The organism is Kitasatospora sp. NPDC048545, from assembly GCF_040651155.1.
Classification (GTDB): domain Bacteria; phylum Actinomycetota; class Actinomycetes; order Streptomycetales; family Streptomycetaceae; genus Kitasatospora.
The window spans coordinates 1-114316 of record NZ_JBEZIQ010000016.1; the positions used below are offsets into that span (position 1 = coordinate 1).

Consider the following 114316-nt stretch of genomic DNA (forward strand, 5'->3'; position numbering starts at 1 on the left):
GGCGGGGGTCATGTGGTGGTCCTGCTCGTGGTGCGTGCTCGGGAATGGGGTTCGGGCTGCGGCATCGGCCTTGGCGGCGGCGATCCGCACGGACCCCGGGCGGGCCCGGACCGGCGCCGCGTCAGTGCCGTCCGGCCGGCTCTGGCACGCCGTGCGCGCCCGCCAGCGGGGCCGGCCCCTCGCCGTGGCCGTGGCCGGGGCTGTCGGCGTGGCCGGGCCACCAGGCGCGGTGGCCGAGCAGCGCGGTCAGGGCCGGGGTGAAGAACATCGCCATCACGAAGGCCGCCAGCACGATGCCGAAGGCCAGCGAGAAGCCGAGCTCCATGAAGAGGACGTTGCCCGCGAGCATGAAGGTCGCGAACGAGGCCGCCAGGATGAAGCCGGCCGCCGCGACGGTCGGGCCGCCGTGCTTGATGGCCTCGCTGGCCGCCTCGCGCGGGTTGCGGCCCTCGCGGGCCTCCTCGCGGAGGCGGGAGATGATCAGGATGTTGTAGTCGGTGCCGATCGCCACCACGAAGAGGTAGATGAAGATCGGCAGCATGAACATCAGGCCCTGCTCGCCCTTGATGTTCTGGAACACCAGGGTGGTGGCACCGAGGGTGCCGCCGAAGCCGAGGCCGACCGAGGCCATCAGGTACCACGGCGCGACCACGCTGCGCAGCTGCAGGCCCAGGATGAGCATGATGATCAGGGCCGCGATCGGGAAGACCAGCGTGTAGTCGTGCACCATCGCGGTGTTGATGTCCTTGTACACCGAGGTGATGCCGCCGACCAGCGTCTTGGTGTCGGCCGGGGCCGAGGCGTGGGCGGTGTCGCGGACCTTCGCGATGGTGTCGATGGCCTTGTTGGAGGCCGGCGCGTCGTTGAGCATCACGGTGAAGTCACCGGTGGTGCCGTCGGCGCTGATCGCCTTGTTCTCGGTGCTCGGCGTGACGACGGAGGCCACTCCGGGGACGCCCTGGAGCTTGTCGGCGAAGTCCTTGATCGCGGATTCGCCGAGCTTGGCGCCGTTGGTGCTGGTCAGGTAGACGTGGCTCGGGTCGGCGGCGCCGGCCGAGAACGCGGTCATCAGCTTGTCCTGGACGACCATCGACTCCTTGCCCTTGGGCATGGAGCTGCCCGCCAGGTCGTAGGTGCCGTTGTAGTTGACGCCGGCCAGGGTGAGCACCAGCAGGATGCCGCCGGAGACCAGGGCGACCAGGCCGGGCTTCTTGCCGGTCATCCGGCCGAGCGCGGCGAAGCGGGCGTTCTTCGGCTCCTGCATCCACTTCTTGCCGGGCCAGAACACGGCCTTGGACGGAAGGACGGCCAGCACGGCCGGAGCCAGGGTCAGCGAGACCAGGGCGGTCGCGATGACCGCGATGGCCAGCGCCGGGCCGAGCGCGGTGAACATGCCCAGGCTGGAGAGGATCAGCACGGCGAAGGCGACGGCGACGGCACCGGCGGCGGAGGCGATCGCCTCGCCGACCCGGCCGACGGCGTTGGCCACGGCCGTCTTGCGGTCCTCGCCCAGGCGCAGCCGCTCGCGGTAGCGGAAGGCGAGGAAGAGGAAGTAGTCGGTGCCGACGCCGAGGACCACGATGATCAGGATCGCGGAGGTCATCGGCGAGGACTTCAGGTCGAACATCTTGATCGCGTCGGCGATCAGGCCGTTGGCCACCGGCATCGCGATGACCAGCGAGAGCAGGACCGGCAGCAGGCCGGCCAGGATGCTCCGGAAGATGATGCCGACGATCAGGATGACCAGCAGCAGGCTGCCGAGCATCACGATGGCGTCGGTGGCGCCGGAGGCGTCCTTCTGGTCCAGGGAGCTGGCGGCCTGACCGCCGACCTGGAACTTCAGGCCGCTGCCGTCGGCGAGCTTGGAGCCCTCCTCGCGCAGCTTCTTGGCCGCGTCGGGGTACTCCTCGGTCTGCATCTTGGTCTTGTCGATGGCGACCATGGACAGCGCGTACTTGCCGTCCTTGGACTTCGACGTCTTGGGGTCGACCGGCAGGATCTTCTCGACCGCGGGGATGTTCGCGGCGGTCAGGCCGTTGACGACCTTGTCCATCGAGGCCTGGTCGGCGTCGTTCAGCGCCTGGCCGTCGTTGCGCTCGAAGAGCAGCAGCGCGGCGGGGGTGAAGCTCGACGGGAAGGCCTGCTCCTGGAGCTGCGCCGCCTGGATGGACTCGTAGTGCTTGGGCAGGAACGCGGACTCGTCCGTCTGGGAGGTGACCTTCGGGGCCGACGCGACGATGGCGATCATCGCGACGACCCAGGCGAGGATCACCCACCACGCACGGCGAACGACGAAGTGTCCTAGTCGGTGGAACATGCTCGTGATGCCTCCTGGGCATGGTTCACCGCAGCCCTTGGGGGACGGGACGCTGGGCGACGGCAGGACCGGCCCGGACGTGTCGGCGACACGCCCTTGCCGGTCGGCAGGTAAGTGGTGTGGGGCATCATCTTACGAGCACTTGCTTGCCGCCCGGCAAGGAGCCCCCGTATTCCAACCCCCCGTACAAGGGCCCCCCGAAACGGCCCCGACCCAGTTTCCCCCGAGCCCGACCCCCTTGACCTCGTGCTCCGGGTGGAGTCATCTCCCCCTCAGGGTGGAGTCGGGTCCCCTACCCCCGAGGAGGAGTTCTCGGGGTCGGAGGGTAGGGATAACCCCACCCCACCCCCGAGGCCAGCCCCAGGGCAGCGTCACCCGCCAGCCGGATTACCCGCCAACCCCCGCTTCCCTACTGTCTGTTGGGACGCCGGATCCGCACCCGGCGCGCAGCGGCAGGCGGCACCGTTGACCACGGCAGCCGCCGCCGCTCCCGTCCGGCGACGACCGCCGCACTCCCAGGGGGGACCTCCCGTGAAGCCCGTACCGCCCGGACCCGTCAAGGCCAGACTCGGCGTGGCTGCCGCGATGGGCGTCTGGAGCGCCCGGCACCGGAAGACCGCCGTCTTCGGCTGGCTGCTCTTCGTCGTGCTGGCCGCCGCGCTCGGCGGCATGCACGGCAGCACCCAGGTGACCGAGGCCGAGTCGATGCCCGGACAGGTCTCCCGGGCCGCGAAGATCCTCGACGAGGCCGGCCTGAAGAGTCCGGCGAGCGAGACCGTCCTCGTCCAGAGCGCCACCCGCAGCGCCGACGACCCCGACTTCCGTGCCGCCGTCGGCCAGGTGGTCACCGCCGTCGACGGCACCGGCAAGGCCGCCGAGGTCCGCTCGCCGTACGACTCCAAGGCGGTCTCCCCCGACGGCCACTCCGCGCTCGTCCTGGTGACGCTCAAGGGCGACCGGGAGCAGGCCGTCGAGAACGTCACCTCCGTGATGGACGCGGTGGCCGGCGTGCAGACCCGCAACCCCGGCCTGACCGTGGTCGAGCTCGGCGACGCCAGCTCCGACAAGTGGATCCAGGACCAGTTCAAGAACGACTTCTCGCGCGCCGAGTGGACGGCCGTGCCGCTCGCCCTCGGCATCCTGCTGATCGCCTTCGGCGCGCTGGTCGCCGCCGTCCTGCCGGTGGTGCTCGCCCTGACCGCCTTCGTCGCGGCGTCCGGGCTGGTCGCGCTCAGCAGCGGCCTGCTGCACACCAGCAACGACGCCGGCTCGGTGATGCTGCTGGTCGGCCTCGCCGTCGGCGTCGACTACTGCCTCTTCTACCTGCGCCGCGAGCGCGAGGAGCGGGCCGCCGGGCACGACGCGCACACCGCGCTGACCGTCGCCGCCGCCACCAGCGGCCGGGCCGTGCTGGTCTCCGGCGTGACCGTGGTGGTCGCCATGGCCGGCATGTTCCTCACCGGGATCGCCGACTTCCGGGCGATGGCCTTCGCCACCATCCTGGTCGTGGTCACCGCCGTGCTCGGCTCGCTGACCGTGCTGCCCGCACTGCTGTCGATGCTCGGCGACCGGGTCGACCGGGGCCGGGTGCCCCTCCTCGCCGGGCTCCGCCGCCCGGACGCCGCGCGGACCGGCGGACGGTTCTGGAACGCCGTGCTGACCCCGGTGCTGCGCCGCCCACTGGCCTCCACCCTGCTCGCCGGGGCCTTCCTGCTCGCCCTGGCCGCACCGCTGCTCACCATGCGCACCGCCAACCTCACCTTCCAGCAGCAACTGCCCGCAGGAAACCCGCTGGTCACCGCCTCGCAGAAGATCGAGGCCGCGTTCCCCGGCAGCCCGGCCCCGGCCACCGTCGTCATCAAGGCCGCCGACATCGACTCCCCCGCGATGACCGCCGCGATCGCCGACCTCAAGGCGAAGGCGCTGGCCGGCGGACGGATGCACGGCCCGGTCGAGGTCGCCGTGCACGCCGACCGGAACGTCGCCACCGTCGACATCCCGCTCAACGGCACCGGCAACGACGCCACCAGCAACGACGCGCTGAAGTCCCTGCGCGAGGACCTGGTGCCCTCGACCGTCCTCACGGTGCCCGGCACCGAGGCCCCGGTCACCGGGCGCACCGCCGGTTCGTACGACTTCAACGCCAAGATGACCGGCGCGATGCCGCTGGTCTTCGGCTTCGTGGTCGCCTTCGCCTTCCTGCTGATGCTCACGTCCTTCCGCTCACCGGTCGTGGCCGGCACCGCCGTGGTGCTCAACCTGCTCTCGGTGGGCGCCGCGTACGGGGTGCTGACGCTGGTCTTCCAGCACGGCGTGGGCGCCTCGCTGCTGGGCACCGCCGGGGTCGGCGCGGTGGAGTCCTGGGTGCCGCTGTTCCTCTTCGTGATCCTCTTCGGGCTCTCGATGGACTACCACGTCTTCGTGGTCTCCCGGATCAAGGAGGGCCACGACCGCGGACTGCCGACCCGGGAGGCCATCGCCCACGGCATCCGCTCCACGGCCGGGGTGGTCACCAGCGCCGCAGTGATCATGGTCGCGGTGTTCGCGGTCTTCGGCACCCTGTCCATGCAGGCGATGAAGCAGATGGGCGTGGGCCTGGCGGTCGCCGTGCTGATCGACGCCACGGTGATCCGCGCGGTGCTGCTGCCCGCGGTGATGAGCCTGCTCGGCGACCGCAACTGGTACCTGCCGCGCTGGCTGAACCGGCTGCCGGACCTGTCGCACGGCGGGTCCGTCCCGCCGCCCGCCACCGCGACCGCCGGCCCTGGACGGCCCGCCGGCCCCGCGGACGGCACCGCCCGGCACCGGAAGGTCACGGCCTGAGCCCCCACCGGTGACACCGATCACGCCGGGCCCCGCCACACGCGGAGCCCGGCGCCCGTGCGTCATGATGATCACCGCCCGGGCCCCCGGGTGAACACCGCCGGAACGGAGCCCCGTCATGCCCCCCTTCGACGAGGGCCGCGCCCGGCTGCTGCTCGCCCGCGCCTGCGAGTCCGCCGGCCTGCCCAGCCCCGACGACGCCCGGCTGCTCGCGCTCGGCGAGAACGCCGTCTTCGACCTCGGCGACCCGGCCGTCGTCGCCAAGGTCGGCCGCGGCCCCGAGCTGTCCGAGCGGGCGCACCGCGAACTGGCCGTCGCCCACTGGCTGGCCGGGCAGGGCGTCCCGGTGGTACGCCCGTACGACGCGGTGGCGCCCGAGCCGCAGCTCGCCGACGGGCACCCGGTCACCCTCTGGCACCGGCTCGCGCCCGCCGTCCGCACCGCCCGCCCGGTCGACCTCGCCCCGCTGCTGCGCGCCCTGCACCGGCTGCCGGTGCCGTCCGTCCCGCTCGGCCGGCGCGATCTGCTCGCCCCGGTGGAACGCTGGCTGGCCTCCGCCGAGGGCCACGTCGACCCCGCGGACGTCGCCTTCCTGCGCGAGCGCCGGGACGCCTTCGAAGCCGCCCTGCCCGGCCTCGCGCCGAGGCTGGGCCCCGGCGTGATCCACGGCGACGCGCTGCCGCGCAACGTCCACGTCGGCCCGGACGGGCCGGTGCTGCTCGACCTCGAATTCGTCGCCGACGACCTGCGCGAACACGACCTGGTGGTCCTCGCGCTCGCCCACGACCGCTACGGCGTGCCCGGCGAGGAGTACGACGCGTTCACCGCGGCGTACGGCTGGGACGTCCGCGACTGGCCCGGCTTCACCGTGCTGCGCGGCGCCCGGGAGACCGCCAGCGCCTCCTGGGTGGCGCAGCAGGCGGCGAGCAGCCCGGCCGCCCTGGCGGAGTTCCGGCGGCGGGTCGACTCCCTGCGGGACGGCGCCACCGAGGTGCGCTGGTACCCGTTCTGACGGCCGGGCGATACCCCGGTCCGCGGCCGGACGCCAACCGGGGCGGGTGTGAGAAGAGTCCTGAAAGGAAGGGGTCCGGCGGGCAACCGGGGCACGTACGGTGGGCGTCCTACCGGACAGTCATCCTGACCCGAGGGATCGGCACCGAACTCGCACCTCAGGAGCCGCCACCATGCACAGGACCGCCCGACACCCCTTGCCCACGACCCGCCCGTCCCGCTCCCGGCACAGGCTGATCGCGGGCTGCGTCGCGGTGGCCGGCCTCCTGGGACTGACCGCGTGCGGCACCGCCAGCGGGGCGCTGCAACCGTCGGGCGGCAGCACCGCCCGCTCCCCGATCGCCACCCAGCCGTCGGCCGCCGGCCAGCCCGGCACGGCCGCGGCCACCATCGCCCCGACGCCCGGATCCGACGGGATCCCGCCCGCCCCCGGGACCTCCTCGTCGGCTGCGCCGGCCGCCCCCGCGAAGCCCCGCACGCCCGGACCGGCCCGTTCCTCCTCCCCGGCCGCGCCGGCCACCACCCCCGACGCACCACCGGCCGCGACCCCCGTCCCCGGCTCCCCCGTCGCGTCCACCGCGCCCGCCGGGCCCGCCGCACCGCCCGAGCACCCCGGTGCGGGCACGGTGATCGGCTCCACCGCCTCCGGCGGCCGCACCGTCGCGCTCACCTTCGACGACGGCCCCGGCCCCGCGACCGGGCAGATCCTCGACCTGCTCGCCCAGTACCACGTCAAGGCCACGTTCTGCGAGATCGGCCAGAACGCCGCCGCCAACCCGGCCATGGTCAAGCGCGTCCTGGCCGCCGGGCACCGGCTCTGCGACCACAGCGTCCACCACCCGCAGCCGTTCGCGAAGCTCCCGCACGACAAGGCCGCGTACGAGATCACCGCGGCCCGCGACATGATCGTCCAGGCCGGCGGCCCCGGCACCCGGGTCAACTGGTTCCGCGCCCCGGGCGGCGGCTTCAACGCCGACAACGAGCACATCACCGCGGGCCTCGGGATGTCCTCGCTCGGCTGGTCCGTCGACCCGCGCGACTGGTCCCGCCCCGGCGTTCCCGCCATCGTCTCCACCGTGCAGAACCAGCTCAGGCCGGGCGGCGTGATCCTCATGCACGACGGCGGCGGCGACCGCAGCCAGACCGTGGCCGCGCTCAAGCAGCTGCTGCCCTGGCTGATCGCCCAGGGGTACACCTTCGACTTCCCCGCAGGCTAGAACTGCCCTCTGTTCGCCCGCCGTTCACCCTCTGAGCAACGGGCGGCCGCGCGCGCACCCGGACTCCGCACCAGCATCCGGCCATGACGACGGACGGGCCCACGGGCGATCGACTCGCCCTGCGGGAACTGCGGACGGGCTTCGGCCGGACGCTCGCCACCACCTGCAGCGGGCTGCTCTGCGCGGGCGCCGGATGGCTGCTGTCCACCGCCGCCGCCCTGCTCGGCGCCGCCCGGACCGGGGGCCGCACCCACCCCTGGCTGCTCGCCACCACCGCACTCGCCCTCGCCGTCGCGGTGCCCGCCGCCGCCCTGGCCCGGCCGCGGCTCGCACGGCAACGCCGCGCCTACCTCGCAGCCCTGGCCACCGCGCGGCGCCTGGAAGCGCACGGCGTCGGCACCGTCACGGCGACCGAGACACTGCGCCCCGCCGAGGACCACAAGGTCGAACTCCGGCTCACCGTCCGGTACCTGACGGCCGACGGCACCGGGCACACCCGCAGGCACACCGGGACCTACCCCGTCCACGACGCTCCCCGCGCCGGCAGCCGGATCGCCGTCCGCTACGACCCCCGCGACCCGGCCACCGCCGCCGTCGGGGCCCCGCGGCCCGACGGCGCTCCCCCGCGGGACGCCCGACCGCCGCTGACCGCCGCTGACCGCCGCTGACCGCCGAACTGGAACGCCTGGCCGCGCTCCACCGCGAAGGCTCCCTCGACGCGACCGAGTTCGAGCGCGCCAAGGCCGCCCTGCTCGACGGCCGGGGATGACCGTAGGGTGGCCGCCATGACCGGCCCCACCCCCACCGAACTCGTCGCCGCCGTACCGGGCCTGGCCCCGTACCTGCGGCCCGCCACGCTGCTCCACCCGTACGCCGCGACGCCCGACCCGCAGGCGAGCCGGATCGGCGGCCCGGCGCTGTGGCCGGCCGGCGAGCCCTGGCCGCACTGCACGGCGGGGCACCTGGTCGACGAGTACCGGGAGGTCCCCGCGGCCGACCGCGCCATCTGGGAGGGCATCGACCGGGCACTGCACGAGCGCGCCCGGGCCGGCGGCGACCCGCACGTCCTCACCGCCGACGAGGCCGCGGAGCGGCGCCGCATCATGGACGGCGGCAGCCTGGACCTGATCGGCTGGCGCACCCACCGGACGGTCCCCGAACAGCCCGCCGCCGGGTGCGCCCTGGTGCCCCTCGTGCACCTGCGTGCCGAGGACGCCCCGCACCTGCCCTGGCCGGAGGGAACCGACCGGCTGCAGGTGCTCTGGTGCCCCGACGACCACCGGGACCTCCCGAACACGCGCCACTACTACGGCCCGAACGTCGAACTCCACTGGCAGCGTGGCACCGACCTCGCCCCGACCGTCCCCCCGGCACCCCGGCGCAGCGCCGAGCGGTACCTGCCGACCCCGTGCGCGGTGCGCCCGAAGCAGATCGTGGACCTGCCGGACCAGGACGAGCTGCCCGCAGAACTCCACGACGCCGCCGAGGAGTTCGCGCAGCGGTACGGCCTGGAGTACCACCGCGCGCTGTCCTGCGCAGAGGGCTGGAAGCTCGGCGGCTGGCCGTCCTGGCACTCCACCGACCTGGTCCCGGTCGACTGCGGCTGCGGCGCCCGGATGGTCCACCTGCTCACCGTGGACAGCGGCCTGGACCCGGGCGTGTCCGTCGGGCGGTTCGCGGAACTGCACGTCTTCGTCTGTCCGGTGGACCTCGGGCACCCGGTCGGCCTGGACCTGCAGTAACCCCTCAGGCCAGGTCGAGCCGGTGGACCTGCCGGGAGCCGCCCTCCGGGCCCGGGTCGGCGGCCTCGGCCGGGGTGAAGCCCAGCCGTCGGACGGCCGGGCCCTGTCCGGCCGGTCCTGTCCGGCCGGTCCTGCCGGGCCCTCGACGCCGGACGGGACCGGCCCTGTCCGGACCTAACGGGCGGGCCAGCGCGGGTCGACCACCGCCTGCGGGTCCTTGCCGCGGCGCAGCCAGGCCTGCAGGCCCTCCGCCCACGTCCGGTACCAGCCGATCTGCCGCCGGTGCAGTTCGGCGGGCGCGACCTCCCCCACCTCGGCCGGGTAGCGCTCGGCCAGGGCGACGGCGACCCGGACGGCGGCCAGCGCGTCGCTGCCCGCCTCGTGCGCGTCCGTCAGCTCCACCCCGTACACGTGGCAGACCCGCTGCAGGGTGCGCGAGCCCTTGCGGTACTTGTCCACGGCGCGGTCGATCACCAGCGCGTCGAGCACCGGCCCGACCGGCCCGCCCAGGCGCTCCGCGAGCGTCGCCAGCCCGTACCGCCGCAGCTCGGCGTCGAGCAGCGACAGGTCGAACGGCGCGTTGAACGCCACCACCGGCCGGCCCGCGGCGATCCGCTCGCACAGCGCCGCGGCTATCTCCTCCACCGCCTCCTCGGCCGGCCGCCCCTTGCTCCGCGCCACCTCGTCCCCGATCCCGTGGATCGCCTCCGCCTCGGCGGGTATCGGCACCCCGGGGTCGAGCAGCCAGTGCGCGGCGCCCTCCCGGGCGGCCCCGACCGTGTCCACGAGCGCGGCCGTGACGATGCGGTCCACGGCCGGGTCGGTGCCCGTGGTCTCCAGGTCGAAGCCGACCAGTGGCTGCTGCCACCAGCTCATCAGGTGTGTCCTTCCGTCCTACGGCTCGAAACAGCCCCTATCATCACCCGCCCCACCGACAACCCGGCCCACGGGTCGCCCGCTCCCCCGTCCGGCGGGCGGACGTTCCGCATGCGCAGGACGGTCGGGGGCGGCCGGGTGGCGGCCTCGGGAGGCCTCGGGGGCGGCCGGGCCGGGCCCCTCCGGCAGGGCCCGGCGGGCCTACGGTGCGCCGACCAGTCGGCGGGCCTCGGCGAGGACGTCGGCGTCCAGTTCCTCCCGGGAGCGCGGGCCGTACGCCAGGATGTCGTACTCGTCGTCGAGACAGGAGAGCGGATCGGCCTCGTCCAGCTCGTGCCCGAAGCACTGGTGGACCAGGCGGGTCAGTTCCCGGGCCGTCACCTTCCCGTCCAGGAACTGCGCGGCGAGCGCCCGCAGCGCGGCCCCGTCGGCGGAGCGGCTGCCGTGGGGGTGGAAGACCAGGCCCTGTTCGGCCAGCGCGGGCGGCAGCAGGTCGTCCAGGTCGGTGAAGGCCTCGCCGTAGGAGCAGGCGGCCAGTTCGCGCAGGGCCGGGCCGTCGAGCCCGGCGACCAGGGCCTCGCAGGCCGCGTCGATCACCGTGCGGCCGGTGGCGGCACCGGTGCTCCACAGGTCGGACTGCTCCTGAAGGCGGGTGCGGGCCCGGTCCGGGGTGGTCGCGGGGCCGGGTCCGGGGGCCGGGCGGTACAGGTGGACGTCGACCGGGTCCTCGTCGACAACCGTGAAGCCGTGCCGCTCGTAGAGCCGTCGGGCGGCGCTGCCCCGCAGGACGGTCAGGCGCACCGGTTCCCGAGCGGCGTCGGCGTCGGCGAGGAGGCGGCGCAGCACGGCGGTGCCGAGGCCGCGGCCCTGCAGGTGCGGGGCGAGGTAGAACAGCTCCAGGTGGCGTCCGCCCTTCCCGTCGGGGCGGACGGTGACGGAGCCCGCGAAGGCGCCCTCGACCAGCAGTACGGACGTCCACCTGGTGGAGAAGGCGTCCGCCACCCGCCGTCGGGACCGGTCCGGGTCCCACCGGCCGAGGCGTTCCAGGTCGGCGCGCATGACCTGGTCCTTGAGGTCGGTGATGCGTGCGAGGTCGTCGAACACGGCGGGTACCAGGGTCCAGGCGGGAAGGCTGTTCACGGCCCGCAGTCTGGCAGCCGGGCCACCCCGCGACCATGGGGTTTCCGGGCCGCGCGGCTCAGGACACCGGCCGGGAGTCCGCCCAGATCCCTTCGAACTCCTCGCGGTAGACCTCCAGCAGCCCGGGTTCGGTGCCGCCGGGCTGCTGGCCGGCGCCGCCGCGCAGCACCAGGGCCGGGGACTCCATGCCGCGGGCGCGGCGCAGGTAGGGCTGGACGACGCCGAGGTCGCGGCCCTGCCGGCGGCCGCCCGCCGGGCCGCCGGCCCGGGGGCCCTCGACCAGGTAGGCGGTGAAGCGCGGGGTCTCGTCGAAGACCCGGATCTCGAAGCCGCCCTGGTCCCGCAGCCGGGCCCTGACCCGCCGCACGTGCATGATGTTCATCTCGATCGAGCGCGACAACTCGTTCCGCCCGAGGCCGAGTTCGCGTTCCCGTCGGCGCACCGCGCTGCTCGCCGGGTTGAGGAAGAGCAGCCGCACCCGGCAGCCCTCCCCGGCCAGTCGCACCAGGCGCTTGCCGGTGTAGTTCTGGCAGAGCATGCCGAGGCCGATGCCGAGCGCATCCAGCCGCCGGGCGCCGTCCAGCAGGTCCTCGACCGGCAGGTCGCGCTGCAGCCGGACCCGGTCGGCGTGCACCGCGACCACGTCGGCGTAGCGGCCGGCCACCAGGGACTCGACCACGTCGGCGGGCACTCCGCCCGCGCCGCCGTCCAGGACGGCCAGCAGCCGGGCGGCGGCGCGCTCGGTCTGCGCCAGGACGGTCTGGGTGAGCACCCGGTTGCGGGAGACCACGTGCCGGGCCACTTCCAGTTCGTCCAGCGCGAGTTCGATCTCGCGCCGGTCGGCCAGGTAGGGCTCGAAGCAGGGCCAGTGCTGGACCATCAGCTCGCGCAGCTGGGGGAGGGTCAGGAAGACCAGCGGGTCGTCGTCGGCGGGGTCGAGCAGGTAGCCCTTGCGGCGGCTGACCTCGCGCACGGCCCCGGCGCGGTGCGCCCACTCCTCACCGGCCGGTCCGGCGGCGGCGGTGACCCAGTCCTCGCCGTGGGCGGGGGCGTAGATCGGGTGCAGCACCTCGTCGACGAGGGAGCGCAGCCGCTGCTCGACGAGGTTGAGCCAGACGTAGGCGCGGCCGGACAGCCGGACCCGCTGGTAGGCGTCCTCCCACTCGGCGGCGGACCAGGCCAGCGCCGGTATCTCGACCGGTCCGCCCTGGGCGGGCACCAGCGCGCGGCCGGTCATGGCGGGGCGCATGACCACCGTGGGGGCCTCGGCGCGGGCCGCGCCCCGGTCGGGGCCGTCGGGGCCGGAGCCACGGCCGCCGGCGGGGAACACCATGCGCCACCTCATCTGGTTGCTGCGGCCGACCCCCGCGGGTGCGGGGACCGTTGACGGGCTGTCGAGAGTTCGTAAGGCCGGGCGGCCGGACGATCAAGGGTACTGCCCGTCGCGAGCCGACCGCAGCCGGATGGTCGACGGCCGCGCCCTCGGCGAGGGGCCGGACGCCCGCACCGGTGGCCCCGCCCCACCCGCACCACTCTTCACACGAATGCCCGCCGGACACTCGTTCGGACCAACCCTGGCCGGTTCTCCCGGCCGCCGGGGAAGGGCTCCGGAATCATGCGGGCTGTGCCGTGCGTCACGGCATGCGAACAGCGCACATGCCCGGCCGCCCGGCCGGGAAGAGAGCGTCCGGGTCCGGGCACATGATCGGACCGATTGTCGGACTACATGTCAGTTTCCATATGCAGTAAGGAAGTTGAGGAGTCATGCAGGTCTGGCCCGGTACGCCCTACCCGCTCGGCGCCACCTACGACGGGGCCGGCACCAACTTCGCCGTGTTCTCCGAGGGCGCCGACCGCATCGAGCTGTGCCTGCTCGACGAGAACGGCTCCGAGACCGCCGTCGAACTGCGCGAGACGGACGCCTTCGTCCGGCACGCCTACCTCCCGGGCGTCCAACCCGGCCAGCGCTACGGCTTCCGCGTGCACGGCCCGTACAACCCCGGCCTGGGCCAGCGGCACAACAGCGCCAAGCTGCTCCTGGACCCGTACGCCAAGGCGATGAGCGGGCACATCGACTGGGACGAGTCCGTCTACGGCTACCACTTCGGCGCGCCCGAGCGCCGCAACGACCTCGACTCCGCCCCGCACACCATGCACTCGGTGGTGATCAACCCCTACTTCGACTGGGGCACCGACCGGCCGCCGCGCACCGACTACCACCGCACCGTCATCTACGAGGCCCACGTCAAGGGCCTCACCCGGCTGCACCCGGGCATCCCCGAGGAGATCCGCGGCACCTACGCCGGCCTGGCCCACCCGGCGGTGATCGAACACCTGGCCAAGCTCGGCGTCACCGCGATCGAGCTGATGCCGGTCCACCAGTTCGTCCGCGACCACCGGCTGCGCGACCTCGGGCTCGCCAACTACTGGGGCTACAACACCGTCGGCTTCTTCGCCCCGCACTCCTCCTACTCCTCCACCGGCGACCGCGGCCAGCAGGTGCAGGAGTTCAAGTCGATGGTCAAGGCGCTGCACGCAGCCGGCATCGAGGTGATCCTGGACGTCGTCTACAACCACACCGCCGAGGGCAACCACCTGGGCCCGACGCTGTCGCTGCGCGGCCTGGACAACGTCTCCTACTACCGCCTCGCCCAGGACCAGCGCTTCTACGAGGACACCACCGGCACCGGCAACAGCCTGCTGATGCGCAGCCCGCACGTGCTCCAGCTGATCATGGACTCGCTGCGCTACTGGGTCACCGAGATGCGCGTCGACGGCTTCAGATTCGACCTCGCCGCCACCCTCGCCCGTCAGTTCCACGAGGTGGACCGGCTCTCCTCGTTCTTCGACCTGGTCCAGCAGGACCCGGTGGTCTCCCAGGCCAAGCTGATCGCCGAGCCGTGGGACCTCGGCGAGGGCGGCTACCAGGTCGGCAACTTCCCGCCGCTGTGGACCGAGTGGAACGGCATGTACCGGGACACCGTGCGCGACCTGTGGCGCGGCGAGAACGCCACCCTCGCCGAGTTCGGCTCCCGGCTCACCGGCTCCTCCGACCTCTACCAGGACGACGGCCGCCGCCCGATCGCCTCCATCAACTTCGTCACCTGCCACGACGGCTTCACGCTGCGCGATCTGGTCTCCTACAACGAGAAGCGCAACCAAGCCAACGGCGAGGACAACCGCGACGGCGAATCCTTCAACCGCTCCTGGAACTGCGGCGTCGAGGGCCCCGCCGACGACCCGGCCGTCGAGGAACTGCGGGCCCGCCAGCAGCGCAACTTCATCGCCACCCTGATGCTCTCCCAGGGCGTGCCCATGCTCTCGCACGGCGACGAGCTGGGCCGCACCCAGCTGGGCAACAACAACGCCTACTGCCAGGACAACGAGCTCGCCTGGGTGCACTGGCCGGAGGGCGACGGGGCGTCGGCGCGGCTGCTGGAGTTCACCCAGGGGATGATCTGGCTGCGCCGCGACCACCCGGTGTTCCGGCGGCGGCGGTTCTTCCACGGCCGGCCGGTGTCCGCCGCCGGCGGGTTCGACGACCTCACCGACATCGCCTGGTTCACCCCGACCGGGGCGGAGATGACCAAGCGCAACTGGGGTGCCAGCTACGCCAAGTCGCTGACCGTCTTCCTCAACGGCCACGCGATCTCCGAGCCGGACCGGCGCGGCGGGCGGATCGTCGACGACTCCTTCCTGCTGATGTTCAACGCGCACTTCGAACCGCTGGAGTTCACCGTGCCCGCCGATCACGGCCAGGAGTGGCAGGTCGTGGTCGACACCGCGCAGCCCCGGCTGCCCGCCCCGGGGACGGGGGCGCGGGTCAAGGCGGGGGACACGCTGTGGCTCGTCGACCGCTCGCTGATGGTGCTGCAACGGCCGGCGTAGCGGACGCGGCGCAGCACGGCAGCGCTGCGGGCCGGCAGCACGGCGGGCCGGGCGGTCGGCGAACCCGGCGGCGGCGCGGTCACCTGTTCGGGTCAGCACCGGGTCTTGGCAGCGGGCTCCCCCGGGTACCTATGGAGCTATGACCTCCGCCGCCGAGCCCGCGCAGCCCCGCCCGGCCGCCACCGTCCCGACCACCCCCGCACCGGCCGCAGCCGTCCGGACCACCGCCGTCCCGACCGCCAGCTACCGCCTCCAGCTCCAGCCCGGCTTCACCCTCCGCGACGCCACCGCCGCCGTCCCCTACCTGGCCGCCCTCGGCGTCTCCCACCTGCACCTGTCCCCGCTGCTGGAGGCCGTCCCCGGCTCCACCCACGGCTACGACACCGTCGACCACACCCGGGTCGCCGAACAGCTCGGCGGCGAGGTGGCGCTGCGCGCGCTGGCCGCCGCCGCGCACGGGCACGGGCTGCGGCTGATCGCCGACGTGGTGCCCAACCACATGGCCGTGCCCGTCCCCGAACGGCTCAACCGCCCGCTCTGGCAGGTGCTGCGCGACGGCCCCGACTCGCCGTACGCGCGCTGGTTCGACATCGACTGGACCGCCCAGCCCGGCCCCGCCGACGCCCCCGGGCGCGGCCGGGTGCTGCTGCCGCTGCTCGGCGACCGGCTCGGCGCCGTCCTGGACCAGCTCACCGTCGACGGCGGGACCCTGCGCTACCACCGGCACGAGCTGCCGCTGCGCCCCGGCACCGCATCGCTGCCGCTGCCCGAGCTGCTCGCCCGCCAGTGGTACCGGCTCGCCTGGTGGCGCCTGGCCCGCACCGAGCTCAACTACCGGCGCTTCTTCACCGTCAACGAGCTGATCGCGCTGCGGGTCGAGGACCCGGAGGTGTTCGCCGCCACCCACGCCGTCCTGCTGGGACTGCACGCCGACGGCGTCCTGGACGGCTTCCGGATCGACCACCCGGACGGCCTCGCCGACCCGCGCGGCTACCTGCGCCGGCTCGCAGCCGCCACCGGCGGGGCGTACGTGGTGGTCGAGAAGATCCTCACCGGTGACGAGCGGCTGCCCGAGGACTGGCCGGTCGCCGGCACCACCGGCTACGACGCGCTGCGCCGCATCGACGGCGTCCTCACCGACCACGCTGGCGCCTGCCGGCTGGCCGGGGCGTACGAGTCGTTCCTGCGGGGCGGCCCGGTCCGGGACCCGTGCGAGGACCCGCACCCGGCGGTCGCCGCCGCCCGACGCGGCCGGGCCGACATGACCGGGGCGGACGGCGAACTCGCCGCCGAGATCGAGCGGCTGGTGCGGATCGCGCTGCGGATCGGCGCCGCCGAGCCGGCCCACGCCGACCACGCGCCCTGGCAGCTGCGCGCGGCGCTCGGGCGGCTGCTCACCGGCTACCCGGTGTACCGCCCGTACGCGCGGCCCGGCGAGGCCGCGCCCGCCGCCTCGCAGGAACAGCTGCGGACGGCCCTGGACGGCTCCGAGGACCCCACCGACCGCCTGGTGGCGGCGCTGGCCCTCGGCGGGCTGGGCCGAGGGGAGGACCACGACGAGTTCTGCGTCCGCTTCGCCCAGACCGCCGCCGCGGTGGCCGCCAAGGGCGTCGAGGACACCGCCTTCTACCGCTGGAACGCGCTGCCCGGCCTCAACGAGGTCGGCGGCGAACCCGCCCGGCCCGGACTGAGCCCGGCGGCCTTCCACGCGTGGTGCCGCCGGCAGGAGCGCGACTGGCCGCACGGCATGACCGTGCTCTCCACCCACGACACCAAGCGCAGCGCCGACGCCCGCGCCCGGCTCGCCGTCCTCGCCGAGCAGCCGCAGTCCTGGGCCTCCGAGGCCGCCGCCTGGTCCACCGCGGCCGGCCCCGCCGCGCCCGGCCTCGACCGCGACGCCGACTGGCTGCTCTGGCACACCCTGGTCGCCGCCTGGCCGATCCCCCCGGACCGGCTGGTCGCCGCCCTGCTCAAGGCCGTCCGCGAGGCCAAGCTGCACACCTCCTGGACCGCACCCGCCCCCGGGTACGAGCGGGCGCTGGAGGAGCGGGCCCGCGCCGTCCACGGCAATCCCGGGCTGCTCCCCCGGATCGAGGGCACGGTGCGGGCCATCGCCCCGCACGCCCGGTCCAACACCCTCGCCGCCGCCCTGCTGCACCTCACCGTGCCCGGCGTGCCCGACCTCTACCAGGGCAGCGAGGAGCCGCTGTACACGCTGGTGGACCCGGACAACCGGGGCGTGGTGGACCTCGGCGCGCTCGCCGTCCGGCTCACCGACTCGGCGGCGGCGCGCCCCGGCGACCTCGCCCGCGAGAAGCTGCACCTCACCACCACCGCGCTGCACCTGCGCCGCTCCCGCCCGCTCGGCCCGTACCGGCCGCTGTCCGCCACCGGACCGGCCGCCGACCACCTGCTGGCCTTCGCCCGGGGAGACGACACGGTCACCGCCGTCACCCGGCTGCCGTACGGGCTGGAGCGCGCCGGCGGCTGGCGGGACACCGTGCTGGAGCTGCCGGCGGACGGGCCGTGGACGGACGAGCTGACGCTGCGCGTCTTCCCCGCCGGGGCGCTCCCGGTGGCCGAGCTGCTGACGGGGTACCCGGTGGCGCTGCTGACGAGGAGGGGCTGATGCCGGTCCGCGAGGTGTGGGCACCCCACGCCGTTTCCCGGGTCCAGGTCGAAGTCGACGGCGTGGCGCACGAGTTGGACCGCTGCGCTGACCGCGACGGCTGGTGGTCCGGCGAGGCCCCGGACGGCGACTACGCCTTCCGTCTCGACGACGGTCCGCCGCTGCCCGACCCCCGTTCGGCCCGGCAGCCGCACGGCCCGGACGGCCCCAGCCGCCCGGTGGACCACGCCGCGTTCCACTGGTCCGAGACCGGCCGACAGGGCCGCGCACTGCCCGGCGCGGTGCTGTACGAGCTGCACGTCGGCACCTTCACCACCCGCGGCACCTTCGACGCCGCCGCCGAACGCCTGGACCACCTGGTCGAGTTGGGCGTCGACTTCGTCGAGCTGATGCCGGTCTGCCCGTTCCCCGGCCGGCACGGCTGGGGCTACGACGGGGTCTCCCTCTGGGCCGTCCACGAGCCCTACGGCGGGCCCGAGGGCCTCAAACGCTTCGTCGACGCCGCCCACCGAAGGGGCCTCGGCGTGATCCTGGACGTGGTGCACAACCATCTCGGCCCGTCCGGCAACCACCTCCCCGCGTACGGCCCGTACTTCACCGACCGGCACCACACCCCGTGGGGCTCCGCGGTGAACCTGGACGCGCCCGGCTCGGACGAGGTGCGCGCGTACCTCATCGGCAGCGCGCTGGCCTGGCTGCGCGACTACCGGATCGACGGCCTGCGGCTGGACGCCGTGCACGCCCTCGCGGACGACCGGGCGGTCCACTTCCTGGAGGAACTCTCCCACGAGGTCGACACCTTGGCCGTCACCACGAACCGCCCGCTGTTCCTGATCGCCGAGTCCGACCTCAACACCCCCCGCACCACGGCCCCGCGCGAGGCCGGCGGCCAGGGCCTCGCAGCCCAGTGGAGCGACGACTTCCACCACGCCCTGCACTGCGCGCTGACCGGCGAGTCCCAGGGCTACTACGGGGACTTCGCCCGCGCGCCGCTCGCCGCCGTCGCCAGGACGCTCACCCACGGGTTCTTCCACGACGGCACCTGGTCCTCCTTCCGCGGACGCAGCCACGGACGACCGTTCCCCACCGGGGAGGGCCACCGGCTGCTCGGCTACCTGCAGACCCACGACCAGGTCGGCAACCGGGCGCTCGGGGACCGCCTCTCCACCACGCTGCCCGTCGGCCGGCTCGCCTGCGGCGCCGCGCTGGTGCTCACCTCGCCGTTCACCCCGATGCTGTTCATGGGCGAGGAGTGGGGCGCCGCCACCCCCTGGCAGTACTTCACCGACCACACCGACCCGGACCTCGCCGAGGCCGTCCGCCGGGGCCGGCGCCGGGAGTTCGCCGAACACGGCTGGGCCGCCGAGGCCGTCCCCGACCCGCAGGAACCCGCCACCTTGCTGCGCTCCGTCCTCGACTGGACCGAGCTCCGGCGCGCCCCGCACACCGAACTGCTCACCTGGTACCGGACGTTGGTCCGCCTGCGGCACGAACGTCCGGAGCTCGCCGACCCCGACCTCGGTGCGGTGCGGGTCGAGTACGAGGAAGCGGCCGGCCGGCTGGTGGTGCACCGCGGACCGTACCGGGTCGCGGTCAACCTCGGGGCCGCGGAGGCCGCGCTGCCACTGGGGGTCGCGGGACGCGAGGTGGTCGCGGCCTTCGGACCCGCGGCGCTGGACGGGACTTCGGTGCGGCTCGGCCCGGACGCGGCGGCCGTGGTCCTGACCGGCTGACCGGCCGGACGGCCGGTCACCGGAGGAAGGCGCCGATCCGCTCCCGCAGTGCGGGCGCGTCCAGGCCGTAGGCGGCCAGGTGCTCCGGGATCGAGCCGTAGTGCCGGTGCTCCTCGCGCGGCACCCCCAGGCCCAGCACCCGGTGCGGACGGTCGGCCAGCGCCTCGTGCGCCTCGTGCGCCGAGGTGCCCGCCAGGTACGGCTCGACCAGCACCACGTCCGCCCGCTCGCCGACCGCCGCCCGCAGCCCGGCCGCGTCGAAGGGGCGCACCGTCGCCGCGTACAGCACGGTGACGTCCAGGCCCTCGGTGGCGGCGAGCACCGCGTCCAGCATCGGGCCGACCGCCAGGACCACGCCGCGCGAGCCGGTGCGGACGGTGGTGAAGCGGCCGGGCTCGACCGCCACCGGCGCCGCGTTCTGGTGCGCCGAGAGCCGGACGTACACGGTGCGGTCGCCGTCCGCGTAGGCGTGGCGCAGCAGTTGCTCGGCCTCGTCCGGGTGGCCGGGGACGTGGACGGTCCAGTCCGGCAGGGTGTCCAGCAGGGCGACGTCCCCGGGGGACATGTGGGTGCGGCCGCCGGCCGGCCAGTCGTACGAGCCGGCCGCGCTCACCAGGACGGCGCCGACGCCCTGGTGGGTCAGGTCCAACTTGACCTGCTCGAAGGGTCGTTCGATCAGGAAGCTGGCGAAGGTGTGCGCGATCGGACGCATGCCGCTCAGCGCCAGACCGCCCGCGGCGCCGATCAGCAGCTGCTCCCGGATGCCGACGTTGACCACCCGGTCCGGGTGACGCTCCTGGGCCGGGGTGAAGGCGGCCGCGGTGATGTCGGCGAGCACGACGGCCAGCCGGGGGTCCTCGTCCAGCAGGCGGGTGGTGACGTCGACGAAGCGGTCGCGCATGGTGTCCATCGGGAAGTTCCTTTCACGGGTGTGGTCTTGGCGTACCCGTCCGGGCCCCCTTCGGAGGCCGGACGGTCGGGCGGTCAGGCGGTCAGGCGGTCAGGCCGTCAGGCGGTCAGGCGGTCGGGCAGTCAGGCGTCCGGGCGTCCGGGCGTCCGGTCAGTGGTTCTCCTTGGGCTCCACCCGGGCGACCACCATGTGCGGGCGGCCCGGGTGCTCGGCCGTGAAGGCCCGGTACAGCGCCTCGTGGTCGCGGCCGTCCACCGTCGCGGTCGACCAGCCCTCGGCCGCGAAGCGCTGCGCGATGCCGCCCTGCCAGCCGTGCGTGGCCGAGGAGTTGTCGATCACCACCACATGCAGCCGGTCCAGCCCGTAGGCCCCGGCGAAGGCCACCGCCTCGTGGTTGGAGCCCTCGTCGAACTCGGCGTCACCGACCAGCACCCACACCGCGGGGTCGGTCAGGCCCTGGGCCCGCAGCCCGAGCGCCGTGCCGACGGCCAGGGGCAGGCCGTGTCCGAGCGAGCCGGAGGAGATCTCCACCCCGGGCACCAGCGTGCGGTCCGGGTGGTGGCCCAGCGGCGAGTCGTAGCCGCCGAAGCTCGGCAGCACCTCGGGGTCGATGAAGCCCTTGGCCGCCAGCACCGCGTAGTACGCCATCGGGCCGTGGCCCTTGGAGAGCAGGAAGCGGTCCCGGGCCTGCTCCTCGGCGGTGGCCGGGGTGACGCGCAGCACCCGGTCGTAGAGCACCCAGACCGCGTCCAGCGTGGAGGTGGCGGCCGGGCCGTGCTTCTCGGCGCCGGTCATCAGGGCCATCAGGGCCGGCAGGTCCTCGAAGCGGGCCCCGGTGCCGGTGCCGGTGCCGGCGTCGGCGCCGATGCCGATGCCGGGCCCGGACTTCGAGGCGGTCTCGGAGCCCGTCCGGGCACGGGTCGCGGTCACGGTTTCCGCCGTTGCGTTCGTCGTCATGACCACGATGGTGCAACTTAAAGCCGACTTGAGGTCAAGCGGTTACAGTGGGCTCCCATGACCGCCCATCCCGACGCCCGCCGCGGCTCCGGCCCGCACTCCGCCGACCTCCTGACCATCGGCCAACTCGCCGACCGCAGCGGCCTCGCCGCGTCCGCGCTGCGCTACTACGAGAGCCTCGGCCTGATCCAGGCCACCCGCACCGCCGGTGGCCAGCGCCGCTACACCCGCGGCACACTGCGCCGGATCGCGTTCATCCGCGCAGCCCAGCGCGTCGGCCTCTCCCTCGACGAGGCGCGGGTCGCGCTCGACCGCCTCCCCGAGCGCCCCGCCCCCAGCGGCACCGAGTGGAGCCGGGTCGCCGAGTCCTGGCAGAGCCGCATCGACGAGCAGATCGCCGAACTCGAACTGCTGAAGCGCAAACTGTCCGGCTGCATCGGCTGCGGCTGCCTCTCCCTCACCCGCTGCGCCCTCTACAACGCCGGCGACCGCGCGGGCGCCGCCGGCCCCGGCGCCCGCTACCTGCTCACCCGCGACCCGGCCGCCGGGCCCGAACCGGTCTCCCCCGTCGCCGACGCCCTCGGCGGCCCCTCGGAGGGGCGGTGAAAACCGCTTGCGGCACGGCCGCCGTCCTGCCTACGGTGCGCCCGTGCTGCCCCCGGTACTGACGGACGAGGAATGGGACGCGGTCGTCCCCGACGAGACGGTGGTGCGCCCCGCCGCCGAAGCGCTGTGCGCCCGGCTCGGTGTCGGCGGCCTGCCACTGGAGCGCTTCCCGGAGGGCTCCGTCCCGGTCTACGCGGTCGGCGCCCGGCACGTCCTCAAGCTGTTCCCGACGTCGAGCGCCCGGGACGGGATCACGGAGGAGCGCGTCCTCGCCCGGCTGCGGGGCGCGCTGCCGATTCCCACCCCGGAGGTCCGGGAGGCGGGCACGTACGTCAACGGCTGGCGCTACGTGCTGATGTCGCGGCTGCCCGGCGAGGGCCTCGCGCCCGCCTGGCCGCGCGTCCCCCGGCCGGACCGCGAGCGGATCGTCCGTGACTGCGGCGAGGCGCTCGCCGCCCTGCACGCGCTCGACCCCGAGCCGCTCGCCGACGTCCTGGGCCCCGACGACTGGCCCGCCTTCCTCGACCGGCAGCGGGCCGGCGCCGTCGCCCGCCAACGCGACCGCGGCCTGCCGCAGGCCTGGCTGGAGCAGATCCCCGACTTCCTCGCCGCGGCGCCGCTCCCCTCCTCCCCCGCCCGCGCCCTGCTGCACACCGAGTTCATGCGCGAGCACCTCCTCACCGACCCGGCCGACGGCTGGCGCCTCACCGGCCTGATCGACTTCGAGCCCGCCATGATCGGCGACCCGGCCTACGACCTGGTCGCGGTGGGCCTCTTCACCACCCGCGCCGACCCGCACCTCCTCGGCCGGCTGCTGGCCGCCTACGGCCGCCCCGTCGACCCCCGCCTGCTGATGGCCTACACGCTGCTCCACGTCTACAGCGACCTGCCGTGGTACCTGAGGGAGCTGAAGCCCTCCGCCGGCACCCTGGACGCCCTCGCCGAGGAGTGGTTCGGGGTCTCCCGAGGCGGTCAGGGCCGCGGGTCGGTCCGCAGCAGGCCGTAGCGGACGACGTCACGCCACTCGCCGTCCCGGAAGGTCACCGAGCGCTGGACGCCCTCGCGGGTGAAGCCGCACTTCTCCAGGGCCCGCTGCTCGGCGACGTTGCCGGTCTCGGTGTCCGCCTCCAGCCTGACCACCGGCGTGTGCGCGAACAGGTAGTCCACCAGCAGGAGTTGGGCGTGCGTTCCGATGCCCCGGCCGCGCACGTGCGGAAGCAGCTGCGCGCCGATGTTCCAGTACGGCGCGGTCGGCAGCACCGCCTTGCGCAACGCGGCGACGAAGCCGCAGAACTCGCCGGCCACGGTGACCGCGAGCATCCACTGCTCATCCCCGAGCAGCCCGTTCTCGACCCACCGGCGGCGGAACCGGTCCAGGTCCCGCCAGCCGTACCACTGGTACTCCCCCAGCATCCCGGGGTCGCTCAGCAGCTCGCCCAGCGCGGGCAGGTCGGCTTCGGCGATCGGCCGCAGCGCGATCTGGTCGTTGTCCACGCCTGCGCCAACGCCCGGCCCCGCGGGACGGTTCCGCGCCCCGCCCGCACCTTCACGCCCGCCCGCACCTTCACGCCGGCCCGCGCCCCCGGCCTCAACGCACCCCCGGCCTCACGAACCCCCGGCCTCACGAACCGGTCGACCGGGCGAGCCGGAACCCCACGTCGTCGATCCGCAGCGTCGGGTGGCTGCGGCGGCGGACGGAGGCGCGGCAGCTCCAGTGCTCGTCGAACCAGCCGCCGCCGCGCAGCACGCGGTAGTCGCCGTACACCTGCGCGTCGTAGACGTCCCAGCACCACTCCCACACGTTGCCGAGCAGGTCGTACAGTCCGTGGGCGTTCGGCCGGAGTCCGCCCACCTCGTGCGGGCGCTCGCCGGAGTTGCCGCGGTGCCAGGCGATCTCGTCGAGCGGGCCGTAGCGCGGGCCGTCCGTCCCGGCGCGGCAGGCGTGTTCCCACTCGGCCTCGGTGGGCAGCCGGTAGCCGTCCGCGGACCGGTCCCAGACCACGTCCTCGCCGTCCACCCCGTACGCGGGTGTCAGGCCCTCGCGCCGGGACAGCTCGTTGCAGTGGCGGACGGCGTCGTGCCACGACACGCTGTGCGCCGGTCGGCGGTCACCGGCCGCGCCCTCGTACCGCTCGCGGGTGACCGGACAGAGCGCCAGCTCGAACGAGGCGACCTCGACCTCCCAACTGCGCCGGGTGCGACGGTCGGAGAGCGTGACCAGGCCGGCCGGAACGGTGATCATCCGGCGATCCTACGGCCTGCCGCCGCGCAGCAGGTCGACCGCGCTCCGCTCGGCCAGATCCTCCGCGTGCGCGGCCAGCGGCGCCCCGGCGTGCAGGGGCCCGCGCACCACGGCGAGCGGCAGGCCCGCGACGGCGAGTCGCACCCGGTCGACGTCCAGCGCCGTCGTCGCGCCCGCGCGCCCGGCGAGCCCGGTCAGCGCCTTCCGCACCCGCCGCCCGCCCAGCCGCTCGCGCCGCAGGTACTCCTCGGGCCACTCCGCCTTGCCGAACGCCTCCGCGCCGTGCAGCAGCACGACGGCGCGCTCGCGGTGCGCCCGGCACCACGCGACCACCTGCCGGGCGGCCGCGCCCGCCGCCAGGTGCGGCTCCGGGTGCGCGTCGAAGGCAGGCAGACAGGCGGCCTGGAACTCCTCCACCGTCCGCAGCCACAGCTCGGCCAGCAGGGCGGACCGCTGGGGGAAGCGGTGGTAGACGGAGCCGTTGGGGGCGCCGGACTCGCGGGCGACGGCGGACATGGTGACGGCGGCCGGTCCGCCGGCCGCGGCGAGCCGTACCGCGGCGTCGAGGAGGGTGGATTCGTCGTGACGGGGTGGCCTGGGCATGCAGTGGAGAGTACTCTCCATTTCAATTGGAGGGGATCATCCAAAACCATGGGGAGGACCCGGCATGGCCGTGCTCAACATCCACGAACGCACCGTCCCGGCACCGGCGGAGGAGGTCGGCGCGCTCATCGACCGCCTCGCCGGCCCCGACGACCCGCTCTGGCCGGCGCCCGACTGGCCCGGGATGCGGTTCGACCGGCCGCTCGCGGTCGGCGCCGTCGGCGGGCACGGCCCGATCCGCTACACCGTCGCCGGGTACGCGCCAGGACAGTGGGTGCGCTTCCGCTTCACCGGCCCGCGCGGCTTCGACGGCCACCACGAGTTCACCGTCCACCCCGCGGGCGGGACCACCGTGCTCCGCCACACCATCGCCATGCGTCTGCGCGGGCCCGGACGGCTCACCTGGCCGCTCGCCTTCCGGTGGCTGCACGACGCCCTGGTCGAGGACGGCCTCGACCGGGCGGTGCGCGCCTGCGGCGGCACCGTGGCCCACCCCGCCCGCTGGAGCCCGTACGTCCGTCTGCTGCGTCGGTTGATCCGGCACTGACGACCGGCTCCGTCCCGGTTCCGACCCGGTTCCGACCCGCGGACGCTCGCGTCGCGACGGATCGTCAGGACGCGCGGCCATGGCCACGGCGGGGACGAGGGCCGGCACGCTGGCGGAGTCCCCGGCCGAGCGGGCAACGGGAGCCGGCCGGGGGGTCCACGGCCCCGGCACCGGCCTCGACACCGACCCGACACCGGCCCCGACAGCGACACCGGCTCCGCGACGTGGAGCGCCACGTACGCCGTCGGGGCCGAGCACCACGAGGCGTCGGCCGTCCGGGTGCACGGCGCCTCCGCCGTGCACCTCGCCGCCCTGCGCGAGCACTCCCCGGGCCGACCCCTCAGACCGGGAACACCCACGCGTCGACGGCACCCCAGCCGATCACCGTGACCGCCGCGCACGCCCGGGCGACCATGGCCGCCCAGCGGCCGCACCCGCGGCCGCGGGCCCGCCGGAAGCCGGCGACCAGACCGGCGACCGCGGCGACCGGCAGGGCGAGGAAGGCCAGGTAGAGGGTCCACCTGCCGATCGCCAGCCCGTAGAGGACGCCGATCAGGCCCGCGGGGATCGACACCGCCGCGACGGCCATCCCGGCGGCGGCGCAGGCCGTCCGGAAGCGCTCCCGACTGCGGAAGAAGGCCGGCACCGCACAGGCGACGGCACAGAGCAGCCCGGGCACGTACAGGACCGCCCCCGCCGTGCCGAACTCGTCCACCACGGCCGCGACCGGCAGCAGGAACGCGACACCTCCCAGGCCCGACAGCCATCGGGCACTCACCGGCACCTCAGTCATGACTCCCCCGTCCGCCCCCGCGGGCGAGATATTTGAACGCGTTCGAATCTAGCATGCGGAAACCTTGTCCGGACCGTGACGTCGACCCCCTCGCCGGGGCCCCGGCCGTCCCGCGGAAACGGCCCTTCCCGGCCCGTGACGGAGGCACCGCCGCACCCCGACCCGCCCCCGGACCACCCGGCCCCGCGCCGTCGACTGTGGCCCCAACAGGCCTCCCCACAAGGGTTCTTGAGCCGATCGCTCCCATCCGCCAGGGCGCCTACGCTCGACCGCATGAACCGCACGATCCGCACCGTCGAGGACGTCCTCGTCCTGCTCGACGGCTACTTCCCGCCGCCCGAGGCCCGCTGGGACGGCCTCTACGCCGACCGGTCCGCCGAGCGCCCGTTCTTCGCACCCGAGCCGGACGAGAACCTGGTCTCCTACCTCGACCGGGGCCTGATCCCGGCCACCCCCGGCCCCGACCACACCACCGACCACACCCCCGGCCGCGCCGCCGAGTCCGGCCCCGCCCCCACCCCCCTCCGTGCCCTCGACCTCGGCTGCGGACCCGGCCGCAACGCGATCCACCTGGCCTCCCGCGGGTTCGAGGTCGATGCCGTCGACCTCTCCACCGCCGCCGTCGACTGGGCCGAGGAGCGCGCCCGCGAAGCCGGCGCCGGGGCCGGCCTGCGCTTCCACCGCGCGAGCATCTTCGAGGCCGGACTCCCCCACGCCCACTACGACCTGGTCTACGACTCCGGCTGCCTGCACCACCTCCCGCCGCACCGCCGGGTCAGCTACCTCGCCCTCCTCGACCGCGTCCTCGCGCCGGGCGGCCACTTCGCCGTCACCGCGTTCGCCGCCGGCGCGATGGGCTCCGAGCGGCCCGACGAGGAGCTGTACCGACTCGGCGCCCTGGAGGGCGGGCTGGCCTTCTCGCCCGAGGAGCTGCGGTCGCTGTTCCGCGACCTCACGCCGCTGGAGGTCCGCCCGATGGCCGTCCGGGCGCCCGGTTCCGGACTCTTCGGCGCGCCCTTCCTCCTCACAGCCCTCTTCCAGCGAACTGCCAGTCTTTAACCAGCCTCTCATCCTCCGCCCCTAGCCTCCGGGCACATGAACGTCTCCCTGCTCGACGGCTGGTTCCCGTGGACGGTCCAGGCCGCCGCCCTCGCGCTGTTCCTCGGCACGGTGGTCCGTCGGGACCGCGCGTGGCGGGTGAAGTGGGGACCGGTCGCGCTGGGGACGGCACTGGTGGTCACCGCCGCCACCGCGGTGGCCGTGGTGACGCTGAGCGGGATCACCGACCCGATCCCGTTCGGGGTGTGGCTGTGGAGCGGGGTGGCGGTCGCGGCGCTGTGTGTCCTCGGGTTCGGCTGGCGGGGCGCCCGGTGGTGGCGGCGGGCGCTGGTCGCGCCGACCGCGCTGCTCGCGCTGTTCTGCGCTGCGAACAGCCTGAACGTCTCCACCGGCTACTACCCGACCCTCGGCGACGCGATCGGCGAAATCGGCGGGCAGCCGCTGCCGGACCAGATCACGCTCGCCGAACTCGCCTCCATCCACGGGAAGACGAAGACCGGCCGCATCGTCCAGGTCGACATCCCGGACAGCACCGGCGGCTTCGCCCACCGCCAGGAGCTCGTCTACCTGCCGCCCGCGTGGTTCCGCAGCCAGTCCCGGCCCAAGCTGCCCGTGCTGGAGATGATCGGCGGCGAGTTCGCGGCGCCCGACAACTGGATCCGCTCCGGCAACGCGGTGAAGACCGCCGACGACTTCGCCGCCCGGCACAACGGCTTCGCGCCGATCCTGGTCTTCGCGGACGCCACCGGCGGCTTCCGGGTGGACACCGAGTGCGTGGACGGTCCGCACGGCCAGGCCGAGAGCCACCTGGTCAAGGACGTCCCGGCGTTCGTCCGCACGACCTTCAACGCCGCCACCGACCCGCACCGGTGGGGCGTCGCCGGCTGGTCGATGGGCGGCACCTGCGCCTTCGACCTGACCGTCGAACACCCGGGCGTCTTCACGCACTTCGGCGACTTCTCCGGCGACCGGGGCCCGTTCATCGGCGACAAGGACCACACCGTCCAGGAGCTGTACGGCGGCGACGCCGCCGCCTGGGCCGCCCACGACCCGCTGACCGTGCTCGCCCACCACCCCAAGTACCAGGGCGTCTCCGGGTACTTCGGCCAGGGCGACGAGGAACACGGCCAGATCGAGTCCGCCAAGGCACTGGAGGCGGCGGCCAGGAAGGACGGCATCCGCACCGTCTCCGCCGTCGGCTCCGGCAAGCACACCTGGCAGACCGGCGCCGCGACCTTCGCCCAGGCCCTGCCCTGGCTCGCCCAGCAGCTCGGCGTCCCGGGCACCCACGCCTAGGACAGGGCCCGGGGTCCGCCGCTGGGGTCCGGCCGGACCGGGCCCGAACCGCGAACCGCCGCGCACGCGAACCACCGTCGCGCACCGCCCCGGCCGCCCGCGGGCCGACGCCACCCCGGGGCACCCGTGGGAAAGCCTTGGCCTCGGCGGCGGTTTGAACCCCGCCCGCGCCCGCGTGCCCCGGGGCCCCGCTCGCCCGAGGGCGCGGTACGGGCCCGCAGCACCGCGCTCCGCCAGCGCCAATCCCCTGCTCCGGGCGGCAGTTGACCGTGTCCGCGCACTCCAGGAATCCCCCGCACCCCGCGCATAGCTCCCGCCACGCCCGCACACATGTTCCCCATCAGCACCCCCAATCGCGCCGGCCACCCGGGCGTCCGCCGGGATTCCGCTTTGCTCCCGGCGTTCGCTTGGCATAGGTTTCGACCGCCGTCGACGCAGTACCGGCGCTGACCGCCCCTCAGGCCCGAGGAGGCGGCGACCGGGAGCCGGACGGCAGTACGTCAACGGGGGAGGAAACAGCCATGCCGAGTGCCCGCGATCACGGGTCACCCGGGCGGCGAGGACGGACGGGCGGTACCGCGCACCCGCGGCCCACGGCCGATGCGCGCCCGACCCCGCTCCACGCCACCGGACACTTGAGGAATCGTCAGTTGCGCAGCACCCGACTGATCGCCAACACCGCCGTCACCGCCGCGGCCCTCGTCTGCCTGGGCGCCCTCAGCGCCTGCGGACCGGACAACAGCGGTCAGGACGGCGGCAAGACCGCCGCTCCCGCTCCGTCCACCGCCGCACCGGCGGGCGGCGGCACCGGCGCCCCCAGCGCAGGCGCCACCAAGCCGGCCGGCAACGGCGGCACCGACGGCGCCGCCAAGGGCATCCCGGCCAAGGCCTGGATGGACACCAAGAGCATCCCGATGGACGAGACCTACCACTACGCGCCGCTGGCGGCCAACGCCAAGCCGCAGACCGGCCCGGTCCAGTTCAAGGGCATGGAGCTGTGCCACGCGCCGGTCGCCAAGGACGACGAGTGGATGTTCACCGGCACCGCCTCGGCGAAGGCGTCGGTCGGCTTCGGCGGCGACCGCTGGACGGCCCAGCAGACCCTGCTGTTCGTCGGCGACCCGACCCACAGCAGCGGCACCAAGCAGACGACCAACCTGACGTACGAGCGGCTGACGGACGCGCTCAACGGCTGCGCCAAGACCGTGCCCGGCGCCACCGTCAAGGTCGACAGCGCCGCGGACGCGCCGTACTTCGCCGCCGTCCTGACCGTCCCGCAGGCCGACGGCACCGCCGCCACCCTGCACGAGTACGCGGTCACCGACGGCGGGACGGTCAGCGAGCTGTCCGTCTGGGCGGTCACCAAGGCCGGCGCCCAGCCCAAGGACGCCTGGAAGGCCCCCGAGGACAAGTACGTCGGCACGGGCATGACCGCGCCGATGTGCGAGGCCCTCCCCGGCTGCGGCTGATCCCCGCGGCGCTCCTCGCGGGCGCCGCAGCGGGCACCGCGCCACGGGTGCCCGCGACACCCCACAGACGGCCGCCCGGTCCGTCCGGCACAGGGGACCGGACGGGCCGGGCGGCCCCTTCACGCCCGCGCGCGGTGAACCGGCTTCACCGCGTCAGGGCGCCGCTGACGCCGGGACGCCTCAGAGCCCCAGCACGCTGAGCGCCGTGGTCCAGTCGTCGGCGATCGCGCTTCTGGCGTCGTCCAGGCCGACCCGGCCGCCGCACACCGCGTTCTTGAGCTTGGTCTCGACGGAGTCCTTGCTCTGCGCCGGCTGGCTGCCGTAGCGCGGCTCGGGCCAGAGGTTGGCCGGGTCGCGCGGCGCGCCGCCGAGCTCCAGCGGGACGAGGTGGTCCTCCTCGTAGTCGGCCGTGCTGGTGTCCGCGTAGCCGTACTGCGCGATCTGCTGCACCTTCAGCGGGTTGGTGTAGCTGGTCGGCGGGCGGACGGTGGCGGTCCAGCCGGAGACGCAGATGGTCTGGCCGATGGTGCTCTGGGTGACGTCGGGGTTGTATGCACCCGGGGTGCAGTTCGGGTCGGGCAACGGCAGGTACGCCTGCGAACAACTCGCCGAGAGCGTAACGCCCTTGTGGGTGCCGGCCGTGGCCGGGGCGGCAGCCTGCGCGGTGCCGGCGGCGAGCCCGGCGGCGGCGAGGGAGGCCGCCGCGAGGACGACGGTCAGACGCTGACGGAACATCATGGGGAAGTTCTCCTGGGCCGGCCCGGCCTCTCGCCGGGCGACTGTGCTCATGACAGCACCGCGCGCCCGACGACCGTCAGGCTCAGGACGTGAACGCCTGGTGACCCCGCCTTCACAACCGCCGGGCGGACACGGGGCCGGGACGGCACCCCGACGCCGCAGGACCGGCCCGGGGGCCGGACCGGCCGACCCCGGGAGCCGCCGATCAGCCCCGGAGCACCGCCAGTTCGATCTCCCGGGCCGTTTCGTGGCCCGGCACCGGCACGGTCACGCCGGAGTGCTCGAAACCGGCCTTGACGTACATCGCCTCGGCGCGGGCGTTCTCCTCGTGGACGAACAGCCGCACGCGCTGGATCCGGGGCTCGGCGAGCGACCACGACCACTCCTGGGCGGCCCGGATCAGGTCGAGCGCCAGCCCGGTGCCCCGCGCCTCGGGCCGGACGTAGACCCCGACGACGTGCGTCTGGTCGACCGTGACGACATCGCCCCCCAGGGCCCCCGGCCCGCCGGGCCGCTCGACCAGCACGCTGACCGAGCCGAGCCAGCGCCCGTCCGCGTCCTCGCCGACGAACTGCGCCACGGCGGATCCCGTCGCGGCGCCCGCCGCGCGGTCCTGCCAGAACTCGTCGGGCCTGGCGGCGGCCTGTTCGTGCGTTTCGAGGAAGGCGATGGCCGCGACCGGGTCCAGTAGCGCGTCCAGCCGGAGCTCCCTGACCTGCGCCCAGTCCTCGCTCCGCACCCGCCTGATGATGATGTCCATTGCATGATCATTTCATCGGGCCCGGTAGCCCCCGCAACCCCATTACGGGCCACCGGACACCCCCTCCGCCGAGCACCGCCCCGCCACATCGTCACCACCGACCACCGACCGCCGGGGCCCGACCACCGACCGCCGGTCAGGCGGAGCCGCCCCGCCCCTGCTCCAGCAGTCGGGCCAGCAGCGCCGCCGGCCCGTCCGGCAGGCTCCCGTGCACGAGTTCGGTGCGGTGCACCAGCCGGGGCCCGGCGATCGGCGCGCACCCGACCCCGGGCACCCCGGACAGCACCGGCTCGGGCAGCAGCGTGAGCCCGTGCCCGGCGGCGACGAGCGCCAGCAACCCGTGCAGGTCGGTGCCCTGGTAGCGGGTGGCGGGCCGGAAGCCGTCGACGCCCGCGGCCGCGCGCAGCCGGGCGACCGGCGGGGTGAGGTCGGGGGCGTCCAGCCAGCGGGCGGCGGAGAGGTCGGCGAGCGCGAGACCGCCGCGGCCCGCCAGCGGGTGTCCGACGGGCAGTGCGACGGCGACCGGCCGCTCGTCCACCGCGACGGTGCGCAGCGGGCCGACGTCGGGCAGCGGCAGCGGGTCGCTGGGCGCGGCCAGGCCGTCAATCAGGGCGAGGTCGACCTCGCCGGTGGCGACCTGCGCGGGCAGCACGTCCTGGGCTAGCACCCGGACCACCGGCTCCACCCTCGGATACGCCCGGCGCACCTCGCCGAGCGCGCGCCCCAGCGCCGCCCCGACCGCCAGGGGCGTGGCGCCGAGCACCAGCCGGGCGCTCGCGGCGCCGGCCAGGCGTGCGACGTCGGCACGTGCCGCCTCCAGCCGGACCAGCAACGGCGCGGCGTGCTCCAGCAGCCGCCGGCCGGCCTCCGTCGGGCCGACCGGGCGGCGGACCAGCAGGGCCGCCCCGAGGTCCGCCTCCAACGCGGCGATCTGCTGGGAGACCGCGGACTGGGTGTAGCCGAGCTCCCGCGCCGCGTCCGAGAAGGAGCCGAGGCGGGTGACGGTGACGAAGGTGCGCAGCTGCTGGGGATCCACGGCGGTCATCAACCGATCTGATCGACGGGTAAGAAATCATCGTTGGCGCTGATCTCGGGTGCCGGGTCAGGATAGCCGCATGACCCACATGACCCCACGGATCGCCCTGGTCGGCGACCGCTCCCCCGCCGTCCGCTCGCACGCCCGCATCCCGGGCCTGCTCGACGCCCTCGCCGAGCACGAACGGCTCGTCCTGGACGCCTACTGGATCCCCACCGGGGACGCCGCGGAGTCCGGCGCCCTGGACGGGTTCGACGCGATCTGGCTGCTCCCCGGCAGCCCGTACCGCAGCGAGGCCGGCGCCGTGGCCGCCGTCCGCACCGCCCGCGAGCGCGGCATCCCCTTCCTCGGTACCTGTGCCGGGTTCCAGCACGCGGTGCTGGAGTACGCCCGCAACGTCTGCGGCCTGGCCGATGCCGTCCACGGCGAGGAGCACCCCGACGGGGAGCAGCAGGTGATCGCCGCGCTGAGCTGCTCGCTGGTCGGGCACGAGGGCACCGTCGCCGTCGCCCCGGACACGCTCGCCGAGCGTGTCCTCGGCACCACCCGCACGCTGGAGCGCTACCACTGCGCGTACGGCCTCAACGCCGCCTACCTGGACCGGCTGCGCGCGCACGGTCTGCGGTTCAGCGGCGCGGACGAGTCGGGCGAGGTACGGATCCTGGAGCTGCCGGACCACCCCTTCTTCCTCGCCTCGCTGTTCCAGCCCGAGCTGTCCGGCGACGGGACCCGGGCGCACGCCATGATCCGCGCGCTGGCCGGCGCCGCCGTGGCCCACGCGGACGCGCGCGCGTCGGCCGCGGCGACCGCGACGACCTCCACAGCCGGGGCGACCTCCGCGGCCTCGACCGCCTGACCGGGCCTCACATGGGCAGCGACCGCAGCCGCACCGGCCCCTCCGGCCAATCGGTCCCCGCCGACAGCGGCGCCCACATCGTGCGCAGCGGCATCACCGCCAGCCGCCCCTCGGGCTGCTCCACCGTCACCTCCCCGGCCACCTCCCGGAAGCCCAGTCCCCGGTAGAACGCGGCCAGCGGTGGACGGCAGAACAGCAGCGCGCGCCGGTGGCCGAGCGTGCGCGCGTGGGCCAGGGCGGCCCCGACCACGGCGTGCGCGAGGCCACCGCCGCGCCGGTCGGGGGCGACGCAGACGCCGCCGACGCCCATGACCGTCAGATCGGTGCCGCCCGCAGTGAGCGGCAGCGGCAGCAGCCCGGTGTGGGCGACGAGCCGGCCGTCGGTGGCCCGGACCCCGAAGTGGATCTCCTTGGGCAGGAAGGTCAGCCCGGTGTACGCGACGCCGTACGGGTCGGCGCCGGGGCCGAGGACCTCCTCCTGCTCGGCGCGGCCGTACCGCTCCAGCCGTTCGACGGCCGACCGCCCTGTCGGGTGCGCCCCTGCCTGAGGCCCGGCCGGGTGCGCCCCTGCCTGGAACGGCTCGGCCGGGTGCGGTGCTGACGGGCGGGGTCCGGGCAGCTGCGGCCCCGGCGAGAAATGATCACTCATCCCGCCATGCTCTCCCCCACCGGCGGCCTTTCGACAGTCCCTTCCCGGCCACTCGGTCCGAAGATCATCCCGGCACGGCACCCCGGTGTGGAAGCATGCCCCTCATGCAGCAGCCCACCTCCCAGTCGGCCGCCGACCCCGACGCACCGCTGCCCGGGCCGCCGCTGCGCCTGCCCCGCCCGGTCCGGACCCTCGCACCGACCGCCCTGGTCCTGCTGGTGCTCGTCCCACTCGCCGCGAACGACCCCGACTTCGGCCCGACCACCTCGCCGCCGGTCAACGCCGGGCTGATGGCCTTCGGCGCCCTCGCCCTGGCCCTGCGGCGCCGGCATCCGGCGGCAGTCACCGCGGCCACCCTGGTGAGCGGTCAACTCCCGCTCGCCGTCGCGCTCTACGGACTGGCCGCGCGGCGCGGCGGCACCCTGCTGCTGTACGCCCTGGCGGCCGCGTCCGAGCTGCGGCTGCTCGTCCCGGTCGACCTCGGGGACGTCGGCACCCCGTCCTCGCTCGCCAACCTGATCGAGGATCCGCTGGTCTTCGGAGCCGTCCCGCTCGTCCTCGGGCTGGGCGCCCACACCCGCGCCCACACCGTCCGGGTGCTCGCCGAGCGGAATCGCTTCCTGGGCGAACGCAACCGGCTGCTGGAGGAGGCCCGGCGGCACGTCGAGGAACGCGCCGCGGCCGCCGAACGCGCCCGGTTGGCCCGGGAGATGCACGACGTCGTCTCCAACCGGGTCTCGCTGATCACCCTGCACACGGGCGCCGGCCAGGTCGCCCAGGCCGAGGACCCGGGCGCCGTGCGGGAGACGCTCGGCCTGATCCGCTCCCTCGGCCTGCAGGCGCTCACCGAACTGCGCGGCCTGCTGGGCGTGCTGACCACGGCCGCCGACCAGGCGCCCTCGCTACGCGGCCTGCCCACTCTGGTCGAGGAGTCCCGGCAGGCCGGCCTGGCGGTCGGACTGACCGTCACCGGCCCGGCCGACGGGCTGCCGCCGCCCGGGCCCGCCGTGCAGTACGCGGTCTACCGGATCGTCCAGGAGGCGCTGACCAACGCGCACAAGCACGCCCCGGCCGCCGAGGTGGCCGTCACCGTCGAGGTCCAGCCGGACGGGCTGCGCCTGACGGTGGTCAACTCCCCCACCGGGACGGGCGGATCCGGGACGGGCGGATCCGGGACGGGCGGATCCGGGACGGGCGGATCCGGGACGGGCGGATCCGGGACGGCCGGACCGGGGGCGAACCGCGGCGCGGCACCGGACGCGAGCCCGGCCGCGGGCCCGGAACTGCCGTCCGGTGGCCACGGCCTGACCGGGATGCGCACCCGGGCCGGCGACCTCGGCGGCACCCTGCACGCCGGCCCGACCCCGGAGGGCGGCTTCGCCGTGCGCGCCCGACTCCCGCTCGGCGCCGCGTAGGACGCGCCGCCGCCGCGGGAGCCGCGGCACCGCAGCGCGGCGACACCGCGGCGGCCCGGCACGGCCCCGAACAGTTCGCGAACGGCTTCCGAACAGACCCGCCGCTCAGACCGCGGCGCGCTCCGCCAGCTCCGCCCAGACCTCGTCCACCCGGGCCGCCAGCCCGGCCAGTTCCCCGCCGTTGTCGATCACCAGGTCAGCGATCGCCAGCCGGTCCGCCCGCGAGGCCTGCGCGCCCATCCGGGCCCGCGCCTCCTCCTCGGCCATCCCGCGCAGCCGCACCAGCCGGTCCAGCCGCACCTCGTCGGCCGCGTCGACCACCACGATCAGGTCGAACAGCGGTGCCAGCCCGTTCTCGGCCAGCAGCGGCACGTCGTGCACGACGACCGCGTCCGGTGCGGCCGCCGTCTCCAGTTCGGCGGAGCGGGCCCGCACCAGCGGGTGGACGATCGCGTTCAGCGCCTTCAGCCGCTCCGGGTCGGCGAACACGACCGCGCCGAGGGCCGGGCGGTCCAGCGAGCCGTCCTCCCGCAGCACCTGCGGGCCGAACTCGGCGACCACGGCCGCCAGACCGTCCGTCCCGGGGGCGACCACCTCGCGGGCGATCACGTCGGAGTCCACGATCACCGCGCCGTGCGCGGCGAACAGCCGGGACACCTCGCTCTTGCCCGCCCCGATACCGCCCGTCAGTCCGATCTTCAGCATGGCGTCAGGCTACCGGCGCGCCGCCCGCCCCGTCAGCACCGGACCGGCCCGGTCGGCACCGCCCGGCCCGCCGGCACCGGACCGGGCCACCCGTCGGCCGTCAGTCCACCTCCAGGCTCTCCCCCTCCCCGAGGAGCGCCAGCTCGGCCCCCGTGCCCGGCCCGTCCGGCCCCACCAGCCGGGTCTGCACCGCGAACCCGATCGGGCTGAGCACCGCCTCGTGGACGGGCACGGTCCGGCGCGGCCCTGCTTCCCGGACGTAGTCGACCACCTCGGAGGCCTTGCTCCACGGCGCCGCCAGCGGCAGCAGCAGGGTGTCGACGGCGTGCGGCGGCACGGTGAACGCGTCGCCGGGGTGGAAGAGCCGGCCGTCGAAAAGGAAGCCGATGTTCTGCACCCGGGGGATGTCCGGGTGGATCACCGCGTGCCACTCACCGTGCACCGAGACGCCGAGCCCGCCGAGTTCGAAGGCGTCGCCCTCGCCGACCGCGGTGACCCGCTGCGCGACTCCGTCCAGCTGGGCGGCGACGGCGCTGTTGGTCCACACCCGCAGCGCCGGGTCGGCCTCCAGTGCGGCGCGCAGCCGCGACTCCTCGAAGTGGTCCATGTGCTCGTGGGTGATCAGGACGGCGTCCGCCCCGGCCAGTGCGGCCGGATCGGTGAACGCCCCCGGGTCGACGACGACGGTGGTGTCGCCGTACTCGACGCGTACGCAGGCATGTCCGAACTTGGTGATTCGCATGCCGGAAACTCTACAGCAAAGCTGTACAGCATGGCTGTAGATATCCGGGATAGACTTCTCCCATGACCAGCGAAGCCCCGCACCCGCACACCCTGGAACTCGCCGCCGATCTGCGCGCCGCCCTCGGCAGCCTGGTCCGCTCCCTGCGCGACAGCGACGAACTGCCGCAGAACCAGGCCGCCGTCCTCGGTCTGCTGGTCCGCGACGGACTCTCCTGCACCGTCGCCGAACTCGCCGACCTCCAGCGCGTGCGCCACCAGTCGATGGCCCGCACCGTCGCCCTGATGACCGAGGCAGGGCTGGTCACCCAGCAGCCCCACCCCACCGACGGGCGCAAGCAGCTCATCGCGGCCACCGGGGCCGGCCGCACCGCCCTGCTCGACCAGCGCGCCCGCCGCGAGCAGCACATCGCCACCGCGATCGAGTCCCGCCTCACCCCCGCCGAGCAGGACCGGCTGCGCGCCGCGGTCGACCTCCTCGACCGCCTGTCCTGAGCCGCCCCTCCCGGGATCCGGGCGGTACGGCAGGATGGCCCGGTGCTGATCATCCTCGGCGGACTGCCCGCCACCGGAAAGACCTCCCTGGCCCGCGGCTTCGCCCGCTGGGCCGGTGCCGTCCACCTCCGGGTCGACACCATCGAACAGGCGATCGTGCGCTCCGGCGCCCTCGCGCCGCCGCTCGGCCCGGTCGGTTACGCCGTGGCCCACGCCCTCGCCGAGGAGCACCTGCGCCAGGGCCTTCCGGTGATCGCCGAGTCGGTCAATCCGCTCGCGGTCACCCGCCAGGCCTGGCGCGAGGTCGCCGTCCGGGCCGGCACGCGCTGCCTGGAGGTCGAGACGATCTGCTCCGACCCGGCCGAACACCGACGCCGCGTCGAACAGCGCACCGTCGACGTCCCGGGCCTCGACCTCCCGGACCGGGCGGCCGTACAGTCCGGCGCCTACGAGCCCTGGGACCGCGACCACCTGGTGATCGACACGGCCGGCCAGGTGGTCGAGGAGTGCGTCGCCGAGCTGTACGGCGCGTACACCGACGCACTCCAGGGTCCGGGCCCGGGTACGACCCCGCCCCCCTAGGCCTTCACCAGGCCCCCGGCCTCCGGCTCCACCGCCTCCGGCTGCGACTCCGACTCCGACTCCGCCCCCGACTCCGACTGCGCGACCACCGGTCGCGGCGCCGGGATCACGGCGGGCTCGATCTCCGGCAGATCGACGTGCTCGCTCAGCCCGAAGCGCTGGTGCAGTCGGCGCAGCGGGGCCGGCGCCCACCAGTTGAACTCGCCGAACAGGCTCATCGCGGCGGGCACCAGCAGGCAGCGCACCAGGGTGGCGTCCACCGCGACGGCGACGGCCAGGGCAATGCCCATCTGCTTGACCATCAGCATGTCCCCGAGCGCGAACCCGGCGAAGACGATCACCATCAGCAGCGCCGCCGAGGTGATGATCCGACCGCTGCGCTGGACCCCCAGCTCCACCGAGCGGGTACAGCTGTGCCCCTTGTCCCGCAACTCCTTGATCCGGGCGAGCAGGAACACCTCGTAGTCCATCGACAACCCGAAGGCGAAAGCGAAGACCAGCACCGGGATGAAGGTCTCCAGCCCCCCGGTCGGGCTGAACCCGAGCATCCCGCTGAACCACCCGTCCTGGAACACCAGGGTGAGCGCGCCGAGCGAGGCGCCCAGCGAGAGCAGGTTCATCAGCAGCGCCTTGACCGGCATCACCACCGAGCCGGTCATCAGGAACAGCAGCACCAGTGTCCCGGCCGCGACCAGCCCGAGCGCCCACGGTCCGCGCGAGAGCAGTTCCTTCTGGAAGTCGACCACCGAGGCCGCGCCGCCGGTGACGTACGTCTTCAGCCCGCCCCGGTCCGCCCGCAGTTCCTCGACCACGTGCTTGGCCTGCCCGCCCTGCGGGTCCCCGTGCACCAGGACGTCGATCGTGGAGACCGCATCGTTCACCGGGCTCACCGCCCGGACCCCGCTCACCCCGGGCAGCTTGGCGACCACCTCGTCCGCGTACGCCTGCGCCACCGCGGGACCGCCCTCGACCACCACCGTGATCGGCGCGGCCGACACCTGCGGGAAGCGCTGGTCGACGGTCTCGGCGACCTGCCGCCCGGCAGAGGAGGCGGGCAGCACGGCGGCGCCCGAGTTGCGCATCTCGGCGTGGAGGAACGGCGCCCCGGCCGCCATCAGCAGCGCCACGGAGGCGAGCGTGACCAGGACGGCCCGCTTGCGGACGCGGCGGACGGTCCGGCTGAAGAACCCCTCGTCCGGTACGGGTGCGGTGGGCGTCCTGATCCGCGAGCCGGCGAAGCCGAGCAGCGCGGGGATCAGGGTCAGCGCGGCGGCGACGGCGATCACCACCACGCTCACCCCGGCGGCGGCCACCGCGCCGAGCACCGGGCTGGTGAAGACGAACAGGCCCGACAGTGCGACGGCCACGGTCAGCCCGGAGAAGGCGACGGTGCGCCCGGCGGTCGCCGCGGTGCGTTCGACGGCGGCGGCGATGCCCGCGCCGTGGCCGCGTTCCTCGCGGAAACGATTCACCATGAGCAGCGCGTAGTCGATCGACAGCCCGAGCCCCAGCACGGTGGCGATCGGCAGCACGCTGGTGTCGATGTCCATGATCCGGCTGAACCCGAACATGGCCAGCAGCGCGCCGCCCACCGAGGCGACCGCCCCGATCACCGGCAGCGAGGCCGCCGAGAGCCCGCCGAACACCAGCACCATCACGACCAGCGTGAGCGGCAGCGTCACCATCTCGCCGAAGCGGGTGTCCTTCTCGGTCTGCTTCTTGACCTCGTCCTGCAGCACCAGGTCCCCGCCGACGGTCACGTGCGCACCGCCCGCGCCGTTCAGCGCGGCGAGCCGCTGGGTGACGGCGTCGGTCTGGGCGGAGGTGGCGGTGTCGGCCAACCGTACGGAGACCAGGCTCGCCGTCCCGTCGGCAGAACGCAGCGTGGCGTGGGCCGGGCCGGAGCCGTAGGCGTCGACGGCGGCGGAGACCCCGGGCAGGCCGGCGATCTCGGCGGTGGCCTGCTCGACGGCGGCCTTGACCGCCGGATCGTCCACCGGTTTGCCGTCCACCACCGCGGTCACGGTGCCCTTGACCGGGTCGGCCGCGGCGACCACCGCGCTGCCCCGGTCGGCCTCGGCGCTGGCCGAGGACGCCCCGGCCACCGAGCCCTCGAAGACCCGGCCGCCGATCAGGACACCGACGACCAGGACGACGGCCCAGAAGCCGAGCACCCAGCGACGGTGGCGGAAGCAGAACCGGCCGAGGGCCGCGAGGCGGCCGCCGACGAGGGCGGCGGGGGCGGAGACGGGGGCAGCGGAGGAGGCATTGCGCATGAAGGAGCCTTTCGGGCAGCTCCACTCAATGTAGGCGCAACCGGAACTTCGACCTATAGCAGGGCAATGAGCCCCATCTCACATTTACCTTCACATAAAGAACACATCAGTTGTAAGGCGCATAAGTCAGCGCGAAAAACCAAATGGGCCCCATCCGGGAATTCCCGGATGGGGCCCATTCGCTAGCTATCGGCTAGCAGGGGGCGAGAGCCTCAGCTCTGGCCGCCGGCCAGCTTCTCGCGCAGGGCGGCCAGGGCCTCGTCGGAGGCCAGGGCGCCGGAGCCCTCGTCGCTGCTGGACGAGTAGGAACCACCGGCGGCAGCGGCGACGGCGTCGCCACCCTCCTCGGCGGCCTGGGCGTCGGCCTCGCGGCTCTTGATGACCTGCGCCTGGTGCTGCTCGAAGCGGCTCTGCGCCTCGGCGTACTGGCGCTCCCACTCCTCGCGCTGCTTCTCGAAGCCGGGCAGCCAGTCGTTCGCCTCGGGGTCGAAGCCCTCCGGGTAGATGTAGTTGCCCTGGTCGTCGTACGAAGCGGCCATGCCGTACAGGGTCGGGTCGAACTCGACCTCGGCCGGGTTGGCACCCAGCGCCTCGTTGGCCTGCTTCAGCGAGAGGCTGATGCGACGACGCTCGAGGTCGATGTCGATGACCTTGACGAAGATCTCGTCGCCGACCTGGACGACCTGCTCCGGGATCTCCACGTGGCGCTCGGCCAGCTCGGAGATGTGGACCAGACCCTCGATGCCCTCGTCCACGCGGACGAACGCACCGAACGGAACCAGCTTGGTGACCTTACCCGGGACGACCTGACCGATCTGGTGCGTACGGGCGAACTGCTGCCACGGGTCCTCCTGGGTCGCCTTCAGCGACAGGGAGACGCGCTCGCGGTCCATGTCAACGTCGAGAACCTCGACGGTGACCTCCTGGCCGACCTCGACAACCTCGGACGGGTGGTCGATGTGCTTCCAGGACAGCTCGGAGACGTGCACCAGGCCGTCGACGCCACCCAGGTCCACGAAGGCACCGAAGTTGACGATCGAGGAGACGACGCCGGAGCGCACCTGGCCCTTCTGCAGGGTGGTGAGGAAGGTCTGGCGGACCTCGCTCTGGGTCTGCTCCAGCCAGGCACGGCGGGACAGGACCACGTTGTTGCGGTTCTTGTCCAGCTCGATGATCTTGGCCTCGAGCTCCTTGCCCACGTAGGGCTGGAGGTCGCGGACGCGACGCATCTCGACCAGCGAGGCGGGGAGGAAGCCCCGGAGGCCGATGTCGAGGATGAGACCACCCTTGACGACCTCGATGACGGTACCGGTGACGATGCCGTCCTCTTCCTTGATCTTCTCGATCGTGCCCCAGGCACGCTCGTACTGAGCGCGCTTCTTGGACAGGATGAGACGACCCTCCTTGTCCTCCTTCTGGAGAACCAGGGCCTCGATGTTGTCACCGACGGCGACGACCTCGTGCGGGTCAACGTCGTGCTTGATCGAGAGCTCGCGGGACGGGATGACGCCCTCGGTCTTGTAACCGATGTCGAGGAGGACCTCGTCACGGTCGACCTTCACGATGACGCCCTCGACGATGTCGCCATCGTTGAAGTACTTGATGGTCTCGTCGATGGCGGCGAGGAAGGCCTCCGCGTCGCCGATGTCGTTGACCGCGACCTGCGGGGTGGTGCTGAGGGAGGAGTCGGTGGGGCTCGTCATTAGGAAAAGGGCTCCGGTACGGACATGAAAGTCGTAGGTAATGCCACGCGGAGGGCCCGTATCGCTCCCACCGAAAGCCGGACAGCCAAGAACACGGCGCACCGGCGTTCCCGTACAACGAGAATCGGCGTCCGTCTTGCGACCGTGGGGTCTTCGACAGATGCGAGCGCGACCTGCTCCGTCTGAGGCGCGCAGGCCCGCAGCGCAACTTGTAGCATACGGGGACGGCCGGGCACGGTCAATGCCGAAGGACGGCAAGACGGTGGAGCCCGGGCGGATCAGGCCATATCCTCCGATTGCGCGCCTCTCGGCGGCGCCCGGAAGGGCCCTTTCCCCGGATGCCACCGCCAGGACCCGACCCCTCGCAGGGCCGGTTCGCGGCAGCGGCGCTTCCGCACTCCATACCCTACGCGATGGGCATTGTCACCGTGGCCACCACCCCCCAGTCAGACCTCCACGATCTTGACGCATCCGCCGAGGAGGGCGATGACGACGCGGTGCGGCGCGCGGCCGGCACCGGGGAGAGCAGCCGCGCCAGCCGGCACTGGTGGGACCGCAACGCCGACGAGTACCAGGACGAACACGGCGAGTTCCTCGGCGACGACCGCTTCACCTGGTGCCCCGAAGGCCTGGACGAGGCCGACGCCCGCCTGCTCGGCGAGGTCGCCGGGAAGGACGTGCTGGAGATCGGCGCCGGCGCCGCCCAGTGCTCGCGCTGGCTGGCCGCCCGCGGCGCTCGCCCCGTCGCCCTGGACATCTCCCACCGCCAGCTCCAGCACTCCCGCCGGATCGACCTCGGCCGCGGCACCGCGCCCGTCCCGGTCGTCCAGGCCGACGCCGCCGTGCTGCCCTTCGCCGACGGCTCCTTCGACCTCGCCTGCTCCGCCTACGGCGCCGTCCCGTTCAGCGCCGACACCCAAGCCCTGATGCGCGAGGTCCACCGGGTGGTGCGGCCCGGCGGGCGCTGGGTGTTCTCGGTGACCCACCCGATCCGCTGGGCCTTCCCCGACGAGCCCGGCGTCGAGGGCCTCACCGCGGTGGCGTCCTACTTCGACCGCACCCCGTACGTCGAACAGGACGAGCAGGGCCGCGCCACCTACGTCGAACACCACCGCACCCTCGGCGACCGGGTCCGCGAACTCGTCGCCGCCGGCTTCCGACTGGTCGACCTGGTCGAACCCGAGTGGCCGGCCGGCCTGGAACAGGAGTGGGGCGGCTGGTCCCCGCTGCGCGGCCGGCTGATCCCCGGCACCGCGATCTTCGTCACCGAGCGGGGCTGACGCCTTGCTGCCCGACCGATCAGCAGGGGCGGCCTGGCGCGACCTTCCCGTCCGCACCGCCCTGCCCGCGCTGCACGAGGCACTGGACGGCTCCGGCACCGCCGTGCTCGCCGCGCCGCCCGGCACCGGCAAGACCACACTGGTGCCGCTCGCCCTGGCCGGGCTGCTCGATTCCGGCCCTGTCCGACGCGTACTGGTCGCCGAACCGCGCCGGCTCGCCGTCCGGGCCGCCGCCCGGCGGATGGCCTGGCTGCTCGGCTCGTCCGTGGGCGGCGAGGTCGGATACACGGTGCGCGGCGAGCGTCACGTCGGGCCGGACACCGTCGTCGAGGTCGTCACCACCGGCGTCCTGCTGCAACGGCTCCAGCGCGACCAGGAACTGCCCGGCGTGGATGTCGTCGTGCTCGACGAGTGCCACGAACGCCACCTGGACGCCGACACCGCGCTCGCCTTCCTGCTCGACGTCCGCGCCGCGCTGCGGCCCGACCTGGGCCTGGTCTGCGCCTCCGCCACCTCCGACACCGAGGCCTGGGCCGCACTCCTCGGCGGCGCCCCCGTGGTGGAGGCGCACGGGGTGTCCCACCCGGTGGACGTGGTGTGGGCGCCCCCGCCGCGCGCCGTGCGCCCCGCGCACGGCACCCGGGTGGACTTCGCGCTGCTCGACCACGTCGCCTCCGTCGTACGGCGGGCGTTGAGCGAGCGCGACGGGGACGTGCTCTGCTTTCTGCCCGGCGTCGGCGAGATCGCGCGGGTCGCCGGGCAGTTGAACGGCGTCCCGGCCGACGTGCTCCAGCTGCACGGGCGCGCCCCGCAGGCCGTCCAGGACGCGGCGTTGACACCGTCCGACCGACGGCGGGTCGTCCTCGCCACCGCCGTCGCCGAGTCCTCGCTCACCGTGCCCGGTGTACGGGTCGTCGTCGACGCCGGACTCGCCCGCGAACCGCGCACCGACCACGCCCGCGGCTTGGCCGCACTCGTCACCGTCCGGGCTTCGCTCGCCGCCGCCCGGCAGCGCGCCGGACGGGCCGGGCGCGAGGCCCCGGGCACGGTGTACCGCTGTTGGAACGAGGCCGAGGACGCCCTCGCCGCCCGGTTCCCCACCCCCGAGATCGCCCTCGCCGACCTCACCCCGTTCGCCCTCCAGGCCGCCTGCTGGGGTGACCCGGACGCCACCGGCCTGGCCCTGCCCGACGCCCCGCCCGCCGGGGCGATGGCCGCCGCCCGGCAGACCCTGCAGGCCCTCGGCGCCGTCGACACCGAAGGCCGGGCCACCCCGCGCGGCGTCCGCCTCGCCCGCACCGGGCTGCACCCCCGACTGGGGCGGGCGCTCGTCGACGGCGCTCCCGCCGTCGGCGCACGCCGGGCGGCCGAGGTCGTCGCCCTGCTGTCGGAGGAGCCGCCACGGGCGCTCGGGGACGACCTCGCGGCGGTGTGGCGGACCGTGCGCGGTTCCGGTGATCCCTACGCGGGCCGCTGGCGCGACGAAGTCCGCCGACTGCAGCGCGCCGCCGGCGACGAACCCGCCACCCGCCTGCCCGACGCCACCGCCGTCGGACTCGTCGTCGCCCTCGCGTTCCCGGAGCGGATCGCGAGAGCACGGGTGGAACGACCCGCCCCCGGCGAGCGCAGCCCGTACCTGATGGCCTCCGGGACAGCGGCCGAACTCGCCCCCGGCACGGCGCTCGGCGCCGTGCCCTGGCTCGCCGTAGCGGTAGCCGACCGCCCGGCGGGCGCACACTCCGCGCGGGTGCTGCACGCCGCGGCACTGGACGAGGACACCGCGCGGCAAGCGGGGGCGGCGCTGCTCACCGCCCGCGAGGAGGTCCACTGGGACACCCGCCGCGACGAGGTCACGGCCCGCCGGGTCGAATCCCTCGGCGCCATCGAACTCACCGAGAAGCCGCTGAACCGCCCCGACACCACCCTCGTCCGGGCAGCCATCCTCGAAGGCCTCACTCGCGAGGGCGTGCGCACCCTGCTGACCTGGCCGTCACCTGGCCTGCGCGAACGCCTCGCCTTCCTCCACGCCGCCATCGGCGACCCGTGGCCGGACGTGTCCGACGCCGCGCTCCTGGAACGCGCCGACGAGTGGCTGGAACCCGAGCTGTCCCGCGCCCGCCGCCGCGCCGACCTCGCGAGGATCGATACGACGGCAGCCCTGCAGCGCCTGCTCCCGTGGACGAGTGGAGAAGCCGGGCGGCTGGACGAGTTGGCCCCCGAGCGCATCACCGTCCCGACCGGCTCGAAGATACGGGTCGACTACAGCACCGAACGCCCTGTGCTGGCCGTCAAGTTGCAAGAGCTCTTCGGCTGGAAAGCTGCTCCCGCCCTGGCCGGAGGACGCGTCCCGCTCACCGTCCAGCTGCTCTCCCCCGCCGGCCGCCCCGCCGCCATCACCGGCGACCTGGAGAACTTCTGGCGCAACGGCTACCAAGCCGTCCGCGCAGACCTCAGAGGACGCTACCCCCGCCACCCCTGGCCCGAGGACCCGACCACAGCAGAGCCCACGAAGCGCACCAACGCCCGGAAGTGACAGGAGAGCCGAACAGCGAACGGCGCGCAGTGTGTGTCGTTCCGGACGGGGCCGACGCGGGCCGGCTCCGTCGCGGGTCCGACCTGCGACCCGACCTCGCAATCGCGCTCGCGCCGCTGGTGCGATCCCGCGTCCAGGACAACTCATCCCTTACCAGGGGACGACGCCCTCGTCGTCGAAGAACGCGCCGGACGGGCCGTCGTCCGGCAGCGTGGCGAGCCGGATCGCCGTGGCCGCGCCCTGTTCCGGGGTGCGGCTCCCGAAGAAACCGGTGAAGTCGGTCGCGCACAGGCCGGGGCAGGCGGCGTTGATCAGGATGCCCGTGTCGGCGAACTGCCGGGCGTACTGCACGGTCACGGCGTTGAGGAACGCCTTCGACGGCGCGTAGGCCGCCATGATCGCTCCCATCTCGATGTCCGGGTCGGCCTGCCGGGTCATGGAGCCGACGCCGCTGGAGATGTTGACGATGCGCGGCGAGGACGAGCGGCGCAGCAGCGGGAGCATTGCGTTCGTCACCCGGATGACGCCGATGACGTTGGTCTCCACGACCGTGCGGACCAAGTCGAGGTCGAGGGTCGTTGGGTCCTGCACCCAGCCCGGACCCATCTCTCCGGAGATGCCCGCATTGTTGACCAGCACGTCCAGCCCTCCGGCCTGACGCTCGATCAGCTCCGCTGCGTCGGCGACGCTCTGGGTGCCGGTCACGTCCAGCGGCACGCCGAACGCGTCGGCCCCGGCGGCGCGCAGCTTCTCGACGGCGGTTTCGAGTCGGCCTGCGTCCCGCGCTCCGACGGCCACGCGGTATCCGAGGGCTCCGAGGCCGGTGGCGATCGCGTAGCCGATTCCCTTGTTCGCGCCGGTGACCAGCGCGATCTTCGTTTCGCTCATGCCGTCCATGCTCGCTCCCAGGCGACCGCGCCGGCCAACACCGATCGGGTGCGCTGTGATACCCGGTCGGTATCGTAGGAGTACGCTGCCGCCGTGGACGCCTTGGAGACCCGCGAGCTGAGATACTTCGTGGCCGTCGCCGAGGAGCTTCACTTCGGCCGGGCCGCCGAACGCCTGGGCATGGCCCAGCCGCCACTGTCGCGGGCGGTCCAGCAGCTCGAACGGCGTCTCGGCGTAAGCCTCCTGGAACGCAACCGCCGCGGCGTCGCGCTGACCGATGCCGGAACGGTGCTGCTGCACGAGGGCCGCGCGACGCTCGACGCCGCCACCGCCGCCGCACGCCGCACCCGCCGCGCCGGCGGAGCGGACAACCTGAGCGGAGAGCGCACCCGTCTGGTGCTGGCGGTGAAGACCGCCGCGGCTCACGAACTGCTGCAGAAGCTCCTCGACGCCTACGCGGCCGAGCCTGACGCCGCCGAGGTCGAGGTCCTGCAGTGCGGCATGTGCGACCAGGAAGCACGGCTGCGCGACGGCAGCGCCGACGTCGCGCTGATGCACGTGCCGTTCAACTCCCTCGCCGGGTTCGACAGCGAGGAGCTCATGACCGAGAACCAGTTCGCCATTCTGCCCGCCGGACACCCCCTGGCCGCGCGCAAGACCTTGTCCCTGGCCGACATCAGCAACGTCCCCGACCTCCCACCGGCGCGCTGGCCCCGTCACGGCATCTACGCGCCCGGCCCCGGCCCCGAGATCCGCGATCAGACGCAGTTGGCGCAACTGGTCGCGCTGGGACGCACCGTCGCCATCGTGCCGGATTCCGCGCGCGCCTGGCTGTGGTCCGCGCACGCCGCCGTCCCCCTGACCAACGCGCCCCCCGTCGTCACCCACATCGCCTGGCCCGCGCACAGCCGCTCACCAGCCCTGGCCGGCCTGATCAGGACCGCCGTACAGCTCGCATCCTCCCGGTAGCCGCCGGTGGGGCGGACGGTTCCTGCCGCCTGGCGCGAAGCCCGGTCAGGCCGCACTGGACTCCTCGCGTTCGACGAGCACGCCTTTGCCGAAGCGGACCCCGGCCCGAACGAGGGCGACCAGGTGGGGTGCGTTGACGGCGCGCCAGCGGTCCTGGGCGGACTCGATGAGCTTGAACGTCAGGGCCACGGCGGCCGAGCGGACCCGGCGCCGCGGGTGACCTTGGTGCGCAGCCGCACGGCCTACCGCTGAAGCCGTCCACAGGGCCGGTGCCCTGCGGGTGCCCGGCGGGCCGGCGACCCAGCGGGCTTCACCGCTACGCCGTCCCGGAAGGCGCGGCCCACCAGGTCGAGGGCGTCGCGACCGTGTAACCCAGCGACTCGTACAGCGGCCTGCCCAGCTTCGAGGCGGTGAGCGTGGCCGGCAGGTCCGCCAGGTGGGCGAGGGCTCCGAGCATCACGGCCCGGCCCACCCCGCGCGAGCGGAACGCCGACGACGCGGCGACCCAGTAGTGGCTGCCGACGCCGTCGGCCACGACGCTGACGCAGGCTCCCGCGACCGCACCGTCGAGCGAGGCGACGAACACGTCCACGCCCGGCTGTTCGATCAGCGCCGTCGGGAACAGCTCGCCGGGGCGGTAGGGCTCGAATCGGTCCAGTTCGAAGCCCTCGATCACCACCCGCTCGGCTGTCTGGAGGTCCTCGGGCCGCCTCACCCGGGTCACGTCGAGGGCCGGTTCGCCGACGGGCCCGGGCAGGCGCAGCATGATCGGCATCTGCCAGTTGCGCATGCCCAGGTGGCTCAGGTCGGTCGCGCTGAACGGATCCTCGACGTTCACCGCCCCCGCGGCCCCGCGCACCAGTTCGCCCACCTCGGCCAGTTCGCCTGGGTCGAGGTCGGGCTCCTGGACCAGGATCCGCAGGCCCGCGCGCTCGTCGCCGTCGACCGCGAGGAATCCGCGGCGTCGGATCACCTCGTGTCCCCGGCTCCGACCGGTCGCGGCCCAGAAGGCGGCGGAGTTGCGGGCCTGGCTGGTCGGCGCCTCGGCCGGGGACAGGGGCTGGTCGGTCGCAGTGGATCCTGTTGTCATTGTGCCTACGGTAGTACGAAATTGACTTGTCGTATGGGCCAATTCCCCGCAAGCCGGCTGGGCCACCCCGGGGCCGCCGATGACGGCGGGCCCGCACGCTCCACGCGTCCGGGCCCGCCGAGAACCGCTTGCGGCACCGTCAGTGCGCGGCGGTCTCCCAGTTGGCGCCGACGCCGACCGAGACGTCCAGCGGGGCGCGCAGCGGGTAGGCGCCGGCCATCTGCTCGCGGACCACGGCCTCCACCCGCTCGCGCTCGCCCGGGACCAGCTCCAGGACGATTTCGTCGTGCACCTGGAGCAGCATCCGGGAGGTGAGGCCGGCCGCGCGCAGCGCCTCGTCCACCCGGAGCATGGCGATCTTGACGATGTCGGCGGCCGAGCCCTGGATCGGGGCGTTGAGGGCCATCCGCTCGGCCATCTCGCGGCGCTGGCGGTTGTCGCTGTTGAGGTCCGGCAGGTACCGGCGGCGGCCGAGCAGGGTCTCGGTGTACCCCGTCGCGCGGGCCTCGTCGACGACCCGGCGCAGGTAGTCCCGGACGCCGCCGAAGCGCTCGAAGTAGGTGTCCATGAGGCCCTGCGCCTCGGCGGGCTTGATGCCGAGCTGCTGCGAGAGCCCGTACGCGGACAGCCCGTACGCCAGGCCGTAGGACATCGCCTTGATCTTGCGGCGCATCTCGGCGTCGACCGCGGCGCCCGGCACCTCGAAGACCTGGGAGGCGACGGTGGTGTGCAGGTCCTCGCCGGAGGCGAAGGCCTCGATCAGCGCCTCGTCCTCGGACAGGTGCGCCATGATCCGCAGCTCGATCTGCGAGTAGTCGGCGGTGAGCAGCGTCTCGTAGCCCTGGCCGACGACGAAGGCGCGGCGGATGGCGCGGCCCTCCTCTGTGCGGACCGGGATGTTCTGCAGGTTCGGGTCCTGCGAGGAGAGCCGGCCGGTGGCGGCGACCATCTGGTTGAAGGTGGTGTGGATCCGGCCCTTGGGCGAGACGGTCTTGAGCAGGCCCTCGACGGTGGTGCGCAGCTTGGCCTGGTCGCGGTGGCGCAGCAGGATGACGGGCAGCTCGTTGTCGGTCTGGGTGGCCAGCCAGGTGAGCGCGTCAGCGTCGGTGGTGTAGCCGGTCTTGATCTTCTTGGTCTTGGGGAGCGCGAGCTCGCCGAAGAGGATCTCCTGGAGCTGCTTGGGCGAGCCGAGGTTGAACTCGTGCCCGGCGGCGGCGTGTGCCTCCTCGACGCAGCGCTGGATCTCGGCGGCGAACTGCGCCTCCAGCGTGGTGAGCCACTCGCGGTCGGCGGCGATGCCGTAGCGCTCCATGCGGGCGAGCAGGGCGGCGATGGGCAGTTCCATGTCGCGCATCAGCCCGGTGGCGCCGACCTCGGCGAGGCGGGTGTCGAAGAGCGCGGCGAGGTCGAGCACGGCGCGGGCCTGGAGCATCAGCGAGCGGGCGGCCGCGGTCTCGTCCTCCTCCGGCGCGTCGAAGGCGAGTTGGCCGCTCTCGGTGGCGGGGGCCGGGGTGAGCGAGCGGGCCAGGTACTCCTCGGCGAGCACCTCCAGGGTGAAGGTGCGGCGGCCGGGCTTCTCCAGGTAGGCGGCGAGCGCGGTGTCGGCGACGACGCCCCCGACCGTCCAGCCTCGCTCGGCGAAGGCGCGCATGACCTGCTTGGCGATGTGCAGGGCCTTGGGTGCGGTGGCGTCGGCGAGCCAGCCGGCGAAGGCCTGCTCGTCCTCCTCGGCGAGCAGCGCCGGGTCGAACCAGGCGGCGGTCTCCCCGGCGGCGAGGGCCACTTCGGTGACCTCGCCGGTGCCGAGCGCCCACTGGTAGACGGCGGCGAGCGCGACCGTGGTCTTGCCGTCGGAGGCGTGCTCGCGGAGCCAGGCGGCCAGGGTGCCCGGGTCGGTGAGCAGTTCGCCGTCCACCTCGACGCCGGGGGCGAGTTCGGCTTCGGCGGCGGCCTCGCCGGCGGCCGGGTCGATGCCGTGGACGCGGTCGCGGAAGTTGGCGTTGCGGAACTCCAGCGAGTCCATCAGGGTGCCGACGGCGGCCCTGTCGAACGGTGCGCGGGCCAGGTCGGCGACGCCGAGCGGGAGTTCGACGTCGCGGACCAGCTCGGTGAGGACGCGGTTGCGCTTGACCGAGTCGAGGTGGTCGCGCAGCTTCTCGCCGATCTTGCCCTTCACCTCGTCGGCGCGGGCGACGAGTTCGTCGAAGGAGCCGAACTGGTTGACCCACTTGGCGGCGGTCTTCTCGCCGACGCCGGGGATGCCGGGCAGGTTGTCGGACGGGTCGCCGCGCAGCGCGGCGAGGTCCGGGTACTGGCGCGGGGTGACGCCGTACTTCTCGGTGACCTTCTCCGGGGTGAAGCGGGTGAGCTCGGAGACGCCCTTGGTCGGGTAGAGGACGGTGACGTGGTCGGTGACCAGCTGGAGCGAGTCGCGGTCGCCGGTGACGATGTCGACGTCGTAGCCGGCCGCCTCGGCGGCGGTGGCCAGGGTGGCGATGATGTCGTCGGCCTCGAAGCCCTCGGCGGTCAGCCGGGGGATGCTCATGGCGTCGAGCAGTTCGCCGATCAGGCCGATCTGGCTGCGGAACTCGTCGGGGGTCTTGGCGCGGTTGGCCTTGTAGTCGGGGAACTCGACGGAGCGGAACGTCTGCCGGGAGAGGTCGAAGGCGACGGCGACGTGGGTGGGCTGCTCGTCGCGGACGGTGTTGGCGAGCATCGACGCGAAGCCGTAGACCGCGTTGGTGGGCTGCCCGGTGGAGGTGTTGAAGTTCTCCACGGGCAGGGCGTAGAAGGCCCGGTAGGCCATCGAGTGCCCGTCGAGCAGCATCAGCCGGGGCCGCGGGCCGGCCCCGCCGCCACCCGTCGCGCCCTTGTCCGTACTCTGCGTAGCCACGTCAACGTCCGTTCCTGCCGATTCCACTACCGGCCACCGATCCTATGGCCCGGCACCGACAAAAGGGGCACGCCGCCGGCGGCCCTGGCACCGCGGCGGCGGGGCGGCAGAGGTGCCCGCCCGGGCGTCCACCGGAGCCGCCACGCCAGCCCCGGCCGCGCGCGGTACCGCCGAGTAGGACGGTCGTACGATCACAGGCAGCACGCCCCGTGACCCCCGAGCGGCAGGAGTTCCCCCATGGCCGATGCGGCCCCCGACACCGCCCCCGTCCTGAAGGTCCCGCAGGACGTCCTGGACCACTTCGCCAAGCTCGGTGTGAGCCCGGAGACCTTCTCCGGCGGCGACCTCGGCGAGAAGCTCGGCATCCGGATCGTCGAGGCCTCCGGCGACCGCGTGGTCGGCACCATGCCGGTGGAGGGCAACCAGCAGCCGTACGGGCTGCTGCACGGCGGCGCGTCCGCGGCCCTGGCGGAGACGCTGGGCTCGATCGGGGCGATGCTGCACGCCGGCCCCGGCCGGTACGCGGTCGGCGTGGACCTCAACGCGACCCACCACCGCTCGGCGACGTCCGGCCTGGTCACCGGGGTGGCGACGGCCGTGTTCAAGGGCCGCACCGCCGCCACCTACGAGATCGCGGTCACCGACGACACCGGCAAGCGGGTCACCAGCTGCCGGCTGACCTGCATGTTGCGCGACCTCTGACGTCCCGGCCGGCGCCGCGGCGCCCCACCCGTCACCACAGGTGTACCCGGCCCCACCGGTAACGTCCCTACCTTCGAAGCAAGTTCAGTCAAGACGACATCAAGTCCCTTTACCGCCCCCTTGTTTGACCATCCGCCACTCTGGGCAGGCGTTGGTCTGGACAAGGGGGCGGTTCGCATGTCCGGCGGGGGCCGACGCGTTCCCGACCCTTGTAACGCTGCGTAACAAGCAGGAAATCCGAGCAAAACCCGACCCCGAGCGCTCCCGGGGCCCCGGGGTCGCTTGACCGTGCTCTTCTCGTCCGCAATCCGGACGCTACCGGTCGAAACATGGGAATCGGACTTGACTGTTCGATTATCGGTGACGCCAGCCGCAACCCCCATTTCCGGCCCTTACATCGCCCTACCAGCGCGTAAACACCCGAAAGGGCCGGATCGATCGAGCCGAAACGACCACATGGTGAGACAACTGCTCCGTGTGCTCATAACAAGAGAATCACAGCCTGCTCGCAGCACTGCCCGAGCCGCCCAACGGCATCTAGAGTCACGGCCAGTCACCGCGCCATCCGAATGGGCCTGGCCCTCCGCGCACTCCGGCTCCCGCCACTCCGGCGCGGGCGCATCCCGAACCGAAGGGGACCCTCGTGCGTCACCGTTCAGCAGTTGTCGTGAGCATTGCCGTGATCGCCGCCCTCAGCCTCAGCGCCTGCGGCTCTCGCGGTGACAAGAAGTCCGGCGACGGGGGCAGCGGCGGCGGCTCCGCCACCACCGTCACCATCGGCATCGACGCCCCGCTCACCGGCGACCTCTCCGCCATCGGCCTCGGCATCCGCAACTCCGTCGAACTCGCGGCGAAGAAGGCCAACGAGGCCAACGAGGTCCCCGGCGTCAAGTTCCAGATCAAGGCCCTGGACGACACCGCCAAGCCCGGCCCCGGCCAGCAGAACGCCACCCAGCTGGTCGGCGACACCAGCGTCGTCGGCGTCGTCGGCCCGCTCAACTCCAGCGTCGCCCAGTCGATGCAGCAGATCTTCGCCGACGCCAACCTGGTCGAGATCTCCCCCGCCAACACCGGCGTCGCCCTCAGCCAGGGCGAGAAGTGGGCCAGCGGCGAGAAGAAGCGTCCCTTCAAGACCTACTTCCGCACCGCCACCACCGACGCCGTCCAGGGCCCCTTCGCCGCCCAGTACCTCGCCAAGGACGCCAAGAAGTCCAAGGTCTTCCTCATCGACGACCAGAAGACCTACGGCGCCGGCCTGGCCGCCACCTTCAAGGCCGAGTTCGTCAAGCAGGGCGGCGCCATCGTCGGCGAGGAGCACGTCAACCCCGACGACCGCGACTTCGCCGCCATCGTCACCAAGGTCAAGAGCTCCGGCGCCGAGGCCGTCTACTACGGCGGCGAGTACCCCGCGGCCGGCCCGCTCTCCCTCCAGCTCAAGGAGGCCGGCGTCGCCATCCCGCTGATGGGCGGCGACGGCATGCAGAGCGCCGACTTCATCAAGCTCAACCCGAAGAGCGCCGGCGACCTCGCCACCGCCGTCGGCGGCGCCGTCGAGAAGCTCCCGACCGCCGCGAAGTTCATCGCCGACTACAAGGCCGCCGGTTACAAGGACGCCTACGAGACCTACGGCGGCTACTCCTACGACAGCGGCTGGGCCATCATCCAGGCCGTCAAGGCCGTCGTCGCCGCCAACAACGGCAAGCTCCCGGCCAACCCCCGCGCCGCCGTCGTCGACGCCGTCCAGAAGGTCTCCTTCGACGGCGTGACCGGCAAGGTCTCCTTCGACGAGTTCGGTGACACCACCAACAAGCAGCTCACCGTCTACGCCGTCAAGGACGGCAAGTGGGACGTGGAGAAGACCGGCACCTTCGAAGGCTGACCCACCACCGGATCCGACACCACCGAACCACCCACCCGGATCCGGCACCACCGAACCACCCAGCGCGCGGGGGCGCCACGAGTGCCCCCGCGCGCCCCCACATCCACCACCCACGCGGACACCCCCGAACGCACTACGGAGGCCCAGCGGTGCACGACCTACCGCAGCAGCTGGCCAACGGCCTGATCCTCGGCGCCCTCTACGGGCTCGTCGCGATCGGCTACACGATGGTCTACGGCATCGTCCAGCTCATCAACTTCGCCCACGGCGAGATCGTCATGGTCGGCGGCTTCGGCGCCCTGACCGCCTACCTCGCCCTCCCCGGCGGCACCACCCTCTGGCTGGCCCTACCGCTGATGCTGATCGCCGGCGTCCTGGTCTCCACCCTCACCGCCGTCGCCGCCGAGCGGTTCGCCTACCGCCCCCTGCGCAACGCGCCCCGGCTCGCCCCGCTGATCACCGCGATCGGGCTGTCCATCTTCCTCCAGCAGCTCGTCTTCTCCTTCTACCCCGACGCCAAGAAGGCCCGGGTCTTCCCCAAGATCCCCGGCGACCCCTTCAGCCTCGGCTCCGTCACCATCCAGCGCAGCGACCTCTTCCTGATCATCGCCGCCCCGCTCTGCATGCTCGCCCTGGGCTGGTTCGTCACCCGCACCCGCTCCGGCCGCGCCATGCAGGCCACCAGCCAGGACCCGGACACCGCCAAGCTGATGGGCATCGACACCGACCGCATCATCGTCATGGCCTTCGCCATCGGCGCCGCGTTCGCCGCCGTCGCCGCCATCGCCTACGGCCTGCGCAGCGGCCAGGTCGACTTCCGGATGGGCTTCATCCTCGGCCTCAAGGCCTTCACCGCCGCCGTCCTCGGCGGCATCGGCAACATCTACGGAGCCATGCTCGGCGGCCTCGCCCTCGGCCTCGCCGAAGCCCTCGCCACCGGATACATCCAGCACCTGCCCGGCATGCACCTCTTCGGGGGCGGCGCCTGGAAGGACGTCTGGGCCTTCGTACTCCTCATCCTCGTGCTCCTCGTCCGGCCCCAAGGCCTGCTCGGCGAGCGCGTCGCGGACAGGGCGTGACCACCATGACCACCACGACCACCGAGACCACCCCGGTCATCCCCCTGCCGGCCCGCGCCGCCGCGGCCCTCACCGGCCTCGGCGCCCTCGCCACCGCCGCCTCCGCCGCCATGGCCTGGACCTGGACCTCCGACTTCCCCGGCGACCTCACCTACTACGGCTCCCCGGCCGGCCTCCAGTGGCTCGCCCTCGCGGCCGGCCTCCTCACCCTGGCCGTGCTGCTCGGCTCCCAGGGCGTCCCCGGCCTGCGCTGGGTCACCCCCGCCGGCAGCAACAACGCCGTCCTGTACGCCGCCACCGGCACCCTCGCCGTCAGCGCCTACTCCGTCGCCTCCATCGCCGTCGAACTCGACGGCCTCGTCAACCTCGAACCCGGCGGCTGGGTCCTCGCCGCCGGCGGCCTGCTCACCGTCCTCGGCGCCCTCGGCCTCCCGCTCGACCGGCGCACCGCCGTCCCGCTGCGGATCGTCGACAAGCGCCTCTTCCTGCTCGTCCCGGCCGCCCCCCTGGTCTGGTTCGGCGCCCACGCCGTCCCCGGCGACAAGCCCGTCGCCCCCGTCCTGACCGCCCTCGCGGGCGGCGTGGTCATCGCCACCGGCGCCGTCCTCCTCCTCCAGCTCGGCCACCTCGCCAACACCTGGCTGCGCCTCGGCAAGGTCGAGCGCCCGCTCGCCGCCCCCCGCGCGCTGCCGTCCTGGGTCGAGGTCCTGATCATCATCGTCGCCTTCGGGCTCGGCCTCTTCGCGATCACCTTCGGCATCGACACCGAGTACGGCGAACTCTTCATCGGCTGCCTGCTGTTCGCCGGCCCCACCCTCGCCGCCCTCACCAAGTCCGGCCTGATCGCCCGGCTGCGCGCACTGACCGTCAAGCACCGCCCGGTCACCACCGGCGCGGCGTTCGCCGCCGCCGCGAGCTTCCCCTTCACCCAGAGCAGCGACCAGTACACCTCGGTCGCCACCAACATCCTGATCTTCGCCACCGTCGCCCTCGGCCTCAACATCGTCGTCGGCCTGGCCGGCCTGCTCGACCTCGGGTACGTCGCCTTCCTCGGCGTCGGCGCCTACGCCGCCGCCCTGGTCTCCGGCTCCCCCGCCTCGCCCATCCACGTCCAGTTCCCGTTCTGGGCCGCGATGCTCACCGGCGCCGCCGTCTCCATGGTCTTCGGCGTCCTCATCGGCGCCCCCACCCTGCGGCTGCGCGGCGACTACCTCGCCATCGTCACCCTCGGCTTCGGCGAGATCTTCCGCATCACCATGCTCAACCTCAACGGCACCACCGGCCCCAAGATCACCAACGGCTCCAACGGCATCCCGCGGATCCCCGACCTGGAGATCCTCGGCTTCGACCTCGGCAAGCCCCACACCGTCGCCGGCATCGAACTCGGCCGCTTCTCCAACTACTACCTGCTGATGCTGCTCGTCACCGCCCTGGTCGTGCTCGTCTTCGCCCGGGTCGGCAACTCCCGCATCGGCCGCGCCTGGGTCGCCATCCGCGAGGACGAGACCGCCGCCGAGGCCATGGGCATCAACGGCTTCCGCCTCAAGCTCCTCGCCTTCGCCCTCGGCGCCTGCCTCGCCGGCCTCGCCGGCACCGTCCAGGCTCACGTCAGCTACACCGTCACCCCCGACCAGTACACCTTCGCCGAGGCCCTCCCGCCCAACTCCGCCTTCCTGCTCGCCGCCGTCATCCTCGGCGGCATGGGCACCATCAGCGGACCGCTGGCCGGCGCCACCCTCCTCTTCCTCATCCCGAAGAAGCTCGAATTCCTCGCCGACTACCAGCTCCTCGCATTCGGCGCCGCCCTCATCATCCTGATGCGCGTCCGCCCCGAGGGCCTCATCCCCAACCGGCGCCAGCAGCTGGAGTACCACGAGGCCGCCATCCCGGCCCAGCCCACCGGCGAGCCGACCGCACTCACCAAGGCAGGGGCGTGACCGACCCGATGACCACCACCGCCGCACCCCTGCTCGAAGTCACCGGCGTCACCATGCGCTTCGGCGGCCTCACCGCCGTCAACGACGTCTCCCTCACCGTCGGCGAGGGCGAGATCATCGGCCTCATCGGCCCCAACGGCGCCGGCAAGACCACCTTCTTCAACTGCCTCACCGGCCTGTACGTCCCCACCGAGGGCACCGTCCGCTACCGCGACGTCCAACTGCCCCCCAAGCCCCACCTCGTCACCCAGGCCGGCATCGCCCGCACCTTCCAGAACATCCGGCTCTTCGCCAACATGACCGTCCTGGAGAACGTCCTCGTCGGCCGCCACACCCGCACCAAGGAAGGCATCTTCTCCGCCATCCTCCGCGGGCCCGGCTACCACCGCGCCGAAGCCGAGAGCCGCGCCAAGGCCATGGAACTCCTCGAGTTCACCGGCCTCGCCGCCAAGGCCGACCACCTCGCCCGCAACCTCCCCTACGGCGAGCAGCGCAAGCTGGAGATCGCCCGCGCCCTCGCCTCCGACCCCGGCCTGCTCCTCCTCGACGAGCCCACCGCCGGCATGAACCCCCAGGAGACCCGCGCCGCCGAGGAACTCGTCTTCGCCATCCGGGACAAGGGCATCTCCATCCTCGTCATCGAGCACGACATGCGCTTCATCTTCAACCTCTGCGACCGCACCGCCGTGCTCGTCCAGGGCCAGAAGATCGTCGAGGGCGACCGCGAGACCGTCCAGAACGACGAGCGCGTCATCACCGCCTACCTCGGCGCCCCGCTCGACGACACCGCGGTCACCCCCCGCGAAGACAGCACCCCGGCAGTTCCGGAGACCGTTACGGAGACCGACCAGTGACCGCACTCCTCGAGGTCGAGGACCTCCGCGTCGCCTACGGCAAGATCGAAGCCGTCAAGGGCATCAGCTTCACCGTCGAACAGGGCGAGGTCACCACCCTCATCGGCACCAACGGCGCCGGCAAGACCACCACCCTGCGCACCCTCTCCGGCCTCCTCAAGCCCACCTCCGGCCGCATCACCTTCGACGGCCAGGACCTCTCCACCGTCCCCGCCCACAAGATCGTCTCGCTCGGCCTCGCCCACTCCCCCGAAGGCCGGCACATCTTCCCCCGCATGACCATCGAGGAGAACCTCCTCCTCGGCGCCTTCCTGCGCACCGACACCGCCGGCATCACCGCCGACGTCGAACGCGCCTACGGCCTCTTCCCCATCCTCGGCGAACGCCGCAAGCAGGCCGCCGGCACCCTCTCCGGCGGCGAACAGCAGATGCTCGCCATGGGCCGGGCCCTGATGTCCCAGCCCAAGCTGCTCATGCTGGACGAACCCTCCATGGGCCTCTCCCCGCTGATGATGCAGAAGATCATGGCGACCATCATCGAGCTCAAGGCCGGCGGCACCACCATCCTCCTGGTCGAGCAGAACGCCCAGGCCGCCCTCTCCCTGTCCGACCGCGGCTACGTCATGGAGACCGGCCGCGTCGTCCTCTCCGGCACCGGCGCTGACCTCCTCCACGACGAGTCCGTCCGCAAGGCCTACCTCGGCGAGGACTGACCCCCACCACGCACGAAGGGCCCGGCAGATCCCCTGCCGGGCCCTTCCTCGCTGTGCGACCTACTCGGGCGCGCCCTCTTCCGCCTTCTTGCGGTCCTGGGCCTCGCCCTCCTCGATGACCGCCTCGGCCACCGCCGCCATCGTCATCCGCCGGTCCATCGACGTCTTCTGGATCCACCGGAACGCGGCCGGCTCGTTCAGCCCGAACTTCGTCTGCAGCACGCCCTTCGCCCGGTCCACCAGCTTCCGGGTCTCCAACCGCTGGGTGAGATCCCCGATCTCCTTCTCCAGCGCCCGCATCTCGGTGTACCGCGACACCGCCATCTCGATCGCCGGCACCAGGTCCGACTTCGAGAACGGCTTCACGATGTACGCCATCGCCCCGGCGTCCCGCGCCCGGTCCACCAGCTCCCGCTGCGAGAACGCGGTCAGCATCAGCACCGGAGCCAGGTGCTTCTCGTGGATCTGCTCGGCGGCCGACAGCCCGTCCAGCACCGGCATCTTCACGTCGAAGATCGCCAGGTCCGGCTTCAGCTCCTCCACGAGCTTCACCGCCGTCGCCCCGTCCCCCGCTTCGCCGACGACGGTGTACCCCTCCTCCTCCAGCATCTCCTTCAGATCGAGGCGGATCAGCGCCTCGTCCTCGGCGATCACGATCCGGGTGATCTGGGGCGTATCGGTCTCAAGCGGCTGTGCCTGCTCGTCGGCGGTGCTCACGGGGCTCCTAGTTCCGGCGGGGTACTGCAGTAATCGAGGGTACCTAGCAGCGGCGGACCGCACACAGCCGGTATGCTCTGTCGGGACTGGCCCCGCCGGGTTGGTGGAACGGCATACACGGATGTCTCAAACACATCTGCCCGAAAGGGCTTGCGGGTTCGAATCCCGCACCCGGCACGCTTCGCAGCATTCCGATCGACCAGCGGTTCCCACTGCTCCGGTGTCCTCTCCCGGAGCCCCGAGGTTCCCCTCCTCCTCGGCGCCCGTGTGCCTCAGCTCGCCTGTTCCAGCGGTTCCAGCTCCACGGTGAGCCGCATTCCGAGCGCCTCGGCGTACCGCTCCAGAATCATGATGGTGGGCATCGTCCCACCCGCCTCGAAACGGGCCACGGCCGGCTGTTGCGTCCCGGTCGCGGCGGCCAGTTGGGCCTGAGTCATACCGAGGGCCTCTCGTCGCAGGCGTACGGCCTCGCCGAGTTCGAAGCGGATCCGCGCGGCCTCGTAGGCCGCACCGGCACCCGGGCGGTTCAGGATCTCCTCGCGCACAGCACGCCACGACGCGCGCTCGCTCATCTGACCCACTCCTCGTCCTCGTCCAGGGTGTGTTGCTCGGTCACGCAGCGGCGCAGCGCCCGCCTCGCCCTGTCCACTTCGGCGGTCTCCCGCATGCGTGTCTTGCGGAACACGGTCAGCAGGATGATCCTCCTCCCCGAGGCGATCCAGTAGGTGATGCGCATTTCCAGTTCGTTCAGGTGAAAGCGCAGTTCCCGGAGCTTGCCGTCCAGCTGCCTGCTGTGGGGCTCCCCGAGCAGTGGCCCACGGACAGCGAGCAGGTCGACATAGAACGCGACCGTTTCCCTGTCGGCGTGACTCAGACCGCGGATCCAGTCCTGAACTTCCGGCTCCAGCTCGACGTCTCCCCAAGTCATAACACGGATGTTATGGAGCCGCTACCGTCGCGCGCCGCGATTCACACACCGAACCGGCGGCGTCCCCCCGTATGAGGGATGCCGCCGGCGAACATCCGAACGATCCTCACTCAGGCGTCCAGCGTCCCCACGTGGTGGACGCGGACGAGGTTGGTGGAGCCGGCGAGGCCGGGGGGTGAGCCCGCGGTGATGACGACGATGTCGCCCTTCTGGCAGCGGCCGAGCGACAGCAGGGCCGCGTCGACCTGTTCGACCATCTGGTCCGTGGTCGGGGCGAACGGGCCGAGGAAGGTCTCCACGCCCCAGGTGAGGGCGAGTTGGCTCCGGACGGCCGGTTCGTAGGTGAAGGCGAGGACCGGGATGGGTGAGCGGTAGCGGGTCAGTCGGCGGGCGGTGTCGCCGGACTGGGTGAAGGCGATGAGGTACTTGGCGTGCAGGAAGTCGCCGATCTCGGCGGCGGCGCGGGCGACGGCGCCGCCCTGGGTGCGCGGCTTGCTGCCGGTGGTCAGCGGGGGCAGGCCGGCGGCGAGGATGTCGTTCTCGGCGGCTTCGATGATCCGGCCCATGGTCTTGACCGTCTCGACGGGGTACTTGCCGACCGAGGTCTCCCCGGAGAGCATCACCGCGTCGGTGCCGTCGAGGACGGCGTTGGCGACGTCGGAGGCCTCCGCGCGGGTCGGCCGGGAGGCGTTGATCATCGAGTCGAGCATCTGGGTGGCGACGATGACCGGTTTGGCGTTGCGCCGGGCGAGCTTGATGGCGCGCTTCTGGACCAGCGGGACCTGTTCGAGGGGCATCTCCACGCCCAGGTCGCCGCGGGCCACCATGATGCCGTCGAAGGCGTCGACGACGGATTCGAGGTTCTTCACCGCCTGCGGCTTCTCGATCTTGGCGATGACCGGGACGAAGCGGCCCTCCTCGGCCATGACCCGGTGGACGTCCTCGATGTCGCGGCCGCTCCGGACGAAGGAGAGCGCGATCAGGTCGGCCCCGGTGCGCAGTGCCCACCGCAGGTCGGCGACGTCCTTGTCGCTGAGTGCGGGGACGGAGACGGCGACGCCGGGGAGGTTGAGGCCCTTGTGGTCGGAGACCAGGCCGCCTTCGATGACGAGGCAGCGCACGCGGGGGCCGTCGACGGCGACGACTTCCAGGGTGACGCGGCCGTCGTCGACGAGGATGCGTTCGCCGCGACTGACGTCGGCCGCGAGTCCGGTGTAGGTGGTGCCGCAGATGTCCTTGTCCCCCACGACGCCCTTGTCGGTGGAGATGGTGAACTCGTCGCCGCGTTCGAGGAGTACCGGCCCGTGGGCGAAGGTGTCGAGGCGGATCTTCGGGCCTTGAAGGTCGGCGAGGACGCCGACGCTCCGGCCGGTTTCGTCGCTGGCCTTGCGGACGCGGCGGTAGCGTTCCTCGTGTTCGGCGTGCGTGCCGTGGCTGAGGTTGAATCGGGCGATGTCCATCCCGGCGTCGACCAGGGATTTGATCTGGTCGTACGAGTCGGTGGCGGGCCCGAGAGTGCAGACGATTTTTGCTCGGCGCATAGTGCTGAGACTAGGCATTACCGGCGCGTAACCACGAGGCGGGTCCGGTCCGCGGGATGACCTTTGGGGTAAGGCGAGTTGAACAATCTGACACGCCCTCGGACCGGTGTGCGAACGGGCTCCTCCGGACCCGTCCGACCGCTCCCGTGACGGACCGTCCGATGCGATTCCGTGAAGGGGTGTTCACCCTTCGTTCACCGCCTCTTCCGTTGGCGCTCCCCGCCCGGCGGGACGCTCGTCACCCCCGGGTGACGATCCGGAGGTTCCGGGTCACCACCCGGACGATGGAGCGACGCGGACGAAGTCGCTGACGAGGGGGAGGCGTTCGGCATGAGACGCGGAGGCGTTCTGGGGGTGGTGGCGACCTTGGCCCTGTTGGGCTGGGTCGCCTACGCGCTGATCCCCGACGACAGCGGGGCCGGGACCCCGGTGGTCACGGTCACGGGCCTGATCGGGTCGGAGAAGCGCGACTTCTTCGACAACCCCGATGTCAAGGCCGAGTTGAAGAAGCAGGGCCTGGAGGTCCGGGCGGACTCGACGGGCTCCTGGACGATGAGCGAGCAGGCGAGGAGCACCAAGGGGCTGGACTTCGCCTTTCCGGCGAGCGCCGCGCCGGCCCGGGAGATCCAGCGCAACTGGCAGCTGACGGACTCGCCGCTGGTGCCGTTCTACTCGCCGCTGGTGGTCGTGACGCACGAGTCGGCGGCGAAGGTCCTGAAGGAGAACCAGCTGGCGGACGTGGACGGCAAGGGCGTCTGGACGTTCCACATGGACAAGTACGTGGCGGCGCTGAAGTCCGGTCAGAAGTGGAAGGACCTGCAGGGTGCCGCGGAGCACCCGGAGCTGGCCGGACCGCTGTTCGTGTCCACCACGGACCCGGAGACGTCCTCCTCGGGCGCGATGTACCTGGCGCTGCTCTCGTACGTCGCGAACGGCAACCAGGTGGTGCAGGACGACGCCGGCGTCAACGCCGTCCGGGACGTGCTGGCGACCTCGAACGGCGTCCAGGGCATGCAGAAGATCAGCAGCGACGAGCCGTTCCGCGACTTCTTCGCCGGCGTCGGCACGCTGGTCTTCGCGTACGAGTCGCAGGCGGCCGCGCTGCCGCTGCGGGGCAAGGACACCGGGGACATGGTGGTGATGTACCCGGACACCACGATCCAGTCGGACCACACCCTGGTGGCCCGGACGGAGGCCGGCCGGAAGCTGGCCGACGCGCTGGAGAACGACGCGGTGCTGCGCGGTCTGGAGGCCCGGTTCGGTCTGCGCCCGCAGGCCGACCAGGAGGCCTTCTGGAACCTGATGAAGGACAAGAAGCCGGCCTTCGCGCACGACCTGCGCACCTCCGGGTTCAAGCAGGCCACGCTGCCCTCACTGGACAACATGCTCAAGCTGACCGCCGCGGCGAAGGGTGGAAGCCCGAAGTGAACCTCCGTACGAAGCGCCGCAGCCGGCTCACCGCCGCACTGGTGGCCGTCCTGGCGGCGGTGACCGCCTGCACGTCCTCCGGCGGCACGTCCGGGCCGAGGCCGTCGGACCCGCCGGCGGAGACCGCGAGGCCCGGGGTGCTGCGCGTCCTGGCCGGCAGCGAACTGCAGGACCTGGCACCGGTGCTGGAGGACGCCAGGAAGGCCACCGGGGTGACGGTGCAGTTCTCCTGGACGGGCACGCTGGACGGCGCGGACACCGTCTCCTCGGGCCGGGCCGACGGCAAGTACGACGCGGTGTGGTTCCCGTCGAACCAGTACCTGCGCCTGGACCCGACCGGGAAGTCCAAGGTGCTGTCCGAGACGCCGGTGATGGTCTCGCCGGTGGCGATCGGGGTGCGCTCCTCGGTGCTCGGCGACCTGGGCTGGGGGGACGGCTCGAAGGTGACCTGGGCGCAGGTCGGTGACGCGGCCGCGGCCGGCAAACTGACGTACGGGATGGCCGACCCGTCGCGCTCCAACTCCGGCTTCTCCACGCTGGTGGCGGTCGCATCGGCGTTCTCCGGGGCGGACGGGGCGCTGGCCGAGGCGGACGTGCAGAAGGCGGCACCGCGGCTGAAGCAGTTCTTCACCGGCCAGAAGCTGACGTCCGGCTCCTCGGGCTGGCTGGCCCAGGCGTACACCCGGGCCGAGTCGGGCTCGGTGGGGGCGCTGGTGAACTACGAGTCGGTGCTGCTGTCGTTGAACCGGACGCTGCCGCCGCAGCAGCAGCTGACGGTGGTGCGCCCGGTGGACGGCGTGGTGTCGGCGGACTACCCGCTGTCATTGCTGTCCTCCGCGGCGCCGGACCAGCGCGACGCCTTCCAGCGGCTGACCTCGTACCTGCTCAAGGACGAGGTGCAGAAGCGCATGTCCGAGGTGACGCTGCGCCGCCCGGCCGCGGCGGGTGTGGCCCCGGCCGCCGGCCTGCCGACGGACCGCCGCCGGGAGCTGCCGTTCCCGGGGACGCGGGCGGTCGCGGACGGCCTGCTGGCCTCGTACCAGAACGAGCTGCGCCGCCCGTCCCGGACGGTGTACGTGCTGGACACCTCGGGTTCGATGGAGGGTTCGCGGATCGCGGCGCTGAAGACCGCGCTGAGCCGGCTGACGGGCGCGGACGACACCCGCGGGGTGCGCCGCTTCCGCAACCGCGAGGAGGTCACCCTGCTCTCCTTCGCCTCCGCGGTGAAGTGGGCGAAGACGCACGTGGTGCCGCCGTCCGGCAGCCGGCCCGGCCCGCAGGCGGAGCTGGCGGCGATCGACGCGGACGTGCAGTCGCTGTCGGCCTCGGGGGGCACCGCGCTGTACGACTCGCTGGAGGAGGCGTACCGGGTGATCGAGCGTCAGCAGGCGGCGGCGAACGACGACCGCTTCACGTCGATCGTGCTGATGACCGACGGGGAGAGCAACGCCGGCGCGACGGACGCCGACTTCAAGCGCTTCCACGACGCGCTGCCGGCCTGGGAGAAGTCGGTCCCGGTGTTCCCGATCAGGTTCGGCGAGGCGGCGGTGTCCCAGCTGCAGGGCGTCGCGGACCTCAGCGGCGGCAAGCTGTTCGACGGCTCGGGGTCGCTGGACGGGGCGTTCGAGGAGATCCGTGGCTACCAGTGACGGGCCCGCCCGACGGGCGCTGCGGTACCTGAACTCGCCCAGGAACCTGGCCGGGCTCGGGGGCGGCGCCGTCGGGGTGGGACTGCACTACCTCGGGCTCGGCGGGGACCTGTGGCTGGGGGTGGCGGCCGCCCTGTACGGGGTGGGTGCGCTGGTCGCCCCCGGCCGCGGGCCCGCCGGGCCGGGGGGCCCGGAGGGATCGGACGGCCCGAACGGTCCGAGGAGTCGGGAGGGCGCGGGCACCCCGGACGACCCGGAGGGCGGCTCCCCGGAGCCGGTGCCGCAGCCGGTGCCGGTGCCGCAACCCGTGCCGGCGCCGGCGCCGCAGCCCGACCCCGAACTGGAGGCGCTGGCCGCCTACCTGGACACCGTGCCGCTGCCGCCCTCCGCCGGGGTGGACGGCCTGCTGACGGCCCTGCGCGAGGCCGGCCCCGGTCCGGTGACGGAGCGGATCGTCCGGCACCGGCTGCCGCTCGCGGTGGCCGGCTACCTGCGGGCGCGGACCTGGCAGCCGTGGGCGGGCGCGGACGCCCCGGACCCCGCGGCCGAGCTCGGCCGTGAGGTGGTCCTGCTGAGCGCCGAACTGGCCTGATCCACGAGGCCGGGGAGGCCGGCCCGGAAGCCTGACCTGGGGTCCGACCCGGAACGGCCTCCGGGCCGGGCCCGTCCGGCCCCCCTACCACCCCCGTCCCCGCCCGCCGTCGTCACGAACGAGTCGCCAAGATCTCACCTCTTGGACAGGTCCGGGGGCTATCCAGCGACCCGGCCCGCACGGCACACTTCTACGCGCGTCCCTCTACGCGCGTCGACGCGATGACGCACACGCACTCACGTACACAAGTTGACGGTCCATCTGCCGTCGTTCCCACCCGGGAGAGTCGTCCATGCCCCTGAACCGCCGTGACTTCGTCACCCGGTCCGCCGCCACCGCCGCCGGCGCCGCCCTGGCCAGTGGTGCCGCCGCGGCCGCCGCCCCCTCCGCCGCGGCTGCCGAGCCGGATGTGGCGGCCGCCAAGGGCCAGCGCAAGCCCCGCAAGCAGGCCTTCACCGTCATGGGCACCACCGACCTGCACGGCCGGGTGCTCAACTGGGACTACTTCACCGACGCCGAGTACGTCGACAAGGCGCACAACGCGGTCGGCCTCGCCAAGATCTCCACCCTGGCCAACCAGGTGCGCGAGGAGAAGGGCTGGGACCGCTGCCTGCTCATCGACTCCGGTGACATCATCCAGGGCACCCAGCTGACCTACTACTACGCCCGGATCGAGCCGATCGCCACCGACGGCGACACCGTGCCGGACCACCCGATGGCCGTCGCCATGAACCTCATGGAGTACGACGCCGCCGCGCTCGGCAACCACGAGTTCAACTACGGCATCCCGACCGTGAAGGCCTTCGAGGACCAGCTGGAGTTCCCGCTGCTCGGCGCCAACGCGCTGCACGCGAAGAACGAGAAGCCGGCCTTCCCGCCGTACGTGATCAAGGAGCTGCACCTCGGCGAGGGCAAGTCGCTGAAGGTCGGCATCCTCGGCCTCACCAACCCGGGCATCGCGATCTGGGACAAGGCCAACGTCAGCGGCAAGATGGTCTTCCCCGGCATCGTGGAGACCGCCGCCAAGTACGTGCCCCGGATGAAGGCGGCGGGCGCCGACGTCATCGTGGTCTCGGCGCACTCCGGCATCGACGAGGCGACCACCTACGGCGACCAGCTGCCCTGGCCCGAGGACGCCTCGGGCGAGATGGCGGAGACCGTCCCGGACATCGACGCGGTGCTGGTGGGCCACACCCACAAGGAGGTCCCGCAGCGCCTGATCGTCAACAAGAAGACCGGCAAGACGGTCGTGCTCTCCGAGCCGCTCTGCTGGGGCCAGCGCCTGAGCTGCTTCGACTTCGAGGTCGAGTTCGCCAACGGCGCCTGGAAGGTCACCTCGGTCTCCTCGCGGGTGCTGAACTCCAACACCGTGCCGGAGAACCCGGAGATCACCAACGCGCTCACCGAGCAGCACAAGAAGGTCGTCGCGTACGTCAACCAGAACATCGGCACCAGCAAGATCGAGCTGTCGATCGCCGAGTCCCGCTTCAAGGCGACCCCGATCATCGACCTGATCGGCAGGGTCCAGGCCGACGCCGTCAAGGCCGCGCTAGCGGGCGGGCAGTACGCCAACCTGCCGGTGCTCGCCCAGGCCGCGCCGTTCAACCGCACCGCCCTGATCCCGTCCGGCCAGGTCAAGCTGCGCGACGCCGCCGGCCTCTACATCTACGAGAACACCCTGGAGGCCCGCGTCCTGACGGGCGCCCAGCTCAAGGACTACCTGGAGTTCTCGGCGAAGTACTACAACCAGCTCGCCGTGGGCGCCCCGGTCGACAAGGACGCCCTGACCGGCGCCGAGGCCACCCCGGACTACAACTACGACTCGGTCTACGGCCTGACCTACGACATCGACGTCGCCCAGCCGAAGGGCTCGCGGATCGTCAACCTGTCGTTCCAGGGCAAGCCGATCGACCCCGCCGCCCAGTTCGTCCTGGCGGTCAACAACTACCGTGCCAACGGCGGCGGCAACTTCCCGCACGTGGCCAACGCCAAGCTGGTCTGGTCGAACTCCGACGAGATCCGCAACACCATGATCGCCTGGGTGAAGGCCAAGGGCGTCATCGACCCCGCCGACTTCTTCACCGACTCCTGGCGCCTCGTCCGCGCCGGCCAGCCGGTCTTCTGACCAGCGCCCCCCGATGAGGCGCCGCCGGGCCCGTCCGCCCGGCGGCGCCTCGCCGCATCCGGGGCGGTGGAACAATGACGGCATGAGCGAGTTCCAGATCTCCGAGCGCCACGCCCGGCTGCTGGCGTACGCACAGAGCCTGACGCCCCCGGCCGGGTGGAAGATCGAGATCTCCGGCGACGAGATCATCATGATGACCGGCCCTTCGGTCACCCACCAGCACAACCTTCTGTTGGTCCGTGAGCAGATCGACGCACACCGCCCGTCCGACCTGATGCCGAGCGAGAACACCGACCTCGCCTCCCCGAACGTCGGCAAGCTCCGCAACCCCGACCTGACCTACATCCCGCGTTCGTTCGTCCGGCAGGGCGGCAACGAGGTGCCCGCCGAGCAGGCGGCCATCGCGGTGGAGATCGTCTCCCCGTCGAATCCCGAGAACGACCTGGTCGGCAAGGTCCGCGACTACCCGCTGATGGACATCCCGCTGTACCTGGTGATCGACCCGCGCACCACCGCCATCACGCTCTACTCCGAGCCCTCCGCCACCGGCTACCACCAGCAGTGGAACGGCAAGTTCGGCGACCGGGTGCCGATCCCGTCTCCCTTCGACTTCGAGCTCACCACCGACGGTCTCGTCCGCTACCCGGCCTGACCCGCTCACCCGGCGAGACGATCGGACATCTGAAGGAGACTGGAGGATATTCATCGGCTCGTCCCCCCTCCCTATCGTTGAGGCATCGCGAACGGCCCCACGGGGGGCCGGTGTTGATCGGACAGGGAGTGAGTGCGATGCGTGCGGTGGTGCAGCGTGAGGTCGGCGGGCCGGAGGTCCTGGAGGTCGCCGAGGTCGAGCGCCCCGAGCTGCTGAGCGGCGAGGTGCTGGTGCGGGTGAAGGCGGCCGGCGTGAACCCGGCGGACGTGGCGGTGCGGGCGGGCCTGTTCCCGCTGCTCGGCGAGCCGCCGTTCACGGTGGGCTGGGACCTCTCCGGGGTGGTGGAGGAGGCCGCGCCCGGCGCCCGGTACCGGGTGGGCGAGGAGGTGTACGGGATGCCGTTCTTCCCGCGCGCCGCGAACGCCTACGCCGAGTACGTGGCCGCGCCGTCCCGCCAGCTGGCCCGCAAGCCGACCTCGATCGGCCACGAGCAGGCCGCCGCCCTGCCACTGGCCGCGCTGACCGCCTGGCAGGGCCTGGTGGACGCGGCGAACATCGGCGAGGGGCAGCGGGTGCTGGTCCACCGGGCGGCGGGCGGCGTCGGCCACTTCGCCGTACAGATCGCCAAGGCCCGCGGCGCGTACGTGATCGCGCTGGCGAGCGAGCCCAAGCACGGCTTCCTCAAGGAGATCGGCGCCGACGAGGTCATCGACTACCGCACCACCGACTACACCGAGGCGGTCCGGGACGTCGACGTCGTCTTCGACTCCTCCTCCGAGAACACCCGCGCGCTGGAGGTGCTGAAGCCCGGCGGCGTCCTGGTGAGCATCATGGAACACCGCGACCGTGAGCTGGCCGCCGCGGTCGAGGCCGCCGGGCGCCGCTTCGCGGGGATCTCCGTCGAGCCCGACTACGCCGCGCTGGAGGCGATCGCCGCCCTGGTGGACGAGGGCCGGATCCGTCCGCACGTCGCGCAGGCCTTCCCGCTGGCCGAGGCCGGCCGGGCACACGAGCTGGTGGCCTCCGGTACCGTCCAGGGCAAGGTCGTCCTGACCGTCGACTGACCGGCGACCCGACCGGCGGCCACGGAGAACGAGCGGGCACCAGCGAGAACGAGCAAGGGGGACGGGCGTTGGACATCCTGACCGAGGCACTGGGCTCGATGCGGACGGCCTACCTGTCCTCCGTCCGCACCGAGGGCCGCGCCCCCTGGGCCCTGCGCCTGCCCCCGGTGCTCGGCGCCGGCTTCCACGTGGTGCTGTACGGCACCTGCTGGCTGATCCCGCTGGGCACCGGGGACGACGCCGGGCGGCAGCACGACCCGGTGGCGCTCAGCCCCGGCGACATCGTCTTCCTGCGCGACGGCGGCGGTCACGTCCTCGCCGACCATCCCGACACCCCACCGGTGGACTCGCACACCTGCCGGGTGGACGACGCCTCGCCGATCGGCACCCTCGCCCTGGGCGGCGACGGCGCCCGCACGAGTCTGCTGTGCGGCAACTACCACCTGGACCAGGGCCGCCCGCACCCGATGGTCCGCCAGCTGCCGGCCCTGATCCACCTGCCGACCCGGCACGGCCGCCACCCCGAACTGGCTGCCGCGGTGCAGCTGTTGGGCACCGAGCTGGAGAACCCCCGGATCGGTTCGGCGGGCATCGTCCCGGCGCTGATCGACTCGCTGCTGCTGTACATCCTGCGGGCCTGGTTCGAGGACCAGCCCGCCGCGTCGGCGGCCGGCTGGGCGGCGGCGCTGCGGGACGCCGCCGTCGCCCCGGCCCTGGCGGCGATCCACGGGGCGCCGGCGACGCCGTGGACGGTGGAGTCGCTGGCGGACCGGGCGGGCCTGTCCCGGGCCGCCTTCGCCCGCCGCTTCACCATGATGGTGGGCGAGCCGCCGATGGCGTACCTGACCCGTTGGCGGATGACCACGGCGGCCCGGCTGCTGCGCGAGTCGGAGGCGCCGCTGACCTCGGTGGCGGCGCAGACCGGCTACGGCTCGGAGTACGCCTTCGCGAAGGCGTTCAAGCGGGAGTTCGGGCAGGCCCCCGGCGGCTACCGCCGGGAGGCCCGGGCTGCATGACCTGACCCCCCGCTGCCGGCTCCCGGCCGGTGCATCCCGGCCGGGAGGCACCGGCTAGAACGGAAAGACCGCCCGGCCGTGCTGCACCGAGATCCACTTCAGCGTGGTGAAGGCGTCCACCGTGGCCTCCCCGTTGAGCCGCCCGACGCCGGAGTTCTTCTCCCCGCCGAACGGCACGCCCGGCTCGTCGGCGATGGTCCCGCCGTTGACGTGGATCATGCCGGTCTCGATCCGCTGGGCGAGCCGCACGCCGCGTTCGAGGTCGGCGGTGTGCACCGCGCCACTGAGTCCGAACGGCGTGTCGTTGGCGATCCGCACGGCCTCGTCCTCGCCGTCGAAGGGCACCAGCAGCACGACCGGGCCGAACAGTTCACGCCGCAGGATCGGCGCGTCCGCGGGGAGGCCGGTGAGCACGGTCGGCGCCATCAGGGCGCCGGTGGTGGTGCCGCGCAGCAGTGCGGTGGCGCCGGCGGCGACCGCCTGGTCGATCTGGGCGGAGAGGGAGTCGGCCTGGACGGGGTTGATCAGCGGGCCGATGTGGGTGGCCGGGTCCCTCGGGTCGCCGACGGTGAGCGAGGCGACCTTGGCGACGAACTTCTCGGTGAACTCGGCCTCGACGGCGCGGTCGACGAGGACGCGGTTGGCGGACATGCAGACCTGGCCCTGGTGGACGAAGCGGCTGAACACCGCCGCGTCCACGGCGTAGTCGACGTCGGCGTCGTCCAGCACGACCAGGGCGCTGTTGCCGCCGAGTTCCAGGACGGACCGCTTGAAGTGGGCGGCGGCGACGGTGCCGACGTGCCGGCCGACCTTGTCGGAGCCGGTGAAGGAGATCACCTTGGGCACCGGGTGTTCGATGAAGCTGTCGCCGATCTCGGCGATGTCGGTGATCACGACGTTCAGCAGGCCGGGCGGCAGGCCCGCGTCCTCGAAGATCTTCGCGATCAGGCCGCCGCCGACCACCGGGGTCTCCTGGTGCGGCTTGAGGACCACGCCGTTGCCGAGGGCGAGCGCCGGGGCGACGGCCTTGAGCGCGAGGAACAGCGGGAAGTTGAACGGGCTGATCACGCCGACGACGCCGACCGGCAGCCGGTAGAGCCGGTTCTCCTTGCCCGGGGCGGGCGAGGGCAGCAGCCGGCCCTCGGCGGCCACGGACAGGTGCAGGCATTCCCGCAGCACGTCCTTGACCAGCGAGAGTTCGAAGCCGGCCTTCAGCGCGGTGCCGCCGAGTTCGGCCATGATCGCGGCGACGATCCCGGGCTCGCGCTCCTCGACCACGCGCAGCGCGCGTTCGAAGACCAGGCGGCGCCGGTAGGGGTCGGTGGCGGCCCACCCCTTCTGGGCGTGCTCGGCGGCGCGGTAGGCCCGGTCGACCTCGGCGGTGGTGGCGACGGTGATGGTGGCGAGCTTGTCCCCGGTGTAGGGGTCGACGTCGACGATGTCCCAGGAGCCGCTGCCGCTGCACCATTCGCCGTCGATGTACTGCAGCGCCAACTCGGAGAAGTACGACATCTGATCCCTCTCGTGCACCCACCTGATGGGACATCATCGTACTGACGTGTCAAAGCTCCTGGCGTACGGCGTGCAACAGGTCGCGGGTCCGTGCGGGGTCGAGGCTGTCGGCGACCAGGTCGTCCATCGCCTGCCGGTACTCGGCGACCTCGCCGGGTTTGTCGAGGTAGAGCGCGGTGGTGAACTGTTCCAGGTAGACGACGTCGGAGAGTTCCCGTTCGGCGAAGCCGAGCACGGTGAAGGCGCCGCTCTCGGCCGCGAGGCCGGCGTTGCCGAACGGCAGCACCTGCAGCCGCACGTTGGGGAGTTCGCCGAGTTCCAGCAGCCGGTCGAGTTGGCCGCGCATCAGCTCGGGCCCGCCCCAGGGGCGGCGCAGCGCGGCCTCGTCCAGCACGGCGACCAGGTGCGGGGCGCGCTCGCCGGTGAGGACGGCCTGGCGCTTGAGGCGCACGTCGACCCGGCGTTCGATCTCGTCGGGCGCGTGGTCGTGGCAGCCGGCGGTGACGACGGCCCGGGCGTAGTCGGCGGTCTGCAGGAGCCCGTGGACGAACTGGACCTCGTAGCTGCGGATCCGGGCGGCGGCCTCCTCCAGTCCGAGGTAGTTCTGGAACCAGCCGGGCAGGACGTCGCCGTACTCGTGCCACCAGGAGCTGGCGTTGGCGTCGCGGACCAGGCCGAGGACGGTGGCGCGCTCCTGCTCGGCGTCGACGCCGTAGAGGGTGAGCAGGTCGGCGACGTCGCGTTCCTTGAAGCCGACCCGGCCGAGTTCCATCCGGCTGATCTTGGATTCGGAGGCGCGGATCGAGTACCCGGCCTCCTCCCGGCTGACGCCCCTGGCCTCGCGGAGCTTGCGCAGCTGGGTGCCGAGCAGCAGACGTCGTACCGTCGCGCCCCCGCCTGCCTGAGTCGTGCCCATCGAAGTCACCCTCCGCACTCGCGCAGCCCCCCGGCCGTCGGCGGAAGTCTGCCACTTGGCACCGACGAACAACAGCCCGTCCCGGGAGGCTTTGCGGCGGCTGTGAGAAGCCTGTGGTTCCGCTGTGAGCCAACCCTCGGTATACGGACGGTCGTCGCGCCCGCCGCACGCGGAGCCTCCCCTGCGGAGCTGCGGGAAAACGCGGGGACACCGGTTCGTTGTCTTCCCCGTCCCCTCCCGTTCGTCCTCCCGACACCGTCCCGCGGACGCGGCGGCGCCCGGTGGGACACCCGATGCGCCCCCGGGGACGCGGCGGCGCCTTCCGGAAAACGCGACGGCGCCCGCCCTCCAACTGGTCGGGGAAGAGGGCAGGCGCCAGGAGACCGCGTTGGCCCGGCGACTCTGGCGGGGGCAGCGGGTTGAGCTCCCGGCGATGCGGCGCCGGGGGTTCAGGGGGGCCGGTCGGACCGTCAGACCACCAGGGGGCGGTCCGTGGGCCGGATCGGGGCGGGAAGCGGGGTCTTGCCGCCCAGGTACGTGTCCACCGCGGCAGCGGCCGAACGGCCTTCCGCGATGGCCCAGACGATCAGCGACTGGCCACGGCCGGCGTCTCCGCAGACGTACACGCCATCGACATTGGTGGCGAACCGGCCGTCGCGGGCAATGTTACCCCGCGCGTCGAGGTCGGCTCCCAGCTGCTCGACGAGCCCGTTCTTCACGTCCGTACCGGTGAAGCCCATGGCCAGGGTGACCAGCTGCGCCGGGATGGCCCGCTCGGTGCCGGGCACCGGCTCGAACCGGCCGTCCTTGAACTCCACCTCGACGAGGTGCAGTTCCTGGACGTTGCCGACGGTCTCTCCCTCCTCGGGGGCGGAGCCGGTGAAGCCGGTGGTGTTGACGGAGTAGATCCGCTCGCCGCCCTCCTCGTGGGCGGAGGTGACCTTGTACGTCATCGGCATGGTCGGCCACGGCTGGTGGCCGGGCCGCTCCTCGCTCGGACGCGGCATGATCTCCAGCTGGGTGACGGAGGCGGCCCCCTGCCGGTGGGCGGTGCCGACGCAGTCCGCGCCGGTGTCGCCGCCGCCGATGACGACGACGTGCTTGCCCTTGGCGCTGATCGGGGACTCGACGAAGTCGCCCTCCTGCACCTTGTTGGCCAGCGGCAGGAACTCCATGGCCTGGTGGATGCCCTTGAGTTCGCGCCCGGGCACCGGCAGGTCGCGGGCGGTGGTGGCGCCGGCCGCGACGACCACGGCGTCGAAGCGCTCGCGCAGCTGCTGCCCGGTGATGTCCTCGCCGACGTGCACGCCGGTGCGGAACCGGGTGCCCTCCGCCCGCATCTGCTCGATGCGGCGGTTGATGTGGCGCTTCTCCATCTTGAACTCGGGGATGCCGTAGCGCAGCAGTCCGCCGATGCGGTCGGCCCGCTCGTAGACCACGACGGTGTGGCCGGCGCGGGTGAGCTGCTGGGCGGCGGCGAGGCCGGCCGGGCCGGAGCCGACGACGGCGACGGTCTTTCCGGAGAGCCGCTCGGGCACCTGCGGGGCGACGCCGCCGCGCTCCCAGGCCTTGTCGATGATGGTGACCTCGACGTTCTTGATGGTCACCGCGTCCTGGTTGATGCCGAGCACGCAGGCCGACTCGCAGGGCGCCGGGCAGAGCCGCCCGGTGAACTCCGGGAAGTTGTTGGTGGCGTGCAGCCGCTCGATCGCGCCGACGAAGTCGTCCCGGTAGGCGAGGTCGTTCCACTCGGGGATGAGGTTCCCGAGCGGGCAGCCGTTGTGGCAGAACGGGATGCCGCAGTCCATGCAGCGGCCGGCCTGCTTGGTGATGATCGGTAGGAGGCTGCGCTCGACGTAGACCTCGTTCCAGTCGCGCAGACGGACGTCCACGGGACGGCGCTCGGCCAGCTGCTTGGGCGTGGTCAGGAAGCCCTTGGGGTCAGCCATTAGCCGCCTCCATCATCTTGCGAGTGGTCTCGGCCTCGGAGAGGCCATCGCGCTCGGCGGCGTCCTTGGCGGCGAGCACTGCCTTGTAGTCGGTCGGCATGATCGTGGAGAAGCGGGAGACCCCGCTGCCCCAGTCGGCCAGGAGCTCGGCGGCGACGGTGGAGCCGGTCTCCTCGTAGTGCTGCTGGACGGTCTCGCGCAGCCATTCGCGGTCGTCCGCGGTGGGGGCCTCGATGCCCACCATGCCGGCGTTGACGTTGGCGGGGCGCAGGTCGAGGACGTACGCGATGCCGCCGGACATGCCGGCCGCGAGGTTGCGCCCGGTCTCGCCGAGGATGACGACCCGGCCGCCGGTCATGTACTCCAGGCCGTGGTCGCCGACGCCTTCGACGACCAGGGTGGCACCGGAGTTGCGGACGGCGAAGCGCTCGCCGGCCTTGCCGCGCAGGTGGATCCGGCCGCTGGTGGCGCCGTAGCCGATGGTGTTGCCGGCGATGACGTGGTTCTGGGCGTCGTTGCCGATGGCGGCGGCCTCGCGGGCCGGGCGGACGATCACGACGCCGCCGGAGAGGCCCTTGCCGACGTAGTCGTTCGCGTCGCCTTCGAGCCGCAGCGTCACGCCGCGGGGGACGAAGGCGCCGAAGGACTGCCCGGCGGAGCCGGTGAAGGTGACGTCGATGGTCCCCTCCGGCAGGCCCTCGCCGCGGTACCGCTTGGTCACCTCGTGGCCGAGCATGGTGCCGACGGTGCGGTTGACGTTGCGGATGGGCAGCTGGATGCGGACGGCGTCGCCGCGCTCCAGGGCGTCCTCGGCGAGCGTGATCAGCTGGTTGTCCAGGGCCTTGTCGAGCGCGTGGTCCTGGGTGGTGGTGCGGTGGCGGGCCGCGCCCTCGGGCAGCTCCGGCACGTGGAAGAGCGGGGCGAGGTCGAGCCCGGCGGCCTTCCAGTGGTCGACCGCGGCCCGGGAGTCGATGTGCTCGGCGTGGCCGACGGCCTCCTCGATCGAGCGGAAGCCCAGCGAGGCCAGGATCTCCCGGACCTCCTCGGCGATGAACTCGAAGAAGTTGACGACGAATTCGGGCTTGCCGGAGAACCGCTCGCGCAGCACCGGGTTCTGGGTGGCGACGCCGACCGGGCAGGTGTCCAGGTGGCAGACGCGCATCATGATGCAGCCGGAGACGACCAGCGGGGCGGTCGCGAAGCCGAACTCCTCGGCGCCGAGCAGCGCGGCGATGACGACGTCGCGGCCGGTCTTCAGCTGGCCGTCGGTCTGGACCACGATGCGGTCGCGCAGCCCGTTGAGCAGCAGGGTCTGCTGGGTCTCGGCGAGGCCGAGCTCCCAGGGGCCGCCGGCGTGCTTCAGCGAGGTCAGCGGCGAGGCGCCGGTGCCGCCGTCGTGGCCGGAGACGAGGACCACGTCCGCGTGCGCCTTGGAGACGCCCGCGGCGACCGTCCCGACGCCGACCTCGGAGACCAGCTTCACGTGGATGCGGGCCGCCGGGTTGGCGTTCTTGAGGTCGTGGATCAGCTGGGCCAGGTCCTCGATGGAGTAGATGTCGTGGTGCGGCGGCGGCGAGATCAGACCGACGCCCGGGGTGGAGTGCCGGGTCTTGGCGACCCACGGGTAGACCTTGTGGCCGGGCAGCTGGCCGCCCTCGCCGGGCTTGGCGCCCTGGGCCATCTTGATCTGGATGTCGTCGGCGTTGACCAGGTACTCGGAGGTGACGCCGAAGCGGCCGGAGGCGACCTGCTTGATCGCGGAGCGGCGCTCCGGGTCGTACAGGCGGTCCGGGTCCTCGCCGCCCTCGCCGGTGTTGGACTTGCCGCCGAGGCGGTTCATCGCGATGGCGAGGGTCTCGTGCGCCTCGCGGGAGATCGAGCCGTACGACATGGCGCCGGTGGAGAAGCGCTTGACGATCTCGGAGACCGGCTCGACCTCGTCGACCGGGATCGGCTCGCGGCCGAGGCCGTCGAGCTGGAACAGGCCGCGCAGCGTCATCAGGCGGGCGGACTGCTCGTTCACCCGGTCCGTGTACTGCTTGAAGATGTCGTACCGGCGGTTGCGGGTGGAGTGCTGCAGCCGGAAGACGGTGTCCGGGTCGAACAGGTGCGGCTCGCCCTCGCGGCGCCACTGGTACTCGCCGCCGATCTCCAGCGCGCGGTGCGCGGCGGGGATGCCCGAGGCCGGGTAGGCCTTGGTGTGGCGGGCGGCGGTCTCGCGGGCGATCTCGTCCAGGCCGATGCCGCCGAGCTTGGTGGTGGTGCCGGCGAAGTAGCCGTCGACCAGCTCCTGGGAGAGGCCGATGGCCTCGAAGACCTGGGCGCCGCGGTAGGAGGCGACGGTGGAGATGCCCATCTTGGACATGACCTTGAGCACGCCCTTGCCGAGCGCCTTGATCAGGTTCTTGATGGCCTTCTCGGGCTCGACGCCGTGTCCCTCGAAGAAGGTGCCCTGCGCGACGAGGTCCTCGACCGACTCCATGGCCAGGTACGGGTTGACCGCGCCGGCACCGTAGCCGATCAGCAGCGCGACGTGGTGCACCTCGCGGACGTCGCCGGCCTCGACCAGCAGCGACACCTGGGTGCGCTGCTTGGTGCGGATGAGGTGGTGGTGGATCGCGGAGGTGAGCAGCAGCGAGGGGATCGGGGCGTGCTCGGCGTCCGAGTGCCGGTCGGAGAGCACGATGATCCGGGCTCCGTCGGCGATCGCGGCGTCGGCCTCGGCGGCGATCGCGGCGAGCCGGGAGGCCAGGCCCTCGCCGCCGCTGGAGACCTTGTAGAGGCCGGAGAGCGTGACGGCCTTGAGGCCGGGCTGGTCGCCGTCGGCGTTGATGTGGACGAGCTTGGCCAGCTCGTCGTTGTCGATCACCGGGAAGGTGATGCCGACCGAGCGGCAGGCGGCGGACTCGGCGGCCAGCAGGTTGCCCTCGGGGCCGAGGTTGGAGAGCAGCGAGGTGACGAGTTCCTCGCGGATGGCGTCCAGCGGCGGGTTGGTGACCTGCGCGAAGAGCTGCACGAAGTAGTCGAACAGCAGGCGCGGCTTCTCGCTCAGCGCGGCGATCGGCGAGTCGGTGCCCATCGAGCCGAGCGCCTCGGCGCCGGTGCGGGCCATCGGCGCCAGGATGACGCGCAGCTCCTCCTCGGTGTAGCCGAAGGTCTGCTGGCGGCGGGTGACGGAGGCGTGGGTGTGGGCGATGTGCTCGCGCTCGGGCAGCTTGGCGAGCTGGATCTGGCCGGCGCCGATCCACTCCTCGTAGGGGTGCTCGGCGGCGAGGGCGGACTTGATCTCCTCGTCCTCGACGATGCGCCCCTCGGCGGTGTCGATCAGGAACATCCGGCCGGGCTGCAGGCGGCCCTTCTTGGCGACCTTCTCCTGGTCGATGTCGAGCACGCCGACCTCGGAGGAGAGGACGACCAGGCCGTCCTCGGTGATCCAGTAGCGGGCCGGGCGCAGGCCGTTGCGGTCGAGGACGGCGCCGATCTGGGTGCCGTCGGTGAAGGTGACGCAGGCCGGGCCGTCCCAGGGCTCCATGAGGTTGGAGTGGTACTGGTAGAACGCGCGGCGGGCCGGGTCCATGGTGGCGTGGTTCTCCCACGCCTCCGGGATCATCATCAGCACCGAGTGCGGCAGCGAGCGGCCGCCGAGGTGGAGCAGCTCCAGGACCTCGTCGAAGGAGGCGGAGTCGGAGTGCTCGGGGGTGCAGATCGGGAAGATCCGCTCCAGGCCCTGCCCGTTCCGGTTGGCCGGGATGAGGTCGGTGACGAGCTGGGACTCGCGGGCGCGCATCCAGTTGCGGTTGCCCTTGACCGTGTTGATCTCGCCGTTGTGGGCGACGAACCGGTACGGGTGGGCGAGCGGCCAGCTCGGGAAGGTGTTGGTGGAGAACCGCGAGTGCACCAGGCCGATCGCGGACGCGTAGCTGCGGTCCGACAGGTCGGGGAAGAAGGGCTCCAGCTGGCCGGTGGTCAGCATGCCCTTGTAGACGATGGTGCGCGCGGACAGCGACGGGAAGTAGACCCCGGCCTCGCGCTCGGACCGCTTGCGGACCACGAAGGCGATCCGGTCCAGCTCGATGCCGGCCAGGCCGTCCTTGCCCAGGAAGAGCTGGCGGAAGCGCGGCATCACGCTGCGCGCGGTGGCGCCGAGCAGGTCGGGGGTGACCGGGACGTCTCGCCAGCCGAGGACGGTGAGGTCCTCCTCGGCCGCGATCGCCTCGATCCGCTCGACGGCGGCGTCGGCCGACGCGTCCTCGTCCGGCAGGAAGGCGATGCCGACGGCGTAGGCGCCGGCCGCCGGGAGCTCGAACCCGACTTTGCCGCGCAGGAAGGCGTCCGGGATCTGGGTCAGGATGCCCGCGCCGTCACCGGAGTCCGGCTCGGCGCCGGTGGCGCCGCGGTGCTCCAGGTTGCGCAGGACGTTCAGCGCCTGCTCGACGATGGTGTGGTCGGCGATGCCGGTCAGCGTGGCGACGAAACCGACGCCACAGGCGTCGTGCTCGTTTCGCGGGTCGTACAGGCCCTGAGCAGCAGGTCGCGCATCCGGCACGAGCGCGTACGGCCGGCGGGCGGCCTGCGGCTCGTTGGCGGAGTGCATGGATGCAGACAGCATCGGCTCTCCCGTCGTCGTCTTTCGGCAAGTTGGTGCAAGTAGGGACGACGTTGGCCCTGATGCGATGGTGCGGTGTCGTGCAAGTTACATGATGCCCAGAATCCCGAGAAGCGGAATATCCCGTCCACATGGCGGGACGAGCCGCAGGTCAGGGGGTGTGGGGAGAGGGACGCGCCACAGTGCGCGTCCCGACGATTGTGCCCAACGGTCCGCGGCCTGAAACAGGGGCGAAACCGGGGCGCCACACAAGCCGATCATGACCGCCTGCGAATCCATTCCGGGAGCCGGTCCACGGATGCGAATCCGCGGCGCCGAGGCCCGGATGATGAGACTAGGCCAGGCGCCTCAGGGCGCCCGTGTGTGAAACGTCACGCGTTGGCCAGCATAATCATGCAGAGTTCTGGGTCATCCCACAGACCCCGACGGGGGCGTCGCACGCACCCGCCGGGGCCGTCCGGACCTCTCCGGGGCTCGACGGGCCTCACCCCACGTGCCCGCCGATCAGCCGGCCGAGCAGGAACGTCACCCCGGCCGCCGCCCCGCCGAGCACCAGCTGCCGCAGCCCGCTGAACCACCAGCTGCGCGCCGTCACCCGGGCCACCACCGCGCCGCACAGGAACAACCCGGCCGCCGCCAGCACCAGCGCGGGCAGCAGCGAGGTCGCGCCCAGCAGGTAGGGCAGCAGCGGCAGCAGCGCGCCGAGCGCGAAGCACAGGAACGACGACCCGGCCGCGACCAGCGGCGAGGGCAGGTCGGTGGGGTCGACACCCAGTTCCTCGCGGGCGTGCACCTCCAGGGCCAGCTCCGGGTCCGCGGACAGCTGCCGGGCCACCTCGTGGGCCAGCTCCGGGTCCACCCCCCGCGAGACGTACAGCTGGGCCAGCTCGGCCAGCTCGCCGTGCGGGTTGCGGCTCAGCTCCAGCCGCTCGGCCTCGATCTCGGCCTGCACCAGCTCCCGCTGCGAGGCCACCGAGGTGTACTCCCCCGCCGCCATCGAGCAGGCCCCGGCCGCCAGGCCCGCCAGCCCGGTCAGGACTACCGTGCCGTTGGACACCGCGCCGCCGACCACACCGGTCATCAGCGCGAAGTTGGACACCAGCCCGTCCACCGCGCCGAACACGGCCGGGCGCAGCCAGCCCCCGTTGACGTCCCGGTGGTGGCCTTCCGCGGGTATCCGGGGGTGGTGCCCGGCCTCGGGCTCCAGGGTGGTCGCAGTCATCGTCTCTTCCCCTCCGTCGTCGTTCGTCGCCCTGAACGTAGCCCTCCTGACCTGGGCATTTCCAGCAAAGTAAGGCTGTCCGAACACCAGTGAGGCCACCCTTCGCAAGCCTCGCGAAGGGTGGCCTCAGCCGGTGGGAAGTCCCAGGTCAGATCGGGTTCCTGGCGTCCTCGCCGCTCTTCTCGGCGGCCACGGCGACGGTTTCGGCGGCCGGCACCTCGTCCCCGGACCGGGACGATTCCTTGCCGTCCCCGCCCTTTCCGGCCTTGCCGACCGTCGTGTCACCGGCTCCGGACCCGGCCTTGCCGTCCACCTTGCCGTCCACCTTGCCGTCGACCTTGCCGTCGGTCTTGCCCCCGGCCTCCCGGCCGTCCTCCTCCAGGTGCGCCGCCGGGTCGATGGTCGCCGGGTCCTCCCGGCCGGGCCGCTTCCTGCCGACGATCACCAGGTACGCCACGGCGCCCAGGAACACGACGATCGACGTCCAGTCGTTGAGCCGCAGGCCGAAGTAGACGTGCGCCTCGTCGATTCGCAGCCACTCGGTCCAGAACCGGCCCACCGTGTACGCGGCCACGTACAGCGCGAACGCCCGGCCGTGGCCCAGCGTGAACCGGCGGTCCGCCCAGATCACCAGCAGGGCGACGAGCACGCACCAGATCGACTCGTACAGGAAGGTCGGGTGGTAGACGCCCGTCACGACCTCGCCGTTGGGCAGCGTCTTGTGGATCTCCAGGCCCCACGGCAACGTGGTCGCCCGTCCGTACAGCTCCTGGTTGAAGTAGTTGCCCCAGCGGCCCATCGCCTGCGCGAGCGCGATGCCCGGCGCGATGGCGTCGGCGTACGCGGGCAGCGGCACGCCCCGACGGCGGGCACCGATCCAGGCGCCGACCGCGCCCAGCGCGATCGCGCCCCAGATCCCGAGGCCGCCCTCCCAGATCTTGAAGGCGTTCCAGGGGTTCCTGCCCTCGCCGAAGTACAGCTGGTGGTCGGTGATCACGTGGTAGAGGCGCCCGCCGACCAGGCCGAACGGCACGGCCCACACGGCGATGTCACCGACCGTGTGCTTGGCACCGCCCCGGGCGACCCAGCGCTTGCTGCCGAGCCAGACGGCGACGACGACACCGAGGATGATGCAGAAGGCGTAGGCGCGCAGCGGGACCGGTCCGAGGTACAGGACGCCCCGCGACGGGCTGGGAATGTAGGCGATATCCATGGCAGTTCCGACGCTACAGGGTCGACGGCCCGCGTCGGACACCCCAGGGGTCACAGAAACCGAACAACAACGGCCGCGGGCCGGCCGCCGGCGCCTCCGGACGGGGAGGGCGCGGCGGCCGGCCCACGGCCGGGTACGGGGCTCAGCCGGCGGCCGGAGAAGGGTTGTTGGCCTCCGAAGCAGTACTGGTCGGCGCCGGGGTCTGGCCGTGCGAGCCCGCCGTACCCAGCGGCTTGCCCTGGTTGGCGGCGTCCACCCACTTCGCCAGGTTCTCCGGCGTGATCTCCTCGCTGCCGTTCTTCGGGTAGACCGGCTGGCCGTTGAGCAGCACGGTCGGGGTCGACTTGTAGCTGGACTTGTCGAAGTCCTGCTGCACCGAGGACACCCACCCGCCGTACTTGTTGTCGTTGACGCAGGCCTGGAACTCCGGCGTGTCCAGGCCGTTGACCTGCTTCGCCAGGTTGAGCAGGACGGCCTTGTCGCCGAAGGCGTCGCTGGTCTCCTCCGGCTGGTTGCGGTACAGCACGTCGTGGTAGTCGCGGAAGTGCCCGGCGTCCTGGGCGCAGGCCAGCGCGTTGGCGGCGGTCTTGGAGCCCTTGCCCGGCACGGCCCGGTCGATGAACGACACGATGTGGTAGTTGGTGTAGATCTTGCCGGCGTCCTCCAGCTGGTCGACGGTCGCCGAGAACTCCCGCTCGAAGGTGCCGCAGGCGGGGCAGCGCGGGTCCTCGTAGACGGTGAGGACGGAGGGCGCGTTGCCCGCGCCGACCGGGATGACCAGGTTCTTGTCGCCGATGGTCCCGGCCGGGGCGGCGGTCGGGGTCTCCGGCTTGGAGCGCTGGTTCTGCACCACGACGCCGACGACCACCGCGGCGGCGATCACCGCGAGCGCGGCCCCGCCCACGATCAGCTTCTTCCTGCGCTTGGCGGCGGACTCCTCGGCCGCCCGCTGCTCCTGCATCCGCTCGCGGGCGGTGCGCTTGCCTTCTCGGTTCTTCTCGCTCATTGCCTTGACATCCACGGTCGGGGGGCCTTCGTCGTGTGCGGGGATGGGAGTGGGGCGGGGCCGGACGGTCAGCTCGCCAGCCAGCCGTCCACCGAGAACCGGGTCCGGGGCCGCCACAGCAGCCACCCGGCCAGCAACAGGAACCCGGTGTCGCGCAGGATCTCCTGCAGGTACTTCGTCTGGGACTCGTCGACGTGGCCGCCGCCGCCGAAGCAGCCGCAGTCGATCGAGATGCCGCGCGCCCAGGCGGAGACGATCCCGGCGATGAAGGCGAGCAGCAGCAGCGCGGAGATCCCGGCGACCAGCCGGACGCCGAGCCCGATCAGCAGCAGCAGCGCGAGCGCCAGCTCCAGGAAGGGCAGGCCGTAACCGATCGGTTTGACCAGGCTCTCGGGCAGGATCTCGTAGGCGCGGACGGCCTGGGCGGCCTCCGCCGGGTCGGCGATCTTGGCCAGTCCGGCCCAGCCCCACACCACCGCGAGACCCAGCCGAGCGACCGTGCCGACCCACTCGCTCCAGACCGGCACCGGCCGCCGCACCGGCGGCGTGGGAGCCGGTTCGCCGGGCTGCACTGCCGGGCCGGCCATCAGGGAACCCCCCTCGGGAAACTCGTTCACTTCCTGACGAACCGTAAGGGGGGAAGGGGGGTTCCTCCGTATTCAGGAATTAAGCCGGAAGAGTGACACTTCGTCCTAATCCGCCGAACACCCGTCCGTCAGCGGCACCCCGGCATCCGCCCGGGATCGAACAACTCCGGGTACCCGTGCTCCGCCCGCTCGACGGCGTCCCACCGGGCCGCCTCGGCACAGGCGACCGCCTCCCGCTCCGCCCGCTCCGCCCCCCGCTTCGCCAACGCCTGCCCCACCACGGTGTGCACCCCGACAGCGGCCCCGAGCGCCAGCGCGGCAGCCGCCGCCCGCAGCAGAACGGCCTGATGGAAACTCCGCACCGGCTCACCCCTTCGCTCGCTCCGCCACCCACGTGCACGTCGCCCGTGCACTCGTCCCTCCACTCAACGCCGGTCAACCCCGGCTGATGCGTGTCGCCGCCCCTGTTCACCCGTTCGGGGCCGCCCCCGAGTCAACACACCACTCCCCGCCCCCTCGCCGTGGGCGACCCCCCTCCGGACGACCCCCGCCCCGAAAACACCGACGGCCCACCACCCCAGAGGAGTGGCAGGCCGCCGATACCCGTTTCCGCCGCGCGTCAGCGCCTCCGCACGCCGCGGGCCAGCTCCCCGGCCAGCGCCCGCACCGCGTCCAGCCCCGCCGTCTCGTCCGCGCCGGCTTCCAGGATCCGCTTCACGAACGCCGAGCCCACGATCACCCCGTCCGCGAACCGGGCGACCTCCGCCGCCTGCCGGGCGTCGGAGACTCCGAGCCCGACGCAGACCGGCAGGTCGGTGGTGGCGCGGGTGCGCGCGACCAGGTCCTCGGCCAGCGAGCCGACGGCGGACCGGGTGCCGGTCACGCCCATCACCGCGGCGGCGTAGACGAATCCGCTGCCCGCCGCCGTGACCTCGGCGAGCCGTGCGTCCTTGCTGCTGGGGGCGACCACGAACACGGTGTCGAGCCCGTGCGCGTCCGCGGCCTTGCGCCACTCCTCGGACTCCTCCACCGGCAGGTCCGGAAGGATGCAGCCGGCCCCGCCGGCGGCCGCCAGGTCGGCGGCGAAGCGCGCCACGCCGTAGCGGTCGACCGGGTTCCAGTAGGTCATCACCAGCACCGCCGCTTCGGGGTGCGCGGAGGCGACCTCCTGGACGGTGCGCAGCACGTCCTTGATCCGCACGCCGCCGCGCAGCGCGATGTCGTCGGCGGTCTGGATGACGGCGCCGTCGAGCACGGGGTCGGAGTGCGGCAGGCCGACCTCGACGACGTCGCAGCCGCCCTCGATCAGCGCGTTGATCGCCCGCACGCCGCCGTCGACGGTGGGGAATCCGGCCGGCAGGTAGCCGATCAGTGCGGCCCGGTCCTCGGCCTTGGCGGCCGCCAGGATCCCGCTGAGCTTGGAAGCCATGGTCACTTACCCCCCTGGGCGGTGCCGGCGGAGCCGGCGCCCGGCTCGTCGTACAGGCCGAAGTACTCGGCGGCGGTGTGCATGTCCTTGTCGCCGCGTCCGGAGAGGGAGACCAGGATGGTGGCCTCCGGGCCGAGTTCGCGGCCGAGCTCCAGGGCCCCGGCGAGCGCGTGGGCGCTCTCGATGGCCGGGATGATGCCTTCGGTGCGGGACAGCAGCCGCAGCGCCTGCATCGCGGCGTCGTCGGTGACCGGCCGGTACTCGGCCCGTCCGGTGTCCTTCAGCCAGGCGTGCTCCGGGCCGACGCCCGGGTAGTCGAGGCCGGCCGAGATCGAGTGAGACTCGATCGTCTGCCCGTCCTCGTCCTGGAGGACGTACGTCCGGGAGCCGTGCAGCACGCCCGGGTCGCCCTTGGTCAGGGTCGCCGCGTGCCGGGGCGTCTCGGCGCCCTCGCCGGCCGCCTCGCAGCCGATGAGGCGCACGTCGGCGTCCGGGATGAACTCGTGGAAGATGCCCATCGCGTTGGAGCCGCCGCCGACGCAGGCGACGACGGCGTCGGGCAGCCGCCCGGTCCGGTCGAGGACCTGCTGCCGCGCCTCGATGCCGATGATCCGGTGGAAGTCGCGGACCATCATCGGGAAGGGGTGGGGCCCGGCGACGGTGCCGAACAGGTAGTGGGTGGAGTCCACGTTGGCGACCCAGTCGCGGAACGCCTCGTTGATGGCGTCCTTCAGGGTGCGGCTGCCGGAGGTGACGGCGATCACCTCGGCGCCGAGCATGCGCATCCGGGCGACGTTCAGCGCTTGGCGCTGGGTGTCGACCTCGCCCATGTAGATGGTGCAGTCGAAGCCGAAGAGCGCGCAGGCGGTGGCGGTGGCGACGCCGTGCTGGCCGGCGCCGGTCTCGGCGATGATCCGGGTCTTGCCCATCCGCTTGGTGAGCAGGGCCTGGCCCAGCACGTTGTTGATCTTGTGCGAGCCGGTGTGGTTGAGGTCCTCGCGCTTGAGCAGGATCCGCGCGCCGCCCGCCTCGGCGGAGAAGCGGTGCACGTCGGTCAGCGGGCTCGGGCGGCCGGTGTAGTCCTTGAGCAGCGCGTCGAGTTCGGCGGTGAAGGCCGGGTCGGCCTTGGCCTTCTCGTACTCCTCGGCGACCTGCTCGACCGCGGCGACCAGCGCCTCGGGGATGAAGCGGCCGCCGTACGCGCCGAAGTATCCGCGCGCGTCCGGCACCTGGGCGCCGGGCAGGTAGTCCTTCTCGGACATGGTGGTTTCCCTTGGGGAGTTGGACGACAGTGACGTCTGATCGGCCTGCTCCGGCGGTCCGCTGGTCCCAGCGGCCGGCCGGCGTCAGCCGTGCGCCACCCGCCATCGCCGCCCCGGCACCTGCCCGGGCTCGCAGCCGATCACGTACCGCACCCGACGCCCCAGCACCCGGCGTGCGGGTGCGCGGCAGCCGCGCGGGCGGCAACCGGGGGCGAGTCGGGCGGCGATCTTCATCGGGCTGTGTCAGTCCTTGTGCCGGACGGCGGGGTGGGCCCCGGCGGCGACCAGGTCGGCGACCGCGGCGCGCGGGTCCTTGCCGGTCACCAGGGACTCGCCGACCAGCACCGCGTCGGCGCCGAGGTTGGCGTAGTTGATCACGTCCAGCGGGCCGCGGACGCCCGACTCGGCGATCTTGACGATGCCGTCCGGAATGGCGTGGGCGACGTTCTCGAAGGTGTTGCGGTCCACTTCGAGGGTCTTCAGATTGCGGGCGTTGACGCCGATGATCCGCGCCCCGGCGTCGACCGCGCGCTTGATCTCCTCCTCGTCGTGCACCTCGACCAGCGGGGTGAGGCCGATCGACACGGCGCGCTCGATCAGCGACTCCAGGGCCGGCTGGTCGAGCGCCGCGACGATCAGCAGCGCGAGGTCGGCGCCGTGCGCGCGGGCCTCCCACAGCTGGTACGACGTGACGATGAAGTCCTTGCGCAGCAGCGGGGTGTCCACCGCGGCCCGGACGGCGTCCAGGTCGGCCAGCGAACCGCCGAAGCGGCGCTCCTCCGTCAGCACGCTGATCGCGGCGGCGCCACCGGCCGCGTAGTCGCGCGCCAGGGCGGCCGGATCGGCGATCGAGGCCAGGGCGCCCTTGGAGGGGCTGGAGCGCTTCACCTCGCAGATCACCCGGACCCCGTCACCCTTGAGGGCGGCGACGCCGTCCTTGGCCTCCGGGACCTTGGCCGCGCGCTCCTTCAGCGCGTCCAGGGAGACGACGGCCTGCCGCTTGGCGAGGTCCTCGCGGACCCCTTCGATGATCGAGTCGAGCACACTCACTCAGGAGCCCCCATCTTTTCTGCCAGTTGGCCAGCGAGAGCCGGGCGGGCAGTGGCCCGCCGGCACTTCGATGGTATCGGCACCCGGGAGCGCGGGGCGCATCCGCCCGGCACGCGTCTCGCGGACCGGACGCCCGCTCCGGCGGCCCTCAACTGCGGCTTCACCGCTCCTCCACCCGCCCCGGGGCGGGCCGGCGGTCAGACCAGCGGCGGCGCCAGACCGGCTCCGACCGGCGAGTTCCGCACCACCGTGAAGACCAGCACGAGCAGCGCGATCAGCACCCAGCGGCGGCCCCCGACGGTGACCCGGGGCGCCGGCCCGCCGGTCAGCGCGGCCCAGGCCCAGCGCAGCCAGAACACCCCCAGCACGCCGAACAGCAGGACGGCGGCGGCGTTGTCGTGCAGGGCCGAGGTGAGGTCCCCGTGGCTGAGCGCGTGGACGCAGCGCAGCCCCCCGCAGCCGGGGCACCACCAGCCCGTGGCGGTCAGGAACGGACAGTCCGGGTAGTGCCCGGGGCTGTCGGGGTCCACCACGGCGACGTACGCGGCGGGGACGGCCACCGCCGCGAGCGCGGCCAGCGGCGGGCCCAGCCGGCGCAGCACGGGCGGCGGGACGGAGGCGGTAGGGGCGGCGTTCACGCCCCGATTCTGCCCGCGCCGGGGCCCGGGAACGACGAAACGGCGGGCGCGACGCGCCCGCCGTTCGGTTGTGCGAAAGGCGTGCCGGACGACGGCACTCCCGGAGGGGAGGCGTGTCCTGCGGAGGGCCGGTCGTCAGGCGGCGACGGCGACGCGGGCCTCGCGGGCCTCAGTCTGCTCCTCGACCGACTTGTAGACGTTGGCGCTCGGCTGCTGGCCCATGCCGGCCATCGACATGGCCTTGCCGACCACGCCGCCGACCACGACGACCGCCAGGCCCGCACAGACGAGCAGCACCGACGGCAGGATCATCGCGACACCCGCGATGCCGAAGCCGACGAAGGAGATGATGACGCCGGTCCAGGCGGCGGGGGTGTGGCCGTGTGCTGCTGCTGCCATCTGAGTGGTGCTCCTTGGCTCTCGGGGCCCGGCCGGGCCTGCGGGGCCGCCGGCGGGTTGACGGGTTCCATTGTGCCGGGCCACACACCGGCGGCCCAAAGCGGGTGGCGGGTCTATCGCGTCACATGTGCGCCGCGGGTGCGAACGGGGGCCGTAGGGGCCGTACGGGACCCCACGGCCGGGCAGGGCCTAGCCGGCCGTGGGGTCCTCGCCGCGGTCCAGGGCCTTCCACAGGTCGCCCGGGGTGTCCGATCGGGCCGGGGCCTTGCGGGTCGGGGCCTCGTAGCGGCTGCCCATGGCGGGCCAGCCGCGGCCGTAGCGCAGGGTGAGCAGTCCGGCGAGGGCGAGCAGCACGCCGCCGACCAGCGCGACCCAGGGCCAGGCGGTGTGCGACACCTCGGTGGCCGCCGAACCGCTGAGGGCGAGCTTGCGGGCGGCCTCGCCGTCCAGCGCGGCGGTGTCCCCCGCCCCGGCGACCGAGGCAGCGGCCGCGCCGATCCCGGCGAGCAGGGTCAGCGCACCGACCGCGAGCCGCCCGGCGCCCCGCACCGCGAACACCGCGACGGCCGCGGCGAGGCCCACCAGGGCGAGCCCACCCGGCAGTTCGGAGATCGCGCCGCCGGTGACGGAGACGTCCAGGGTGCCGGCCCGGCCCTCGGCCCAGGTCCGCCCGGCCGCGGTCAGCACCAGCACCGCGCTCAGCACGGTCAGCAGCAGCATCACGCCGAGCGTGCGGCGGCCGGGGGCGGCGGGGGCGGGGGTCTGGTCAGCGCTCACCCGTCCACTATCCCCCGACCGACACCCGGGTCCGTACCCGGGGTGGGGAACGGGTCAGTCCGCAGCACCACCGTCCGCCCGCCCAGCGGCAGGAACAGGTCGTTGCCGAACGGCACCCGCTCGGCCTCCCGGTACACCCCCTCGGGGGCCGGCGCGGTGTGCACGGTGCAGACCGCCGCCGCCGGGTCGACCACCAGGTAGAACGGCACGCCGCTGCGCGCGTACGCCCGTCCGGCCTCCGCCAGGCCGGGCCGGGCCACCTCCAGCACCGCCTCCACCCCGGCCGCGCCGAACCGGCCCCGCCCGCCCCGCACCGCGTCCCGGGCGAGTACGGTCACGTCGGGGGCGAACACGGTCACGTCCGGGGCGGAGCCGCCGGGCGCCGCCGGGAACTCGACCGCCACCCCGGACAGCACCCGGCCGTGGCCCGCCGGCTGCTCACCGAGCTGCCCCGCGGCGCTCAGCACGACTTCCCAGCGCAGCTCGTCGTACGGCACCTCGGGCATCCCGGCCGCCTCCCTCACGCCTCAGGACAGTTCCGGCCTCCGCAGCGTATTGGCGGTGGCGACGGCCCGCAGCACGGCGGCCGCCTTGTTGCGGCACTCGGTGTCCTCGCCGTGCGGGTCGGAATCGGCGACGACGCCCGCACCGGCCTGCACGTACGCCGTGCCCTCGCGCAGCACCGCCGTCCGGATCGCGATCGCGGTGTCGGAGTCCCCGGCGAAGTCCAGGTAGCCGACGCAGCCGCCGTACAGGCCGCGGCGGGTGGGCTCCAGCTCCTCGATGATCCGCATCGCCCGCGGTTTGGGGGCACCGGAGAGGGTGCCGGCCGGGAAGCAGGCGGTGAGCACGTCGAAGGCGGTCCGCCCGGGCGCGACCCTGCCGGTGACGGTGGAGACGATGTGCATCACGTGGCTGTAGCGCTCGATCTGCATGAAGTCGACCACCTCGACGCTGCCCGGCTCGCAGACCCGCCCGAGGTCGTTGCGGCCGAGGTCCACCAGCATCAGGTGCTCGGCCCGCTCCTTGGGGTCGGCGAGCAGTTCGGCGGCCAGCGCCGCGTCCTCGTGCGGGGTGGCGCCGCGGTGCCGGGTGCCGGCGATCGGGTGCAGCATCGCCTCGCCGTCGGTGACCTTGACCAGCGCCTCCGGGCTGGAGCCGACCACGTCGAAGCCGCCCTCGGCGGTGCCGTCCGGCCCGGGGAAGCGGAACAGGTACATGTACGGGCTGGGGTTGGTGGTGCGCAGCACCCGGTAGACGTCCAGCGCGGTAGCCGGGCAGGGCGCCTCGAAGCGCTGCGAGGGCACCACCTGGAACGCCTCGCCGGCCCGGATCCGCTCCTTGATGTCGTCCACCGCCGCGCGGTAGGGCGCGCCCCCGAACGGCGAGTTCACCTCGCCGGGGCCGGCCGGGGTGAAGGTGGCCAGGCCCGGGTCGACCGGCTTGACCAGGTCGGCCTCCATCGCGTCCAGGCGGCCCACCGCGTCCGCATAGGCCTCGTCGACGCCGCTGGCCAGGTCGTTGTGGTTGACGGCGTTGGCGATCAGCAGCACCGTGCCGTCGGCGTGGTCGAGCACCGCGAGGTCGGTCGCCAGCAGCATCGTCAGCTCGGGCAGCTTGAGGTCGTCCGGGTTGAGGTCGGGCAGCTTCTCCAAGCGGCGGACGACGTCGTAGCCGAGGTAGCCGACCAGGCCGCCGGTGAGCGGCGGCAGGCCGTCGTCGGGGTGCCGCGGGGTGTGCAGCGCCTCCAGGGCGGCCCGCAGCACCTGCAGCGGGTCGCCGGTGGTGGGGATGCCGACCGGCGGGGTGCCGAGCCAGCGGGCGTTGCCGTCCTGGTCCGCGGTGAGCACGGCGGCGCTGCGCACGCCGACGAAGGAGTAGCGCGACCAGCTGCGGCCCTGCTCGGCGGACTCCAGCAGGAAGGTGCCGGGCCGCTCCTCGGCGAGGCTGCGGTACAGGCCGATCGGGGTGAGGCCGTCCGCGAGGAGCCTGCGGGTGACCGGGATGACCCGGGTGTCGACGGCGAGCTTGCGGAAGGCTTCGAGGTCCATGCGGGGCGGCACCTTCTGGAGTTCTGGCGTGGGTGGTGGGAGGTGGATCAGGAGAGCGGGAGCACGTCGGCGTCGAAGCAGGTGCGGTCGCCGGTGTGGCAGGCCGCTCCGGTCTGGTCGACCTTCACCAGCAGGGTGTCGCCGTCGCAGTCCAGGGCCACCGACCTGACCGCCTGGACGTGGCCGGAGGTGTCGCCCTTCACCCAGTACTCGCTGCGGCTGCGGCTCCAGTAGGTGCAGCGGCCCGTGGTCAGGGTGCGGTGCAGCGCCTCGTCGTCCATCCAGCCGAGCATCAGCACCTCGCCGGTGTCGTACTGCTGCGCGATGGCCGGGAGCAGGCCGTCCTCGGTGCGCTTGAGGCGGGCGGCGATCTCGGGGGCCAGGGCGGTGCTGCCGGGAGTGGCGGGTGTGGTGGACATGCGGCCCATTGTGTCAGTCCGCCCGGCCGGGGCGGCCGGTCCGTCCGACCCGCGGTCGCCGGGGCCGTCCGTCCGGGGTGAGTTCGGCCAACCGCCTGCCGGGCGGCCCCTTCGTGGGCCATCCTCGTGGCCATGCCCCCCGAGCAGCCGCCCGCAGCCGCCGCCTCCCGCCCGTCCCGCGGCCTGGTCCTCACCGTCATCGCCGTACTGGTCGTCCTGCTCGCGGTGGTCGCCACCGCCGCGCTCTGGCCGGACGACACCAGACGTGCCGCCGCCCCGCCCCCGCCCACCCCCACGGCCACCCCGACGCCCACCCCGACCCCGACGCCCACCCCGACCAAGCCGCAACCGCCCTACGCCTTCTTCCCGGTCGGCACCTGCTTCGACCACCCGCAGCTGAGCCCGGTCATCACCAGGGCCGAGGAGCGCCCCTGCACCGGCGACCACGACGGCGAGGTGATCGCCGACCTCAAACTCGCCGACAACCTGACCGGCGAGGTCCCGATCGCCCTCGCCATGCGGGACGGCTGCAAGGAGGCCGAGGCCGCCGCCAAGGCCAGGCAGGGCGACGGGAAGACCTACTACGGACGACAGTTCGGCCCGGCCCTGGTCAACTACCAGCAGGGCTGGCGGGACTTCACCTGCACCCTGACCGGCAGCAACAAGCAGAACGGCCCCAAGCTCACCGGCCACCTCCGCCCGTAACGCGCCGCTCTAGGCTGACGCCATGTCGAACCACGCCCTCGCCGAACGTCACCGCCTCACCGAACTCCTGGCCGCCGCCGGTCCTGACGCCCCCACCCTCTGCGCCGGCTGGACCACCCGGGACCTCGCCGCCCACCTGGTGATCCGGGAACACCGGCCCGACGCGGCGGCCGGCATCCGGATCGCCGCCCTGGCCGCCCGGACCCGGCGGGTCCAGGACGATTACGCCGCGCGACCCTACGCGGAACTGCTGCGGCTGTTCCGCTCCGGCCCGCCGGTGTACTCGCCCTTCGCCCTGCCCGGCGCGGACGAGGCGGCCAACACCGTCGAGTACTTCGTGCACGCCGAGGACGTCCTGCGCGCCACCGGGGACCCGACGCCCCAGCCCCTGCCGCCCGGCCGCGCCGAGGCCCTGTGGCGCCGACTCCCCATGATCGCCCGCTTCGAGGCCGGCCGCCGCTCCCCCGTCCGCCTGGTCCTCACCCACCCCGACGGCCGCTCCCTCACCGTCGGCCCGGTCGGCACCCCCACCGTCCACCTCACCGGCGAGCCGGGCGAACTGGTCCTCTTCACCTACGGCCGCGGCGCCCGCACCACCCTGACCGTCGACGGCGACCCCGACGCCGTCGAAGCCCTCCGCCACGTCCTCCCGCTGCCCTGAGCGAACCCGGACGGGCGGGCACTCCGGCCCGTCGTCCCCGTCCCCGAAGACCCGACCCCACCGGCCACCGCCGGTCGCCCGTCGCCGCTTCGCCCCCACCGAAGCGGCGACGCCGCCCCGAGCCGCTGCCCGCGGGCAGCGGCCACTCTTTTGTCGGCCCGGTTCGCGGGCGGTTGCCTGTTGCACACCGACCTGAACAACGAGAACGTCCTGGTTCAGGGGGACCACGTGCTTCTGGTCGACTGGGCGTGGGCCACTCGCGGAGCGCCCTGGACCGACCCGGCCCTGTGGATCATCTGGCTGATCGCTGCGGGCGGACACAGTCCGGCCGCAGCGGAGACCTGGGCTGCCAGGGTTCCGGCTTGGGAGACCGGCGCTCCGGCGGTGGTGGACGTCTTCGCGCCGGCCCAGGCCCGGATGTGGGCCGACATCGCCGGGGGCGACCCGGACCCGTGGACCGCCGGGCTGAGCCGGGCAGCTCGGCAATGGGCCCGTTTTCGAAGCTGAACCGCGGCCGCCTCCGGTGCGCCCGGACCCCCGGGGCGGCCGCCTCCCGGCTGCGGATGTCAGTGCCCGGGTGCAGACTCGCAGGTGGCCGGGGTGGGGGCGTGCGCGCGCCCGACGGAACCGTCCCGGTCACTCTCCGTCGAAGGGGCACCACTCCATGCTCACCACCGACTTCCCCGCCGGCTCCCCCTGTTGGATCGACCTCGGCAGCCCGGACATCTCGGCCACCGCGAGGTTCTACGCCGACGTCTTCGGCTGGGTCTTCCACGAGGTCCCCGAGACCGGCGGCTACGGCTTCCTCCAGCTGAACGGCAGGACCGTCGGCGCGATCGGCAACCTCGATCAGGGGGCGCGGTCGGCCTGGACGACGTACTTCCGCACCGACGACGTGGACGCGACCGTGAAGGCCGCCGAGCAGGCCGGCGCGACGGTCCGGGTGCCGCCGACGGACGTCATGCAGGCGGGCCGGTTCGCCGCCCTCACCGATCCGCTGGGTGCCGAGTTCGCGGTGTGGCAGGCGGGCGACACCAAGGGGTTGGACGTCGTCTCCGAGGACGGCACGCTGGTCTGGTCCGAGCTGCACACCTCGGGCCCGGACGTCGCGTTCGCCTTCTACGAGAAGCTGTTCGGCTGGCGGGTGGAGAACTTCGAGCCGTCGCCGGGCATGACCTACCGGGTGGTCTCCACCGCCGAGGGCGACCAGCAGGACGCCAGTTTCGGCGGCATCGCCCCGACGATGTCCCCGGAGCAGCCGTCCGCCTGGACGCCGTACTTCGCGGCCTCCGACGTGGACACGGTGATCGCCCGGGCGACGGCGGCCGGCGGCTCGGTGCTGATGCCCGCCGCGGACGTGGAGAACGTCGGCCGGCTGGCCTGGCTGGCGGATCCGAACGGCGCGCCGTTCGCGCTGATCAAGGGCGAGCCGCGGCAGTCCTGAGCGCGCGGCGCACGAGCACGAGACGCACGGGCACGCACGACGAGGGCCCGCGGTTCCGGGAACCGCGGGCCCTCGCACGTCCGTACCGGGGCGTCACCGCACCGGGTGGCCGGCCTCCCGCAGGGCGCCCTTGACGTCGCCGATCCGCAGGTCCCCGAAGTGGAAGACGCTGGCGGCGAGCACGGCGTCCGCGCCGGCGTCGACGGCGGGGGCGAAGTCGGCGAGCTTTCCGGCCCCGCCGGAGGCGATCACCGGGACGGAGACGGTCTTGCGCACGGCCCGGATCATCTCCAGGTCGTAGCCGTCCTTGGTGCCGTCGGCGTCCATGGAGTTGAGCAGGATCTCGCCGGCGCCCAGTTCGGCCGCGCGGCCGGCCCATTCGACGGCGTCGAGGCCGGTGCCCTGGCGTCCGCCGTGCGTGGTGACCTCGTAGCCGGATGCGGTCTCCACGCCGGGCGGGCAGCGCCGGGCGTCGACGGAGAGCACCAGGACCTGCCGGCCGAACCGCCGGGCGATCTCCCGGACGAGTTCCGGCCGGGCGATGGCGGCGGTGTTGACGCCCACCTTGTCGGCGCCGGCCCGCAGCAGCTTGTCGACGTCGTCGACGGCGCGGATGCCGCCGCCGACGGTGAGCGGGATGAAGACCTGCTCGGCGGTGCGGCGGACCACGTCGTAGGTGGTCTCCCGGTCGCCCGACGAGGCGGTGATGTCGAGGAAGGTCAGTTCGTCGGCGCCTTCGGCGTCGTAGAGCTTGGCCATCTCGACCGGGTCGCCGGCGTCGCGCAGGTTCTGGAAGTTGACGCCCTTCACCACCCGCCCGGCGTCCACGTCGAGGCAGGGGATGACACGTACGGCGAGGGTCACGGCTGTTGGCCTTCCAGGGTCTTTGCCAGCCCGGAGCGGTACGCGTCGAGCTCGATCTCGACCATCATCCGGGAGTCGATCAGTCCCTCGACCACCACCATGGTGGCCACCGGGCGTGCGGCGTCGAAGAGTTCGTGGTGGGCGCGGCCCACCTCCTCGGCGTCGCGGACGTGGGTGATGTACATCCGGGTGCGGACCACGTCGTCCGAGGTCAGACCGTACGCGGCCAGGGCCGTGAGGCCGACGCCGAACGCGGCGAGGGTCTGCCGGTACGGGTCGCCCTCGTGCTCGATCCGGCCGTCCACCCAGGCGGTGGTGCCGGCGACGTGCACGTGGTCGCCTGCGGCGACGGCCCGGGAGTACCCGAACTCGTCCTCCCAGGGAGAGAATCCACCGACCCGGCCGCGCACGACCCCGCCGCGCACGGCCTCACCGAGCACCGCCTCGTCGCGTGCCGCCCCGCCGAGCACCGCCTCGTCGCGTGCCGCCTCGCCGCGTACGATCCGACCTTCCGTCATCCTGAAACCGCCTCCAGGGCCTCTTCGAGGGTGAACTTCTGCTCGTAGAGTGCCTTGCCCACGATGGCGCCCTCGACACCCTCACCGACGAGGGTGGCGATGGCCCGCAGGTCGTCCAGCGAGGAGACGCCGCCGGAGGCGACCACCGGGCGGTCGGTGGCGGCGCAGACGTCGCGCAGCAGCTGCAGGTTGGGGCCGGTCAGGGTGCCGTCGCGGTTGACGTCGGTGACGACGTAGCGGGCGCAGCCCTCCCGGTCGAGGCGCTCCAGCACCTCGAAGAGCTGACCGCCGTCGCGGGTCCAGCCGCGGCCGCGCAGGGTGGTGCCGACGACGTCGAGGCCGACGGCGATCTTGTCGCCGTGCTCGGCGATGGCCTTGGCGACCCACTCGGGGGCTTCCAGGGCGGCGGTGCCGAGGTTGACGCGGGTGCAGCCGGTGGCGAGGGCGCGGGCGAGCGACTCGTCGTCGCGGATGCCGCCGGACAGCTCGACCTTGATGTCCAGCCGGCCGGTGACGTCGCGCAGCAGCTCGTAGTTGCTGCCCGTCCCGAAGGCGGCGTCGAGGTCGACCAGGTGCAGCCACTCGGCGCCGGCGTTCTGCCAGGCGAGGGCGGCGGCCAGCGGCTCGCCGAAGGAGGTCTCGGTGCCGGAGGCGCCCTTGACCAGGCGGACGGCCCGGCCGTCGCGGACGTCGACGGCGGGAAGCAGTTCGAGGCGGCTCATCAATACAACTTTCAGCTCGTCAGAGGGTGTTGACCCAGTTGGTCAGCAGGGCGGCGCCGGCGTCGCCGGACTTCTCGGGGTGGAACTGGGTGGCCCAGAGCGGGCCGTTCTCGACGGCCGCGACGAACGGCTGCCCGTGCGTGGCCCAGGTGACCAGCGGCGGGTTGATCCGCGCGCTGTGGGTCTCCAGCTCCCAGTGCCGCACCCCGTAGGAGTGCACGAAGTAGAAGCGGGTCTCGGGGTCGAGGCCGGCGAACATCCGGCTGCCCTCGGGCACGTCCACGGTGTTCCAGCCCATGTGCGGGACGACCGGGGCGTCCAGCGGCTCGACGGTGCCCGGCCACTCGTCGCAGCCGGCCGCCTCCACGCCGTGCTCGACCCCCTTCTCGAAGAGGATCTGCATGCCGACGCAGATGCCCATGACCGGGCGGCCGCCGGCGAGACGGCGGTCGATGATCCAGTCCCCGCGGACCGACTTCAGCCCGCGCATGCAGGCCTCGAAGGCGCCCACGCCGGGGACGAGCAGGCCGTCCGCGGCCATCGCGGTGTCGTAGTCGGAGCTGACCGTGACGTTCGCCCCGGTCCGCTCCAGGGCGCGCTGCGCGGAGCGGAGGTTGCCGGAGCCGTAGTCGAGGACGACGACGTTCTTGCCCATGTTCAGGTGTCCAGTCTCTTCACGGCGGGGCGGGTCTACAGGCGCAGGAGGCCGGAGGTCAGGCACATCACGGCGCCGAAGGCGAGCACCAGGATGACGCCCTTCGACTGCTTCTGCTTCCAGAAGGAGATCACCCCGCCGGCCAGGAAGAGGCCGACGAAGATGAGGATCATCGCGGTGTTGTTCACAGCGCACCCTTGGTCGAGGGGAGGATGCCGGCCGCGCGCGGGTCGCGCTCGGCGGCGTAGCGCAGCGCGCGGGCCAGCGCCTTGAACTGGCACTCCACGATGTGGTGGGCGTTGCGCCCGTACGGCACGTGGACGTGCAGCGCGACCTGTGCCTGGGCCACGAAGGACTCCAGGATGTGCCGCGTCATCGTGGTGTCGTAGCTGCCGATCATCGGCGCCATGCCCTCGGGCTCGGTGTGCACCAGGTAGGGCCGGCCGGAGAGGTCGACGGTGACCTGGGCGAGCGACTCGTCCAGCGGCACCGTGCAGTTGCCGAAGCGGTAGATGCCGACCTTGTCGCCGAGCGCCTGCTTGAAGGCGGCGCCGAGCGCGAGGGCGGTGTCCTCGATGGTGTGGTGGGTGTCGATGTGCAGGTCGCCGTCGGTCTTGACGGTGAGGTCGAACAGTCCGTGCCGGCCGAGCTGGTCGAGCATGTGGTCGTAGAACCCGACGCCGGTGGAGATGTCGGTCCTGCCGGTGCCGTCGAGGTCTATCTCGACCAGGACGGAGGTCTCCTTGGTGGTGCGTTCGACGCGTCCGATGCGGGACATGGGGGTTACAGCTCCTTGCTGACTCTGCGGACGGCGTCCAGGAAGGCGTCGTTCTCGGCGGGGGTGCCGGCGGTGACGCGCAGCCATCCGGGCACGCCGTTGTCGCGGACCAGGACGCCCTGGTCGAGGATGGCCCGCCAGACGGCGTGGGTGTCGGTGAAGCGGCCGAACTGGACGAAGTTGGCGTCCGAGTCGGTCACCTCCAGGCCCATGGCGCGCAGTGCGTCGACCAGCCGGTCGCGCTCCTCCTTGAGCCGGCCGACGTACCCGAGGAGGGTGTCGGTGTGCTCCAGGCAGGCCAGCGCGGTGGCCTGGGTGACGGCGGACAGGTGGTAGGGCAGGCGGACCAGCTGGACGGCGTCGACCACCGCCCGGTCGCCGGCCAGGTAGCCCAGGCGCAGCCCGGCCGCGCCGAAGGCCTTGGACATGGTGCGGCTGACCACGAGGTTGGGGCGGCCCTCGATCAGCGGCAGCAGCGAGGCGCGGTGCGAGAACTCGACGTACGCCTCATCGACGACGACCAGGCTGGGCCGGGCGGCCTGCGCGGCCTCGTAGAGCCGCAGCACGGTGTCGGCCCCGACGGCGGTGCCGGTCGGGTTGTTGGGCGAGCAGATGAAGACGACGTTCGGCCGGTGTTCGGCGATCGCGGCGAGGGCGGCCTCGACGTCGATGGTGAAGTCGTCGTTGCGCGGGCCGGAGATCCAGGCGGTGCCGGTGCCCCGGGAGATCAGCGCGTGCATCGAGTAGGAGGGCTCGAAGCCGAGCGCGCTGCGGCCGGGGCCGCCGAAGGTCTGCAGCAGCTGCTGGAGCACCTCGTTGGAGCCGTTGGCGGCCCACACCTGCTCGCGGACGACGGGGAAACCGGTGGTACGGGTCAGGTAGGCGGCGAGGCCCTCGCGCAGCTCGACCGCGTCCCGGTCCGGGTAGCGGTTCAGGGTGCGGGCGGCTTCGGCGACGCGCTCGGCGATCCGGGCCACCAGCTCCTCGGGCAGCGGGTACGGGTTCTCGTTGGTGTTGAGCTGGACGGGTACGTCGAGCTGCGGTGCGCCGTACGGGGACTGGCCGCGCAGCTCGTCCCGGATGGGGAGGTCGTCGATGCGGGTCTGCTGGGTCACGAGCCGGGCACCGTCCAGTCGAAGCGTGCCTTGATCGCGTCCCCGTGCCCGGGGAGGTCTTCGGCGTCGGCCAGGTTGACCACGTGCGCGGCGACGTCGGCGAGCGCGTCGCGGTCGTACTCGACGACCTGGACGCCGCGCAGGAAGGTCTGCACGGACAGTCCGGAGGAGTGGCAGGCGCAGCCGCCGGTGGGCAGCACGTGGTTGGAGCCGGCCGCGTAGTCGCCCAGCGACACCGGGGTCCAGCGGCCGATGAAGATCGCGCCCGCGTTGACGACCCGGTCGGCGACCGCGTGCGGGTCGCGGGTCTGGATCTCCAGGTGTTCGGCCGCGTAGGCGTTGACGACGGCGAGGCCCTGGGTCAGGTCGTCGACCAGGATGATGCCGGACTGCTTGCCGCCCAGTGCCTCGGCGACCCGCTCGCTGTGCTTGGTCCTCGCGACCTGCACGGCCAGTTCGGCCTCGACCGCGTCGGCCAGCGCCGGGGAGTCGGTGACCAGCACCGAGCCCGACGTCGGGCCGTGCTCGGCCTGGCTGATCAGGTCGGCGGCGACGTCGGAGGGCAGCGCGCTGTCGTCGGCGAGGACGGCGATCTCGGTCGGTCCGGCCTCGGAGTCGATGCCGATCCGGCCGGCGAAGTAGCGCTTGGCGGCGGCCACGTAGATATTGCCCGGGCCGGTCACCATGTTCACCGGCTCGCACTCCTCGGTGCCGAGGGCGAACATCGCGACGGCCTGGGCCCCGCCGACGGAGTAGACCTCGTCGACGCCGAGCAGCGCGCAGGCCGCCAGGATGGTCGGGTGGACGCGGCCGCCGAACTCCCTCTGCGGCGGGGAGGTGACGGCGATGCGCGCAACGCCCGCCTCCTGGGCCGGCACCACGTTCATCACCACGGAGGACGGGTAGACCGCCAGCCCGCCCGGCACGTACAGGCCGACCCGCTCGACCGGCACCCAGCGCTGGGTGACCGTGCCGCCCGGTACCACCCGGGTGGTGTGCCCGGTGCGGCGCTGGTCGGCGTGCACGGCGCGGGCGCGGCGGATCGACTCCTCCAGCGCGGCGCGCACCTTCGGGTCGAGCGCCGCCAGGGCCTCGGTCAGCTGCTCGGCCGGCACCCGGGTGGACTCCAGGCGGACGCCGTCGAAGCGTTCGGTGATCTCGATCAGCGCCGCGACCCCGCGATGGTGCACGTCCTCGGCGATCGGGCGCACCTTCTCCAGGGCGGCCGCGACGTCGAACTCGGCACGGGGCAGCAGGTCACGCGGGTCGTCCAGCGAGCCGCGGAGGTCGATTCGAGAGATCACGCCACCCAGTGTAAGGAGTGGCCGGAACGGCTGGTCCCGCATTTCAGTCCGTGATACGAAAGGCGAGACGACCGGGGGACGGGGGAAACCATGGCGGAGCGCGCTCCGGAAGGCTGGACCGATACCGAGCAGCAGCTCTGGGAGGCCTACCGCCAGGGCGAGATCCTGGACCTGCGCAGTGGCGAATCCGACACCGACGACCCCTTCGGCGACGCGGTCTGGGACCCCCGGCGCACCGTCCGCGCCGAGGTGCTCGCGCACCTGCTGCTGGCCGGACCGGCGCCGGCCCCCGGGCGCGTCGCCTCGCTGCGCTTCAGCGGCGTGCTGGTCACCGGCTGGCTGGACCTGGCCGGCGGCGCCATCGACGACTACGTCGAGCTGCAGGGCTGCCGTTTCGAGCACAAGGTCCTGATCTCGGAGGCGGCGGCGTCCACGCTGCGCTTCGTGACCTGCCTGATCCCCCGCCTGGAGGCCTCCCGGCTGTCCACCACCGGCGACCTCCACCTGGCCCGCTGCCGCCTCCCCGACGGCCTGCGGCTGACCGACGCCCGGATCGGCAGCGACCTGCTGCTGAACCAGACCGTCGTCGGCGGCGACCGCTTCGGCCGGGCCGTCTCCGCCGACGGGATCATCGTCAACCAGGACTTCGAGGCCGAACGCCTGGAGACCCAGGGCGAGTTGAGCATTCGCACGGCCCGGATAGGCGGCCGACTCTCCCTGCGCGGCGCCCAGCTGCGGGCCGACCGGGCGCACAACAGCACGTGCCTCAACGCCGTCCGGGTCACCGTCGGCCACACCCTCTACCTGACTGGCTCCGCCGACCGAGGCTGGGCCGGTTCCCGCGGCTACTACGGCTCCGGCTACGGCGAGAACCCGCCGGCGGAGGGCCCGGTGACCCCGTTCCGCGCCTTCGGCCGGGTCCGGCTGTCCGACAGCCGCTTCGACGGCGCGTGCCTGATCTCCGGCGAGTTCCACCTGGAGGACGACGAGGAGCTCTCGCTGCGCCGCATCCACACCCCCGAACTGCGCTTCACCTGCAAGTTCCGCCCGACCGGCACGGTCTCGCTCTCCCGCGCCCGGGTCGGCAACCTGGTCGACACCCCGGAGGCCTGGCCGCTCGGCAAGCACCTGGGCCTCACCGGCTTCGTCTACGAGAACCTGCGCCCGAAGACGGCCTTCCCCCTGCAGGAGCGGATCGCGTGGCTGGAGGGCTCCTCGGTCGACTTCCAGCCGGAGTCCTACGAGCAGCTGGCCGCCGCCCTGCGCCGCGACGGCGCCGACGACGACGCCCGCGAGGTGCTGTACGCCAAGCAGCGCCGGCGCCGGCGGACCCTGCCGCTGCCCTCCCGGGTCTGGGGCGCGGTCCAGGACGCCACCGTCGGCTACGGCTACCGCCCGGGCCGGGCAGGTCTGTGGCTGCTGCTCGCCTGGGTCCTCGGCAGCGTCTGGTTCGCCACCCACCCGCTGGAGCCGCTCAAGGCGGACGAGCGCCCGCACTGGAACCCGGTGCTGTACACCCTCAACCAACTGCTGCCGATCGTGGACCTCAACCAGGGCGGCTGGAACCCGGGCGGCCTCGCCCAGTGGATCTCCGCCGCGCTGGTGGTCATCGGCTGGCTGCTCGCCTCGACCGTCGTCGCCGGCACCACGCGGATGCTCCAGCGCGGCTGAGCGCCCGAACCGCGCGACAAGGCACCCGCCCGGGGAACTACGCTGTCCGCCGTGACAGAACGGCTTCCGCTCTTCCCGCTGAACACCGTGCTCTACCCGGGCCTGGTGCTGCCCCTGAACGTCTTCGAGGAGCGCTACCGCCGTCTCGTCGCCGACCTGCTCGAACAGCCCGAGGACACCCCCCGGCGCTTCGGCGTGCTCGCGATCAAGGACGGCCGCGAAGTCGCCCCGGTCCGGGCCGAAGAGGGCCCGGCCGGGCCGCTCGACGGCCTCGGCACCGTCACCGGGGACCCGCTGGAGGCGGTCTTCCCGGTCGGCTGCGTCGCCGACGTCGCCTCCGCCGAGCACCAGCCGGACGGCCGCTACGAGCTGCTGGTCACCGGCACCACCCGGTTCCGGCTCGGCACGGTGGACGTCTCCGGTCCGTACCTGACCGGCGAGATCGAGCCGATCGAGGAGCTCCCCGGTGAGGGCTCGGGCGCGCTGGCCGCCGAGGTCGAGCGGGCGTTCCGGGTCTACCAGAAGCGGCTCGCCGGAGCCCGCGAGGCCAGCACCGTCGGCCGCCAGGACCTTCCCGACGACCCCCAGGTGCTCTCCTACCTGGTCGCTGCCGCCTCGGTGTTCGAGACCCCGGTCAAGCAGCAGCTGCTGGCCTGCCCGGACACCGCCCAGCGCCTGCGCACCGAACTCGACCTGCTGCGCCGCGAGACCGCCGTGCTGACCTGGCTGCCCTCGCTGCCCGCCGTCGACCTCACCCGCCAGTCGTTCAGCCCCAACTGACCCAGGAGCCCGGGACCCCAGCATGGCCAAGAAGACGAAGAAGGGCGGCCAGGGCACCCCGGCCACCGTCGCCCTGGAATCCGCCGCCGTCCCGTTCACCGTGCACGCCTACGACCACGACCCGGCCGCCGCCTCCTACGGCGGCGAGGCGGCCGAGGTGCTCGGCGTGGCTGCCGAGCGCGTCTTCAAGACCCTGGTGGCCGACGTGGACGGCACCCTCACCGTCGGGGTGGTCCCGGTCGCCGGCCTGCTCGACCTGAAGGCCCTGGCCTCGGCCGTCGGCGGCAAGCGCGCCGCCATGGCCGACCCGGCCGCCGCCGAACGCAGCAGTGGCTACGTCCTCGGCGGGATCTCGCCGCTGGGCCAGCGCCGCGCCCTGCGCACCGTCGTCGACGTGAGCGCGCTCGACCACCCCACGGTCTACGTCTCGGCGGGCCGCCGGGGCCTGGAGGTGGAGCTCGCCCCGGCCGACCTGATCACCCTCACCGGGGCCGTGGCCGCCCCCATCGCCCGCTGAAAGCCGCCGCACCCGCCGCACCCGCCGGAAGCGCCGCAAACGCCGCAGGGCGGCGGGCCGGGCCCGTACCGGACCACCGACCCCCCGCCCTGCCGCCAGGCCTCAGGCCCGGCCCTCCGGCCCCACCGGAGACGTCGGCGGGGCCGACGGCTGCTGCTGCGGAGCGGCCGGCGCGCCCCAGTACGGCGGCGGGTCCTCCTCGCGCTTGCCGAACGCCGCCGACAGCGCGAGCAGCACCACCATCGCCGCCATCGGCCACACCAGCAGCGCGCCCATCGCCCCGAGGTCGATGCCCGCGTCGAAGTGCCCGCCGTTGCCGACCCGACGGGCCTGCGCGATCAGGTCGTTGCCCGGCCCGAGCCACCGGCCGATCCGCCAGGCACCCAGCGATCCGAGCAGTCCGCCGACGGCCAGTCCCAGCGCGACCGCGATGCCGCCGCCGCGCCGCCGGGTCACCAGGAAGGCCCCGAGCGCGGTCAGGATCCCGGCGCCCAGGCCGATGATCGCGAACAGCGCGTCCGCTCCGGCCCGCTGCTCGCCCTCGGGGTCCAGGTAGAGGATCCGGTCCCCGTCCACCACCAGCGGCACCTTCGGCGCCAGCCACGCCCACAGCGCGGCCATCACCAGCCCGACCACCAGGCAGGTGACGACGACCCCGGCCCCGATCCGCACCTCCGGCAGCAGCCGCTGCACCAGCGGGGTCCCCGGCCCGTCGGATGCGACGGGCGCCCCCTCCTGCGGAGCGGCGTACGGGTCGGGCTCGGTGCCGGGCACGGCGTCTTCCGGCACCGCCCGGACATCGGTGCGGGCGGGATCCGGAGGTGTGTTCGGTACGGTCACAGGCCCCATCGTTTCACGACGGCCCCCCGAACGGCCCCACCGCCCGGGCGTCCCCTACCGCGCGACCGCCCGCCGGTACGCCCAGGTGGCCACGCCCAGGGACACCACGCCCACCCCTGCGCACACCCCCAGGTCCGCGAGGACCATCGCCCAGTCCGGGTCGGGCGTGAAGGTCCGTGCGAAGGCCTCCACGCCGTACGTGGAGGGCAGCAGGTCCCGCAGCCACAGCACCGGCTGCGGCAGGTGGTCGACCGGCAGCACGCCGAGCAGCAGGGCGGCGGACATCCCGAGCTGCCCGAGCATGGTCGCGAGCTCCTGCCGGGGCGCCAGCAGCCCGCAGGCCGCCCCCAGCCCGGACAGCGCGGCCCCGGCCAGCGGGACGACCGCGAGCAGCACCCACAACTGTCCGAGCGGCAGTCCGAACATGACGGCCCCGACGGCCGCCGTGGCGACCGTCCCGGGCAGCGTGAACGACGCGTACGCGGCGGCCGTCCCCAGCACCACCGAGGCCGCGGGCACCGGCAGCGTCGCGTAGTGGTCGAGGCCGCCGGTGGCCCGCAACTTCCCGAAGTACTGGGCGAGCAGGTTCAGCGCGACGAACGCCACCACGAGCACGCTCGACCCGGCGACCACCGATCGCGCCGCCGAGGACTGCCCGGCCTCCACGACGCCCCGCATCATCACCAGGATGCCGACGGACTGGAAGGTGGCGACGAACAGCAGCGGGATCCGCGCGACCCGCGCCCGGGCGAGCTGCGCCCGGTACACGGCGGCGAGGGCCGGCAGCAGCCGGGCGGCGGGGGCGAGCGGGGCGGGTCCGGTCGTGGTCCGGTCGGTCCGGGGCGGCGCCGAGAGCAGGGTCACTTGGCCAGTCCTCCGTGGCGGCCGCCCAGCTTGAGGTAGGCGTCCTCAAGGCTCGGGGTGGCGAGGGTGAAGTCGTCGAGCGCGGCGAAGGCCGGGCCGGTGGTGACGGCGGCGACCAGTTCGCGGGCCTGCTCGGGGGTGGTCCGCACGGTCCAGCGGCGCCCGGTGCGTTCGGCCCGTTCGCGCAGGGCGGCGACGGCGGGGACGCCGAGCGGAGCCTCGTCGCGCCAGACCAGGTCGAGCCGGACGTCGCCGTCGACGAGCGCCTTCAGCCCGCCGGGCGTGTCGCAGGCGATCACCCGGCCCTCGTCCACCACGGCGACCCGGTCGAGGACGGTCTCCGCCTCGATCACGTTGTGGGTGACCAGCAGCACGGTCGTCCCGTGCTCGGCGCGCCGCCGGTCGACGGCGCTCCACACGGCCCGCCGGGCGACGGGGTCCATGCCGGTGGTCGGCTCGTCGAGGACGAGCAGCGGCCGGTCCCCCACCAGGGCGGCCGCGAAGCAGGCGAGCCGCCGCTGCCCGCCGGACAGCTTGGCGAGCGGCCGCGCGGCGATGGCCGTCAGCCCGAGTTCCTCCAGGACGTCCGCCGCCGTGCTGCGGGCCCGCGCCCGGCCGAGCCCGCGCAGGCGTCCGGTGGTCTCGGCGGCGAGCGCGACGGTCAGTTCGTCCAGCGCGGTGGATTCCTGCCCGAGGTAGCCGAGCAGCCGGGCGGCGCGTTCGGGGTGGCGGACGATGTCGTGGCCGAGGAGTTCGATCGTTCCGGAGTCGGGGCGCAGCAGCCCGGTGAGCTGGCGGACCAGCGTCGACTTGCCGGCGCCGTTGGGCCCGAGCAGCCCGAAGACCTCGCCCTGCCGGACGGTGAGGCTGATGCCGTCGTTGGCCCGTACCTCGGTGGCGGCCGCGCCGCGCCCGCTGCGGTAGGTCCTGACCAGGTCGCGCACGGCAACGCACGGCGGGGTTTCCTCGGGTGCTCGCCCGGCCGTCTCAGTCACGACCGAAGACTCTACGCGCTCATGCGGGCGAACCGGACAAGGGGGCCTGATCACCGGAAACCGCGGGCACCCCGGCCGCCGGTCGGACGCCCTCCGGGCGCGCGCCCGGGACGCCGGTGGGGCGTGCGCCGGGCGCGTACGGGCGGCCGGGCCTCAGTCGTCGACGACCATCGAACCGCCCGGCACCCTCGCGGCCAGTTCCTTCCAGAATCCGGCCCGGATGGCGTAGCGGTCGTGCTCGTCGATCTGGTCGTCCTTGTGCGCGAGCAGTCCGAAGCGGGCGGCGTAGCGGAGCAGTTCGCCGTCGACGCGGTGCGGGATGCGCGGGTAGTCGGGCCACAGCACGGTGAGCCGTTCGAAGTCGCCGACCCGGTCGCTCCAGCGGCGGGCGAAGACCTGCCCGACCTCGTGGGCGTCCCCGCCGATGGTGGTGATGTCCTCCTCACGGTCGGCCCAGCGCTGTTCGGAGGTGGTGAGCTGGGCGAGCGTGGGCAGGTTGTCGCCGGCGGTGACGGCGGGTTCGGGGGCGGGCCGGTCGACCCAGCCGCGGTCGGAGGACCACCGCAGGACCGGTCCGGCCTGGGCGGCGGCGCCGTGCCCGTTCGCCGCGTGCCCGTTGGTGCCGTGTCCGTTGGTGCCGTGTCCGTTGGCCGTGTGCCCGGCCGTGCCGTGGCCGACCGCTCCGTGTCCGTTCGCCACCGGGGTGATCGGTGCGACGGCCGGGGCCCGCCCGGCCAGGTCCTTGGGGGTCGGGACGACCTTGAGCGCGGTCGCGGCGGATTGCGGCCGCCCGTTGGCGGCGGGGGCGGCGGACGCCGCGGCGGACGCGGCCGGGCGGACCACCGGCGGCACCGCGCTGGGCAGGGTGGCCGGCGGGGCTGCGAGGATCTTGGCGATCTCCTGCCGGGCGCCGGGCGCCGGGAAGAGGCTGGCGCTGTCCCGCAGGGAGAACGACCCCTCGATCCACTCCCGGTCCAGCACCCGCCGCTCGTCGGCTTCGCCGACCAGGTCCTCCGACTGGTTGAAGTCACCGTCGGCGGCCTGCAGCGCCCACAGGTGGACGGCGACGCCGTGTTCCTTGGCGGTCATCATGCCGGGCAGCAGGTCGCCGTCCCCGGTGATCAGCACGACGTCGGCGCAGGCCCGGTTGCGGGCGAGTTCGGAGAGCTCGGCGTGCATCGCGGCGTCGACGCCCTTCTGCACCCAGCGACCCTCGGCCCGGGTGAGGGCGCCGAGCCGGACGGTGACCCGGGGCAGGACACGCAGCCGCCGGTGCTCGGGCATCGGGCGCCGGTCGGGGGCGGCGTCGAACCAGTAGATGCGCAGCAGCGGCAGCCCGGTCTCGGCTTCGGCGCGCTCGCGCAGCGCGCCGATGAGGGCCGTGTGGTTCACGGTGACCTTGGACCGGGAGGGATCCCCCGCGAGCAGGCTGGCGGCGGCGCCCAGCAGGTATCCGGCGTCCACCAGGACGACGCAGCGGTCCATCGCGCACCTCTTTTCGCTCGCCCTCGGAATCAGTCGGGTGGGTCGTTCGGGGTGGGCGGTCGGCCCTCCGTCCGGGCGCGCCGAGGTGAGGGGCCCCCGTCGTCGCCCGATCGTTGGGTCACCTTTTACCCGGGGTTCGCCTGCCGAACCTTGCCGGATGTCCCGGTACCGCAACAGCCGCCCGGCGGAACCGGAGAACGTGAAGGCGGGCCCCGTTCAACGACGGAGCCCGCCCGAGGTCACGCGGCGGCGGGCCGGCCCGTGGGCCGGCCGGTGGGTCCCGGAGTTCAGCCCCTGAGCTCCGCGGCGACCAGTTCGGCCAGCTGGACGGCGTTGAGCGCGGCGCCCTTGCGCAGGTTGTCGTTGGAGACGAACAGCGACAGGCCGTTCTCCACGGTCTCGTCCGCGCGGACGCGACCGACGTAGCTCGGGTCCCGGCCCGCGGCCTGCAGCGGGGTGGGGATGTCGGACAGCTCGACGCCGGGGGCGCCGGCGAGCAGCTCGACGGCGCGCTCGGGGCTGATCGGGCGCTCGAAGCGGGCGTTGATCTGCAGCGAGTGGCCGGAGAAGACGGGCACGCGCACGCAGGTGCCGGCGACCTTCAGCTCGGGAATGCCGAGGATCTTGCGGCTCTCGTGGCGGAGCTTCTGCTCCTCGTCGGTCTCGTTGGAGCCGTCCTCGACGATCGAGCCGGCCAGCGGCAGCACGTTGAAGGCGATCGGGCGCTTGTAGACCTTGGGCTCGGGGAACTCGACCGCGGCGCCGTCGTGGGCGAGTGCGGCGGCGCCGTCGATGACCTTGGCGGCCTGGTCCTGCAGCTCGGCGACGCCGGCGACGCCGCTGCCGGAGACGGCCTGGTAGGTGGAGACGACCAGCGCGGCCAGCCCGGCCTCCTCGTGCAGCGGGCGCAGCACGGGCATGGCGGCCATGGTGGTGCAGTTCGGGTTGGCGATGATGCCCTTGGGGCGGTTCGCGATGGCCTCGGGGTTGACCTCGGAGACGACCAGCGGGACCTCGGGGTCGCGGCGCCAGGCGGAGGAGTTGTCGATGACGACGGCACCGGCCGCGGCGGCCTTGGGGGCGAGGGCCTTGGAGGTGGAGCCGCCGGCCGAGAAGATCACGATGTCCAGGCCCGTGTAGTCGGCCGTGGCCGCGTCCTCGACGGTGATCTCGGTGCCCTGCCAGGGCAGCGTGCGCCCGGCCGAACGGGCCGAGGCGAACAGCCGGAGCTGCTCCACCGGGCCCAGTCCATCTTCACGACCAGCCCGCTCCGCCAGGATCTCGCGGACCACGCCGCCGACCTGACCGGTGGCACCGACAATGCCGATCTTCATTCCGACTACTCCTCTGGATGGTGCTGTTCACAGCCGCACTCTGCCCATCATGCCTTGTCACGCGGGCTGGGCGACCTGGTATTCCACGGTGTGAGAGGGCTCTCGGACACACCCTCGGGCGAACCCCGACGCCCCCCGGACAGGGCCCAGCGGTTGGCCTAGTGGTCCAGACCATTCACCAGCGCCAGCGCGGCCTCCACCTCGGCCGCCCCGGCCGGCAGCAGCGGCAGCCGCACGTCCGGGGTCGGGATCCGCCCCAGGGCGTGCAGCACCCCCTTGGTGACCGCCGGGTTCGGCGCCGTGAAGGCGGCCAGCGCCAGTTCGGTCAGCCGGTGCCCGAGCGCCCGCGCCCGGTCGACGTCCCCGGCCCGCCAGGCCTCCGCCAACTCCACGAACCGGCCGGTGGCCAGGTGCGCGGAGGCGAGGATTCCCCCGGCCGCGCCGAGCGCCAGCATCGGCGCCAGGAAGGCATCCTCCCCGGTGAGGAAGGCGAACCCCGCGGGGGCGTCGGCGAGCAGCTCGGCGGCCGTCTGGTCCAGCCCGCCGGTCGCGTACTTCACGCCCACCACGCCGTCGATCGCCGCGAGTTCGCGCAGCGCGGCGGCCGACAGCTGCTGCCCGGTGCGGTACGGGATGTGGTAGACGACCAGCGGCAGCGGGCTGCTCGCGGCCAGCGCCCGGAAGTGCGCGACCGTCCCCGCCTCGCCCGGCCGGACGAACGACGGGACGGTGACCAGCGCGGCCGCCGCCCGCGGCGCCCGCGCGCCGAGCGCGGCCAGCGACCCGGCGGTCGCCCTGGTGTCCCCGCCGTGCGCGCCGACGATCAGCTGGGCCCCGCGCGCGGCGCAGACGGCCGCGGCGACGTCCACCACGGCGTCCCGCTCCTCGGCGGTCAGCGCGGCCGGCTCGCCGGTGGTGCCGAGCACGGCCAGTCCGGCCGCACCGGCGTCGAGCACCTCGTACGCGAGCTTCTCCAGCGCGTCCGTCGCCACCGAACCGTCGGCGGCGAAGGGGGTGACGAGGGGGACGTAGATGCCCTTGAGTTCCATGCCCACGATCCTGCGGCCGCCCGTCACCGCAGGTCCAGTTCACATTTCCGACGCTTCTCGTAAGCTGAGCCGATGCTCGACGTACGACGCCTGCGCCTGCTGCGCGAACTCGCCCACCTCGGCACCATCGCGGCCGTCGCCGAGGCGCTGTCCTTCAGTCCTTCGGCGGTGTCCCAGCAGCTGTCCGTCCTGGAGAAGGAGGCGGGCGTCCCGCTGCTGGAGCGCACCGGCCGACGGGTCACCCTCACCCCGGCCGGGCTGGGCCTGGTCCGGCACGCCGAGTCGGTGCTCGCCCTGCTGGAGCAGGCGGGCGCCGAACTCGCGCACGCCAAGCGGGGGTTGGCCGGTCCGCTGCGGATCGGCACCTACCCCTCGGCGGCCCGCGCGATCATCCCGGCGGTGCTCGCCGAACTGGCCGCCTGGCACCCGGGGCTGGAGCCGATGGTCACCGAGGTCGACCCGGCGGCGGTCGGCGCGGCCCTGCGCGCGGGCGAACTGGACGTGGCCCTGGTGCACGAGTACGACCTCGTCCCTGCCGACCCCGAGCCGGGCCTCGCGGCGACCCGCCCGGTCTTCACCGAGCCCATGTACCTGGCCGCCCGCACCCCGGCCACCCTCGCCGAACAGCGCGGCGCACCGTGGATCATGTCCCCGCCGGGCACCCTCTGCCACACCATGGCCCTGCGCGCCTGCGAGTCCGCGGGCTTCGCCCCCCGGATCCGGCACCAGATCGACGACTTCACCACCGTCCTGGCCCTGGTCGCCGCCGGCCAGGGCGTCGCCCTCGTCCCCCACCTCGGCACCGCCCAGCCCCCGCCCGGCGTCGTCCTCACCCGCCTGCCCGTGTACCGCCGCACCCGCGCCGCCTTCCGCGCCGGCGCCGGCTCCCACCCGGCCATCTCGGCCTTCGTCTCGGCCCTCCACACCGCCGTCCCCCCGGGCCTCGGCAGCGGCTCCTGACCCCGTCGGAAAACGGCGGCTCCCCGCGCCCGGAGGGGAGCGGGGAGCCGTACGGGAGCGGGGAGCGCGCGGAGCGGCGGGCCGCACGGGAGCGGAGAACCGTGCGGAGCGGCGGGCCGCTCCCGCACCCGGGCGCCGGCCGTCAGGTGCCGGGCCGGCTCAGACCGTCAGGCAGCTGGGGCCGAGCAGTTGCTTCAGGTCCCCGAACAGCGCCGGGTCCGACTTCACCCGGTGCCGGTCCAGCCGCAGCACGGTCGTCTTGTTGCGGCTCTCCAGCCGCACCCGCACCTCGGTCGTGCCCTTGTGATGGGTCAGCACCTCTCCGAGGCGGGCGATCAGCGGCGGCGTGACCTTCCCGCTGGGGATGTTGATGGTGATCGGCGCCTCGGCGTGCGCGTTCGACAGGTCGGGGACGGAGAGCTCCATGCCCATCAGCCGCGGCACGTCCTCCCGCTTGTCGAGCTTGCCGCGCACGAACACCACGGCGTCCTCGACGAGTTGCGAGGACACCAGCTGGTAGCTGGCGGGGAAGAACATGCAGTCGATCGAGCCGGCCAGGTCCTCGACGGTGGCGATCGCCCAGGCGTTGCCCTGCTTGGTCATCTTGCGCTGGAGGCCCGAGATGATGCCGCCGATGGTGACGATCGTCCCGTCCGGCCGTTCGGCGAGGTCGGCGACCGCGCAGTCCGCCTTGTCGGAGAGGACGTGCTCGATGCCGTGCAGCGGGTGCGAGGAGACGTACAGGCCGAGCATCTCGCGTTCCTGGGTGAGCAGGAAGGACTTCTCCCACTCCTCCTCGGAGAAGACGACGTCGAGTCCGAAGCTCGGTTCGTCGTCGGTGGCGTCGCCGCCGAAGAGGTCGAACTGTCCCTCGGCCTCCTTGCGCTTCACCCCGACGACGTTGTCGATCATCGGCTCGAACTGGGCGCTGAGGCCCTTGCGGGTGTGCCCGAGCGAGTCGAAGGCGCCGGCCTTGATGAGCGATTCGACGGTCCGCTTGTTGCAGACCACCGACTCCACCTTGTCCAGGAAGTCGGGGAAGGAGGAGAACTTCCCCTTGGTCTTCCTGGTCCGGATCATCGAGTCGACGACCGGCCCGCCGACGTTGCGGATGGCGGTGAGGCCGAACCGGACGAGGGTGTCACCGTGCGGGGTGAAGTCCGAGTCCGACTCGTTGACGTCCGGCGGGAGCACCTGGATGCCCATCTTGCGGCACTCGTTGAGGTAGACCGCGGACTTGTCCTTGTCGTCCTTGACGGACGTGAGCAGGCCGGACATGTACTCGGCCGGGTAGTTGGCCTTGAGGTAGGCCGTCCAGTACGAGACCAGCCCGTAGCCCGCGGTGTGCGCTTTGTTGAACGCGTAGCCGGAGAAGGGGACGAGGACGTCCCACACGGCCTGGATGGCCGCGTCGGAGTAGCCGTGCGCCCGGCAGCCCTTCTGGAAGGGGACGAACTCCGCTTCCAGGATCTCCTTCTTCTTCTTGCCCATCGCGCGGCGCAGCAGGTCGGCCTGGCCGAGCGAGTAGCCGGCGAGGATCTGCGCGGCCTTCTGCACCTGCTCCTGGTAGACGATCAGGCCGTACGTCGGCTTGAGGATCTCCTCCAGGGGCTTCTCCAGCTCCGGGTGGATCGGGGTGATCTCCTGCTGACCGTTCTTGCGCAGGGCGTAGTTGGTGTGGGAGTTGACGCCCATCGGGCCGGGTCGGTACAGCGCGAGGACGGCGGAGATGTCTTCGAAGTTGTCGGGCTTCATCAGGCGCAGCAGGGAGCGCATGGGCCCGCCGTCGAGCTGGAAGACGCCGAGGGTGTCGCCGCGGGCGAGGAGTTCGTAGGTCGGCTTGTCGTCGAGCGGCAGCTTGAGCAGCTCGATCTTCTCGCCCTTGTTCCGCTCGATCGCCTTGACGGCGTCGTCCATGATCGTCAGGTTGCGCAGGCCGAGGAAGTCCATCTTGAGGAGGCCGAGGCCTTCACAGGTGGGGTAGTCGAACTGCGTGATGGTGACGCCGTCGGTGTGCCGGGTCCAGACCGGGATGTGGTCGGTGAGCGGCTCGGCGGACATGATGACGCCGGCGGCGTGCACGCCGGGCTGGCGGATCAGGCCCTCGATGCCGCGCGCGGTGTCGATGACCTTCTTGACGTCCGGGTCGCTCTCGTAGAGGCCACGGATCTCGCCGGCCTCGCCGTAGCGCGGGTGGCTGCTGTCCGTGATGCCGGAGAGCGGGATGCCCTTGCCCATGACGTCCGGCGGCATCGCCTTGGTGATGCGGTCGCCCATCGCGTAGGGGTAGCCGAGGACTCGCGAGGAGTCCTTGATGGCGGCCTTCGCCTTGATGGTGCCGTACGTGACGATCATGGCGACCTTGTCGGATCCCCACTTCTCGGTCACGTAGCGGATCACGTCGCCGCGCCGGCGCTCGTCGAAGTCGATGTCGACATCGGGCATGGAGATGCGCTCGGGGTTGAGGAAGCGCTCGAAGATCAGGCCGTGCGGGATGGGGTCGAGGTCGGTGATGCCCATCGCGTACGCGACCAGCGAGCCGGCCGCCGAGCCACGGCCGGGGCCCACCGCGATGCCCTGGCTCTTGGCCCACATGATGAAGTCCGCGACGACGAGGAAGTACGCCGGGAACCCCATCTGGATGATGGTGTCCATCTCGTACTCGGCGAGCTTCTTGTGCTCCTCGTCGTACCCGCCCGGGAAGCGCCAGTCCATGCCCTCCCAGACCTTGGACTTGAAGAAGTCCGCCTCGGACTCGAAGCCCTCCGGGATGGGGAAGCGGGGCATGAGGTTCTTGAACTTGAACATGCCCTCGGTGTCGACGCGGGAGGCGACGAGGAGCTGGCTGTTGCGGCAGCCCTCCTGCCAGGCGTCCGAGGAGTCCAGCGCGTACATCTCGGCGGCGGACTTGATGTAGTAGCCGGTGCCGTCGAAGCGGAAGCGGTCCGGGTCGGAGAGGTTCTTGCCGGTCTGGACGCAGAGCAGCAGGTCGTGCGCGCCGGCGTCGGCCTCGGTGGTGTAGTGCGAGTCGTTGGTGACGACCGGCGGGATGTTCAGCTTCTTGCTGATCTCCAGCAGCCCGTCGCGGACCCGCTTCTCGATGTCGAGGCCGTGGTCCATCAGCTCCAGGAAGTAGTTCTCCTTGCCGAAGATGTCCTGGTAGTCGGCGGCGGACTTGACCGCCTCGTCGAACTGGCCGAGCCGCAGGCGGGTCTGCACCTCGCCCGACGGGCAGCCGGTGGTGGCCATCAGGCCGCCGGACAGCTCGGAGATCAGCTCCTTGTCCATCCGGGGCCACTTCACCAGCCAGCCCTCGGCGTAGGAGCGCGAGGTCAGCTTGAAGAGGTTGTGCAGGCCCTCCTTGTTCCGGGCCCAGATCGTCTTGTGGGTGTACGCGCCGGACGCGGAGACGTCGTCGCGCTTCTGGTGCGGCTGGCCCCACAGGATGCGCTTGGTGTTGGAGCGGGACTCGGGGGCGACGTACGCCTCGATGCCGATGACGGGGGTGATGCCCGCGTCGGTGGCCTGCCGGTGGAACTCGGCGGCGCCGTACATGTTGCCGTGGTCGGTCATCGCGACATGGGTCTGGCCCAGGCGCTCGACCTCCTTGAACATCTGCTTCAGCCGGGCGGCACCGTCCAGCATCGAGTACTCGGTGTGGACGTGCAGATGCGCG

The 114316-nt window shown here is 73.0% G+C and carries 99 protein-coding genes, 1 tRNA gene and 2 pseudogenes (1 of these 102 cut by a window edge); 43 read left to right on the forward strand and 59 right to left on the reverse strand.

Features of this window, described 5'->3' with window-relative positions; genetic code table 11:
* Positions 1 to 121: 121 nt before the first annotated feature.
* Positions 122 to 2317, reverse strand: a complete 2196-nt coding sequence (locus AB0D10_RS17070; RefSeq protein ID WP_360256678.1) for an MMPL family transporter — start codon at positions 2315 to 2317, stop codon at positions 122 to 124.
* Between the two features lie 531 nt (positions 2318 to 2848).
* On the opposite strand from AB0D10_RS17070, the gene AB0D10_RS17075 reads away from it, so the two are divergent.
* The 5 genes from AB0D10_RS17075 to AB0D10_RS17095 all read left to right on the forward strand — a co-directional run bounded on the left by AB0D10_RS17075 (position 2849) and on the right by AB0D10_RS17095 (position 9110).
* Positions 2849 to 5140 carry an MMPL family transporter gene (locus tag AB0D10_RS17075; protein ID WP_360256680.1) on the forward strand — a complete coding sequence of 764 codons (2292 nt, stop codon included), beginning with the start codon at positions 2849 to 2851 and terminating at the stop codon, positions 5138 to 5140.
* 118 nt (positions 5141 to 5258) lie between these two features.
* Positions 5259 to 6152: an aminoglycoside phosphotransferase family protein gene (locus tag AB0D10_RS17080; RefSeq protein WP_360256683.1), complete on the forward strand. Its 894-nt coding sequence runs from the start codon at positions 5259 to 5261 to the stop codon at positions 6150 to 6152.
* Between the two features lie 172 nt (positions 6153 to 6324).
* A complete protein-coding gene (locus AB0D10_RS17085) occupies positions 6325 to 7368 on the forward strand; it encodes a polysaccharide deacetylase family protein (RefSeq protein ID WP_360256685.1) in 1044 nt (347 codons plus the stop codon).
* Positions 7369 to 7451: 83 nt separating this feature from the next.
* Positions 7452 to 8036 (forward strand): DUF3592 domain-containing protein, encoded by a 585-nt coding sequence (locus AB0D10_RS17090; RefSeq protein ID WP_360256687.1) that lies wholly within the window; start codon positions 7452 to 7454, stop codon positions 8034 to 8036.
* Between the two features lie 117 nt (positions 8037 to 8153).
* Positions 8154 to 9110: a hypothetical protein gene (locus AB0D10_RS17095; protein WP_360256689.1), complete on the forward strand. Its 957-nt coding sequence runs from the start codon at positions 8154 to 8156 to the stop codon at positions 9108 to 9110.
* Positions 9111 to 9284: 174 nt separating this feature from the next.
* Here the strand turns inward: AB0D10_RS17095 and AB0D10_RS17100 are convergent, their stop codons facing one another.
* The 3 genes from AB0D10_RS17100 to AB0D10_RS17110 all read right to left on the reverse strand — a co-directional run bounded on the left by AB0D10_RS17100 (position 9285) and on the right by AB0D10_RS17110 (position 12363).
* Complete coding sequence (locus AB0D10_RS17100; protein WP_360256691.1) at positions 9285 to 9986, reverse strand: exonuclease domain-containing protein; 702 nt, start codon at positions 9984 to 9986, stop codon at positions 9285 to 9287.
* Between the two features lie 201 nt (positions 9987 to 10187).
* Positions 10188 to 11126: a GNAT family N-acetyltransferase gene (locus AB0D10_RS17105; protein ID WP_360256693.1), complete on the reverse strand. Its 939-nt coding sequence runs from the start codon at positions 11124 to 11126 to the stop codon at positions 10188 to 10190.
* Between the two features lie 58 nt (positions 11127 to 11184).
* The gene (locus tag AB0D10_RS17110; RefSeq protein ID WP_360256965.1) at positions 11185 to 12363 is read right to left on the reverse strand and encodes an SAV2148 family HEPN domain-containing protein; all 1179 of its coding nucleotides are present in this window, start codon (positions 12361 to 12363) and stop codon (positions 11185 to 11187) included.
* A gap of 527 nt (positions 12364 to 12890) precedes the next feature.
* On the opposite strand from AB0D10_RS17110, the gene glgX reads away from it, so the two are divergent.
* The 3 genes from glgX to treZ all read left to right on the forward strand — a co-directional run bounded on the left by glgX (position 12891) and on the right by treZ (position 19376).
* On the forward strand, positions 12891 to 15014 hold the full coding sequence (gene glgX, locus AB0D10_RS17115; RefSeq protein ID WP_360256695.1) for a glycogen debranching protein GlgX: 2124 nt from the start codon (positions 12891 to 12893) through the stop codon (positions 15012 to 15014).
* A 139-nt stretch (positions 15015 to 15153) separates the two neighbouring features.
* Positions 15154 to 17643: a malto-oligosyltrehalose synthase gene (treY, locus tag AB0D10_RS17120; protein WP_360256698.1), complete on the forward strand. Its 2490-nt coding sequence runs from the start codon at positions 15154 to 15156 to the stop codon at positions 17641 to 17643.
* On the forward strand, positions 17643 to 19376 hold the full coding sequence (gene treZ / locus AB0D10_RS17125; RefSeq protein ID WP_360256700.1) for a malto-oligosyltrehalose trehalohydrolase: 1734 nt from the start codon (positions 17643 to 17645) through the stop codon (positions 19374 to 19376). Before treY ends, treZ begins: the two co-directional genes overlap by 1 nt.
* A 16-nt stretch (positions 19377 to 19392) precedes the next feature.
* On the opposite strand, the gene AB0D10_RS17130 is transcribed toward treZ, so the two are convergent.
* Positions 19393 to 20286: a transketolase C-terminal domain-containing protein gene (locus AB0D10_RS17130; RefSeq protein WP_360256702.1), complete on the reverse strand. Its 894-nt coding sequence runs from the start codon at positions 20284 to 20286 to the stop codon at positions 19393 to 19395.
* A gap of 150 nt (positions 20287 to 20436) precedes the next feature.
* Complete coding sequence (locus tag AB0D10_RS17135) at positions 20437 to 21090, reverse strand: thiamine pyrophosphate-dependent enzyme (protein WP_360256967.1); 654 nt, start codon at positions 21088 to 21090, stop codon at positions 20437 to 20439.
* Between the two features lie 210 nt (positions 21091 to 21300).
* On the opposite strand from AB0D10_RS17135, the gene soxR reads away from it, so the two are divergent.
* Both soxR and AB0D10_RS17145 read left to right on the forward strand, forming a co-directional pair.
* Complete coding sequence (soxR, locus tag AB0D10_RS17140) at positions 21301 to 21849, forward strand: redox-sensitive transcriptional activator SoxR (RefSeq protein WP_360256704.1); 549 nt, start codon at positions 21301 to 21303, stop codon at positions 21847 to 21849.
* 43 nt (positions 21850 to 21892) lie between these two features.
* Positions 21893 to 22855 carry an aminoglycoside phosphotransferase family protein gene (locus AB0D10_RS17145; RefSeq protein ID WP_360256707.1) on the forward strand — a complete coding sequence of 321 codons (963 nt, stop codon included), beginning with the start codon at positions 21893 to 21895 and terminating at the stop codon, positions 22853 to 22855.
* On the opposite strand, the gene AB0D10_RS17150 is transcribed toward AB0D10_RS17145, so the two are convergent.
* From AB0D10_RS17150 to AB0D10_RS17160, 3 genes are all read right to left on the reverse strand, one after another.
* Positions 22822 to 23343, reverse strand: a complete 522-nt coding sequence (locus AB0D10_RS17150; RefSeq protein WP_360256709.1) for a GNAT family protein — start codon at positions 23341 to 23343, stop codon at positions 22822 to 22824. The genes AB0D10_RS17145 and AB0D10_RS17150 overlap by 34 nt on opposite strands.
* 127 nt (positions 23344 to 23470) lie before the next feature.
* The gene (locus AB0D10_RS17155) at positions 23471 to 24091 is read right to left on the reverse strand and encodes an SUMF1/EgtB/PvdO family nonheme iron enzyme (protein ID WP_360256712.1); all 621 of its coding nucleotides are present in this window, start codon (positions 24089 to 24091) and stop codon (positions 23471 to 23473) included.
* Positions 24092 to 24100: 9 nt separating this feature from the next.
* Entirely contained in the window at positions 24101 to 24694 is a 594-nt protein-coding gene (locus AB0D10_RS17160) for a helix-turn-helix domain-containing protein (RefSeq protein ID WP_360256715.1), read from the reverse strand.
* A 64-nt stretch (positions 24695 to 24758) separates the two neighbouring features.
* On the opposite strand from AB0D10_RS17160, the gene AB0D10_RS17165 reads away from it, so the two are divergent.
* A complete protein-coding gene (locus AB0D10_RS17165; protein ID WP_360256718.1) occupies positions 24759 to 25241 on the forward strand; it encodes an SRPBCC family protein in 483 nt (160 codons plus the stop codon).
* Positions 25242 to 25581: 340 nt separating this feature from the next.
* Here AB0D10_RS17165 and AB0D10_RS17170 read toward each other — a convergent pair whose 3' ends face one another.
* Positions 25582 to 26034 carry a hypothetical protein gene (locus AB0D10_RS17170; RefSeq protein ID WP_360256720.1) on the reverse strand — a complete coding sequence of 151 codons (453 nt, stop codon included), beginning with the start codon at positions 26032 to 26034 and terminating at the stop codon, positions 25582 to 25584.
* Positions 26035 to 26307: 273 nt separating this feature from the next.
* Between AB0D10_RS17170 and AB0D10_RS17175 the strand changes: the two genes are divergently transcribed.
* From AB0D10_RS17175 to AB0D10_RS17185, 3 genes are all read left to right on the forward strand, one after another.
* Positions 26308 to 27093 carry a class I SAM-dependent methyltransferase gene (locus AB0D10_RS17175; protein ID WP_360256722.1) on the forward strand — a complete coding sequence of 262 codons (786 nt, stop codon included), beginning with the start codon at positions 26308 to 26310 and terminating at the stop codon, positions 27091 to 27093.
* A gap of 36 nt (positions 27094 to 27129) precedes the next feature.
* Positions 27130 to 28389, forward strand: coding sequence for an alpha/beta hydrolase-fold protein (locus AB0D10_RS17180; RefSeq protein WP_360256724.1), 1260 nt, complete (start codon positions 27130 to 27132; stop codon positions 28387 to 28389).
* A gap of 650 nt (positions 28390 to 29039) precedes the next feature.
* The gene (locus AB0D10_RS17185; RefSeq protein WP_360256726.1) at positions 29040 to 29858 is read left to right on the forward strand and encodes a hypothetical protein; all 819 of its coding nucleotides are present in this window, start codon (positions 29040 to 29042) and stop codon (positions 29856 to 29858) included.
* A gap of 180 nt (positions 29859 to 30038) precedes the next feature.
* Here the strand turns inward: AB0D10_RS17185 and AB0D10_RS17190 are convergent, their stop codons facing one another.
* The 3 genes from AB0D10_RS17190 to AB0D10_RS17200 all read right to left on the reverse strand — a co-directional run bounded on the left by AB0D10_RS17190 (position 30039) and on the right by AB0D10_RS17200 (position 32401).
* Positions 30039 to 30647, reverse strand: a complete 609-nt coding sequence (locus tag AB0D10_RS17190) for a hypothetical protein (RefSeq protein ID WP_360256728.1) — start codon at positions 30645 to 30647, stop codon at positions 30039 to 30041.
* Between the two features lie 154 nt (positions 30648 to 30801).
* A complete protein-coding gene (locus AB0D10_RS17195; RefSeq protein ID WP_360256730.1) occupies positions 30802 to 31356 on the reverse strand; it encodes a GNAT family N-acetyltransferase in 555 nt (184 codons plus the stop codon).
* A gap of 136 nt (positions 31357 to 31492) precedes the next feature.
* Positions 31493 to 32401 carry a LysR family transcriptional regulator gene (locus tag AB0D10_RS17200; RefSeq protein ID WP_360256733.1) on the reverse strand — a complete coding sequence of 303 codons (909 nt, stop codon included), beginning with the start codon at positions 32399 to 32401 and terminating at the stop codon, positions 31493 to 31495.
* Between the two features lie 70 nt (positions 32402 to 32471).
* On the opposite strand from AB0D10_RS17200, the gene AB0D10_RS17205 reads away from it, so the two are divergent.
* Complete coding sequence (locus AB0D10_RS17205) at positions 32472 to 33248, forward strand: hypothetical protein (RefSeq protein WP_360256736.1); 777 nt, start codon at positions 32472 to 32474, stop codon at positions 33246 to 33248.
* A gap of 7 nt (positions 33249 to 33255) precedes the next feature.
* Here AB0D10_RS17205 and AB0D10_RS17210 read toward each other — a convergent pair whose 3' ends face one another.
* A complete protein-coding gene (locus AB0D10_RS17210; protein ID WP_360256738.1) occupies positions 33256 to 33897 on the reverse strand; it encodes a GNAT family N-acetyltransferase in 642 nt (213 codons plus the stop codon).
* 104 nt (positions 33898 to 34001) lie between these two features.
* Between AB0D10_RS17210 and AB0D10_RS17215 the strand changes: the two genes are divergently transcribed.
* Complete coding sequence (locus tag AB0D10_RS17215; protein WP_360256740.1) at positions 34002 to 35312, forward strand: histidine kinase; 1311 nt, start codon at positions 34002 to 34004, stop codon at positions 35310 to 35312.
* Positions 35313 to 35417: 105 nt separating this feature from the next.
* On the opposite strand, the gene coaE is transcribed toward AB0D10_RS17215, so the two are convergent.
* Both coaE and AB0D10_RS17225 read right to left on the reverse strand, forming a co-directional pair.
* Positions 35418 to 36017, reverse strand: coding sequence for a dephospho-CoA kinase (gene coaE / locus AB0D10_RS17220; protein ID WP_360256742.1), 600 nt, complete (start codon positions 36015 to 36017; stop codon positions 35418 to 35420).
* A 100-nt stretch (positions 36018 to 36117) separates the two neighbouring features.
* A complete protein-coding gene (locus AB0D10_RS17225; RefSeq protein ID WP_360256744.1) occupies positions 36118 to 36759 on the reverse strand; it encodes an MBL fold metallo-hydrolase in 642 nt (213 codons plus the stop codon).
* A 62-nt stretch (positions 36760 to 36821) separates the two neighbouring features.
* On the opposite strand from AB0D10_RS17225, the gene AB0D10_RS17230 reads away from it, so the two are divergent.
* Positions 36822 to 37253: a MarR family transcriptional regulator gene (locus AB0D10_RS17230; protein WP_360256746.1), complete on the forward strand. Its 432-nt coding sequence runs from the start codon at positions 36822 to 36824 to the stop codon at positions 37251 to 37253.
* 42 nt (positions 37254 to 37295) lie between these two features.
* On the forward strand, positions 37296 to 37835 hold the full coding sequence (locus tag AB0D10_RS17235) for an AAA family ATPase (RefSeq protein ID WP_360256748.1): 540 nt from the start codon (positions 37296 to 37298) through the stop codon (positions 37833 to 37835).
* Here the strand turns inward: AB0D10_RS17235 and AB0D10_RS17240 are convergent.
* Both AB0D10_RS17240 and rpsA read right to left on the reverse strand, forming a co-directional pair.
* Positions 37832 to 40111 (reverse strand): MMPL family transporter, encoded by a 2280-nt coding sequence (locus AB0D10_RS17240; RefSeq protein WP_360256750.1) that lies wholly within the window; start codon positions 40109 to 40111, stop codon positions 37832 to 37834. The genes AB0D10_RS17235 and AB0D10_RS17240 overlap by 4 nt on opposite strands.
* A 212-nt stretch (positions 40112 to 40323) precedes the next feature.
* Positions 40324 to 41814, reverse strand: a complete 1491-nt coding sequence (gene rpsA / locus AB0D10_RS17245; RefSeq protein WP_049653883.1) for a 30S ribosomal protein S1 — start codon at positions 41812 to 41814, stop codon at positions 40324 to 40326.
* A 413-nt stretch (positions 41815 to 42227) separates the two neighbouring features.
* On the opposite strand from rpsA, the gene AB0D10_RS17250 reads away from it, so the two are divergent.
* Together AB0D10_RS17250 and hrpB are read left to right on the forward strand one after the other, a co-directional pair.
* On the forward strand, positions 42228 to 43094 hold the full coding sequence (locus AB0D10_RS17250) for a class I SAM-dependent methyltransferase (protein WP_360256752.1): 867 nt from the start codon (positions 42228 to 42230) through the stop codon (positions 43092 to 43094).
* Between the two features lie 4 nt (positions 43095 to 43098).
* Complete coding sequence (gene hrpB / locus AB0D10_RS17255) at positions 43099 to 45627, forward strand: ATP-dependent helicase HrpB (RefSeq protein WP_360256755.1); 2529 nt, start codon at positions 43099 to 43101, stop codon at positions 45625 to 45627.
* 150 nt (positions 45628 to 45777) lie between these two features.
* Here hrpB and AB0D10_RS17260 read toward each other — a convergent pair whose 3' ends face one another.
* Positions 45778 to 46515, reverse strand: a complete 738-nt coding sequence (locus tag AB0D10_RS17260) for an SDR family oxidoreductase (protein ID WP_360256757.1) — start codon at positions 46513 to 46515, stop codon at positions 45778 to 45780.
* Positions 46516 to 46608: 93 nt separating this feature from the next.
* On the opposite strand from AB0D10_RS17260, the gene AB0D10_RS17265 reads away from it, so the two are divergent.
* Positions 46609 to 47484 carry a LysR family transcriptional regulator gene (locus tag AB0D10_RS17265; RefSeq protein WP_360256760.1) on the forward strand — a complete coding sequence of 292 codons (876 nt, stop codon included), beginning with the start codon at positions 46609 to 46611 and terminating at the stop codon, positions 47482 to 47484.
* 45 nt (positions 47485 to 47529) lie between these two features.
* Here AB0D10_RS17265 and AB0D10_RS17270 read toward each other — a convergent pair.
* The 3 genes and pseudogenes from AB0D10_RS17270 to polA all read right to left on the reverse strand — a co-directional run.
* Positions 47530 to 47723, reverse strand: a pseudogene (locus AB0D10_RS17270) (IS256 family transposase); the annotation flags it as partial.
* A gap of 77 nt (positions 47724 to 47800) precedes the next feature.
* The gene (locus AB0D10_RS17275) at positions 47801 to 48574 is read right to left on the reverse strand and encodes a GNAT family N-acetyltransferase (protein WP_360256762.1); all 774 of its coding nucleotides are present in this window, start codon (positions 48572 to 48574) and stop codon (positions 47801 to 47803) included.
* Between the two features lie 139 nt (positions 48575 to 48713).
* Entirely contained in the window at positions 48714 to 51401 is a 2688-nt protein-coding gene (polA, locus tag AB0D10_RS17280; RefSeq protein ID WP_360256969.1) for a DNA polymerase I, read from the reverse strand.
* A gap of 303 nt (positions 51402 to 51704) precedes the next feature.
* Between polA and AB0D10_RS17285 the strand changes: the two genes are divergently transcribed.
* The 6 genes from AB0D10_RS17285 (at position 51705) to AB0D10_RS17310 (ending at position 58631) form a co-directional block, all read left to right on the forward strand.
* Entirely contained in the window at positions 51705 to 52169 is a 465-nt protein-coding gene (locus AB0D10_RS17285; protein ID WP_360256764.1) for a hotdog fold thioesterase, read from the forward strand.
* A gap of 643 nt (positions 52170 to 52812) precedes the next feature.
* A complete protein-coding gene (locus AB0D10_RS17290; protein WP_360256766.1) occupies positions 52813 to 54048 on the forward strand; it encodes a branched-chain amino acid ABC transporter substrate-binding protein in 1236 nt (411 codons plus the stop codon).
* Between the two features lie 149 nt (positions 54049 to 54197).
* Positions 54198 to 55127, forward strand: a complete 930-nt coding sequence (locus AB0D10_RS17295; protein WP_360256768.1) for a branched-chain amino acid ABC transporter permease — start codon at positions 54198 to 54200, stop codon at positions 55125 to 55127.
* 5 nt (positions 55128 to 55132) lie between these two features.
* Positions 55133 to 57064, forward strand: coding sequence for a branched-chain amino acid ABC transporter permease (locus AB0D10_RS17300; protein WP_360256770.1), 1932 nt, complete (start codon positions 55133 to 55135; stop codon positions 57062 to 57064).
* Positions 57065 to 57072: 8 nt separating this feature from the next.
* Positions 57073 to 57918 (forward strand): ABC transporter ATP-binding protein, encoded by an 846-nt coding sequence (locus tag AB0D10_RS17305; RefSeq protein ID WP_360256971.1) that lies wholly within the window; start codon positions 57073 to 57075, stop codon positions 57916 to 57918.
* Complete coding sequence (locus tag AB0D10_RS17310; RefSeq protein WP_360256772.1) at positions 57915 to 58631, forward strand: ABC transporter ATP-binding protein; 717 nt, start codon at positions 57915 to 57917, stop codon at positions 58629 to 58631. Before AB0D10_RS17305 ends, AB0D10_RS17310 begins: the two co-directional genes overlap by 4 nt.
* A 60-nt stretch (positions 58632 to 58691) precedes the next feature.
* Here the strand turns inward: AB0D10_RS17310 and AB0D10_RS17315 are convergent, their stop codons facing one another.
* On the reverse strand, positions 58692 to 59348 hold the full coding sequence (locus tag AB0D10_RS17315; protein WP_360256774.1) for a response regulator: 657 nt from the start codon (positions 59346 to 59348) through the stop codon (positions 58692 to 58694).
* 94 nt (positions 59349 to 59442) lie between these two features.
* On the opposite strand from AB0D10_RS17315, the gene AB0D10_RS17320 reads away from it, so the two are divergent.
* Positions 59443 to 59525, forward strand: a tRNA-Leu gene (locus tag AB0D10_RS17320).
* Between the two features lie 95 nt (positions 59526 to 59620).
* On the opposite strand, the gene AB0D10_RS17325 is transcribed toward AB0D10_RS17320, so the two are convergent.
* The 3 genes from AB0D10_RS17325 to pyk form a co-directional block, all read right to left on the reverse strand.
* Positions 59621 to 59920: a helix-turn-helix transcriptional regulator gene (locus AB0D10_RS17325; protein WP_360256776.1), complete on the reverse strand. Its 300-nt coding sequence runs from the start codon at positions 59918 to 59920 to the stop codon at positions 59621 to 59623.
* Positions 59917 to 60276, reverse strand: a complete 360-nt coding sequence (locus tag AB0D10_RS17330) for a type II toxin-antitoxin system RelE/ParE family toxin (protein WP_360256778.1) — start codon at positions 60274 to 60276, stop codon at positions 59917 to 59919. Before AB0D10_RS17330 ends, AB0D10_RS17325 begins: the two co-directional genes overlap by 4 nt.
* Before the next feature lie 110 nt (positions 60277 to 60386).
* Positions 60387 to 61817: a pyruvate kinase gene (gene pyk, locus AB0D10_RS17335; protein WP_360256780.1), complete on the reverse strand. Its 1431-nt coding sequence runs from the start codon at positions 61815 to 61817 to the stop codon at positions 60387 to 60389.
* Positions 61818 to 62147: 330 nt separating this feature from the next.
* Between pyk and AB0D10_RS17340 the strand changes: the two genes are divergently transcribed.
* The 7 genes from AB0D10_RS17340 (at position 62148) to AB0D10_RS17370 (ending at position 70343) form a co-directional block, all read left to right on the forward strand.
* The gene (locus AB0D10_RS17340; RefSeq protein WP_360256782.1) at positions 62148 to 63245 is read left to right on the forward strand and encodes a substrate-binding domain-containing protein; all 1098 of its coding nucleotides are present in this window, start codon (positions 62148 to 62150) and stop codon (positions 63243 to 63245) included.
* Positions 63242 to 64894: an extracellular solute-binding protein gene (locus tag AB0D10_RS17345; RefSeq protein WP_360256784.1), complete on the forward strand. Its 1653-nt coding sequence runs from the start codon at positions 63242 to 63244 to the stop codon at positions 64892 to 64894. The genes AB0D10_RS17340 and AB0D10_RS17345 overlap by 4 nt, the downstream gene beginning before the upstream one ends.
* A complete protein-coding gene (locus AB0D10_RS17350) occupies positions 64881 to 65486 on the forward strand; it encodes a hypothetical protein (RefSeq protein WP_360256786.1) in 606 nt (201 codons plus the stop codon). The genes AB0D10_RS17345 and AB0D10_RS17350 overlap by 14 nt, the downstream gene beginning before the upstream one ends.
* A gap of 292 nt (positions 65487 to 65778) precedes the next feature.
* The gene (locus AB0D10_RS17355) at positions 65779 to 67611 is read left to right on the forward strand and encodes a 5'-nucleotidase C-terminal domain-containing protein (protein ID WP_360256788.1); all 1833 of its coding nucleotides are present in this window, start codon (positions 65779 to 65781) and stop codon (positions 67609 to 67611) included.
* Positions 67612 to 67693: 82 nt separating this feature from the next.
* The gene (locus AB0D10_RS17360) at positions 67694 to 68263 is read left to right on the forward strand and encodes a Uma2 family endonuclease (protein WP_360256791.1); all 570 of its coding nucleotides are present in this window, start codon (positions 67694 to 67696) and stop codon (positions 68261 to 68263) included.
* 137 nt (positions 68264 to 68400) lie between these two features.
* On the forward strand, positions 68401 to 69327 hold the full coding sequence (locus AB0D10_RS17365; protein ID WP_360256794.1) for an NADP-dependent oxidoreductase: 927 nt from the start codon (positions 68401 to 68403) through the stop codon (positions 69325 to 69327).
* Between the two features lie 68 nt (positions 69328 to 69395).
* A complete protein-coding gene (locus AB0D10_RS17370) occupies positions 69396 to 70343 on the forward strand; it encodes an AraC family transcriptional regulator (protein WP_360256796.1) in 948 nt (315 codons plus the stop codon).
* A 54-nt stretch (positions 70344 to 70397) separates the two neighbouring features.
* Here AB0D10_RS17370 and AB0D10_RS17375 read toward each other — a convergent pair whose 3' ends face one another.
* The 18 genes from AB0D10_RS17375 to hisI all read right to left on the reverse strand — a co-directional run bounded on the left by AB0D10_RS17375 (position 70398) and on the right by hisI (position 91379).
* Entirely contained in the window at positions 70398 to 71855 is a 1458-nt protein-coding gene (locus AB0D10_RS17375) for an aldehyde dehydrogenase family protein (RefSeq protein WP_360256973.1), read from the reverse strand.
* Positions 71856 to 71904: 49 nt separating this feature from the next.
* Complete coding sequence (locus tag AB0D10_RS17380; protein WP_360256799.1) at positions 71905 to 72771, reverse strand: helix-turn-helix transcriptional regulator; 867 nt, start codon at positions 72769 to 72771, stop codon at positions 71905 to 71907.
* A gap of 470 nt (positions 72772 to 73241) precedes the next feature.
* Positions 73242 to 74720: a glutamate synthase subunit beta gene (locus tag AB0D10_RS17385; RefSeq protein ID WP_360256802.1), complete on the reverse strand. Its 1479-nt coding sequence runs from the start codon at positions 74718 to 74720 to the stop codon at positions 73242 to 73244.
* The gene (gene gltB / locus AB0D10_RS17390) at positions 74713 to 79314 is read right to left on the reverse strand and encodes a glutamate synthase large subunit (RefSeq protein ID WP_360256975.1); all 4602 of its coding nucleotides are present in this window, start codon (positions 79312 to 79314) and stop codon (positions 74713 to 74715) included. Before gltB ends, AB0D10_RS17385 begins: the two co-directional genes overlap by 8 nt.
* A gap of 496 nt (positions 79315 to 79810) precedes the next feature.
* Positions 79811 to 80548 (reverse strand): VIT1/CCC1 transporter family protein, encoded by a 738-nt coding sequence (locus AB0D10_RS17395; protein ID WP_360256804.1) that lies wholly within the window; start codon positions 80546 to 80548, stop codon positions 79811 to 79813.
* A gap of 148 nt (positions 80549 to 80696) precedes the next feature.
* A complete protein-coding gene (lgt, locus tag AB0D10_RS17400) occupies positions 80697 to 81761 on the reverse strand; it encodes a prolipoprotein diacylglyceryl transferase (RefSeq protein WP_360256807.1) in 1065 nt (354 codons plus the stop codon).
* 142 nt (positions 81762 to 81903) lie between these two features.
* Positions 81904 to 82767 carry a thioredoxin domain-containing protein gene (locus AB0D10_RS17405; protein WP_360256810.1) on the reverse strand — a complete coding sequence of 288 codons (864 nt, stop codon included), beginning with the start codon at positions 82765 to 82767 and terminating at the stop codon, positions 81904 to 81906.
* Positions 82768 to 82835: 68 nt separating this feature from the next.
* Positions 82836 to 83384, reverse strand: coding sequence for a MauE/DoxX family redox-associated membrane protein (locus tag AB0D10_RS17410; RefSeq protein WP_360256812.1), 549 nt, complete (start codon positions 83382 to 83384; stop codon positions 82836 to 82838).
* Between the two features lie 98 nt (positions 83385 to 83482).
* Positions 83483 to 83716 carry a hypothetical protein gene (locus AB0D10_RS17415; RefSeq protein ID WP_360256814.1) on the reverse strand — a complete coding sequence of 78 codons (234 nt, stop codon included), beginning with the start codon at positions 83714 to 83716 and terminating at the stop codon, positions 83483 to 83485.
* A gap of 257 nt (positions 83717 to 83973) precedes the next feature.
* The gene (trpA, locus tag AB0D10_RS17420) at positions 83974 to 84783 is read right to left on the reverse strand and encodes a tryptophan synthase subunit alpha (protein WP_360256816.1); all 810 of its coding nucleotides are present in this window, start codon (positions 84781 to 84783) and stop codon (positions 83974 to 83976) included.
* 2 nt (positions 84784 to 84785) lie between these two features.
* The gene (trpB, locus tag AB0D10_RS17425) at positions 84786 to 86045 is read right to left on the reverse strand and encodes a tryptophan synthase subunit beta (RefSeq protein ID WP_360256818.1); all 1260 of its coding nucleotides are present in this window, start codon (positions 86043 to 86045) and stop codon (positions 84786 to 84788) included.
* A 243-nt stretch (positions 86046 to 86288) separates the two neighbouring features.
* The gene (gene trpC / locus AB0D10_RS17430; RefSeq protein WP_360256820.1) at positions 86289 to 87095 is read right to left on the reverse strand and encodes an indole-3-glycerol phosphate synthase TrpC; all 807 of its coding nucleotides are present in this window, start codon (positions 87093 to 87095) and stop codon (positions 86289 to 86291) included.
* 197 nt (positions 87096 to 87292) lie between these two features.
* Positions 87293 to 87733, reverse strand: coding sequence for a DUF2752 domain-containing protein (locus AB0D10_RS17435; RefSeq protein WP_360256822.1), 441 nt, complete (start codon positions 87731 to 87733; stop codon positions 87293 to 87295).
* Positions 87734 to 87868: 135 nt separating this feature from the next.
* Complete coding sequence (locus AB0D10_RS17440) at positions 87869 to 88132, reverse strand: HGxxPAAW family protein (protein WP_360256824.1); 264 nt, start codon at positions 88130 to 88132, stop codon at positions 87869 to 87871.
* Between the two features lie 189 nt (positions 88133 to 88321).
* Positions 88322 to 88909 (reverse strand): TIGR02234 family membrane protein, encoded by a 588-nt coding sequence (locus AB0D10_RS17445; RefSeq protein WP_360256826.1) that lies wholly within the window; start codon positions 88907 to 88909, stop codon positions 88322 to 88324.
* Positions 88906 to 89415 (reverse strand): Uma2 family endonuclease, encoded by a 510-nt coding sequence (locus tag AB0D10_RS17450; protein WP_360256828.1) that lies wholly within the window; start codon positions 89413 to 89415, stop codon positions 88906 to 88908. The genes AB0D10_RS17445 and AB0D10_RS17450 overlap by 4 nt, the downstream gene beginning before the upstream one ends.
* A 21-nt stretch (positions 89416 to 89436) precedes the next feature.
* A complete protein-coding gene (locus AB0D10_RS17455) occupies positions 89437 to 90960 on the reverse strand; it encodes an anthranilate synthase component I (RefSeq protein ID WP_360256830.1) in 1524 nt (507 codons plus the stop codon).
* Positions 90961 to 91007: 47 nt separating this feature from the next.
* On the reverse strand, positions 91008 to 91379 hold the full coding sequence (gene hisI, locus AB0D10_RS17460) for a phosphoribosyl-AMP cyclohydrolase (RefSeq protein WP_360256833.1): 372 nt from the start codon (positions 91377 to 91379) through the stop codon (positions 91008 to 91010).
* 132 nt (positions 91380 to 91511) lie between these two features.
* On the opposite strand from hisI, the gene AB0D10_RS17465 reads away from it, so the two are divergent.
* The 4 genes and pseudogenes from AB0D10_RS17465 (at position 91512) to AB0D10_RS17480 (ending at position 94189) form a co-directional block, all read left to right on the forward strand.
* Positions 91512 to 92084, forward strand: a complete 573-nt coding sequence (locus tag AB0D10_RS17465) for a hypothetical protein (protein ID WP_360256836.1) — start codon at positions 91512 to 91514, stop codon at positions 92082 to 92084.
* 22 nt (positions 92085 to 92106) lie between these two features.
* Complete coding sequence (locus tag AB0D10_RS17470) at positions 92107 to 92745, forward strand: TIGR03085 family metal-binding protein (protein ID WP_360256839.1); 639 nt, start codon at positions 92107 to 92109, stop codon at positions 92743 to 92745.
* A 141-nt stretch (positions 92746 to 92886) separates the two neighbouring features.
* Positions 92887 to 93252: pseudogene (locus tag AB0D10_RS17475) on the forward strand (phosphotransferase); the annotation flags it as partial.
* Between the two features lie 157 nt (positions 93253 to 93409).
* Complete coding sequence (locus AB0D10_RS17480; RefSeq protein WP_360256841.1) at positions 93410 to 94189, forward strand: VOC family protein; 780 nt, start codon at positions 93410 to 93412, stop codon at positions 94187 to 94189.
* Positions 94190 to 94282: 93 nt separating this feature from the next.
* Here the strand turns inward: AB0D10_RS17480 and hisF are convergent, their stop codons facing one another.
* Genes hisF through hisD form a run of 8 tightly spaced genes read right to left on the reverse strand, consistent with a single transcriptional unit; the run spans position 94283 to position 100145 of the window.
* On the reverse strand, positions 94283 to 95053 hold the full coding sequence (gene hisF, locus AB0D10_RS17485) for an imidazole glycerol phosphate synthase subunit HisF (RefSeq protein WP_360256843.1): 771 nt from the start codon (positions 95051 to 95053) through the stop codon (positions 94283 to 94285).
* Positions 95050 to 95571, reverse strand: a complete 522-nt coding sequence (locus tag AB0D10_RS17490) for a RidA family protein (protein WP_360256844.1) — start codon at positions 95569 to 95571, stop codon at positions 95050 to 95052. The genes hisF and AB0D10_RS17490 overlap by 4 nt, the downstream gene beginning before the upstream one ends.
* Positions 95568 to 96293: a bifunctional 1-(5-phosphoribosyl)-5-((5-phosphoribosylamino)methylideneamino)imidazole-4-carboxamide isomerase/phosphoribosylanthranilate isomerase PriA gene (priA, locus tag AB0D10_RS17495; RefSeq protein ID WP_360256846.1), complete on the reverse strand. Its 726-nt coding sequence runs from the start codon at positions 96291 to 96293 to the stop codon at positions 95568 to 95570. The genes AB0D10_RS17490 and priA overlap by 4 nt, the downstream gene beginning before the upstream one ends.
* Positions 96294 to 96312: 19 nt before the next feature.
* Complete coding sequence (gene hisH / locus AB0D10_RS17500; RefSeq protein WP_360256848.1) at positions 96313 to 96948, reverse strand: imidazole glycerol phosphate synthase subunit HisH; 636 nt, start codon at positions 96946 to 96948, stop codon at positions 96313 to 96315.
* Positions 96949 to 96983: 35 nt separating this feature from the next.
* Positions 96984 to 97136, reverse strand: a complete 153-nt coding sequence (locus tag AB0D10_RS17505) for a hypothetical protein (protein ID WP_360256850.1) — start codon at positions 97134 to 97136, stop codon at positions 96984 to 96986.
* The gene (gene hisB, locus AB0D10_RS17510) at positions 97133 to 97726 is read right to left on the reverse strand and encodes an imidazoleglycerol-phosphate dehydratase HisB (protein ID WP_360256852.1); all 594 of its coding nucleotides are present in this window, start codon (positions 97724 to 97726) and stop codon (positions 97133 to 97135) included. Before hisB ends, AB0D10_RS17505 begins: the two co-directional genes overlap by 4 nt.
* A gap of 5 nt (positions 97727 to 97731) precedes the next feature.
* Positions 97732 to 98841 carry a histidinol-phosphate transaminase gene (locus AB0D10_RS17515; protein ID WP_360256855.1) on the reverse strand — a complete coding sequence of 370 codons (1110 nt, stop codon included), beginning with the start codon at positions 98839 to 98841 and terminating at the stop codon, positions 97732 to 97734.
* On the reverse strand, positions 98838 to 100145 hold the full coding sequence (gene hisD / locus AB0D10_RS17520) for a histidinol dehydrogenase (protein WP_360256858.1): 1308 nt from the start codon (positions 100143 to 100145) through the stop codon (positions 98838 to 98840). The genes AB0D10_RS17515 and hisD overlap by 4 nt, the downstream gene beginning before the upstream one ends.
* Before the next feature lie 90 nt (positions 100146 to 100235).
* Here hisD and AB0D10_RS17525 point away from each other — a divergent pair, with 90 nt between their 5' ends.
* The 3 genes from AB0D10_RS17525 to ybaK are packed head-to-tail and all read left to right on the forward strand — an operon-like array spanning position 100236 to position 103113.
* Positions 100236 to 101816, forward strand: a complete 1581-nt coding sequence (locus AB0D10_RS17525) for an oxidoreductase (protein WP_360256860.1) — start codon at positions 100236 to 100238, stop codon at positions 101814 to 101816.
* Between the two features lie 51 nt (positions 101817 to 101867).
* Positions 101868 to 102596, forward strand: a complete 729-nt coding sequence (locus tag AB0D10_RS17530) for an LON peptidase substrate-binding domain-containing protein (RefSeq protein WP_360256862.1) — start codon at positions 101868 to 101870, stop codon at positions 102594 to 102596.
* 22 nt (positions 102597 to 102618) lie between these two features.
* A complete protein-coding gene (gene ybaK / locus AB0D10_RS17535) occupies positions 102619 to 103113 on the forward strand; it encodes a Cys-tRNA(Pro) deacylase (RefSeq protein WP_360256864.1) in 495 nt (164 codons plus the stop codon).
* A gap of 102 nt (positions 103114 to 103215) precedes the next feature.
* On the opposite strand, the gene AB0D10_RS17540 is transcribed toward ybaK, so the two are convergent.
* The 6 genes from AB0D10_RS17540 to AB0D10_RS17565 form a co-directional block, all read right to left on the reverse strand.
* Positions 103216 to 103953: a hypothetical protein gene (locus tag AB0D10_RS17540; RefSeq protein ID WP_360256866.1), complete on the reverse strand. Its 738-nt coding sequence runs from the start codon at positions 103951 to 103953 to the stop codon at positions 103216 to 103218.
* Between the two features lie 54 nt (positions 103954 to 104007).
* On the reverse strand, positions 104008 to 104817 hold the full coding sequence (locus tag AB0D10_RS17545; protein WP_360256868.1) for an ABC transporter permease: 810 nt from the start codon (positions 104815 to 104817) through the stop codon (positions 104008 to 104010).
* On the reverse strand, positions 104814 to 105812 hold the full coding sequence (locus AB0D10_RS17550; RefSeq protein WP_360256870.1) for an ABC transporter ATP-binding protein: 999 nt from the start codon (positions 105810 to 105812) through the stop codon (positions 104814 to 104816). The genes AB0D10_RS17545 and AB0D10_RS17550 overlap by 4 nt, the downstream gene beginning before the upstream one ends.
* Before the next feature lie 153 nt (positions 105813 to 105965).
* Positions 105966 to 107297 (reverse strand): NYN domain-containing protein, encoded by a 1332-nt coding sequence (locus AB0D10_RS17555; RefSeq protein WP_360256872.1) that lies wholly within the window; start codon positions 107295 to 107297, stop codon positions 105966 to 105968.
* A 287-nt stretch (positions 107298 to 107584) separates the two neighbouring features.
* A complete protein-coding gene (locus AB0D10_RS17560; protein WP_360256874.1) occupies positions 107585 to 108631 on the reverse strand; it encodes an aspartate-semialdehyde dehydrogenase in 1047 nt (348 codons plus the stop codon).
* Positions 108632 to 108789: 158 nt separating this feature from the next.
* Positions 108790 to 109680 carry a dihydrodipicolinate synthase family protein gene (locus AB0D10_RS17565; RefSeq protein ID WP_360256877.1) on the reverse strand — a complete coding sequence of 297 codons (891 nt, stop codon included), beginning with the start codon at positions 109678 to 109680 and terminating at the stop codon, positions 108790 to 108792.
* A gap of 72 nt (positions 109681 to 109752) precedes the next feature.
* Between AB0D10_RS17565 and AB0D10_RS17570 the strand changes: the two genes are divergently transcribed.
* On the forward strand, positions 109753 to 110640 hold the full coding sequence (locus AB0D10_RS17570; protein ID WP_360256880.1) for a LysR family transcriptional regulator: 888 nt from the start codon (positions 109753 to 109755) through the stop codon (positions 110638 to 110640).
* A gap of 159 nt (positions 110641 to 110799) precedes the next feature.
* Here AB0D10_RS17570 and dnaE read toward each other — a convergent pair whose 3' ends face one another.
* Positions 110800 to 114316, reverse strand: partial view of a DNA polymerase III subunit alpha gene (gene dnaE / locus AB0D10_RS17575; RefSeq protein WP_360256882.1) — the 3' portion only. It continues 17 nt past the right edge of the window; the window shows 3517 of its 3534 coding nt (coding positions 18–3534); the start codon falls outside the window, past its right edge; it ends in the stop codon at positions 110800 to 110802.

Bases quoted from the DNA above. Each gene is read 5' to 3' on its own strand.
- AB0D10_RS17070 (WP_360256678.1), bottom strand. From the start codon at position 2,317: ATGTTCCACCGACTAGGACACTTCGTCGTTCGCCGTGCGTGGTGGGTG.
- AB0D10_RS17080 (WP_360256683.1), top strand. From the start codon at position 5,259: ATGCCCCCCTTCGACGAGGGCCGCGCCCGGCTGCTGCTCGCCCGCGCC.
- AB0D10_RS17085 (WP_360256685.1), top strand. From the start codon at position 6,325: ATGCACAGGACCGCCCGACACCCCTTGCCCACGACCCGCCCGTCCCGC.
- AB0D10_RS17090 (WP_360256687.1), top strand. From the start codon at position 7,452: ATGACGACGGACGGGCCCACGGGCGATCGACTCGCCCTGCGGGAACTG.
- AB0D10_RS17095 (WP_360256689.1), top strand. From the start codon at position 8,154: ATGACCGGCCCCACCCCCACCGAACTCGTCGCCGCCGTACCGGGCCTG.
- AB0D10_RS17100 (WP_360256691.1), bottom strand. From the start codon at position 9,986: ATGAGCTGGTGGCAGCAGCCACTGGTCGGCTTCGACCTGGAGACCACG.
- AB0D10_RS17110 (WP_360256965.1), bottom strand. From the start codon at position 12,363: ATGACCGGCCGCGCGCTGGTGCCCGCCCAGGGCGGACCGGTCGAGATA.
- glgX (WP_360256695.1), top strand. From the start codon at position 12,891: ATGCAGGTCTGGCCCGGTACGCCCTACCCGCTCGGCGCCACCTACGAC.
- treY (WP_360256698.1), top strand. From the start codon at position 15,154: ATGACCTCCGCCGCCGAGCCCGCGCAGCCCCGCCCGGCCGCCACCGTC.
- treZ (WP_360256700.1), top strand. From the start codon at position 17,643: ATGCCGGTCCGCGAGGTGTGGGCACCCCACGCCGTTTCCCGGGTCCAG.
- AB0D10_RS17130 (WP_360256702.1), bottom strand. From the start codon at position 20,286: ATGGACACCATGCGCGACCGCTTCGTCGACGTCACCACCCGCCTGCTG.
- AB0D10_RS17135 (WP_360256967.1), bottom strand. From the start codon at position 21,090: ATGGCCCTGATGACCGGCGCCGAGAAGCACGGCCCGGCCGCCACCTCC.
- soxR (WP_360256704.1), top strand. From the start codon at position 21,301: ATGACCGCCCATCCCGACGCCCGCCGCGGCTCCGGCCCGCACTCCGCC.
- AB0D10_RS17155 (WP_360256712.1), bottom strand. From the start codon at position 24,091: ATGATCACCGTTCCGGCCGGCCTGGTCACGCTCTCCGACCGTCGCACC.
- AB0D10_RS17160 (WP_360256715.1), bottom strand. From the start codon at position 24,694: ATGCCCAGGCCACCCCGTCACGACGAATCCACCCTCCTCGACGCCGCG.
- AB0D10_RS17165 (WP_360256718.1), top strand. From the start codon at position 24,759: ATGGCCGTGCTCAACATCCACGAACGCACCGTCCCGGCACCGGCGGAG.
- AB0D10_RS17170 (WP_360256720.1), bottom strand. From the start codon at position 26,034: ATGACTGAGGTGCCGGTGAGTGCCCGATGGCTGTCGGGCCTGGGAGGT.
- AB0D10_RS17175 (WP_360256722.1), top strand. From the start codon at position 26,308: ATGAACCGCACGATCCGCACCGTCGAGGACGTCCTCGTCCTGCTCGAC.
- AB0D10_RS17180 (WP_360256724.1), top strand. From the start codon at position 27,130: ATGAACGTCTCCCTGCTCGACGGCTGGTTCCCGTGGACGGTCCAGGCC.
- AB0D10_RS17190 (WP_360256728.1), bottom strand. From the start codon at position 30,647: ATGAGCACAGTCGCCCGGCGAGAGGCCGGGCCGGCCCAGGAGAACTTC.
- AB0D10_RS17195 (WP_360256730.1), bottom strand. From the start codon at position 31,356: ATGGACATCATCATCAGGCGGGTGCGGAGCGAGGACTGGGCGCAGGTC.
- AB0D10_RS17200 (WP_360256733.1), bottom strand. From the start codon at position 32,401: ATGACCGCCGTGGATCCCCAGCAGCTGCGCACCTTCGTCACCGTCACC.
- AB0D10_RS17205 (WP_360256736.1), top strand. From the start codon at position 32,472: ATGACCCACATGACCCCACGGATCGCCCTGGTCGGCGACCGCTCCCCC.
- AB0D10_RS17210 (WP_360256738.1), bottom strand. From the start codon at position 33,897: ATGAGTGATCATTTCTCGCCGGGGCCGCAGCTGCCCGGACCCCGCCCG.
- AB0D10_RS17215 (WP_360256740.1), top strand. From the start codon at position 34,002: ATGCAGCAGCCCACCTCCCAGTCGGCCGCCGACCCCGACGCACCGCTG.
- coaE (WP_360256742.1), bottom strand. From the start codon at position 36,017: ATGCTGAAGATCGGACTGACGGGCGGTATCGGGGCGGGCAAGAGCGAG.
- AB0D10_RS17225 (WP_360256744.1), bottom strand. From the start codon at position 36,759: ATGCGAATCACCAAGTTCGGACATGCCTGCGTACGCGTCGAGTACGGC.
- AB0D10_RS17230 (WP_360256746.1), top strand. From the start codon at position 36,822: ATGACCAGCGAAGCCCCGCACCCGCACACCCTGGAACTCGCCGCCGAT.
- AB0D10_RS17240 (WP_360256750.1), bottom strand. From the start codon at position 40,111: ATGCGCAATGCCTCCTCCGCTGCCCCCGTCTCCGCCCCCGCCGCCCTC.
- rpsA (WP_049653883.1), bottom strand. From the start codon at position 41,814: ATGACGAGCCCCACCGACTCCTCCCTCAGCACCACCCCGCAGGTCGCG.
- AB0D10_RS17250 (WP_360256752.1), top strand. From the start codon at position 42,228: ATGGGCATTGTCACCGTGGCCACCACCCCCCAGTCAGACCTCCACGAT.
- AB0D10_RS17260 (WP_360256757.1), bottom strand. From the start codon at position 46,515: ATGAGCGAAACGAAGATCGCGCTGGTCACCGGCGCGAACAAGGGAATC.
- AB0D10_RS17275 (WP_360256762.1), bottom strand. From the start codon at position 48,574: ATGACAACAGGATCCACTGCGACCGACCAGCCCCTGTCCCCGGCCGAG.
- polA (WP_360256969.1), bottom strand. From the start codon at position 51,401: ATGCTGCTCGACGGGCACTCGATGGCCTACCGGGCCTTCTACGCCCTG.
- AB0D10_RS17285 (WP_360256764.1), top strand. From the start codon at position 51,705: ATGGCCGATGCGGCCCCCGACACCGCCCCCGTCCTGAAGGTCCCGCAG.
- AB0D10_RS17300 (WP_360256770.1), top strand. From the start codon at position 55,133: ATGACCACCACGACCACCGAGACCACCCCGGTCATCCCCCTGCCGGCC.
- AB0D10_RS17305 (WP_360256971.1), top strand. From the start codon at position 57,073: ATGACCACCACCGCCGCACCCCTGCTCGAAGTCACCGGCGTCACCATG.
- AB0D10_RS17325 (WP_360256776.1), bottom strand. From the start codon at position 59,920: ATGAGCGAGCGCGCGTCGTGGCGTGCTGTGCGCGAGGAGATCCTGAAC.
- AB0D10_RS17330 (WP_360256778.1), bottom strand. From the start codon at position 60,276: ATGACTTGGGGAGACGTCGAGCTGGAGCCGGAAGTTCAGGACTGGATC.
- pyk (WP_360256780.1), bottom strand. From the start codon at position 61,817: ATGCGCCGAGCAAAAATCGTCTGCACTCTCGGGCCCGCCACCGACTCG.
- AB0D10_RS17340 (WP_360256782.1), top strand. From the start codon at position 62,148: ATGAGACGCGGAGGCGTTCTGGGGGTGGTGGCGACCTTGGCCCTGTTG.
- AB0D10_RS17355 (WP_360256788.1), top strand. From the start codon at position 65,779: ATGCCCCTGAACCGCCGTGACTTCGTCACCCGGTCCGCCGCCACCGCC.
- AB0D10_RS17360 (WP_360256791.1), top strand. From the start codon at position 67,694: ATGAGCGAGTTCCAGATCTCCGAGCGCCACGCCCGGCTGCTGGCGTAC.
- AB0D10_RS17365 (WP_360256794.1), top strand. From the start codon at position 68,401: ATGCGTGCGGTGGTGCAGCGTGAGGTCGGCGGGCCGGAGGTCCTGGAG.
- AB0D10_RS17375 (WP_360256973.1), bottom strand. From the start codon at position 71,855: ATGTCGTACTTCTCCGAGTTGGCGCTGCAGTACATCGACGGCGAATGG.
- AB0D10_RS17380 (WP_360256799.1), bottom strand. From the start codon at position 72,771: ATGGGCACGACTCAGGCAGGCGGGGGCGCGACGGTACGACGTCTGCTG.
- AB0D10_RS17385 (WP_360256802.1), bottom strand. From the start codon at position 74,720: ATGGCTGACCCCAAGGGCTTCCTGACCACGCCCAAGCAGCTGGCCGAG.
- gltB (WP_360256975.1), bottom strand. From the start codon at position 79,314: ATGCACTCCGCCAACGAGCCGCAGGCCGCCCGCCGGCCGTACGCGCTC.
- AB0D10_RS17395 (WP_360256804.1), bottom strand. From the start codon at position 80,548: ATGACTGCGACCACCCTGGAGCCCGAGGCCGGGCACCACCCCCGGATA.
- lgt (WP_360256807.1), bottom strand. From the start codon at position 81,761: ATGGATATCGCCTACATTCCCAGCCCGTCGCGGGGCGTCCTGTACCTC.
- AB0D10_RS17405 (WP_360256810.1), bottom strand. From the start codon at position 82,767: ATGAGCGAGAAGAACCGAGAAGGCAAGCGCACCGCCCGCGAGCGGATG.
- trpA (WP_360256816.1), bottom strand. From the start codon at position 84,783: ATGGCTTCCAAGCTCAGCGGGATCCTGGCGGCCGCCAAGGCCGAGGAC.
- trpB (WP_360256818.1), bottom strand. From the start codon at position 86,045: ATGTCCGAGAAGGACTACCTGCCCGGCGCCCAGGTGCCGGACGCGCGC.
- AB0D10_RS17440 (WP_360256824.1), bottom strand. From the start codon at position 88,132: ATGGCAGCAGCAGCACACGGCCACACCCCCGCCGCCTGGACCGGCGTC.
- AB0D10_RS17450 (WP_360256828.1), bottom strand. From the start codon at position 89,415: ATGCCCGAGGTGCCGTACGACGAGCTGCGCTGGGAAGTCGTGCTGAGC.
- AB0D10_RS17455 (WP_360256830.1), bottom strand. From the start codon at position 90,960: ATGGACCTCGAAGCCTTCCGCAAGCTCGCCGTCGACACCCGGGTCATC.
- hisI (WP_360256833.1), bottom strand. From the start codon at position 91,379: ATGTCCACCACACCCGCCACTCCCGGCAGCACCGCCCTGGCCCCCGAG.
- AB0D10_RS17465 (WP_360256836.1), top strand. From the start codon at position 91,512: ATGCCCCCCGAGCAGCCGCCCGCAGCCGCCGCCTCCCGCCCGTCCCGC.
- AB0D10_RS17470 (WP_360256839.1), top strand. From the start codon at position 92,107: ATGTCGAACCACGCCCTCGCCGAACGTCACCGCCTCACCGAACTCCTG.
- AB0D10_RS17480 (WP_360256841.1), top strand. From the start codon at position 93,410: ATGCTCACCACCGACTTCCCCGCCGGCTCCCCCTGTTGGATCGACCTC.
- AB0D10_RS17490 (WP_360256844.1), bottom strand. From the start codon at position 95,571: ATGACGGAAGGTCGGATCGTACGCGGCGAGGCGGCACGCGACGAGGCG.
- priA (WP_360256846.1), bottom strand. From the start codon at position 96,293: ATGAGCCGCCTCGAACTGCTTCCCGCCGTCGACGTCCGCGACGGCCGG.
- hisH (WP_360256848.1), bottom strand. From the start codon at position 96,948: ATGGGCAAGAACGTCGTCGTCCTCGACTACGGCTCCGGCAACCTCCGC.
- hisB (WP_360256852.1), bottom strand. From the start codon at position 97,726: ATGTCCCGCATCGGACGCGTCGAACGCACCACCAAGGAGACCTCCGTC.
- AB0D10_RS17525 (WP_360256860.1), top strand. From the start codon at position 100,236: ATGGCGGAGCGCGCTCCGGAAGGCTGGACCGATACCGAGCAGCAGCTC.
- ybaK (WP_360256864.1), top strand. From the start codon at position 102,619: ATGGCCAAGAAGACGAAGAAGGGCGGCCAGGGCACCCCGGCCACCGTC.
- AB0D10_RS17555 (WP_360256872.1), bottom strand. From the start codon at position 107,297: ATGGACCGCTGCGTCGTCCTGGTGGACGCCGGATACCTGCTGGGCGCC.
- AB0D10_RS17560 (WP_360256874.1), bottom strand. From the start codon at position 108,631: ATGAAGATCGGCATTGTCGGTGCCACCGGTCAGGTCGGCGGCGTGGTC.
- AB0D10_RS17565 (WP_360256877.1), bottom strand. From the start codon at position 109,680: ATGGAACTCAAGGGCATCTACGTCCCCCTCGTCACCCCCTTCGCCGCC.
- AB0D10_RS17570 (WP_360256880.1), top strand. From the start codon at position 109,753: ATGCTCGACGTACGACGCCTGCGCCTGCTGCGCGAACTCGCCCACCTC.